Annotated in this window: 94 protein-coding genes, 3 tRNA genes, 3 rRNA genes and 1 pseudogene (2 of these 101 cut by a window edge); 53 read left to right on the forward strand and 48 right to left on the reverse strand. The window is 63.7% G+C overall.

Features of this window, described 5'->3' with window-relative positions; genetic code table 11:
• The 4 genes from LFL96_RS16935 to ccsA form a co-directional block, all read right to left on the reverse strand.
• On the reverse strand, positions 1-1,357 hold the start of the coding sequence (locus LFL96_RS16935; protein WP_280996360.1) for a ribonucleoside-diphosphate reductase subunit alpha. The gene continues 1,640 nt to the left of window position 1, outside the view; 1,357 of the gene's 2,997 nt are visible here — the first part of the coding sequence; the start codon lies at positions 1,355-1,357; its stop codon lies off the left edge, out of view.
• Positions 1,358-1,912: 555 nt separating this feature from the next.
• A complete protein-coding gene (gene ampD / locus LFL96_RS16940; RefSeq protein WP_280996361.1) occupies positions 1,913-2,569 on the reverse strand; it encodes a 1,6-anhydro-N-acetylmuramyl-L-alanine amidase AmpD in 657 nt (218 codons plus the stop codon).
• Complete coding sequence (locus LFL96_RS16945) at positions 2,566-2,892, reverse strand: PP0621 family protein (RefSeq protein ID WP_280996362.1); 327 nt, start codon at positions 2,890-2,892, stop codon at positions 2,566-2,568. The genes ampD and LFL96_RS16945 overlap by 4 nt, the downstream gene beginning before the upstream one ends.
• A gap of 9 nt (positions 2,893-2,901) precedes the next feature.
• The gene (ccsA, locus tag LFL96_RS16950; RefSeq protein WP_280996363.1) at positions 2,902-3,828 is read right to left on the reverse strand and encodes a cytochrome c biogenesis protein CcsA; all 927 of its coding nucleotides are present in this window, start codon (positions 3,826-3,828) and stop codon (positions 2,902-2,904) included.
• 81 nt (positions 3,829-3,909) lie between these two features.
• Here ccsA and ffh point away from each other — a divergent pair, with 81 nt between their 5' ends.
• Positions 3,910-5,277, forward strand: a complete 1,368-nt coding sequence (ffh, locus tag LFL96_RS16955; protein ID WP_280996364.1) for a signal recognition particle protein — start codon at positions 3,910-3,912, stop codon at positions 5,275-5,277.
• 172 nt (positions 5,278-5,449) lie between these two features.
• Positions 5,450-6,001 (forward strand): hypoxanthine-guanine phosphoribosyltransferase, encoded by a 552-nt coding sequence (locus LFL96_RS16960; protein ID WP_280996365.1) that lies wholly within the window; start codon positions 5,450-5,452, stop codon positions 5,999-6,001.
• A 181-nt stretch (positions 6,002-6,182) separates the two neighbouring features.
• Here the strand turns inward: LFL96_RS16960 and LFL96_RS16965 are convergent, their stop codons facing one another.
• Positions 6,183-6,782 carry a MarC family protein gene (locus LFL96_RS16965; protein WP_280996366.1) on the reverse strand — a complete coding sequence of 200 codons (600 nt, stop codon included), beginning with the start codon at positions 6,780-6,782 and terminating at the stop codon, positions 6,183-6,185.
• A gap of 12 nt (positions 6,783-6,794) precedes the next feature.
• Positions 6,795-8,531, reverse strand: coding sequence for a proline--tRNA ligase (locus LFL96_RS16970; RefSeq protein WP_280996367.1), 1,737 nt, complete (start codon positions 8,529-8,531; stop codon positions 6,795-6,797).
• Positions 8,532-8,900: 369 nt separating this feature from the next.
• Here LFL96_RS16970 and LFL96_RS16975 point away from each other — a divergent pair, with 369 nt between their 5' ends.
• Both LFL96_RS16975 and LFL96_RS16980 read left to right on the forward strand, forming a co-directional pair.
• The gene (locus LFL96_RS16975; protein WP_280996368.1) at positions 8,901-9,650 is read left to right on the forward strand and encodes an RNA pyrophosphohydrolase; all 750 of its coding nucleotides are present in this window, start codon (positions 8,901-8,903) and stop codon (positions 9,648-9,650) included.
• A 75-nt stretch (positions 9,651-9,725) separates the two neighbouring features.
• On the forward strand, positions 9,726-10,283 hold the full coding sequence (locus LFL96_RS16980) for a CNP1-like family protein (RefSeq protein ID WP_280996369.1): 558 nt from the start codon (positions 9,726-9,728) through the stop codon (positions 10,281-10,283).
• 223 nt (positions 10,284-10,506) lie between these two features.
• On the opposite strand, the gene proB is transcribed toward LFL96_RS16980, so the two are convergent.
• The 4 genes from proB to rplU all read right to left on the reverse strand — a co-directional run bounded on the left by proB (position 10,507) and on the right by rplU (position 13,661).
• Positions 10,507-11,625: a glutamate 5-kinase gene (gene proB / locus LFL96_RS16985; protein ID WP_280996370.1), complete on the reverse strand. Its 1,119-nt coding sequence runs from the start codon at positions 11,623-11,625 to the stop codon at positions 10,507-10,509.
• Positions 11,626-11,700: 75 nt separating this feature from the next.
• Positions 11,701-12,819, reverse strand: coding sequence for an Obg family GTPase CgtA (gene cgtA, locus LFL96_RS16990; RefSeq protein ID WP_280996371.1), 1,119 nt, complete (start codon positions 12,817-12,819; stop codon positions 11,701-11,703).
• Between the two features lie 241 nt (positions 12,820-13,060).
• The gene (gene rpmA / locus LFL96_RS16995; RefSeq protein WP_280996372.1) at positions 13,061-13,324 is read right to left on the reverse strand and encodes a 50S ribosomal protein L27; all 264 of its coding nucleotides are present in this window, start codon (positions 13,322-13,324) and stop codon (positions 13,061-13,063) included.
• A gap of 25 nt (positions 13,325-13,349) precedes the next feature.
• The gene (rplU, locus tag LFL96_RS17000) at positions 13,350-13,661 is read right to left on the reverse strand and encodes a 50S ribosomal protein L21 (RefSeq protein ID WP_007180329.1); all 312 of its coding nucleotides are present in this window, start codon (positions 13,659-13,661) and stop codon (positions 13,350-13,352) included.
• Between the two features lie 237 nt (positions 13,662-13,898).
• Here rplU and LFL96_RS17005 point away from each other — a divergent pair, with 237 nt between their 5' ends.
• From LFL96_RS17005 to yacG, 26 genes and pseudogenes are all read left to right on the forward strand, one after another.
• Positions 13,899-14,891: a polyprenyl synthetase family protein gene (locus tag LFL96_RS17005; protein ID WP_280996376.1), complete on the forward strand. Its 993-nt coding sequence runs from the start codon at positions 13,899-13,901 to the stop codon at positions 14,889-14,891.
• Between the two features lie 39 nt (positions 14,892-14,930).
• Positions 14,931-15,007, forward strand: a tRNA-Pro gene (locus LFL96_RS17010).
• A gap of 750 nt (positions 15,008-15,757) precedes the next feature.
• Positions 15,758-16,936, forward strand: coding sequence for a type VI secretion system protein TssA (tssA, locus tag LFL96_RS17015; RefSeq protein WP_280996377.1), 1,179 nt, complete (start codon positions 15,758-15,760; stop codon positions 16,934-16,936).
• Between the two features lie 169 nt (positions 16,937-17,105).
• Entirely contained in the window at positions 17,106-17,636 is a 531-nt protein-coding gene (tssB, locus tag LFL96_RS17020) for a type VI secretion system contractile sheath small subunit (protein ID WP_280996378.1), read from the forward strand.
• A gap of 81 nt (positions 17,637-17,717) precedes the next feature.
• Positions 17,718-19,169, forward strand: a complete 1,452-nt coding sequence (tssC, locus tag LFL96_RS17025) for a type VI secretion system contractile sheath large subunit (protein WP_281000807.1) — start codon at positions 17,718-17,720, stop codon at positions 19,167-19,169.
• Between the two features lie 93 nt (positions 19,170-19,262).
• Complete coding sequence (locus LFL96_RS17030) at positions 19,263-19,745, forward strand: type VI secretion system tube protein Hcp (protein WP_280996379.1); 483 nt, start codon at positions 19,263-19,265, stop codon at positions 19,743-19,745.
• An 81-nt stretch (positions 19,746-19,826) separates the two neighbouring features.
• Positions 19,827-20,390, forward strand: coding sequence for a GPW/gp25 family protein (locus tag LFL96_RS17035; protein WP_280996380.1), 564 nt, complete (start codon positions 19,827-19,829; stop codon positions 20,388-20,390).
• Entirely contained in the window at positions 20,390-22,267 is a 1,878-nt protein-coding gene (tssF, locus tag LFL96_RS17040; protein WP_280996381.1) for a type VI secretion system baseplate subunit TssF, read from the forward strand. The genes LFL96_RS17035 and tssF overlap by 1 nt, the downstream gene beginning before the upstream one ends.
• Complete coding sequence (tssG, locus tag LFL96_RS17045; RefSeq protein WP_280996382.1) at positions 22,264-23,397, forward strand: type VI secretion system baseplate subunit TssG; 1,134 nt, start codon at positions 22,264-22,266, stop codon at positions 23,395-23,397. Before tssF ends, tssG begins: the two co-directional genes overlap by 4 nt.
• Positions 23,394-25,397, forward strand: coding sequence for a type VI secretion system tip protein TssI/VgrG (tssI, locus tag LFL96_RS17050; protein ID WP_280996383.1), 2,004 nt, complete (start codon positions 23,394-23,396; stop codon positions 25,395-25,397). Before tssG ends, tssI begins: the two co-directional genes overlap by 4 nt.
• 26 nt (positions 25,398-25,423) lie before the next feature.
• Positions 25,424-28,102 carry a DUF2169 domain-containing protein gene (locus LFL96_RS17055; RefSeq protein ID WP_280996384.1) on the forward strand — a complete coding sequence of 893 codons (2,679 nt, stop codon included), beginning with the start codon at positions 25,424-25,426 and terminating at the stop codon, positions 28,100-28,102.
• A complete protein-coding gene (locus tag LFL96_RS17060; protein ID WP_280996385.1) occupies positions 28,099-29,223 on the forward strand; it encodes a pentapeptide repeat-containing protein in 1,125 nt (374 codons plus the stop codon). Before LFL96_RS17055 ends, LFL96_RS17060 begins: the two co-directional genes overlap by 4 nt.
• On the forward strand, positions 29,220-29,852 hold the full coding sequence (locus tag LFL96_RS17065) for a DUF3540 domain-containing protein (RefSeq protein WP_280996386.1): 633 nt from the start codon (positions 29,220-29,222) through the stop codon (positions 29,850-29,852). The genes LFL96_RS17060 and LFL96_RS17065 overlap by 4 nt, the downstream gene beginning before the upstream one ends.
• Before the next feature lie 10 nt (positions 29,853-29,862).
• Entirely contained in the window at positions 29,863-30,252 is a 390-nt protein-coding gene (locus LFL96_RS17070) for a DUF4150 domain-containing protein (protein ID WP_280996387.1), read from the forward strand.
• Between the two features lie 94 nt (positions 30,253-30,346).
• Complete coding sequence (tssJ, locus tag LFL96_RS17075; protein ID WP_280996388.1) at positions 30,347-30,859, forward strand: type VI secretion system lipoprotein TssJ; 513 nt, start codon at positions 30,347-30,349, stop codon at positions 30,857-30,859.
• Complete coding sequence (tssK, locus tag LFL96_RS17080; protein WP_280996389.1) at positions 30,856-32,250, forward strand: type VI secretion system baseplate subunit TssK; 1,395 nt, start codon at positions 30,856-30,858, stop codon at positions 32,248-32,250. The genes tssJ and tssK overlap by 4 nt, the downstream gene beginning before the upstream one ends.
• Before the next feature lie 168 nt (positions 32,251-32,418).
• On the forward strand, positions 32,419-33,651 hold the full coding sequence (gene tssL / locus LFL96_RS17085) for a type VI secretion system protein TssL, long form (protein WP_280996390.1): 1,233 nt from the start codon (positions 32,419-32,421) through the stop codon (positions 33,649-33,651).
• 26 nt (positions 33,652-33,677) lie between these two features.
• Entirely contained in the window at positions 33,678-37,577 is a 3,900-nt protein-coding gene (tssM, locus tag LFL96_RS17090) for a type VI secretion system membrane subunit TssM (protein WP_280996391.1), read from the forward strand.
• Entirely contained in the window at positions 37,565-38,779 is a 1,215-nt protein-coding gene (locus LFL96_RS17095) for an FHA domain-containing protein (RefSeq protein ID WP_280996392.1), read from the forward strand. The genes tssM and LFL96_RS17095 overlap by 13 nt, the downstream gene beginning before the upstream one ends.
• A 90-nt stretch (positions 38,780-38,869) precedes the next feature.
• Positions 38,870-40,174, forward strand: coding sequence for an HlyC/CorC family transporter (locus LFL96_RS17100; protein ID WP_280996393.1), 1,305 nt, complete (start codon positions 38,870-38,872; stop codon positions 40,172-40,174).
• A 222-nt stretch (positions 40,175-40,396) separates the two neighbouring features.
• Positions 40,397-41,556 (forward strand): annotated as a pseudogene (locus LFL96_RS17105) (ATPase, T2SS/T4P/T4SS family); the annotation flags it as partial.
• Entirely contained in the window at positions 41,553-42,788 is a 1,236-nt protein-coding gene (locus LFL96_RS17110) for a type II secretion system F family protein (protein WP_280996394.1), read from the forward strand. The pseudogene LFL96_RS17105 and the gene LFL96_RS17110, both read left to right, overlap by 4 nt.
• A 28-nt stretch (positions 42,789-42,816) precedes the next feature.
• On the forward strand, positions 42,817-43,758 hold the full coding sequence (locus tag LFL96_RS17115) for an A24 family peptidase (RefSeq protein WP_280996395.1): 942 nt from the start codon (positions 42,817-42,819) through the stop codon (positions 43,756-43,758).
• A 3-nt stretch (positions 43,759-43,761) separates the two neighbouring features.
• Complete coding sequence (coaE, locus tag LFL96_RS17120; protein WP_280996396.1) at positions 43,762-44,421, forward strand: dephospho-CoA kinase; 660 nt, start codon at positions 43,762-43,764, stop codon at positions 44,419-44,421.
• Positions 44,422-44,570: 149 nt separating this feature from the next.
• A complete protein-coding gene (gene zapD / locus LFL96_RS17125) occupies positions 44,571-45,326 on the forward strand; it encodes a cell division protein ZapD (RefSeq protein WP_105509539.1) in 756 nt (251 codons plus the stop codon).
• Positions 45,327-45,506: 180 nt separating this feature from the next.
• The gene (gene yacG, locus LFL96_RS17130) at positions 45,507-45,704 is read left to right on the forward strand and encodes a DNA gyrase inhibitor YacG (protein ID WP_280996397.1); all 198 of its coding nucleotides are present in this window, start codon (positions 45,507-45,509) and stop codon (positions 45,702-45,704) included.
• 107 nt (positions 45,705-45,811) lie between these two features.
• Here yacG and LFL96_RS17135 read toward each other — a convergent pair whose 3' ends face one another.
• From LFL96_RS17135 to secA, 4 genes are all read right to left on the reverse strand, one after another.
• Positions 45,812-46,234, reverse strand: a complete 423-nt coding sequence (locus LFL96_RS17135; protein WP_280996398.1) for an NUDIX domain-containing protein — start codon at positions 46,232-46,234, stop codon at positions 45,812-45,814.
• Complete coding sequence (locus tag LFL96_RS17140; protein ID WP_280996399.1) at positions 46,231-47,100, reverse strand: ATP-binding protein; 870 nt, start codon at positions 47,098-47,100, stop codon at positions 46,231-46,233. Before LFL96_RS17140 ends, LFL96_RS17135 begins: the two co-directional genes overlap by 4 nt.
• Before the next feature lie 43 nt (positions 47,101-47,143).
• Positions 47,144-48,385 (reverse strand): bifunctional glutamate N-acetyltransferase/amino-acid acetyltransferase ArgJ, encoded by a 1,242-nt coding sequence (gene argJ / locus LFL96_RS17145; RefSeq protein WP_280996400.1) that lies wholly within the window; start codon positions 48,383-48,385, stop codon positions 47,144-47,146.
• A 206-nt stretch (positions 48,386-48,591) separates the two neighbouring features.
• Positions 48,592-51,393 carry a preprotein translocase subunit SecA gene (gene secA / locus LFL96_RS17150; RefSeq protein ID WP_280996401.1) on the reverse strand — a complete coding sequence of 934 codons (2,802 nt, stop codon included), beginning with the start codon at positions 51,391-51,393 and terminating at the stop codon, positions 48,592-48,594.
• Between the two features lie 291 nt (positions 51,394-51,684).
• Between secA and LFL96_RS17155 the strand changes: the two genes are divergently transcribed.
• Complete coding sequence (locus LFL96_RS17155) at positions 51,685-52,167, forward strand: DciA family protein (protein WP_280996402.1); 483 nt, start codon at positions 51,685-51,687, stop codon at positions 52,165-52,167.
• Between the two features lie 192 nt (positions 52,168-52,359).
• Here the strand turns inward: LFL96_RS17155 and lpxC are convergent, their stop codons facing one another.
• The 18 genes from lpxC to coq7 all read right to left on the reverse strand — a co-directional run bounded on the left by lpxC (position 52,360) and on the right by coq7 (position 72,950).
• Positions 52,360-53,277: a UDP-3-O-acyl-N-acetylglucosamine deacetylase gene (lpxC, locus tag LFL96_RS17160; protein WP_280996403.1), complete on the reverse strand. Its 918-nt coding sequence runs from the start codon at positions 53,275-53,277 to the stop codon at positions 52,360-52,362.
• 289 nt (positions 53,278-53,566) lie between these two features.
• Positions 53,567-54,070 (reverse strand): peroxiredoxin, encoded by a 504-nt coding sequence (locus LFL96_RS17165; protein WP_280996404.1) that lies wholly within the window; start codon positions 54,068-54,070, stop codon positions 53,567-53,569.
• A gap of 258 nt (positions 54,071-54,328) precedes the next feature.
• Entirely contained in the window at positions 54,329-55,531 is a 1,203-nt protein-coding gene (gene ftsZ, locus LFL96_RS17170; RefSeq protein ID WP_280996406.1) for a cell division protein FtsZ, read from the reverse strand.
• 145 nt (positions 55,532-55,676) lie between these two features.
• Positions 55,677-56,909: a cell division protein FtsA gene (ftsA, locus tag LFL96_RS17175; protein WP_007180311.1), complete on the reverse strand. Its 1,233-nt coding sequence runs from the start codon at positions 56,907-56,909 to the stop codon at positions 55,677-55,679.
• Between the two features lie 27 nt (positions 56,910-56,936).
• Positions 56,937-57,689: a cell division protein FtsQ/DivIB gene (locus tag LFL96_RS17180; RefSeq protein ID WP_280996409.1), complete on the reverse strand. Its 753-nt coding sequence runs from the start codon at positions 57,687-57,689 to the stop codon at positions 56,937-56,939.
• A 37-nt stretch (positions 57,690-57,726) separates the two neighbouring features.
• On the reverse strand, positions 57,727-58,668 hold the full coding sequence (locus LFL96_RS17185) for a D-alanine--D-alanine ligase (protein WP_280996411.1): 942 nt from the start codon (positions 58,666-58,668) through the stop codon (positions 57,727-57,729).
• 1 nt (position 58,669) lies between these two features.
• Positions 58,670-60,073 (reverse strand): UDP-N-acetylmuramate--L-alanine ligase, encoded by a 1,404-nt coding sequence (gene murC, locus LFL96_RS17190; protein WP_280996412.1) that lies wholly within the window; start codon positions 60,071-60,073, stop codon positions 58,670-58,672.
• A complete protein-coding gene (gene murG, locus LFL96_RS17195) occupies positions 60,070-61,218 on the reverse strand; it encodes an undecaprenyldiphospho-muramoylpentapeptide beta-N-acetylglucosaminyltransferase (RefSeq protein WP_280996413.1) in 1,149 nt (382 codons plus the stop codon). The genes murC and murG overlap by 4 nt, the downstream gene beginning before the upstream one ends.
• Positions 61,215-62,513 carry a putative lipid II flippase FtsW gene (gene ftsW, locus LFL96_RS17200; RefSeq protein ID WP_280996414.1) on the reverse strand — a complete coding sequence of 433 codons (1,299 nt, stop codon included), beginning with the start codon at positions 62,511-62,513 and terminating at the stop codon, positions 61,215-61,217. The genes murG and ftsW overlap by 4 nt, the downstream gene beginning before the upstream one ends.
• Positions 62,510-64,024, reverse strand: coding sequence for a UDP-N-acetylmuramoyl-L-alanine--D-glutamate ligase (gene murD / locus LFL96_RS17205; protein WP_280996415.1), 1,515 nt, complete (start codon positions 64,022-64,024; stop codon positions 62,510-62,512). The genes ftsW and murD overlap by 4 nt, the downstream gene beginning before the upstream one ends.
• A gap of 23 nt (positions 64,025-64,047) precedes the next feature.
• Positions 64,048-65,217, reverse strand: a complete 1,170-nt coding sequence (gene mraY / locus LFL96_RS17210; protein WP_280996416.1) for a phospho-N-acetylmuramoyl-pentapeptide-transferase — start codon at positions 65,215-65,217, stop codon at positions 64,048-64,050.
• A 17-nt stretch (positions 65,218-65,234) separates the two neighbouring features.
• Positions 65,235-66,650: a UDP-N-acetylmuramoyl-tripeptide--D-alanyl-D-alanine ligase gene (gene murF / locus LFL96_RS17215; protein ID WP_280996417.1), complete on the reverse strand. Its 1,416-nt coding sequence runs from the start codon at positions 66,648-66,650 to the stop codon at positions 65,235-65,237.
• Positions 66,647-68,221, reverse strand: coding sequence for a UDP-N-acetylmuramoyl-L-alanyl-D-glutamate--2,6-diaminopimelate ligase (locus tag LFL96_RS17220; protein ID WP_280996418.1), 1,575 nt, complete (start codon positions 68,219-68,221; stop codon positions 66,647-66,649). The genes murF and LFL96_RS17220 overlap by 4 nt, the downstream gene beginning before the upstream one ends.
• Entirely contained in the window at positions 68,218-70,083 is a 1,866-nt protein-coding gene (locus tag LFL96_RS17225; protein WP_280996419.1) for a penicillin-binding protein 2, read from the reverse strand. Before LFL96_RS17225 ends, LFL96_RS17220 begins: the two co-directional genes overlap by 4 nt.
• A complete protein-coding gene (gene ftsL, locus LFL96_RS17230; protein WP_280996420.1) occupies positions 70,080-70,430 on the reverse strand; it encodes a cell division protein FtsL in 351 nt (116 codons plus the stop codon). The genes LFL96_RS17225 and ftsL overlap by 4 nt, the downstream gene beginning before the upstream one ends.
• A complete protein-coding gene (gene rsmH, locus LFL96_RS17235) occupies positions 70,427-71,380 on the reverse strand; it encodes a 16S rRNA (cytosine(1402)-N(4))-methyltransferase RsmH (RefSeq protein ID WP_280996421.1) in 954 nt (317 codons plus the stop codon). Before rsmH ends, ftsL begins: the two co-directional genes overlap by 4 nt.
• Before the next feature lie 16 nt (positions 71,381-71,396).
• Positions 71,397-71,825, reverse strand: coding sequence for a division/cell wall cluster transcriptional repressor MraZ (gene mraZ / locus LFL96_RS17240; RefSeq protein WP_025647927.1), 429 nt, complete (start codon positions 71,823-71,825; stop codon positions 71,397-71,399).
• Between the two features lie 486 nt (positions 71,826-72,311).
• Positions 72,312-72,950, reverse strand: a complete 639-nt coding sequence (gene coq7 / locus LFL96_RS17245; RefSeq protein WP_280996422.1) for a 2-polyprenyl-3-methyl-6-methoxy-1,4-benzoquinone monooxygenase — start codon at positions 72,948-72,950, stop codon at positions 72,312-72,314.
• Between the two features lie 303 nt (positions 72,951-73,253).
• On the opposite strand from coq7, the gene LFL96_RS17250 reads away from it, so the two are divergent.
• Complete coding sequence (locus LFL96_RS17250; RefSeq protein ID WP_280996423.1) at positions 73,254-74,447, forward strand: porin; 1,194 nt, start codon at positions 73,254-73,256, stop codon at positions 74,445-74,447.
• A 258-nt stretch (positions 74,448-74,705) separates the two neighbouring features.
• On the opposite strand, the gene LFL96_RS17255 is transcribed toward LFL96_RS17250, so the two are convergent.
• Positions 74,706-76,379, reverse strand: a complete 1,674-nt coding sequence (locus tag LFL96_RS17255; protein WP_280996424.1) for a long-chain fatty acid--CoA ligase — start codon at positions 76,377-76,379, stop codon at positions 74,706-74,708.
• 146 nt (positions 76,380-76,525) lie between these two features.
• Positions 76,526-78,604 (reverse strand): molybdopterin oxidoreductase family protein, encoded by a 2,079-nt coding sequence (locus LFL96_RS17260; protein WP_280996425.1) that lies wholly within the window; start codon positions 78,602-78,604, stop codon positions 76,526-76,528.
• Positions 78,605-78,792: 188 nt separating this feature from the next.
• Between LFL96_RS17260 and LFL96_RS17265 the strand changes: the two genes are divergently transcribed.
• Positions 78,793-79,998 carry a M20 aminoacylase family protein gene (locus LFL96_RS17265; RefSeq protein WP_281000809.1) on the forward strand — a complete coding sequence of 402 codons (1,206 nt, stop codon included), beginning with the start codon at positions 78,793-78,795 and terminating at the stop codon, positions 79,996-79,998.
• 251 nt (positions 79,999-80,249) lie between these two features.
• On the opposite strand, the gene rrf is transcribed toward LFL96_RS17265, so the two are convergent.
• The 6 genes from rrf to LFL96_RS17295 form a co-directional block, all read right to left on the reverse strand.
• Positions 80,250-80,363 (reverse strand): 5S ribosomal RNA (gene rrf, locus LFL96_RS17270).
• Between the two features lie 215 nt (positions 80,364-80,578).
• Positions 80,579-83,458 (reverse strand): 23S ribosomal RNA (locus tag LFL96_RS17275).
• Between the two features lie 323 nt (positions 83,459-83,781).
• Positions 83,782-83,857, reverse strand: a tRNA-Ala gene (locus LFL96_RS17280).
• An 89-nt stretch (positions 83,858-83,946) separates the two neighbouring features.
• Positions 83,947-84,023 (reverse strand) — tRNA-Ile (locus LFL96_RS17285).
• Positions 84,024-84,100: 77 nt separating this feature from the next.
• Positions 84,101-85,631, reverse strand: a 16S ribosomal RNA gene (locus LFL96_RS17290).
• The 16S, 23S and 5S rRNA genes sit together here with 2 tRNA genes alongside, the layout of an rRNA operon.
• Before the next feature lie 459 nt (positions 85,632-86,090).
• Positions 86,091-86,867 (reverse strand): enoyl-CoA hydratase, encoded by a 777-nt coding sequence (locus LFL96_RS17295; RefSeq protein ID WP_280996426.1) that lies wholly within the window; start codon positions 86,865-86,867, stop codon positions 86,091-86,093.
• A 132-nt stretch (positions 86,868-86,999) separates the two neighbouring features.
• Here LFL96_RS17295 and paaN point away from each other — a divergent pair, with 132 nt between their 5' ends.
• From paaN to paaK, 5 genes are all read left to right on the forward strand, one after another.
• Positions 87,000-88,700 carry a phenylacetic acid degradation protein PaaN gene (gene paaN, locus LFL96_RS17300; protein WP_280996427.1) on the forward strand — a complete coding sequence of 567 codons (1,701 nt, stop codon included), beginning with the start codon at positions 87,000-87,002 and terminating at the stop codon, positions 88,698-88,700.
• A 135-nt stretch (positions 88,701-88,835) separates the two neighbouring features.
• Positions 88,836-90,038: a 3-oxoadipyl-CoA thiolase gene (gene pcaF / locus LFL96_RS17305; protein WP_280996428.1), complete on the forward strand. Its 1,203-nt coding sequence runs from the start codon at positions 88,836-88,838 to the stop codon at positions 90,036-90,038.
• A 50-nt stretch (positions 90,039-90,088) separates the two neighbouring features.
• Positions 90,089-90,880: a 2-(1,2-epoxy-1,2-dihydrophenyl)acetyl-CoA isomerase PaaG gene (gene paaG / locus LFL96_RS17310; RefSeq protein WP_280996429.1), complete on the forward strand. Its 792-nt coding sequence runs from the start codon at positions 90,089-90,091 to the stop codon at positions 90,878-90,880.
• A gap of 40 nt (positions 90,881-90,920) precedes the next feature.
• Entirely contained in the window at positions 90,921-91,352 is a 432-nt protein-coding gene (gene paaI / locus LFL96_RS17315; protein ID WP_280996430.1) for a hydroxyphenylacetyl-CoA thioesterase PaaI, read from the forward strand.
• An 87-nt stretch (positions 91,353-91,439) separates the two neighbouring features.
• Positions 91,440-92,744: a phenylacetate--CoA ligase PaaK gene (gene paaK / locus LFL96_RS17320; RefSeq protein ID WP_280996431.1), complete on the forward strand. Its 1,305-nt coding sequence runs from the start codon at positions 91,440-91,442 to the stop codon at positions 92,742-92,744.
• Between the two features lie 143 nt (positions 92,745-92,887).
• Here the strand turns inward: paaK and LFL96_RS17325 are convergent, their stop codons facing one another.
• Positions 92,888-94,120: an MltA domain-containing protein gene (locus LFL96_RS17325; protein ID WP_280996432.1), complete on the reverse strand. Its 1,233-nt coding sequence runs from the start codon at positions 94,118-94,120 to the stop codon at positions 92,888-92,890.
• On the opposite strand from LFL96_RS17325, the gene LFL96_RS17330 reads away from it, so the two are divergent.
• Positions 94,041-94,220: a hypothetical protein gene (locus LFL96_RS17330; RefSeq protein ID WP_280996433.1), complete on the forward strand. Its 180-nt coding sequence runs from the start codon at positions 94,041-94,043 to the stop codon at positions 94,218-94,220. The two genes, LFL96_RS17325 and LFL96_RS17330, sit on opposite strands and share 80 nt — an antisense overlap.
• A 60-nt stretch (positions 94,221-94,280) precedes the next feature.
• On the opposite strand, the gene apaG is transcribed toward LFL96_RS17330, so the two are convergent.
• Positions 94,281-94,655 carry a Co2+/Mg2+ efflux protein ApaG gene (gene apaG, locus LFL96_RS17335; RefSeq protein ID WP_280996434.1) on the reverse strand — a complete coding sequence of 125 codons (375 nt, stop codon included), beginning with the start codon at positions 94,653-94,655 and terminating at the stop codon, positions 94,281-94,283.
• A gap of 331 nt (positions 94,656-94,986) precedes the next feature.
• Here apaG and rpe point away from each other — a divergent pair, with 331 nt between their 5' ends.
• From rpe to LFL96_RS17375, 8 genes are all read left to right on the forward strand, one after another.
• Positions 94,987-95,670 carry a ribulose-phosphate 3-epimerase gene (gene rpe, locus LFL96_RS17340; RefSeq protein ID WP_280996435.1) on the forward strand — a complete coding sequence of 228 codons (684 nt, stop codon included), beginning with the start codon at positions 94,987-94,989 and terminating at the stop codon, positions 95,668-95,670.
• A gap of 26 nt (positions 95,671-95,696) precedes the next feature.
• Positions 95,697-96,413: a phosphoglycolate phosphatase gene (locus LFL96_RS17345; RefSeq protein WP_280996436.1), complete on the forward strand. Its 717-nt coding sequence runs from the start codon at positions 95,697-95,699 to the stop codon at positions 96,411-96,413.
• 375 nt (positions 96,414-96,788) lie between these two features.
• Complete coding sequence (gene trpE / locus LFL96_RS17350; RefSeq protein WP_280996437.1) at positions 96,789-98,282, forward strand: anthranilate synthase component I; 1,494 nt, start codon at positions 96,789-96,791, stop codon at positions 98,280-98,282.
• Positions 98,283-98,295: 13 nt separating this feature from the next.
• On the forward strand, positions 98,296-98,898 hold the full coding sequence (locus tag LFL96_RS17355) for an aminodeoxychorismate/anthranilate synthase component II (RefSeq protein ID WP_280996438.1): 603 nt from the start codon (positions 98,296-98,298) through the stop codon (positions 98,896-98,898).
• Between the two features lie 15 nt (positions 98,899-98,913).
• Positions 98,914-99,945, forward strand: coding sequence for an anthranilate phosphoribosyltransferase (gene trpD / locus LFL96_RS17360; protein WP_280996439.1), 1,032 nt, complete (start codon positions 98,914-98,916; stop codon positions 99,943-99,945).
• A gap of 18 nt (positions 99,946-99,963) precedes the next feature.
• Positions 99,964-100,749, forward strand: coding sequence for an indole-3-glycerol phosphate synthase TrpC (gene trpC, locus LFL96_RS17365; RefSeq protein WP_280996440.1), 786 nt, complete (start codon positions 99,964-99,966; stop codon positions 100,747-100,749).
• 39 nt (positions 100,750-100,788) lie between these two features.
• On the forward strand, positions 100,789-101,415 hold the full coding sequence (locus LFL96_RS17370) for a CYTH domain-containing protein (protein WP_280996441.1): 627 nt from the start codon (positions 100,789-100,791) through the stop codon (positions 101,413-101,415).
• A gap of 63 nt (positions 101,416-101,478) precedes the next feature.
• A complete protein-coding gene (locus LFL96_RS17375; RefSeq protein WP_280996442.1) occupies positions 101,479-102,315 on the forward strand; it encodes a uracil-DNA glycosylase in 837 nt (278 codons plus the stop codon).
• Between the two features lie 201 nt (positions 102,316-102,516).
• On the opposite strand, the gene LFL96_RS17380 is transcribed toward LFL96_RS17375, so the two are convergent.
• From LFL96_RS17380 to LFL96_RS17400, 5 genes are all read right to left on the reverse strand, one after another.
• Positions 102,517-103,113 carry an NAD(P)H-dependent oxidoreductase gene (locus LFL96_RS17380; RefSeq protein WP_280996443.1) on the reverse strand — a complete coding sequence of 199 codons (597 nt, stop codon included), beginning with the start codon at positions 103,111-103,113 and terminating at the stop codon, positions 102,517-102,519.
• Between the two features lie 154 nt (positions 103,114-103,267).
• Entirely contained in the window at positions 103,268-105,058 is a 1,791-nt protein-coding gene (locus LFL96_RS17385) for a PDZ domain-containing protein (protein WP_280996444.1), read from the reverse strand.
• Positions 105,059-105,205: 147 nt separating this feature from the next.
• Complete coding sequence (locus tag LFL96_RS17390; protein ID WP_280996445.1) at positions 105,206-105,931, reverse strand: DsbC family protein; 726 nt, start codon at positions 105,929-105,931, stop codon at positions 105,206-105,208.
• Positions 105,932-106,110: 179 nt separating this feature from the next.
• Positions 106,111-107,283: a UbiH/UbiF family hydroxylase gene (locus LFL96_RS17395; RefSeq protein WP_280996446.1), complete on the reverse strand. Its 1,173-nt coding sequence runs from the start codon at positions 107,281-107,283 to the stop codon at positions 106,111-106,113.
• Between the two features lie 156 nt (positions 107,284-107,439).
• Positions 107,440-107,805, reverse strand: a complete 366-nt coding sequence (locus LFL96_RS17400) for a hypothetical protein (protein WP_280996447.1) — start codon at positions 107,803-107,805, stop codon at positions 107,440-107,442.
• 388 nt (positions 107,806-108,193) lie between these two features.
• Here LFL96_RS17400 and ychF point away from each other — a divergent pair, with 388 nt between their 5' ends.
• Entirely contained in the window at positions 108,194-109,288 is a 1,095-nt protein-coding gene (ychF, locus tag LFL96_RS17405) for a redox-regulated ATPase YchF (RefSeq protein ID WP_280996448.1), read from the forward strand.
• A gap of 108 nt (positions 109,289-109,396) precedes the next feature.
• On the forward strand, positions 109,397-109,747 hold the full coding sequence (locus tag LFL96_RS17410) for a nucleotide pyrophosphohydrolase (protein WP_280996449.1): 351 nt from the start codon (positions 109,397-109,399) through the stop codon (positions 109,745-109,747).
• A 25-nt stretch (positions 109,748-109,772) separates the two neighbouring features.
• On the opposite strand, the gene LFL96_RS17415 is transcribed toward LFL96_RS17410, so the two are convergent.
• Positions 109,773-110,750 (reverse strand): glycerophosphodiester phosphodiesterase family protein, encoded by a 978-nt coding sequence (locus LFL96_RS17415; RefSeq protein WP_280996450.1) that lies wholly within the window; start codon positions 110,748-110,750, stop codon positions 109,773-109,775.
• 378 nt (positions 110,751-111,128) lie between these two features.
• Between LFL96_RS17415 and ugpB the strand changes: the two genes are divergently transcribed.
• From ugpB to LFL96_RS17435, 4 genes are all read left to right on the forward strand, one after another.
• Positions 111,129-112,454 (forward strand): sn-glycerol-3-phosphate ABC transporter substrate-binding protein UgpB, encoded by a 1,326-nt coding sequence (gene ugpB / locus LFL96_RS17420; protein ID WP_280996451.1) that lies wholly within the window; start codon positions 111,129-111,131, stop codon positions 112,452-112,454.
• A gap of 83 nt (positions 112,455-112,537) precedes the next feature.
• Positions 112,538-113,422, forward strand: coding sequence for a sn-glycerol-3-phosphate ABC transporter permease UgpA (ugpA, locus tag LFL96_RS17425; protein WP_280996452.1), 885 nt, complete (start codon positions 112,538-112,540; stop codon positions 113,420-113,422).
• Entirely contained in the window at positions 113,419-114,264 is an 846-nt protein-coding gene (ugpE, locus tag LFL96_RS17430; protein WP_280996453.1) for a sn-glycerol-3-phosphate ABC transporter permease UgpE, read from the forward strand. Before ugpA ends, ugpE begins: the two co-directional genes overlap by 4 nt.
• 109 nt (positions 114,265-114,373) lie before the next feature.
• A protein-coding gene (locus LFL96_RS17435; RefSeq protein ID WP_280996454.1) for a sn-glycerol-3-phosphate import ATP-binding protein UgpC crosses the window boundary here: on the forward strand, positions 114,374-115,343 show its 5' portion. Its footprint extends 119 nt past the window's final position; 970 of the gene's 1,089 nt are visible here — the first part of the coding sequence; the start codon lies at positions 114,374-114,376; the stop codon falls past the right edge of the window.

The following is a 115,343-nucleotide window of genomic DNA, read 5'->3' on the forward strand; positions in this document are numbered from 1 at the left end:
CCAGGTACGCGCACACCGCGCCCTTGCGCTTGCCGCCCTGGTTCACCGCGACTGCCGTGTCGTTCACCACCTTCAGGAACGGCACGACGCCTTGCGACTTGCCGTTGGTGCCCTTGATGTGCGAGCCGAGCGCGCGCACGCGGGTCCAGTCGTTGCCGAGGCCGCCGGCGAACTTGGAGAGCAGCGCGTTTTCCTTCAGGGCTTCGTAGATGCTGTCGAGGTCGTCGGCAACGGTCGTCAGATAGCACGACGACAGTTGCGAGCGGTGCGTGCCCGAGTTGAACAGCGTCGGCGTGGACGACATGAAGTCGAACGACGACAGCACGTTGTAAAACTCGATCGCGCGCGCTTCGCGGTCGATCTCGTTCAGCGACAGGCCCATCGCGACGCGCATGAAGAATGCTTGCGGCAGCTCGATGCGCACGCCGTCGTGATGCAGGAAGTAGCGGTCGTACAGCGTTTGCAGACCGAGGTAGCCGAACTGGAAGTCGCGGTTCGCGTCGAGCGCGGCGCCCAGACGCTTCAGGTCGAACTGTTGCAGCTTGTCGTCCAGCAGGCCGGCGTCGACGCCGCGCTTGATGAACTGCGGGAAGTACTCGACGTAGCGCTCGCCCATTTCGGCCTGCGTGACTTCCTCTTCGAGGATCTCGCGGCGGATGGTGTGCAGCAGGATGCGCGCGGTGACCTGGCTGTATGCCGGGTCCTTCTCGATCATCGTGCGGGCGGCCAGAATCGCCGAGTCGTAGACCTGGCTCATCGGCACGCCGTCGTACAGATTCTTGACCGTTTCCGCGATGATCGGATCGGCGCTCACCGCGTCGCCCAGGTTCGCGCACGCGGATTCGATGATGCCGCGCAGCGCGGCCAGATCCAGCGGACGCGTGACGCCGTTGTCCGTGACGTTCAGACCCGGCGTGCTGGCCACCACCTGCTCGTCGTGACCGCGCGCCTGCGTGCGCTTCTCGCGATACAGCACGTACGCACGCGCGACGTTGTGCTCGCCGCCGCGCATGAGCGCGAGTTCGACCTGATCCTGAATGTCTTCGATATGGAACGTGCCGCCGTTCGGACGGCTGCGCACCAGCGCGCGCACCACGTTCTGCGTGAGTTGCTCGACCAGTTCGCGCACCCGCGCCGACGCCGCGCCCTGACCGCCGTTGACGGCGAGGAACGCCTTCGTCACGGCGATCGCGATTTTCGACGGCTCGAACGACACGACGCTGCCATTGCGGCGGATCACCCTGTAGTCGGCGTAGGTCGCTTGCGGCGCGAGCGCCGGAGCGCCTTGTGCCTGGCCGAAGGCCTGGCCAGTCGATGAACCCTCGTAGCGGGTCGTCGCGTTGTCGGTGGTTTGCATGTGCAAAGCTCCTGGTCCTGGAAATGGTGCGGGGGAAGGCCGCGGATTAAAACGAACGCTGCGCCGCCGCGAGCGCAAGCGATGAGGTGCAGGAAGAAGGCCGGCCAAGCCAGCTGGCGGGATGCGACTGCGATGAAGCCTGATTCGAATTGACGACGGTCTTCAACGTGCGTGTCGCGATCACTTGCCAAGCCCCTTTCCTGAATGCTTCTTGGATGCCGCCGGTGGTCTCGCCGGCCGCGCGACAGGAATCTTTTTTCTCTGCCCGGAATGCTTGCGGCGCCGTACTCGGAGAGCGGGGCGCCGCGACTTATCCACTCAGTTGTGCACCCGGTTATTCACACGGTTATGCACACGGTTATGCACAGCACCACACAAGATGTAGTGCAAAACTGATTTCTCGGCACCAAGTATAGTGGATATTCAAGACAGGTCAAATCGATTTATTTGGCCCGCCGGGGTTGACTTTTCATATCGCGCGCGGCGACGGGACCTCGCGGAGAACGAGGCTGCGCCTTGTTCTCCGAGCATCGCGCGCGATTGCGCGAAGTGCCGTTACGGCGTCGCGGAAAACTTGAGATAGGGGAAATACCGAGCGTCGAGCGCGGTGTCCCGCTGCAGACGTTGCCACTCGAAATGGGGACCGGGATCGGTCTTGCGGCCAGGCGCGATGTCCGAGTGACCGGCGAGCGCCGCGACCGGATAGCGGGTCTTCAACGCGTTCACGAGCGTGCCGAGGGTGCGGTATTGCGCCGCTTCGAAGGCCGTGGTGTCACTGCCCTCCAGCTCGATGCCGATGGAGAAATCGTTGCAGCGCTCGCGGCCGAAAAAATTCGACGGCCCCGCGTGCCACGCGCGCTCGTTGCACGACACGAACTGCTCGAGCGTGCCGTCGCGATGAATCACGAAGTGCGCGGAGACGCGCACGCCGCGCAGATGGGTGTCGTAGTACGGGTGCGCGTCGCAGTCGAGCGTGTTGAGGAACAGCTCGGCGATCGCCGTACCGCCGAACTCGTTCGGCGGCAGGCTGATGTTGTGCACGACGATCAGCGTCGGCTCGGCGCCGGCCGGTCGCGCTTCGAAATTCGGCGAGGGGAGTTTGCGGGCGGCGTCGACCCAGCCGCCGGCATCGACGGTGAAGCCGGTGTCGGCGCTGACGTCGGGATTGACTTCCGGATTGATGCCGGCGCCGACGTTCGCGTCGACGCTCATCGAGCGTCGCGGCCCGACGGTCGCGCGCCGTGACGCTGAGCGTGCGCCGAGCTGCAGAACGCTTGCCCGGCCACCACCACGGAATCGCTCTTCGGCGCGTGCACGCCGCATTCGGTGCAACGGATCATCGGCTCGGCGAGTTGCGGCTGCGCGGCGCCGTTCGGTCCGGCATGGCCTCTACTATTAGTAGCACCCGCGGCGCCATTCGCGCCGCTGCCCGCGTTACCCGAACGCTGCGCGGTTTGCGCGTCGTGACGGCGCAGCGCCTTGACCAGCCATTGACCGACGATGAACAACAGGATCAGCAGAAAAATTTGTCGCATGGAACACGCTCACACTACGGCACGGTGCAACAGCACCTCGAAGACGAAACGGCTGCCCACGTACGCCAGCAACAACGCGACGAACGACGCCAGCACCCAGCGCAAGGCCGCACGGCCGCGCCAACCCGACACCTTGCGCGCGGTCAGCAGCGCGCCGAACATCACCCACGAGAGAATCGCGAACACGGTCTTGTGATCGAGCTGCAACGCGCGGTCGACCAGTTGCTCACTAAATAGAATGCCGGACACGAGGGTCAGCGTGAGCAGCACGAAGCCCGCGCCGATCAGACGGAACAGCAGTTTTTCCAGCGTCAGGAGCGGCGGCAGCGTATCGAGCCAGCTCGACAGCCAGCCGTTGCTCGCCGCGGCAACTTGCCGCTGTGCGGCGCCGCCGCGCATTGCATGCAGACGGCGCTCGACCAGCAGCATCAGAATCGCGTGCAGCGCCGCGATCGCGAACAGCCCATACGCGATGTTGGCGATCAGGAAGTGCAGCTTGAACAGCGGCGCCGCCGAGTACGGCAACACGCGCACGCCGTTGAACGCGAGCGGCAGCAGCGACGCCACGCAGGCGAGCGGCAGGACCAGCAGACGCAGACCGTCGAGCGGGAAGAAGAAACTCTCGATCCAGTAGATACCCGCGCCGAGCCAGAACATGGCCGACAGCGCGAACGCGAAGCCGAACACCATCGCGTTCTGCGGGAAGATCGTGGTATGCAGCAGCACGCCGTGCGCGAGCAGCGCGACGAACAGCAGCGCGCGACCCGACGAACTCATGCCGGACGCGGCCGGCGCACCCGCGGCGATCGGCACCGGGGGCACCGGCGGCACGCTCTCGAGCATGGGGCGCACGGCGGCGTGGCGATGCGAGCGCCAGCCGGCCACGGCGAGACCGCCGTAGAGGAGCGCAGTGAGGGCATACAGTACAATATCCATATTCGAAGTTTACACTAGGCCCCTCCTCCGCGACGTCTTCCACTTCGCGCACCGGCCGGGCCGCACTGTTCATCGCTCCCCATGCTCGACAATCTGACTCAACGGATGGCGCGCGTCGTCAAGACGCTGCGCGGCGAAGCCCGGCTCACCGAGGCGAACACCCAGGAAATGCTGCGCGAAGTTCGCCTCGCATTGCTCGAAGCCGACGTGGCACTGCCGGTCGTGCGCGAGTTCATCGCCAGGGTGAAGGAGAAGGCGCTCGGCGAAGAAGTGATCAGCAGCCTGTCGCCAGGTCAGGCGCTGGTCGGCGTGGTGCAGCGCGAGCTGACCGCGATCATCGGCGGTGACTACGAAGGCAAGGCGGTCGAGCTCAATCTCGCCGTCACGCCGCCGGCCATCATCCTGATGGCGGGTCTGCAGGGCGCGGGTAAGACCACCACGGTCGGCAAGCTCGCCAAGCTGCTGCGCGAAAAGTACAAGAAGAAGGTGCTGACCGTTTCGTGCGACGTCTATCGCCCTGCCGCCATCGCGCAGTTGAAGACGGTGACCGAGCAGGTCGGCGCGGACTTCTTCCCGTCGGAGCCGGATCAGAAACCGGTCGACATCGCGCGCGCCGCGGTGGATTGGGCCAAGCGTCACTATCATGACGTGCTGCTCGTCGACACGGCCGGCCGTCTCGGTATCGACGAAGCGATGATGCAGGAAATCGCCGCGCTGCACGGCGAGCTGAAGCCGGCGGAAACGCTCTTCGTCGTCGACGCGATGCTCGGCCAGGATGCGGTCAACACCGCCAAGGCCTTCAGCGACGCGTTGCCGCTCACCGGCGTCGTGCTGACCAAACTCGACGGCGATTCGCGCGGCGGCGCCGCGCTGTCCGTGCGTCACGTCACCGGCAAGCCGATCAAGTTCGTCGGCGTCGCGGAAAAGCTCGACGGCCTCGAAGTGTTCTACCCGGATCGCATGGCGAACCGGATTCTCGGCATGGGCGACATTCTCGCGCTCGTCGAGGAAGCCCAGCGCGGCGTCGACGTGCAGGCCGCGCAGAAGCTCGCCGACAAGGTCAAGAAGGGCGGCGACTTCGACCTCAACGATTTCCGCGCGCAGCTCACCCAAATGAAAAGCATGGGTGGTCTGTCGTCGCTGATGGACAAGCTGCCCGCGCAATTCCAGCAAGCGGCCGCGGGCGCCAACATGGGCATGGCCGAATCGCAGATGCGCCGCATGGAAGGCATCATCAACTCGATGACGCCGCTCGAACGCGCCAAACCCGAACTCATCAAGGCGACCCGCAAACGCCGCATCGCGGCCGGCGCGGGCGTGCAGGTGCAGGAAGTGAACCGCATGCTGAATCAGTACGACCAGATGCGCACCATGATGAAAAAGCTCAAGGGCGGCAATCTGCAGAAGATGATGCGCGGCATGAAGGGCATGTTGCCCGGCATGCGCTAAGCTTGATCAAGACGGCGCGCCTGTTTTGCGTGCGCACATCGGAAAGCGCTGACTTCCGGTTTGTGCGGGTTTATTCTGTACCGCGCCGCCGTCCCCTGGAGGTTCGCCTTTGGCCTTTGCCTGGAGGCATCCTCATTCACACTATGTATACAGTAACCGCTCGTCAGACGTCATGAACCGCGAAGAAGCTCTCCACATTTTTAGCCACTCCGAAGAAATCGTTTCGGCCGACGACGTCAACGCGTCGATCAGCGGCATGGCAACCGCCATCCGCAACGAAATGAGCGAGGACTTCCCGCTCGTGCTGTCGGTCATGGGCGGCGCGGCGGTGTTCACCGGCATGCTGCTGCCGCACCTCGATTTTCCGCTCGAGTTCGACTACATCCATCTGACCCGCTACCGCAACACCACCAAGGGCGGCGCCGAGATGCAGTGGCGCGTGGCGCCGGCCGAGTCGGTCAAGGATCGCGTGGTGCTGGTGCTCGACGACATTCTCGACGAAGGCGAGACGATGGCCGCGATCCGCGACCGCATTCTCGCGATGGGCGCGAAGCGCTTCCTGAGCGCGGTGCTGTGCGAAAAGATCATTCCGAAGGCGAAGCCGCTGCGTCCGGATTACTGCGGGTTCGAAGTGCCGGACCGCTATGTGTTCGGCTGCGGGATGGACGCGAAGGGTTACTGGCGCAACCTGCCGACCATTCGTGCGCTGACCGAAGGGGCTTGAAGTCCTTGTGTTTTGGGTCTGTTTGGCTACCGCCCATGGGCAGTAGCCAGAAAGCAAAAAGCGGCCTCGCGGGCCGCTTTTTTGTTTGCAACGATTCGTCGTCATGGTCAGTGGGTGAGGAAGCGCGCTGACCTTGCCGCGCGACGGTTCAGAGCCAGCGACCCTGGTTACCTCATCCGCCTCAAAGCTGGTGCACGAACGACCGGATACCGCCCAGCATCATCTCCACCGAAATCGCCACCAGCACCAGCCCCATCAATCGCTCGAACGCCATCATCGCGCGTTCGCCGAGCCAGGCCTGAATCCGCTCGGCCAGCATCAGCACGATCGCGCAGACGATCATCGTGACGGTCAGCGCGCCGATCCATTCGAACATCTTGCCCGGCGCCTGCGACGTCAACAGCATCACCGTGGCCAATGCCGACGGACCGGCCAGCGCGGGAATCGCGAGCGGCACGATCAGCGGTTCGCCGCCGCGCGTGTCGCCGCCGAACGGTCCGTCGGGATGGGGAAACACCATTCTGAGCGCGATCAGAAACAGCACGATGCCGCCGCCGATGCGCAGCGACTGGTCGGTCAGGCTCATCATGCGCAGAAAGCCCTGACCGACCACCATGAACACCAGCAAAATCGCGAACGCGATCGCCACTTCGCGCAGAATCACGATCGTGCGCCGCTGCGGCGCCACGCCGCGCAGACAACTGATGAAGAGCGGAATGTTGCCGAGCGGATCGGTGATCAGGATCAGCAGGATCGTCGCGGACAGGAAGGTGTACTCCACCGTCCGCTCCGCTTAGCCTGCCAGCGCTGCGCGAACCTTCGCGATCACCGCTTGCGCGGCGTCCTCGACGGGCAGCAGCGTTGCTTCGGTGTCGCGACGGCCCTGGTATTCGAGCTTGCCGTCCTTCAGGCCACGGTCGCCGATCACCAGACGATGCGGCACGCCGATCAGCTCCCAGTCGGCGAACATCACGCCCGGGCGCTCGCCACGGTCGTCCAGAATCACGTCGATGCCCGCTTCGACCAGTGCCGCGTACAGCTTGTCGGCCTGCTCGCGCACGGCGTCGCTGCGGTCATAGCCCATCGGGCACAGCACGACTTCGAACGGCGCGATCGATTCCGGCCAGATGATGCCCTTGTCGTCGAAGTTCTGTTCGATCGCCGCGCCCAGAATACGCGTGACGCCGATGCCGTAGCAGCCCATTTCCATTGGCTGCGGCTTGCCGGTTTCGTCGAGGCAGGTCGCGTTCATCGCTTCCGAATACTTGCGGCCGAGCTGGAATACGTGACCCACTTCGATGCCGCGGCAGATGTCGATCACGCCCTTGCCGTCCGGCGACGGATCGCCCTTCTTCACGTTGCGGATATCGGCGACGTCCGGCTCCGGCAGATCGCGGCCCCAGTTCACGCCGGTGATGTGGTAATCCACCTCGTTCGCGCCGACCACGAAGTCGCTCATGTTCGCGACCGTGCGGTCCGCGACGACCTTGACCGGCTTCTTCGTGTTGATCGGACCGAGATAGCCCGGCGGCGTGCCGAAGGTCTCGACGATCTCCGCCTCGGTCGCCATGCGGAAGTCGGCCAGACCCGGCAGCTTGGCCGCCTTGATCTCGTTCAGTTCGTGATCGCCGCGCAGCATCAGCAACCAGATGGTCGGCTCGGCGCCTTCGTTTTCGGTGGCGAGAATGATCGACTTGATCGTGCGTTCGAGCGGAATGTTCAGCAACTCGGCGACGGCCTCGCACTTCGCCTTGCCCGGCGTGGCGGTCTTCTTCATGTCTTCGGCCGGCGCCGCGCGTTGCGCGTGCAGCGGCAGCGCTTCGGCCGCCTCGACGTTCGCCGCGAAGTCGGACGTCGGGCAGTAGGCGATTGCGTCCTCGCCGGTCTCGGCGATCACGTGGAATTCATGCGAGCCGCTGCCGCCGATCGAGCCGTTGTCCGCCGCGACCGCGCGGAAGTCGAGACCGAGACGCGTGAAGATGCGCACGTACGCGTCGTACATCTTGCGATACGACTCGCGCAGACCTTCCGCGTCCTTATCGAACGAGTACGCGTCTTTCATGATGAACTCGCGGCCGCGCATCACGCCGAAACGCGGACGGATCTCATCGCGGAACTTCGTCTGGATCTGGTAGAAGTTCACCGGCAACTGACGGTAGCTCTTGATCTGATTGCGCGCGATGTCCGTGACCACTTCCTCGTGCGTCGGTCCGATCACGAAGTCGGTCTGCTTGCGGTCCTTGAAACGCAGCAGTTCGGGGCCGTACTTTTCCCAGCGGCCCGACTCCTGCCACAACTCGGCCGGCTGCACCGCCGGCATCAGCAGTTCGATCCCGCCTGCCCGGTTCATCTCTTCGCGCACGATGGCTTCCACCTTGCGGATCGAACGCAGACCGATCGGCAGGTAGTTATAGATGCCGCCGGCGACGCGGCGGATCATGCCGGCACGCACCATGAGTTTGTGACTGACGATCTCGGCGTCGGCGGGCGCTTCTTTCAGCGTGCCGATAAAGAAACGGGAAGCTTTCATTCAGATTTTCCAAAAGCGGCGGCTCCGGAAGGACCGCCCGAAAGTGAAACAGTGGGAATCAACTCAGATCCGGACCCTGACACGGCCCCTTGTGCTTGCCCGCCCGCGCGGTGCGTCCGGCGCATCGCACGGCACGGCGCGGTCCGACGTGGCGCGACGGGTCGCTTTGCCGCGCGAGGCACGCCTCCACACGACGCCGAAGCCGGCGCGCAGAGCCAGCACACAAGGGATAAGGCACGGAAAGACTGACAGGCTACCGCAAACGCGGGGCCTTTTGCGGCGAATCGTTCCAATCCGGTGCGAATCGGTGCGTCGGGTCCGTTATCTGTTTATAATCAAAGCAATTTTAAAGGATTCGAAGGTGGTTGTATGCTGGATCGTGAAGGCTTTCGCCCGAACGTCGGCATCATCCTCTTGAACGCGCACAACGAGGTGTTTTGGGGCAAACGGCTCCGTGAACATTCCTGGCAGTTTCCGCAAGGGGGCATCAAGTACGGAGAGACCCCCGTGCAAGCGATGTATCGGGAGTTACACGAAGAGACCGGGCTGCTTCCTGAGCACGTCAAGGTGATCGGTCGCACGCGCGACTGGTTGCGTTACGAGGTGCCTGACAAGTTCATCAAGCGCGAAGTACGCGGTCATTACCGCGGCCAGAAGCAAATCTGGTTTTTGCTCCGGATGGTTGGACGCGATTGCGACATCTGCTTGCGCGCCACCGACCACCCTGAGTTCGATGCGTGGCGCTGGAACGAGTATTGGGTGCCGCTCGACTGTGTGATCGAGTTCAAGCGGGATGTGTATCAGTTGGCGCTGACGGAACTATCCCGTTTCATGCGCCGGGCTGCGCCGCGTGCGGAAAAACCTGGCGGGCACCATGGGCAGCGTTATCCGCGGATAGCGTCGTCGATGGAAAGTCCGCCGGATTCCACGATACTGACGGTGACGTCCGTGACCACGGTCACATCCGTCAGCGTCGAGGCTTCGGTTCACGCCACGATCGCGTCCGATTGCGGTTCGGGGTCGCAGACCGAGGCAGGCGCCGCGCCGGAGCAGGAACACGAAAGCGAATCGGCTCGCGAAACCGCCGGCTCGCTGTTGCGCCCGGGCGTGCGCAATTAACAACGCAGTGCGGCTGTCCAGCCGCCTTGACCGACGCGGCTCACTGAGCCGCGTCGGCGTTTCGAGGAAATCATATTGAAAGCACTTGCTCTCGTCGTGGCGTGCGTCGCCACCGGCGCCCTGCTGGCTGGTTGTTCGAGCGCCGGCAAACCTAGCAATAAAGACGACAGCGCGTTCGTCTATCTGTTGGACCGGCAGGGCACCTGGACCGAAAACAAGGTCGATACCTTGCCGCCGCTTCCGCAGGATGCCAATCTGTTGCCGTTCATCGTTTCAGGTAATACGCCGCTGCAGTTCGCGGTCGATTCGAAGTCGCTGACGGTCGGCACGGACGGCGTGGTTCGCCTGACGGTCGTGGTGACGAGCCCGAGCGGCGCGCGCAACGTGATTTACGAGGGCATTCGCTGCGATACGTATGAATGGCGCCAGTATGCGGGCTTGAATGCGGACCACGACGGTTGGGACACCACGGTCGCCAATGACTTCTCGCGGATCGAAGACGGTGCGTTGAACGCCTACCAGTCGGCGCTGTATCAGGATTATCTGTGCGCGAACAAGATGCCTACGGGCAGTGCGCCGCGGATTCTGGAAAATATTCGCTACAAGCGGACCGCGGCCTCGATGATTCGTTGAGGTGACGGAGTTGGTTTGGGAGCTGGCTGGGCGCTTTCGTGTTTTTTCTTGACGGATTGGGCGCCACCGCAAGGTGTCCGAAAATCCCTCCCCGCCGAATCCACCCGCCGCAGACGTGAAAAAAGCCGTTTCAGCTCAAGCTGAAACGGCTTTTTGTTTTACTGCGCCGACGACGCTGACTTCGTATTTTTGACGGTCTGCATCAACACGACCGCGCGCCGGATCAGACCAGCACCAGGTTGTCGCGATGAATCAATTCGGGCTCGAGCATGTAACCCAGTACCGACTCGATCTCACCGCTGGGACGCCGTTGAATCAGCTTGGTTTCCGCGCTGCTGTAGTTGGTAAGCCCGCGCGCCACTTCCCGCCCCGCCGCGTTCAGGCAGGCAATTACCTCACCGCGAGCAAACGCGCCCTGCACGCCGACTACGCCGATCGGCAGCAGGCTCTTGCCGCCTTCGGTCAATTTCTCGACCGCACCGTCGTCGATAACCACGTGGCCGCGCACCTGCAAGTGATCGGCCATCCATTGCTTGCGCGCCGCCATGCGTGCGGTGCGCGCGATCAGCTGCGTGCCGATTGCCTCGCCTGAGGCCAGCCGCGACAGGACGTCCGCTTCGCGACCGCTCGCGATCACGGTATCGGCGCCACTGTGCGCCGCGCGCTTGGCGGCGAGAATCTTGGTCAGCATGCCGCCGCGCCCCAGACTGGACCCGGCGCCGCCCGCCATCGCCTCGAGATCCGGCGCGCCGGCATCGGCCTGCTGGACGAGCGTGGCAGTCGGATCCTTGCGCGGGTCGGCGGTGAACAGGCCCTGTTGATCCGTGAGGATGATCAGCGCGTCGCCCTCGATCAGGTTCGCGACCAGCGCGCCGAGCGTATCGTTATCGCCGAATTTGATTTCGTCGGTAACGACGGTGTCGTTCTCGTTGATGATCGGCACGACGCCGAGACGCAACAGCGTCAGCAGCGTGGAGCGCGCGTTCAGGTAGCGTTCGCGGTCGGCCAGGTCGGCGTGCGTCAGCAGAATCTGCGCGGTCTGGATCGAATGCTCGGCGAAGCGGCTTTCGTACACCTGCGCGAGCCCCATCTGACCGACGGCGGCCGCTGCCTGCAACTCGTCGATTTCTCGCGGACGCTTCGTCCAGCCAAGCCGTTGCATGCCCTCGGCAATCGCGCCGGAACTGACCAGCACGACCTCCTTGCCTTGCGCGCGCAAGGCCGCGATCTGCGCCGCCCAACGGCCGATCGCCGCATGATCGAGGCCGCGCCCGTCATTCGTGACGAGGCTCGAACCGACTTTCACTACCAATCGCCGTGAATCCGCGATGACGGAACGCATTGTGCGCTGTCTCCCAAGATGACGCGTGATGCAAGCCGGCGGGCCGCCCGGACCGTCGGCGCTTGAGCTTTCTTATTACTGCGGGTCGATGCCGGGTTCGTCCGCGGCGGCCGGCGCAGCCGGTTTTTCGCGGAAACGCACGTCGGCGGCGAGATCTTCGGCTTCGGCCGCGCGCTGCGCGTCCGAATGCGCGGCGATGTGATCGAACACCGCGTAGCACAGGTTCTCGCAGCCCTGACCGGTCAACGCCGAGATTTCGAATACCGGGCCGCTCCAGCCGAAGCCTTCCAGGAACGACGACACACGCGCCTCGCGCTCGTCTTCCGGCACCATGTCGAGCTTGTTGAGCACCAGCCAGCGCGGCTTGTCGTACAGCAGTTCGTCGTACTTGCGCAATTCGTTGACGATCGCCTTGGCTTCCGCGACCGGGTCGACCGATTCGTCGAACGGTGCCAGGTCGACGATATGCAGCAGCAGACCAGTACGTTGCAGGTGACGCAGGAACTGGTGGCCGAGGCCCGCGCCTTCCGCCGCCCCTTCGATCAGACCGGGAATGTCGGCGATCACGAAGCTGCGGCTCGGCCCGACGCGCACGACGCCAAGATTCGGCGCGAGCGTGGTGAACGGATAGTCGGCGATCTTCGGCTTCGCGTTCGACACCGACGAAATGAAGGTCGACTTGCCGGCGTTCGGCATGCCGAGCAAACCGACGTCCGCCAGCACCTTCAGTTCGAGACGCACCATGCGGCGCTCGCCGGGCTTGCCGTCGGTCTTCTGGCGCGGCGCGCGGTTGGTACTGGATTTGAAATGCAGATTACCGAGACCGCCCGCGCCGCCCTGGGCGATCTGCACGGTCTGGTTGTGCTCGGTCAGGTCGGCGATCAGCTCGCCGGTTTCCATGTCGGTAATCGTGGTGCCGACCGGCATGCGCAGCGTGATGTCGTCGCCGCCCTTGCCGTAGCAATCCGCGCCGCGACCGTTTTCGCCGTTGCGCGCCAGGTGTTTTTTCGCGTAGCGATAGTCGATCAGCGTGTTGATGTTGCGGTCCGCGACCGCGATCACGCTACCGCCCCGCCCGCCGTCGCCGCCATCCGGGCCGCCGAACGGAACGAATTTCTCGCGGCGCATCGACGCGCTGCCATCCCCTCCGTCGCCGGCGATGACTTCAATCCTCGCTTCGTCAATGAACTTCATGCGTAACTCCGTCCCGTGGTGTGCTGCTAGATGGTGCTGCCAGATTGAAAGCGGCTGGATGCCGCTATTTTGCCGCGCCCGCCGCGGGCCGATCAATTGGCCGAACGGCGTAGGACACATCGGCTGGACTGCGCTTTTGTGGCGTCGCGCCCATTCTTCCGACAGATGTCGCCGGAATAAAAAAAGCCCCGCTAACTTCGCGGGGCCTTGTTCCGGTCCTGAAGCCCGTGTCTGAGTGAACTCAGACTGCTGCCGGGACGACGCTGACCGTGTGCTTCTTCGCTGCGCCCTTCGTCGAGAAATTGACGTGGCCGTCCGTCAGCGCGAACAAGGTGTGGTCCTTGCCGATGCCGACGTTTTCGCCCGGGTGCATACGCGTGCCGCGTTGACGCACGATGATGCCGCCGGCGTTGATAGCCTGGCCGCCGTAAACCTTCACGCCGAGACGCTTCGATTCAGAGTCGCGGCCGTTGCGGGATGATCCGCCTGCCTTTTTGTGTGCCATTTGATTTGCTCCTTAACCGGTGCGCTTACGCGTTGATAGCGTCGATGCGCAGTTCGGTATAGTTCTGGCGGTGGCCGCCATGCTTCTGGTAGTGCTTCCGGCGACGCATCTTGAAGATGGTCACTTTTGCGTGACGACCTTGCGACACGACGGTAGCCTTGACGGAAGCCCCACTGACCAGCGGCGTACCGAACTTAATCGATTCGCCTTCGCCCACTGCGAGAACCTGGTCGAGCGTGATTTCAGCGTCAATGTCTGCCGGTATCTGTTCTACTTTAAGTTTTTCGCCGACGGCAACTTTATACTGCTTGCCACCGGTTTTTATGACCGCGTACATTGAGAACCTCACTCTGTGTTCATTTTTCCCACGCACCGCGCGCGGAAACCCGTGATTATACATAGAGTTAGCTACGCGGTCAAAACTCGTTCATCGACACCGCGCAAACGCGCCAGCGCCTCGCGGCACGCCCCCGGCGCGCGGTGCAGCACCCGTCAAGGCCGCCGCGCCGTACCCCGCGACACGGATTTGCCGCGATTCGCCTTATAATTCGCGGCACTACCCAATTCAGCCATCATGTCGTCGACTGCCACCCCCTCCCCCAACGCCGCCAGCCTGCTTGCTCCGATCGCCGAAGACATGCAGCAGGTGAATCGCGTCATCAGGCACCGTCTTGCGTCCGACGTGATGCTGATCAACCAGATTTCCGAGTACATCATCAGCGCGGGCGGCAAGCGGCTGCGGCCCGCGTTGCTGTTGCTGGTGGCGGGTGCGCTGGGCGAAACCACGGGGCATCGGCACGAACTGGCCGCGGTCGTCGAGTTCATCCACACCGCCACCCTGCTGCATGACGACGTGGTCGACGAATCCGATCTGCGGCGCGGCCGTCAGACCGCCAATGCGCTGTTCGGCAACGCCGCGAGCGTGCTGGTCGGCGACTTCCTGTATTCGCGCTCGTTCCAGATGATGGTCGGCGTCGGCAAGATGCGGGTGATGGAGATTCTGTCGGAGGCGACCAACATCATCTCCGAAGGCGAAGTGCTGCAGTTGCTGAACATGCACGACGCCGACGTGGACGAAACCCGCTACATGCAGGTGATCCGCTACAAGACAGCCAAGCTGTTCGAGGCGGCCGCCCAACTCGGCGCGGTGCTGGCCGGTGCGGACGCGAAGATCGAAGCGGCGGCAGCGGAGTTCGGCCGGCGTATCGGCACGGCCTTCCAGATCATGGACGACTGGCTCGACTACACGGGCACCGCCGAATCGATGGGTAAGAACGCCGGCGACGATCTGCGCGAAGGCAAACCCACGCTCCCGCTGATCTATCTGATCGAACGCGGCACGCCCGAACAGTCGGCGCTCGCACGCGAGGCGATCGAGCAAGGCGGCACCGCGCGGTTCGACACGATTTTCGAGGCAATCACGCGCTCGGGCGCCCTGGATCACACGCTGGAATGCGCGAAACAGGAAGCTCAGGCGGCCGCAGCAGCAATTTCTTCATTTCCTGATTCCATTTTCAAAGAGAGCCTGCTAGAATTATGTTCTTACTCGACGGCAAGACAGTCTTGAACGAGACTGAAACACCGTAAGAGTCCAGCAGTACCAAATCGGGGTGTAGCTTAGCCTGGTAGAGCGCTACGTTCGGGACGTAGAGGCCGGAGGTTCGAATCCTCTCACCCCGACCAGATTTGCCTTGATGTTCGAGGCTAGAAAAACCGCCGCAGCTTGCTCGGCGGTTTTTTGTTTTGGGTCGACGGTTTTGCGTCGCTCCTGCTGTCCGGGTTGTCGGCAACGCGGACAGGAACCTGCCAGCCGCGTCGTCACCCTTCCTACCCAACCCCCTTCCTCAATCTTCAATCAGAACGTCACCCTTCCGGACGCGTGACCGGATTGGACTGCGCGCATCGGCGATTCGTACTCAAACGATGTGCTTCGTGCCGCAATCTTGAGCGAGCAAGGCCTACGTTCTATCCGCTCACGATCGCACACGCGGCTCAATTCCGTTGAATTCGGCACATCAATCGATGTCTGCCTTGTCCCGAAAATAGCTGTAAATCCAGATTATTGAAAATAGGTAAATCGGCTTGCATAACGAATAATCGGGGAATACTATGACTTCGCCCCAAACATCCGCCGAGCATATTTCGGCATGCTGATCAAGAACGACCTGCCAGCGTCACCATAAGCCGCCACTCCAACGCAGCGGCCCTGCGCCAGCCCAGCTGGCACGGGCCAGGCGATGCAGCCGGCAACCCGCGTTCATTGCGTCAAACAGATTTCCAGAACCTCACCACTTCATCATTTCATTATTTAAGAACGTTTAAGACAAACCAAGAAATTAAGAAACCAATCAAGAATTTCTTATTAATAGAAGCAAAATTTAAGACACCCACCTCATCCCGCATTTATTTTAAAAATCGGCACATCGTCCGCTTATGCACTCGCTCCATTTCGTCCCGGTCCATCCGATCAGCGCCGAACATCCATGCGGCGTCGATCTGGAATACGACTTCGCGTTCATCGCGTTGCAGCAGGCCGCCATGCATGGTCGCGAGCAGCAGTTCGGCGACACGTTGATTCCCGCCGTCGCGCCGGATTGGCGGCAGGTGGCGGCATCGGCGATCGAATTGCTGGGCCGGACGATGGATCTGCGCCTCTTCGCGTTACTCACGCGTGCCTGGACGGAGCTGAGCGGCCTCGAAGGCTACGCTCGTGGCCTGACCGTGACGGCGGACGCGCTCGACCAGCATTGGGAGCACATTCATCCGCAGCTACACGTGGCCGGCGACTTCGATCCGCTGCCGAGGCTCAACGCATTGGCGGCCCTCACCGATCGCGAAGGCGCCGGTCGCGCGGCACGCGGCGCCACCTTGCTGCATTGGCGACTCGGCGAACTGTCATTGCGCGATGCGGCCGCGATCCTGGAAGGCGGACTGCCTTCGGCGGCGAATCTCGATATGTCGTCGGGCGCCGCGCTTCAGACGGAATTGCAAACGGCGCTGAGCGGCGCGCACGATGCGCTCGCCTTCGTCAGTCAGGCGCTCGACGCGCTCGATCGCATCGCACGCGGGATCTCCGCGCATCTGAACGGCACATGGGTACCGGACGCGGATTGCGTCGAGCATCCGTTGCGGCTGGTGCTGCAAAGCGCAGCCCGGTTCGCGTGGACAAACAAAGCTGAGACGGACCTGCCGCAGCCCCCGGCATCGATCACGTTGGCGGGAGCGCAAACGCGGTTGTCGCCCACGTCGCCCACATCGCCATTGGCGGCCGCATCCGCGAGCCACGCAGCGGGCCACGGCACCAACCTGCCTACCGCCGCCAACGGCAACGACAACGCCAACGGCAACGGCAACGGACTCGCATCCCTCATCCACACCCGCGACGACATCCTGCGCGCGCTCGACGATATCTGCCGCTATCTGGACCACGCCGAGCCCGGTCACCCCGCGCCGCTATTGCTGCGCCGCGCGCAGCGTCTGATGCACATGAATTTCCACGACCTCGTACGCGACATGGCGCCTGCCGGTTTGCCGCAACTGGAGGCGCTCGCGGGCGAACCGCATCGGCCGTCCAACTTACACGGGGCAAGGCCAGGCGCCCCGGACCAATAACCGGATAACCGAAAACCGGGCAGCGAACCGCCAAGGCACATAGCGGCACACAGCGGCACATAGCGACACACAGCGCCACGCACCGCGAAGCCATCCGCCGAACGCCAGCGCGCCGCCACGCCCCAACCCGCCCCAATTCCGCCGTCACCCACAGGAAGCGCAAACCGACATGAGTCAATCGAACGCATCGAGAGCCAAAGCCACCGGACAGAAATTCATCGCGCGAAACCGGGCGCCGCGCGTGCAGATCGAGTACGACGTCGAAGTCTACGGCAGCGAACGCAAGGTCGAGATTCCGTTCGTGATGGGCGTCATTGCCGATCTCGCCGGTCAGTCCACGCGTGCGCTTCCCGACCTCGAAGAACGCAAATTCATGGAGATCGACGTCGACAATTTCGACGACCGGCTCAAGTCGATCCAGCCTCGCGTGGCGCTCCAGGTATCGAACGCGATCGCGGGCGAAGGGATGCTGGCCGTCGAACTCCGGTTCGAACGCATGGAGGATTTCTCGCCCGCCAGCATCGCGCGTCAGGTGCCCGCGCTCAATCAATTGCTCCAGGCGCGCGCGCAGTTGTCGAACCTGCTGTCCTACATGGACGGCAAGAGCGGCGCCGAGGCGCTGCTCACCAACGCCCTCAAAAACCCCGCGTTGCTGCAAGCGCTGTCCGCCCCCGAGGCCGCCACGCCCGAGCTCGACTAACCACCGCCCGCGCCCGACACCATGAACCACGCCCACTCCCTCGCCGATCGCGCGATCGGCCCAACGCCGACGCTCGAACCCATGGCAGCCGACCAGTTCACCACCGCGCTGATGCGGGAATTCAATCCGCGCACCGAGCAAACCCACCAGGCGATCGAGCGCGCGGTCAAAACGCTCGCGCTGCAAGCGCTGGAAAACGCGGTCGCCCTGTCCGACGACGCCTACCAGACCATTCAGACCGTGATCGCGGAAATCGACCGCAAGCTGTCGGAGCAGATCAACACGATCATCCATCACGCGGATTTTCAGCAGCTCGAATCGGCGTGGCGCGGCTTGCATTACCTGGTCAATCACAGCGAAACCGACGAACTGCTGAAGATTCGCTGCATGCCGATCGGCAAGACGGAACTGAGCCGCATGCTGAAACGGCACAAAGGTGTCGCGTGGGACCAGAGCCCGCTGTTCAAGAAAGTCTACGAGGAGGAATACGGCCAGTTCGGCGGCGAACCGCTCGGCTGCCTCGTCGGCGATTACTACTTCGACCACAGTCCACCCGACGTCGAAACGCTCGGCGAGATCGCCAGGATTGCCGCGGCCGCGCATTGCCCGTTCATCACGGGGGCGTCGCCCGCGGTCATGCAGATGAACTCGTGGCAGGAGCTGTCGAATCCGCGCGACCTCGGCAAGATCTTCCAGAACAGCGAGTACGCCGCATGGCGGCATCTGCGCGAATCGGACGACTCGCGCTATCTCGGCCTGACCATGCCACGCTTTCTCGCGCGTCTGCCGTACGGCGCCCGCAACAATCCGGTCGATGCGTTCGACTTCGAGGAAGACACGGACGGCGCCAACCACGAGCGCTACGCGTGGATCAACTCCGCGTATGCGATGGCGGTCAACATCAACCGTTCGTTCAAGCACTACGGCTGGTGCACGTCGATTCGCGGCGTCGAATCCGGCGGCACGGTGCAGGACCTGCCCACCCACACGTTCCCGACCGACGACGGCGGCGTCGACATCAAATGTCCGACCGAGATCGCGATCAGCGACCGGCGCGAGGCGGAACTCGCGCGCAGCGGCTTCATGCCGTTCGTGCATCGCAAGAACGCGAACTGCGCGACGTTCATCGGCGCGCAGTCGTTGCAGCGTCCCGCCGAGTATCACGATGCCGTCGCCACCGAGAACGCCCGGCTCGCCGCGCGCCTGCCCTACCTGTTCGCCTGCTGCCGCTTTGCGCATTACCTCAAGTGCATCGTGCGCGACAAGGTCGGCTCGTTTCAGGAGCGCGGCGACATGGAGCGCTGGCTGAACGACTGGATCATGAATTACGTCGACGGCGACCCGGTCAACTCGTCGCAGGACACCAAGGCGAGAAAACCGCTCGCCGCCGCGCATGTCGTGATCGAGGACGTGGAAGACAACCCCGGTTACTACAGCGCGAAATTTTTCCTGCGCCCGCACTACCAGCTGGAAGGTCTCACGGTCTCGCTGCGGCTGGTGTCGAAACTGCCGGCGCTGAAGCACGGCACATAGACCGAGGTTGCCGCATCGGTCACATGGACGCGGCGGCACCAGGCATCACGAATTGCATTAACGACCCTCGAATCACGAACCAGGAGCGAATCAATGTCAGTCGATATGTACATGCGGGTAGACGGCGTCACGGGCGAATCGAAAGACGCCAATCACAAGGGATGGCTCGACATCCAGTCGTACTCATGGGGCGCGGCGCAGCCCGGCAACATGGCGACGGGAAGCGGCGGCGGCATCGGCAAGGTGAGCTTCAACGATCTGCAGGTCGAGACCTACATGGACAAAGCCGCGCCGGCCATTCTCAAGTACTGCGCGAACGGCCGCCACCTGCCGCAGGTCGAGATTTCCGTGTGCAAGGCGGGCGGCTCGCAGATCGAGTATCTGCGCATCACCTTGTCCGAGGTGCTCGTCACGTCCGTACAGCAGGGCGCGGCGAAATCGTCCGAAGCCGTGAAAGTGACCTATCTGTTCCAGGCCGCCAAGGTGAAAAAGCAGTACTGGGAGCAGACCGATCAGGGCAATCGCGGCGGCGAAAGCGTGCTGGCGTGGGACATCAAGGAAAACCGCGAGGTTTAACAAGCCCTTCCCTTTCCCGGCGAGCGGCAAGGTCGCGCGTAGGCGACGACCCGCGCCGCTCATCCGTCAACGAGCGTATCCGTGACCGACGATTCACTTCCCCTCGCTGCATGGCGCGACGCCAGGCCTTCGCACCGCGAATCGCGCTTCGCCGTTCAACCGTTGCTGCTGGACCGCCTGACCACGCGTCGCACGCCGATGGTTCGTGCGTCGGCAACGGATGCGCCGCGCGCCCTGTTGCGCGAATCGATCCTGCGAGACCTCGCGTGGCTGATGAACAGCACGCGCCTCGAAGCCTCTGTGAATCTCGACGCCTATCCGCACGTGCAGCGCTCCGTGGTGAATTTCGGCATCGACTCACTGGCGGGCTGCGGCGCAACCGTCAACGGCGGGGCCTGCATCGAAAATGCACTGCGCGAAGCCATCGCACGCTTCGAGCCGCGCATTCTGGCCGACAGCATCGAGGTCCGCTGCCTCACCGAAACCGAAGTTGCGCCGCACACGCGCCGGCCACGCACCGGCCTGCTGGAACTGGAAATCAGCGGGCTATGGTGGTCGGGCGATACGCCACAGTCATTCCTGCTGCGCACGGACATCGACATCGAAAATCGCCGCATCACGCTGCGCTCGCCGGGGCTCACGTAATGGACGCGCGTCTGCTTGACTACTACAACCGTGAACTCGCGTATCTGCGCGAACTCGGCGCCGAATTCGCCGACGCGTTTCCGCATGCTGCCGGTCAACTCGGCATGCACGGCACGCGCGTGCCGGACCCTTATGTCGAGCGGCTTCTGGAAGGTTTCAGTTTTCTGAGCGCGCGCATCCAGTTAAAAATGGATGCCGAATTTCCGCGCTTCTCGCAGCGCTTGCTCGATGTGGTGTACCCGAACTACCTCGCGCCGTTGCCGTCGATGGCGATCGTCGGCGTGCAGCCGAATCTGCGCGAGGGCAACCTGCAGGACGGCTACACGCTGCCCGCCGGCACGCCCCTGCGCGCGCATCTCGCACAAGGCGAGCAAACGGCCTGCGAATTCCGCACCGCACACGCGCTGACGCTGTGGCCGCTGCGCATCGCGAGCGTGGAACTGAGCGGCGCGCCGGCGGGTGTGCCGCTATTGTCGCGAGTCGGGACGCCAGGCGACGTGCGCGCCGCGCTACACATCCGTCTCGACGTGTGCGGCGCGGCGACGCTCAATCAGCTACCGCTGGACGACCTCCACTTTTTTCTGAGCGGCGCGGAGCACCAGGCGTCGCATCTGCTCGAACTCGTGCTGGCGCACAGCATCGGCGTGGTGTGTCATGACGGTTCGCTGAACGGGCGCGGCGGCTCGCTGCTCGACGCCGACGCGATCCGTCACGAAGGCTTCGACGCCGCGCAAGCACTGCTGCCCTACGGCACGCGATCGTTCAACGGTTACCGGCTGCTGCACGAGTACTTCGCGTTCCCGGCGCGCTTTCTGTTTTTCAGCATCCGTCATCTGCGCGCCGCGCTGCGGAAGATCGAAGGCAACGCGTTTTCGCTAACCATCCTGTTCGACCGAAGCGCGCCGGATCTCGAGCGGGCGGTCGACATCCGCAGTCTCGCGCTGTTCTGCACGCCGGCCATCAATCTGTTTCCGAAGCGGACCGATCGCATCGCGATATCGATGCAGCGCCACGAACATCATGTGGTCGTCGACCGCACGAAGCCGCTCGATTACGAGATCCACACCGTCGAAAACGTGACGGGACATTCGCAGTCCGCCGGCGGCCATCACGAATTCCGGCCGCTCTACCGCACGTTTTCCGGTGAGGCTCCCAACGGCCACGGCCGCTATTTCTCCGTGCGCCGCGAACCGCGTGTTCTGGGCGCCACGCATCGGCGCGGCAATGCGCCAGGCGCGTATGGCGGCAGCGAGGTATTCGTGTCGCTGGTCGATCAGCACGACGCGCCCTTTGCCGACGACCTGCGCCATCTTTCAGTCACGGCGCTCTGCACGAATCGCGACCTGGCCGCGCTGATCCCCGTCGACGGCGCCAGCGACTTCAGCCTGCGCATTTCCGCGCCGGTCAGCGCGATCAAGGTCTTGCTCGGGCCCACCGCGCCGCGCCCGGCGCTGGCCGATCGCGACATCACGTGGCGGCTGATCAGCCACCTCGGCCTGAACTATCAGACGCTCACCGATCTTGACGGCGACGCGGGTGCGCAAGCGCTGCGCGAACTGCTCGAACTGTATGCCGGCGCCGCGCACGCGGACGTCACGCCGCAAATTCAAGGTCTGCGCAGCGTGCAGATTCAACCGGTGCACCGCCAGTTGCCGCAACCTGGTCCGCTGATGTTCGGCCGTGGCGTCGCGATCTCGCTGCTGCTCGACGAGCTGGCCTTCGCGGGCGCGAGTCCTTATCTGTTCGGCGCGGTGCTGGAGCAGTTCTTTGCCCGTCATGTGTCGCTGAACAGCTTCAGCGAAGTCGTGCTCGCGAGTCTCCAGCGCGGCGAGATTGTCCGGTGGATGCCGCGCATCGGCGGCCGCCCGATCGCATGACCCGCGCCGCCCTTCCACCGCTGCAGCGCTTCTGGCAGCAAGTCGCCGACGCGCCCTACGCGTACGACCTGTTTGCGCTGCTGCGTTGGCTCGACGCCCGCGCGGGGAGGCCGGCGCGGCTCGGCCACGCCGCGCATCCGGGCGATGAACCTTTGCGCATCGGCCAGCAGCCGTCGCTCGCGTTTGCGCCCGCGACGCTGGCAGAGGCCACGCTACCATCGGACGACAACGCGCCGCCCCGCGTGTCGATTTACAGCTTCGGATTGTTCGGCCCGAACGGACCGCTGCCGCTTCATCTGACCGAGTACGCGCGCGAGCGCGCCCGCAATCACGACGACCACGCGCTGACCGCGTTCGCCGACGTGTTCCATCATCGTTCGACGCTGCTGTTCTATCGCGCGTGGGCCGACGCGCAACCCACCGTGAGTCTCGACCGGGGCGAAGGCGCGCGCTTCGATGCCTACATCGCCAGCCTGATTCATCTCGGTTTGCCATCGCAGATGCACGACCGTGCATTGCCCGCGCACGCGACCCGCTTCATGGCCGGCCATCTCGTGCGGCAGACGCGCAATCCCGAGGGGCTGCGGCAGATGCTGCAAACGTATCTCGGCGTGCCGGTGGAGATCGTCGAGTTCGTCCCGCACTGGATACCGGTCGATGCCCGGCGGCGCACCCGTTTGCGCGCGCATGCGCCAACACCCACGCTCGGCGGCGGCGCACTGCTCGGCGTCGCGGTGCGTGATGTGCAATCGAAATTCGAGCTGCGGCTCGGTCCGTTGTCGCGGGCGCAATTTCAGACGTTGCTGCCGCATACGTCGCGTGCGCGAGAAATCGTGCAGTGGGTACGGTTGTACGCCGGCGTCGAATGGGCGTGGGATCTGCGTCTGGTACTTGCCGCCGGTCAGGTGAGCGGCATGGCGCTCGGCGCGCCAGCATCGTTCAGCAACGCCCAACCGCTCGGCTGGGGGAGTTGGCTCGGCACCCGCATGAGCGACGAGCACGCCGGCGACTTCGTCTATCCGCCCGAACGGTACGAACCCAAGCGCGTCGCCCGTCCAAACCCACCGCCGGCAACGGCAACGGCTTCGTCATCTCGCGCGGACACACCACGCACCGGAACCTCGCCATGAACCATCTGATCACCGCCCGCACGCCGCTGGCCCCGGAACTGCTCGCGTTCCGCTCGCTCAACGGTACCGAAGCGCTGTCGTCGCTGTACGAGTTCGAGGTGGAACTGGTGAGCCCGTCGGCGTCGCTCGATATGAATGCATTGCTCGGCAAACCGCTCACGCTGGACATCGTCACGAGTTCGGGAGCGTTGCGCCACCTCGGCGGGCAGATCGCACGATGCGTGTTCAGCGGACGCGAAACCGGCACGGTGCGCAGTTACGTGTACACGGTCACGCTGCGTCCATGGCTCTGGTATCTGACGCAGAACATCGACTGCCGCATCTTCCAGCAATCGACCGCGGTGGACATGCTGCGTCAGGTGTTCGGCGCATACGGCTTCCAGGTCGAGGAGCGGCTGCTCGCCACATACAGGCGCTGGGATTACTGCGTGCAATACCAGGAGAGCGATTTCGCGTTCGTCAGCCGCCTGATGGAACAGGAAGGCCTCTACTACTTCTTCCGTCACGAAGCCGATCAGCAAGTCCTCGTGCTGGCCGACGACATCGGCCAGCACGACGCGCTCCCCGGCCACCCGACGCTCCCCTGGCTCGCCGCCGACCGCCTCGCGTTGCCGGCCGAAGACGGCATCGACGCATGGCATCCCGCGGTCGAACTGCGCCCCGGCGCCTATGCCGTCGACGATTACGACTTCCGCAAGCCACAAGCCGATCTATCGCAGGTGCGCGCCAATCCGTTGAACGATACGCATGGCGGATACGGCCGCTACCAGTGGCTCGGCGGCTATACCGAAGCAGATCAGGGCGAGCATTACGCCCGCGTACGTCTGGAAGCGGACCAGGCCACGCACGCGCGTGCTCGCGCGCACACGCGTCTGCGCGCGCTCGCGCCGGGCTATCTGTTCACGCTGCGGGATTGTCCGCGGCTAGTGGAGAACCGCACGTACCTGGTCGTCGGCGTGACGTATCGATTGCAGGAAGGCGGCTATGCGACCGGCAGCAGCGCCGCGCGCTACGAATTCGATTTCGTCGCGCAGCCGGCGTCGTTACCGTATCGCGCGTCCATCGTCACGCCGGTGCCGAAGGCCACCGGACCGCATACGGCCGTCGTCGTCGGGCCGGCAGGGCAGGAACTGTGGACCGACTCCCATGGCCGCGTGAAGTTGCAGTTTCGCTGGGACCGCTACGGCAAGCGCGACGAAAACAGTTCGTGCTGGGTACGCGTGTCGAGTGCATGGGCTGGCGCCCAGTTCGGCGGGATTCACGTGCCGCGCATCGGGCAGGAGGTCGTGGTCGATTTCCTGAACGGCGAACTCGACCGCCCGATTGTCACTGGCCGTCTATACAACGCCGATCAGATGCCGCCGTTCAGTCTGCCCGAAGCCGCCACCCAAAGCGGCTTCGTCACGCGCACGCCCGGCGGCACGACGGCGAACGCCAACATGCTGCAGTTCGAGGACAAGCGCGGCGCCGAACGCCTGAGCCTGCATGCGGAGCGCGACTATGCGCTGTCGGTGGAGAAGGACGCGTCGCACGACGTGGGCGGCAATAAAACCGAAACCGTCGCGAAGAATACGTCGACCACCGTCGGCGGCGACAAAACCACCGCAGTCTCGCAGAACACCTCGACCACGGTCGGCGGCGACTCGTCCGTGTCGGTTCGCGGCGATGCGACATCCATCACGCTCGGCACCGCGCGCAGTTACACCGCTCACCAGATCAGCGTGGTCGGCACCAGCATCGGCTTCGTCGGATCGAGCGTGAGCACGACCGGCTCGGCGGTGTCCACGGTCGGATCGTGGATCGGCAATACCGCTTCCAGCATCACGACGACGGGTAGCTCGGTGTCCGCGACAGGCTCGTCGATCAGCAACACCGGGTCGAGCATCAGTTCGGTCGGCAGTTCGATTTCGTCGACGGGATCGTCGATCACCAATACCGGATCGAGCGTCAGCAGAACTGGCGTGTCGCTCAATCACGTCGGCCTGTCGATCACGTTCTGATACCCGCCACGCTCTGGATCGATCGTATGAAAATCATCAAACCCACATCGCTCGGCATCCTGACCCGGACTTACCGCTGGCGCGGTCGCGAACACCTCGGCATCGCGGTTCCCGTCATGGCGACGCTCGGCGCAACGCCGCAGCTCGCCGGCGAGTCGGCGCTGTGGAATACGGTTGGCGAGGAACTGGCCGGCTACGCGCTCGACGCGGCGTTACCGAAGCCGCACGCCGAGTTTCTGATGTCCGCGAACGCGTACGGCCGGTATTGCGATGAGAAGAACGCATGCGAGGTCGGCATTCGTTTCGCGGGCGTGGAGAAGCGCTTGCGGGTATCAGGCGCGCGCGAGTGGCGCGGCGATTCGGTCACGCCGGCAACGCCGTTCGATTGCCTGGCGATCGACTGGCGGCACGCCTATGGCGGCGAGGGATTTGCGGACAATCCGCAGGGCCGTGGCTTCGACTGCCGGTCTGGCTCAGGCGCCGGCTCCAGCGACGCAGGTGGCGCTCCGAACCGTGCACACCGGTCGCTGCCCAATATCGAATATCCGGCGGACCTCCTCACCACGCGCGGACAAACCATCGCACCGGCCGCCTTGACGCCTGTCGAAGCGAGCCGCCCGCAACGCCGCGCGCTGTACGGCGAACTGGACCGGATCTGGCAGGAGCAGGATTGTCCCGGCTTTCCACGCACGCTCGACCCGCGCTACTTCAATGTCGCGCCGCTCGATCAGCAATTGCCCACGCACGATTCGTTGCCTGACGGCGCGACTTACGAGATCACGCGCTTGCATCCCGAACGTGAAACGATCGTCGGCGTGTTGCCGGCGCTGCGCGTGCGCGCGTTCGTTCAGCGGCGCGGCGCACGCGCGCTGAACGAACTGGCAATGCGTCCGACGACTGCATGGTTCATCCCGCATCGCGAGCGCGTCGTGATGATTTTTCACGGCGCCGCTGAAATCGACGAGTTCGACGCGAGCGATGTCGAGTGCTTGATGATTGCCGCCGAGCGCGTCGCAGTGGCGCGGTCGCCCGCTCACTACCAGCAGGTTTTCGATCTACGGATGGAACCGCGCTACGGCGCGCTCCACGCTTTGCGCGACGGCGATCTGATGCCGGAGTCGCTCGTCGCGCCGATACGTAACGAAGCCGATGCGGGCGACGATCCAACGCAGGGTAAGTGGCAAAGAAACGTGCAGCGGCGCGCTAGCCGGCTATCCGACAAGGCGCACGATGCGATGACCATGGCGGGTATTGCTCACGCAACGAGTGCAACCCGTACAGCGGCCGCGCGCACCACAGGCGGCGTAACCGCGATATCGAACGTAATCGGCAAATCCTCCGCCTCGCCCCAAGCCCCAAAACTCGAGGGACTCGCGGACTTCGTGCGGCAGCAGGAACAGCTAGCCGCCGACCATCGCGCCCGGCTCGACAACATCCGGCAGCGCATCGAACGCGACTACGCGTTGCACTGCCCGCCCGCGCCGCCACGGTGCGGACCGCCGGCATGCCGCGCGGCAGTGGAAATGAAAGCGCCGCCGATGCATCTCGAAGGCACACCCGGCCTGCCATTCGACCCATCCACATTCAACGCGATGACGCGCGACGCCGACATCAAACTCCGCGAAACCTACCGGCAAACCGCGCATCATCAAGACGCCGCGCCGCGCGTCACCGCGAACACGGCGGCGGCTCAAGCGATCCGCGCACGTGTCGTCGCGCTGCACGCCGGCGGCGCATCGATGGCGGGCCTCGATCTGACCGGCGCCGATCTCAGCGGCCTCTCCCTACGCGGCGCGCAACTGAACGGCGCGCTGCTCGAAAACGCCGACCTGAGCGACGTCGACCTCAGCGGCGCCACGCTGGTCGACGCACTGCTCGCACGCGCCGACCTCACGCGAACGAGACTGCGCGGCGCCAATCTGAGCCGCGCCAATCTCTCGCTCGCGCAGTGCCACGACACCGACTTCAGCGACGCGACACTCGACGGCGCGCTGTTCGATCAAACCCATTTCACGCGCTGCACGCTGCGCCACGCATCGATAGAACGCGCACAGTTCCGGCAGTGCAGTTGGCGCACCGTCGATTTCAGCGAGGCGACGCTCAGCGATCTGGTGTTTATCGAACAGACCTTTCAGCAGGTCGATTTCAGTCGCGCGCGAATCCGCAAACTCGCGTGGGTGCAATGCACCGCCGGGCAAGTCAGCTTTTTCGAGGCCGATATTCACGGCTTCGGCTGCATCGAGACCGTGGCGGCCGGCATCCGCTTCGATCGCGCGACGGTGCGCCAGGCCTGCTTCGTCAAAAACACCGTGCTCGACCACGCCGACTTCTCGCACGCGACGCTCAGTGAAGTGAATCTGCGGCATGCCCAGGCCATCGCCGCGAACTTCAGCCACGCCCGTATCAGCCAGTGCGACTTCTCCGACGCCGACCTGCGCGACGCCGATCTGCAATGCGCGCGCATCGACAACGGTCATCTGGTGCGCACCGATTTGAGCGGCGCCACGCTCGCGTATGCCGATCTGATCGGTAGCTATCTACGGCGTGCCGATCTGCGCGGCGCCAACCTGAACCACGCGAATCTGTTCCGCGCCAATCTCGCGCAAGCACGGCTGGATGACGAAGCACCCGACGGCAAACGCACGCAGTTCAACGGCGCCTATCTGGAACAAGCCGTGTTCCACCCGTTGGCGAGCCGGCCATGAGCCTGACGCACGACCAGCTTCGGCAGACGATCCAAGACGGCGACGCTATCGACAATCAAACCGTCGGACCGCTCGACCTGACGCATGGCGACCTGTCGGGCGGCCTTTTCGCGAACGTCACGTTCGACGGTACGCGGCTCGCGCACGCGCGGATGAACGAATGCGTGTTCAACGATTGTGTGTTCAACGGCGTCGACCTGTCCCACGCCGATCTGTCGAAGAGCGTCTTCGTCAACGGCGAATGGACTCGGACGACCCTTGCACACAGCACGCTCGACGATTGCCGTTTCACCGGTACGCGGGCAACCAGCACGCCATTCACGAACGCCCACGCGGCGCGTGTCGCCTTTCTCGAATGCGACCTGAGCGACTGCCGGTTCGACGCGGCGCAGCTCGAACGCGCGTGCTTCGATCGCACGTCGATGAAAGGTGCCGACTGGTCCGACGCCGTGGTTAGCCAAACCCTTTTCTACCGCCTCGATTTACGCGACGTGCGATTCACGCAAAGCCGCTTCGACCGTGCGATCTTCAGCGAGTCGAACATGGCCGCGCAAGTGTTTCGCGGCCACCGCTTCGAGCGATGCCAGTTCATCCGCACCGATCTACGCGGCGCGGACTTCACGTCCGCGCAACTGCCGTACTGCAATTTCCAGGGCGCCGAACTCGGCCATGCGGTGCTGGACGACGCGTACGCGCCTTTCGCCAACTTCTACGCGGCACACGCGAAACACGCGCGATGGCGTGGCGCGCGCTTGCCGAACAGCATCTGGGTCGAGGCTCACGTGGAGCACGGCGACTTTAGCCACGCGGATTTATCCGGCGCCGTGTTTCAGCGTACCGAGGCGAGCGCTGCGCGCTTCACGGGTGCGCATCTCGACGGCACGGATTTTTCGGCGGCGCGGCTGGATCACGCCGATTTCAACGACGCGCGCTTCGAGCGCACCCGCTTCGACGGTGCGCATTTTCACGCGGACGACACACGCGCATCGAGCGCCTGGCATGACCAGCCCGGCATCGCCAGGCCCGACGACGCGGCCGATGCGGCCCGCGCCTGGTCCGCACGCCGCGACGAGCGTCTGTCGTCCGCTCGTCCGCTTCCATCCCGGATTGATCGCCCATGACATCGACCTCGACCGTCGCCGAATTGAGAACCTTACCGTCCTCCCTGTCACCCGCGCCCGCGGCCGACACCGCAGGCACCGTGCTCGCGTTGCTGCATGACGGCTTATTGCTGGTGGACTGCGCCGATGCGCGACTGCCGTGCCGGCGCGCGTTCAGTTGCCTGATCGCGCCCGAGATCGGCGATCGCGTCGTGGTGAGCCATGCGGAACCGCAACGGCCTCATGTGATCGCGATTCTCGACCGGCCTCACCCACACGCCGCGCGGATTCACATCGACGGCGATCTCCTGATCGAATCGTCGAACGACGTCCGCATCCGCGCGACGCACGCCGTGCATTTGCAGGCGGACGACGCCGCCCTCGTCGCGCGGAAAACGTCGCTGCATTGCACCGAGTTCGAAGGTTACGCCGGCTCGCTGCGCGTGATCGGCAAGACGCTGGAGAGCGTGTTCGAGCGCGTCGTGCAGATCGCCAAAGCCAGTTTCCGCAGCGTCGAGAGCCTCGATCATCACCGTTGCGCGCAGCTCGACTACGCCGCATCGGAAAGCGTGCGTCTGCATGGCAAGCACACGCTACTCACCGCCGAGCGCCTCGCCAAGCTCGACGCTCAACAAATCCACCTCGGTTAGGACACTGCGCATGGTCATGGTCAATTCGAGCGCCGCCGGCGCGAACGACGCCGTCAGCGTCAACAAAACCCCACCGGTCGGCGTGCCGGTCGCCTACGACAACAACGCGCAACGCAGCCAGGCGATTCCGAACGTGAGCAACATCCTCGTGGCCTGCGCGCCCGCGCACAACCTCGCGACGCTCATTCCGGTCACGACCGGCGACGCGCCCGGCACGATGGGCGGCGTCAGTTCCGGCACCGTCTGCGCCAGCTCGCGCAATATCAACGGCGCCAACACGGTGCTGCTGCACGGCATGCCCACCACGCGGATGACCGACCCCACGCAGCAGAACGCGACCAATGCGATCGGTACCGGCACGTCGCCCAGCCAGACGCATATTCTCAATCTCGCCGGATGAGGCTCGCATGAATCACTCGCCATCGCCCATGCGACCCACGCGGCCCACGCGGCCCACGGCGGCCGCGCTCAGGACGGCGCTCGTGCTTGTCCCGTTGTCCGCGGCCCTGCTGATCCTGTTGACGTTGTCCGTGCTGATGATGGGCTGCGCCACGCCTCAGCAAACCTCGGCCGCGCCGTTCACGGTTTCGCTCGACGTCAGCCCAGCCGTGAACCCCGACGGCCACGGACGGCCCGCGCCGATTCTCGTCGGCCTCTACGACCTGAAGTCGAGCGCCGCTTTTTCGGCCAGCGGCTTCGCGCCGCTGCAGGATCGCGCGAAAGCGACCTTGGGCGACGACCTCGTCGCGTTGGATCAAATGATCCTGAGGCCCGGCGAGCAACGGACGATCGAACGGCTGGGCAATTCGCAGACGCGCTCGCTCGGCATCGTCGCCGGTTATCGCGAGTTGAACCAAAGCGTCTGGCGCGCGGTTGTCGCGGTACCTGCCGGAGACGACCCTGGCTTCTTTTCTTTCTGGCCGTTCGAGCCACAACCGCTCGTCGTGCACGCGACTATCGGCGACAGCGGAATCGTCGTCCGAATCTTGAACCGGGACGCTCGATGAAGCACGCCGCCGCACCACAGGATTTGACGCAGGATTTGCCATCGCATGACTCGGGCGCGGCGCGCGCGCGGGTCGTCTGGTCCGAGGGCATGTACCTGCGCCCGCAGCATTTCCAGCAATTCGAGCGCTACATGGAGAGCTACGTGCAGTTGCGCTGCCGCGCGACGCAGCGTGCGTATTGGGGCTTCGTCAGCATCGCGATCGATCACGACGCGCTCGCGCTCGGCAAGGTCGCGCTGACTGCGGCGCAAGGCGTGTTTCCGGACGGCACACCCTTTCTGCTCACCGATCCCGACGACCTCCCCGCGCCGCTCGATATTCCCCTCGGCGCAACCGATCAGCTCGTGCTGCTCGCGTTCCCGGTCAAGCGTCCGGGCGGCGAGGAAACGATCTTCGATGAGGAGCGCGCCGATTCGCTCGCGCGCTACCGCGCCTACACGCGCGACATCGCGGACGGTAACGCGGTCGCGCTGGGACCGGCCAGCGTGCAGCTCGCCCGCGCTCGGCTGCGTCTGGTGCTGGCGTCCGGGCTGGGTGGCGCATGGCAGGCCCTCGGTGTGTTGCGCGTCGTCGAACGGCGCAGCGACAACCATCTGGTGCTCGACCCGCACTACATTCCGCCGATGCTGAGCGCCGGCCAGCATCCGCTGCTGGCCGGCTACATCCGCGAATTGCACGGGCTGCTCGAACAACGCGGCGATGCGCTGGCGCAGCGGCTGTCGCGACCGGGGCGCGGCGGCGTCGCCGAAGTCGCGGATTTTCTGCTGCTTGCGCTCGTCAATCGCGCGCAGGCCGACACGTGGCACGAACACGAAACCGGCAACGTGCATCCCGAGGCGTTGTTTCAGCAATGGCTGAGGCTTGCGTTCGACCTCGCCACGTACACCACCGCCGAACGGCGGCCGACGGTGCGTCCACGTTACCGGCACGACGATCTGCAACACAGCTTCGCGCCGCTGATGACCGAGCTGCGTCGCGCGCTCTCGACCGTGCTGGAGCAGAACGCCGTCGCGATCGAGTTGCAGGAGCGCGCGCATCGCGTCTGGGTCGCGCGGATTCCGAGTCCCGACCTGCTGCACAGCGCCGGCTTCGTGCTCGCGGTGCATGCCGATCTGCCCGCCGAGACCGTGCGCACGCGTTTTCCCGCGCAGGTCAAGATCGGGCCCGCCGAGCGGCTCGCCGATCTCGTCAATCTGCATCTACCGGGCATCGCGTTGCGCATGTTGCCGGTCGCGCCGCGGCAGATTCCTTATCACGCGGGCTATCACTACTTCGAACTGGATCGCGGCGCCGAGCTATGGAAGCAGCTCGACAAATCGAGCGGGCTGGCCTTGCACGTGGCGGGAGAACTGCCGGGGCTGGCGATGGCGTGCTGGGCGATTCGTGGTTGACCGGCGCGAGGTGGATACGCAATGCGCGTGCGCAGGAGGTGATGTGGGAGGCAAGCGATCATGAACGGTTTTTCTGCCGATGCAGCCGGATTCGCGGCTCGGCGTGGCGGCGCACCGAATGAGCGGAATTCGGTGGCGGGCGCCGGACTTCCGGAGGCGCCTGGCACAGTGGGCCAAGCGGCCCCAGCGGATTCGACGCGGCACGGGTCGAGCGAGCGCGGCAACGCGCTGCTCGCCGCCGCCAATCCGCTGCTCGATCTGCTCGTGCCGATCCGCACCCGTGTCGATCTCGCGCCGCAGCGTGTGCGCGCGTTTCTGATCGATCAACTCAGGACGTTTCAGGCGCGCGCGCGACAGGCCGCCGTTCCGGTCGAAACGATCGTCGCCGCGCGCTATTGCCTGTGCACCGCGCTCGACGAAGCCGCCGCGCTCGCCCCATGGGGCGGCGGCGGCGCATGGTCGACCCAAAGTCTGCTCGTCGCGTTTCACAAGGAAACGTGGGGCGGCGAGAAATTCTTCCAGTTGCTGGCGCGCGTGTCGGCGAATTCGCACGAGCATCGCGATCTGATCGAACTGCAGTACTTCTGCCTGATGCTCGGTTTTCAGGGACGCTATCGCGTGATCGAAAACGGCGCCGCGCAACGCGACACGCTAATGCGTCGATTGCACAAGCTGTTGCATGAAAACGGCGGCGGCTACGCGCAGCCCTTGTCGCCCGCGTGGCGCGCGGCGGATCGCGCGCCGCTGCGTCGACTGCGGCGCGGCTTGCCGTTGTGGACGTGGCTGTTGATCGGCGGCCTCGGCGGCGGCGCGAGTTTCGGCGCGTTGCTTCTGGCGACCAACGCGCATGCCGGGCGGATCGCGGTTGCGATCGAGACGCTGCGTCTTCCTGAACTCGATAAGCCGGCGGCTGCCATTACGCCGGCGCCGGCAACGCTGCTGCGGCAATCGCTCGGCGCGCAATTGCGGGACGGCACGCTGATCCTGCGCGACGAAGCGGACCGCAGCGTCATCGCGATGCGCGGCGACGGCCTGTTCGACTCCGGTTCGGCCGGCGTGAATCCGGCCTATCTGCCAGTGCTCGCGCATCTCGCCGTCGTGCTAAGCCGGCTGGACGGCGACATCGTGATCACCGGCCATACGGACGATCAGCCGATCCGCGACCGGCGCTTCGCGTCGAATCTCGCGCTTTCGCAAGCGCGTGCCGTCGCGGTGAGACAGGGTTTGCTGGCGGCTGGACTCGATGCCGGGCGAAACATCGCGGTGGCCGGACGCGGCGACTCGCAGCCGGTTGCCGACAATCGAAGCGCCGATGGCCGCTCGCAGAACCGGCGCGTGGAGATCGCGGTGTTTTCGTCGAACCCGGGCCAATCCGGCGTTTCACAGGCGGCCGCGCAATGACGTTTCTGATACGAGCGATCGGGCGAGTGACGTCCCGCGGGTGGTGGCGCTGCATCGGCGTCGTGCTGTGCATGGCGCTGATCGTTGCGCTGATAGGGGTGGGTGGACCGTTGCTGGCGCTGGGTTCGGTGCGTCCGCTGGAGAGCGTGCAAGCGCGCGGGTGGGTGATCGGGATGCTTCTCTTTCTTGGGTTTCTGCGACTGGTCTGGTGGTGGAGACGGCGCCGAGCGCGTGGCTTGCCGGCGGTCCGTGGCAGTCGCGCGCGCGACGCGACGTACGACGGCCTCGGTCACGACGACTCCGCGGTTGGTGCGCAGGATCGCACTGATCATGATGCCGCCGCAGTCGCCACAACTGCCGCAATTGACGAACTACGCGCCCGCTTTTTCGACGCATGCTCGCTGCTGCGGCGCGCGCGCTCGACGGGCAGCAGAGTCGCTGCATGGCTCGATGTCGTCACGGGGCAGTACGCGTATCGGCTGCCGTGGTATCTGGTAGTCGGCAACGCGGGATCGGGCAAGACGACGCTCATCGGTCGCGGTGGGCTCGAGTGGTCGATGGCCGAGCAAGTTGCGCGCGCTGCCGCCGGCCGCGTCGAACCGACCCGGCAATGCGAATGGTGGCTCGGCAACGATGCCGTGCTGATCGACACGCCCGGCCGTTATCTCGCCGCCGCCGATGCCTCCTCGCGGCTTCATGCCGAATGGCGCGAGCTGCTCGCGCTGTTGCGCAAACATCGTTCGCGGCAGCCGCTGAACGGCGTGCTGCTGACGGTCGCGATCGACGAATTGCTCGATCTCGATCCCGCCGCCCTGACCACCTACGCGACGCGTTTGCGCAAGCCGCTGCAAGCGATGCGTGACGTGCTCGGCATGCAGGTGCCGGTTTATCTGTGTTTTACGCGAATGGATCGTATCGGCGGATTCAGCGAGTATTTTTCGGCGCTCAATCGTGATGCCCGCGAGCAGGTTTGGGGGACCGCGTTTCCTTCTGATGAAGCGGGTGCGCAGCGCGATGCGGCCTCGCCGGGCAATGCGGTTGCCGTTGCGCTCGGTAATGCATTCGACGATGCGTTCGACGGTGCATTCGACGCGCTCGCGAAACGATTGAACGAAGGCCTGCGCGACGTTGTGATCGCCGATCCGGATCTGGACAGCCGCGCGCTCGCCTATATGTTCCCGCAGCAGTTCGCGAGCCTGCGCGATGTACTCGGCGGTTTCTGCTCGGCACTTTTTCAGACTTCGCGTCTGGAGGCCAATCTCTTTGCGCGCGGCGTGTATTTCACGAGCGCGGTTCAGGACGGGTTGACGGTCGATCGGGTGCTGGCGACGGTTGGGCGCGATCTGGGTGACGCGGTTTCCATTGCGGCGTTGACCTCGACCGTGTCTGCTGCGTCCACTGCGTCTGCCGCGTCCACTCGTTCCACACGCCGCGCGAGCCAGAGTTATTTCATCAAGCAGCTTCTGCGCGACGCGATCTTCGCCGATGCCGGTATTGCAGGCGCAAGCCGCGTGTCGTGGCGGCGACGGCTGTTCGCGCACACGGCGTTCGCGATATCCAGCGCTGCGCTGTTACTGACGCTGCTGACCGGCTGGGCAATCAGCTACGCCAACAATCGCGCGTATCTGGACGAAGTCGGCGCGCACGTCGTCGCGTTCGATCGAGATTCGCGCCAATCGATAGCGTCACCGCCAGATGCGCTGATGCCGCTGGTTCCGATGCTCGACGCACTTCGCGTTCTGCCGTATAGCGCGCGATTCGACACGGCCGCGCCGCCGCCACTGGGCTACGGACTCGGTCTGTATCCCGGCGCGAACATCGCCGCTGCAAGCGAAACCCTTTACCGTCGCGCGCTCGACGAAAAACTGCTGCCGCAGGCGGCCGCCCGTCTCGAACCGCTGCTGAGAACAGCCCCGCCCGACGACGACGAATATGCGTACGACGCGCTCAAGGCTTACCTGATGCTCCACGACGCCGCGCATTACGACGGCGGTTTTCTCGTCGCATGGCTGATGCTCGACGCGCAAAGGTCGTTGCCCGCCGACACGCCCGAGGTGCAACGCGCTCGTCTCGATGCGCACCTCAGCGCGCTGTTCGACGCACGTCCGCTTGCCTCGCCGTTCGCGCTGAATGCGGCGCTGGTGAGTCAGGTGCGCGAACGGCTCGCGCATGCGTCGCTTGCCCAGCGCATCTATCGGCAGATGCGCCGTGAACTGCTGCGCAGCGAACGCGGCGCGCCGATCAGCGTGGTCAGCGCGGGCGGCCCGCAAGCCGCGCTGGTGTTCCGGCGGACGAGCGGCAAGCCGCTTAGCGACGGCATTCCGAGTCTGTACACGTACCGCGGCTACTGGGACATGTTCGACAAGCGCGTCGCCGGCGCCACCGCGCAATTGCGTTCCGAGGAACCGTGGGTGCTGGGTATCGATGCCACAACGGCCGTCGATACCGCGCGTCTCGCGCTCGAAGTCAGGCGCGCGTATTTCTCCGACTACATCGACGTTTGGGATGCGTATCTCAACGACCTGTCGCTGGTGGACAGCACGTCGATCGCACAGAGTACGCGCATCGCCCGCACGCTGTCGGCGCCGGATTCGCCGCTCAGACAGTTTCTGCTCGCCGCCGCGCGGGAGACGCATTTGTCGCGCGCGGACACCGCCGACGGGCGCGCTGCCGCCGATGGGATGCGGCAGCAGCACAGCGGGGCGTTACGCCGTTCGCTGGCGGCGATGTTTGGCGGCGAAGCCGCGCGGGGTGCGTCCGGTGCTCGCGGTGTGCCGGGTGTGCCGGCTGAGTCCGTGGCGCCCGGCGCGCCCGGCGGATTCGACGCACCGCAAGCTGCGTTCGACACGCTGGACGCTCACCCCGAAGCCGTCGTCGATGAGCACTTCGCCTCACTGCGACGGCTCGTAACCTCCCCGGACGGTGCATCCGGCACAAGCCCCTTCGACGCTAACCTTCACGCGCTCGATACGCTGTACGGCTATCTAACCTCCGCGAGCGCCGCGCTCGACGGCGGCAATCCACCGCCATCCACCGATGTGTTCGACAAACTGCAAGCCGACGCCGGACGCCTGCCGACGCCCCTGCGCAACATGTTCGGTACGTTGTCGCGCAACGCTTCAGCGCAGGTCGGCGGCGCACTGCGTGCGAATCTCGCGCAGGACGCACAGGGTGGCATCGGCCGGCTTTGCCGTCACATGATCACCGGCCGCTATCCTTTCGTGCGCAACTCGACTCACGACGTCGCCCTCGACGATTTCTCGAAGCTGTTCGCCCCAGGCGGGCTGATGGACGACTTCTTCCAGAAACGTCTTACGTCGCAGATCGACGCCAGCGGCGCCCGCTGGCGCTTCAGACGCGATGCGAGCGGCGCCGCATCCGGCGACGCGCGCCTCGCGAGCGCATTTCAGAATGCCGACATCATCCGCACCGCATTCTTTCCGGCTAATACGACGACGCCCACGCTGCGGATCGAGTTCGTGCCGCTCGAACTCGATCCGGCCATCGCGCAGTACACGCTGGACGTCGACGGCCAGACGCTGCGCTATGCGCACGGTCCGCAGATTCCCGTGACGATGCAGTGGCCCAATCCGGGCGGAACCGGACAGGTTAGCTTGCAGATCGGCACGGCGAACGGCGGCAACGGTGTGCAAGGTCAACAAGGCCTGCAAGGTCTGCAAGGCGGTCTCGTCGGCGGCGTGCAGAACACCATGCAAAACAGCGCGCAAGGCGGCTTGCAGACTCAAGGACCGTGGGCGCTGTACCGCCTGCTCGACAAGGCTCGCGTGACGCCGGGCGCGACGCCGGAAAGCTTCGTCGCCAGCTTCGATTTCAACGGACGCAAGCTGTCGCTGCGCGTCACCGCCAGCAGCAGCTACAACCCGTTCAGGTTGCCGCAGATGGACGCCTTTTCGTGCCCATCGTGACGCCATCCAGCAGGATTCCCCCTATGCCCCTTTCCCGCTTTCAACCGATCCGCCTGACCATCGTCGCCGGTCACGGCGAGGCCCTGCCGAACCAACCGGGCGCGCTCTTCGATGCGGCCGGCGGATCGATCGGCCGCGCCGCCGACAACCACCTCGTTCTGGCCGACGATGACGACGACGCGACGATCGCACGTCACCACGCGCGACTCACCGTCGACGGCAACGCATGGCTGCTCGCCAATACCAGCGAGCACGCGGCGATCGCGGTCAACGGCAAGCTCGTCGCGCCGCGCGAGCGGACAGCATTGCGCGCCGGCGACATCGTCAATATCGGCGCCTACGTGTTGCGAGCCGAAGCCGCCAGCGCGGAACCAGCGTGGGATCAGCACGAGGGCTTCGCGCGAAACGCCCAGCCTTCAGCCGCCCATGCTACCGATACGTTCAATCCACTGCGCTACGACGCAACGCCAACGCGCGACGCATCAAATGATCGCCCGCTCGACCACGCGCAGTTCACGCCATTGCACGATCTGCTCGACACGCCCTTGGACCCGCTCGCGCTGTTCGGCGCACCGGCGTCCGACTGGCCGGGTAGTCGCTGGAACGACACCGCATGGCACGACCCAAGCGCCACGGATCTGTTCGACGATCTCGGCTCGACGCCAGGAACTGGATTCGAATCTCCACCCATCGCCAACGCTTCCGGTCACGCGATCCGCGACGACGTGCCGGAATTCGACGGTCATCTGCATTTGCCGATCGCCGCGCATCCGTCGCCCGTTTCTTCGGAAACGAGCGCAAGCACAGTTGCTGCCGAAATCGCCGCGGCAAGTTCCGCGGCAATGTCGACGGCGAACGCCAACGCGCACACGGCCGACTACGCCAACCCGTTCGCCCGGCTGCACGACACCATGGCGCCCGTGGTACGTGTCGCCGTTACCGTGCCGGACTACAGCGGAAAATCTCCGCGACGGGTTGCGCATCAGCCAGGTACGCTGAATAAAACGGGCAACGCGCCGCCAGCGTCGTCTCCGCCGCTACCTCCACCACCGCCGCCCGCAGCGCTCGTCCAGGCTTTCCTCGAAGGCGCCGGCATCGCCCCTTCGGCAGAGGCAGCCGCCGAAGCCGGCCTCACACCGAAACTCATGCATACCCTCGGCGCCCTCGTTCGGGCACTCAGGCAACCCGACAGCCCAAATTGACGGCGCCGCGCGCTATCGCGCCTTCCCCGCAAGGCTCGCGCGCCCCCTCTGCTATATTCTCCCCATCCTGTCCCTCTCAATTGAAGAAGCGTGGAACAACTTCCGCTCTGGGCGCAGATCGGCGCCGTCTGCCTGCTGCTCATCTGCTCCAGTTTCTTTTCGATTTCCGAAACGGCGATGATGGCGATCAACCGTCATCGTCTGAAACATCTCGCCAATCAGAACACGCTCGGCGCGAAAACCACCCAAACCCTGCTCGCCCGTACCGACCAGTTACTGAGCGTGGTGCTGATCGGCAACAACCTGTTCAATACGATCATCCCGGTGCTCACCACCTCGATCGCGCTGCACACCTTCGGCCACAACAACCTCGTGCTCTCCATCGCGACCGGCATCGTCGCGTTCCTGATCATCGTGTTCGCCGAAATCACGCCGAAGATCGTCGGCGCGACCTTCCCGGAAAAGATCGCGCTGCCCGCGAGCCTGCTGATCGCGCCGATGATGCGCGTCGCGAAACCGCTCGTCTGGTTCGTCAATCTGTTCGCCAATTCGATCCTCCGCGTCCTCCATATCAATACCAAGGGCGCGCACGATCAGCGCCTGTCCACCGAGGAGCTGCGCACCATCGTGCTCGAGTCGGGCAGCTTCATGCCCACCAAGCACCGCAGCATCCTGCTCAACCTGTTCGACCTCGAAAACATTTCCGTCGACGACGTGATGATTCCGCGCCGCCGTATCGAAGCGCTGGACTTCGACGCGCCATTCGAACAGATCCTGCATCAACTCGAAACCTGCTATCACAACAAGCTGATCGTCTACCAGGGCGATATCGACCGGGTGCTCGGCGTGCTGCACGTACGCAAGACCCTGGCTGCGCTGCACAACCAGGAACTCGAACGCGAGACCCTGCGCGAGCTGCTGGCCGAGCCGTACTTCGTGCCCTCCGGCACGCCAGTGTTCCAGCAATTGCAGTACTTCCAGGAAAGCCGCCACCGTACCGCGCTGGTGGTCAACGAGTACGGCGAACTGCAGGGCCTCGTCACGCCGGAAGACATCATCGAGGAACTGATCGGCGAATTCACCACCTCCATCCCGCGTAGCGCGAGCACGCGCGGTGGCTGGAACGACAGCGGCGAGTGCATCGTGGCGGGCAGCATGCCGTTGCGCGAACTGAACCGCTGGCTGCAACTGACGCTACCCACCGACGGCCCCAAGACGCTCAACGGCCTGATCCTCGAAATTCTCGAAGACATTCCGGATGGCGACGTCTGCGTGCAGATCGGCGACGTGAAGCTCGAAGTGATGCGCAGCGACGATCAAGCGATCCGCACCGTCAAACTCTTCAAGCCGCCCGTGCGCGGCAGCACGAAGGCCGTCAGACCCACGCGTCACTGAAGCCCGCACACACAGCATCGCAGGGTTTCGCCGCGCGCACCATTAGCCGAATGGCCGAGTGGCACTCAGACGCCTGAAAGCCGATGATCGAGCCGTCACGTTTCACAGGCGGTTCATCACCGGCATCTCATGCAGGCATCCACTCGTCACGCTTCACCCGGCTCGAACACGCCTCACTTCGCACGCAATTCCGCGGCGGGTTCCACCGACGCCGACGCAACGCCGGCCGTCCGGCTGCTCACTGAAACCTTGCAGGAAGCGACGCGCCGCAATGCGTCGGACCTGCATATCGAACCGTCGGAACACAGCTGGCGCGTGCGCTTGCGCATCGACGGCGTGCTGCATGAAACGCCGCAGCCGCCCGCGCATCTGCGTGACGCGTTCATTACGCGGGTGAAGGTTCTGGCGCGCATGGACATCGCCGAACGGCGCGTGCCGCAGGACGGCCGTCTGCGCATCGCCACGTCGCCGGGACGCACGGAGGACTATCGCGTCAACTCGTTGCCCACGCTGTTCGGCGAAAAACTCGTGCTGCGCCGGCTCGATGCGTTACCCGCCGATCTCTCGCTCGACGCGCTCGGGCTCGATCCACGGCAGCGCGATGCCGTCGATGCCGCGATCCGCTCGCCGCACGGTCTGGTGCTCGTCACGGGTCCGACCGGCAGCGGCAAAACGCTCTCGCTGTATTGCTTCCTGCAATTGCTCAACGATACGGCGCGCAATCTGTGCTCGGTGGAAGACCCGGCGGAAATCCAGCTGGCCGGCATCAACCAGGTCAGCGTGCGCGAGAAAGCGGGATTGACGTTCGCCGTGGCGCTGCGCGCATTCCTGCGGCAAGACCCGGACGTGATCATGGTCGGCGAGATCCGCGACGAGGAGACTGCGGACGTCGCCGTGAAAGCCGCACAAACCGGCCACCTGGTGTTGTCGACGCTGCATACGAACGACGCTCCGGCGGCGATCGCACGGCTCGCCGACATCGGCGTGGAGCCGTATAACCTCGCGGCAGCGCTGCGCATGGTGACGGCGCAACGATTGGTGCGACGGCTCTGCACGGCATGCCGAACGCCCATGCCGCACTCGGCTGCGGCGTTGAGAGCCGCGGGTTTCGCCGACACCGGGCTCGACGGCTGGCAGCCGTACACCGCGCGGGGCTGTCCGCAATGTCATGGCATCGGCTATCGCGGCCGGATCGGCGTGCATCAGGTCATGCCTGTATCGGAGGCGAGCGTGAACGGATCGTGGCAGGCGCGGGCGCGCATGAACTTGCGCGGCTGGCTCGCACGGAGCAGGTCGCCACGCTGCGCGACGCCGCGCTGGCACGCGTGCGCGACGGCACGACGAGTCTCGCGGAAGCCCTGTCCGCCACGGAGGTCGCGTGAGTACCGTCGCCGTCCCGCTTCGTCCGCCTGCGCTGGACCTGCGCTTCAAATGGCGCGGCGTCGATGCGCAAGGCACGCACAAACACGGCGCGCTGATCGCGGCGGACGCAAGCGCCGCGCGTGCGTTGCTCAACCGGCGCGGCAACCTGTTCATCGTCGAACTCAGAGCGCATGGGCCGGCGCCCCGCCCCAAAGCGCGCACGGCCGACGTGACTCAGTTCACGCGTCAGCTCGCCAGTCTGCTGCGCGCTGGTTTGCCGCTCGCGTCCGCACTCGATCTACTGGCGCAAACCGACGATGCGCGTCAACCCGGCATGGCTCGAATCGTCGGCGCGCTCGCGCGCGACATTGCCAGCGGCCAGCGGTTTTCCGCCGCACTCCAGCGGCACGGGGCACAGTTCAGTGCGTTCTACTGCCAGCTCGTCGAAGTCGGCGAAGCGGCGGGCGCGTTGCCCACCGTACTGGCCCGGCTCGCCGACGACCGCGAGCGCGCCGCCGCGCAACGCGCGAAGGTGCGCGCCGCGTTGACCTATCCGGGCGCGATCCTGCTGCTGGCGATGATGATCACCATCGCACTGCTCGTCTGGGTCGTGCCGACGTTCAAACAGATCTTCGACGGTTTCGGCGCCAGCTTGCCCGCGCCGACCCGGTTCGTGCTGGCGCTGTCGGCGGGTGCCGCGCGCTGGAGTATCCCCGGCATCATCGCCCTCTTCGTCGTCGCGTGGTCTGTGACATTTCTGTTGCGACGTTCCGAAGCGGCGCGCATACGGTTCGCGCGCGTGGCGCTGACAATACCGGTCGCCGGTCCGCTGCTGGGCAGCTTGTGCGCGGCACGCTGGAGCCGGGCGCTAGGCACGCTGCTGACAGCCGGCACCCCACTCGCCGACGCATTCGGCTCGCTGACGCACGCCACCGGCAACGCGTACTTCGACCATGCAACCCGCCAGATCGGCGACCGGCTACGCCGTGGCGAACGCCTCGCGGCGGCGATGCGCGCGGCGCGTTGCTTCGCGCCCGAGATCGTGCAGCCGATCGCGGTCGCCGAGGAATCGGGCGCGCTCGATGCCATGCTGATCGACGTGGCGTCGCTCAGCGATCGTCAGGTAGACGAAAAGATCGCCACGCTCGCGAGCCTGTGCGAACCGCTCGTGATCGTCGTGCTGGGTGCGCTCGTCGGCGGGCTCGTGATCGCGATGTATCTTCCCATTATTCAACTCGGCAACGTGGTGTAGCATCGCAGCCGAATCCACTCTTTTCGCCATGCAGGCTACTTCCTCACTCGTGTCCGACACCTCTTCCAGCTGGCTTGCGGACTTGTTGCCCGGGCACTTCGCCAGCGACTTCGCCCTTGCGTTCGGCAGCCTGCCGGGCAGCGTGCAATTCGTTTTCGCGATCGTGTTCGGCCTCGTGATCGGCAGCTTCCTCAACGTGGTCGTGCATCGCGTGCCGATCATGCTCGAGCGGGCCTGGCAGGAGGAAGTGCGCGAAGCGACCGGCGCGCCGCCGGAAGACGACGCCCTGCCCGCGCGCTACAACCTGTGGGTGCCGCGCAGCGCCTGTCCGCATTGCGGCCACACGCTCAGCGCGTGGGAAAACCTGCCCGTGTTGAGCTATCTGCTGCTGCGCGGACGCTGCTCGGCATGCAAGGCTCGCGTGAGCCCGCGTTATCCGCTGATCGAGATCGCCAGCGCGGTCTGCGCGGCGGGCGCGCTGGCCGTGTACGGCCCGAGCGGCACGGCGCTCGCCGCCTTCGGCCTGTGCGCCGCGTTGCTGGCCATGAGCGCGATCGACATCGATACGCACCTGCTGCCGGACTCCATGACATTGCCGCTACTGTGGGCCGGTCTGATCGTCAATTTCGACGGCATGTTCGCGAGCCTGCATGACGCGGTGCTGGGCGCGATCTTCGGCTACCTCGTGTTGTGGGTGGTTCACTGGCTGTTCAAACTGGTGCGCGGCGTGGAAGGCATGGGGTATGGCGACTTCAAACTGCTGGCCGCGCTCGGCGCCTGGTTCGGCTGGGCCGCGCTGCCGCAGATCGTGCTGATCGCCGCGGTGAGCGGCGCGGTCGTGGGTCTCGCCGCGACGTGGCTCGGTCGCATGCGTTTTCAGGAGCCGTTGCCGTTCGGGCCATTTCTCGCGGCGGGCGGTGCGATTACGCTGTTCGTCGGTACGCCGCTTTATCTTGCGCTGGGAGGCTGACACATGTTCGTCGTGGGACTGACCGGCGGTATCGGTAGCGGCAAGTCGACGGTGGCCGATCTGTTCGCCGCCCATGGCGTACCGCTCGTCGACACCGACCTGATCGCGCATCGCATCACCGCGCCGCACGGTATCGCGATGCCATCGATTGCGGCCGAGTTCGGGCCGTCGTTCGTCGCGGCCGACGGCTCGCTCGACCGTGCGCGAATGCGTGCCCTCGTCTTCAGCGACGAAACCGCGCGCAAGCGTCTTGAAGGCATCACGCATCCGTTGATCCGCGCGGAGACCGAACGTGAACAACGCGAAGCGCGCGGCCCGTATGTGATCGTGGTGGTTCCGCTGCTGGTCGAATCGGGCACCTGGAAAACCCGTGTGAACCGCGTGCTGGCCGTGGATTGCAGCGTCGAGACGCAGATCGCGCGCGTGATGCGGCGCAATGGTTTCAGCCGCGAGCAGGTCGAGGCCATCATCGCGCGTCAGGCCACGCGCGAAGCGCGCCTCGCCGCGGCGGACGAAGTCATCGACAACGACGGCGCGTCGCTCGACAGTCTGCAAAAGCAGGTCGACGCTCAACATCGCGCGTATCTCGCACTTGCCGCGGATGCAGGCGCCGCTGCGACCCCCACGGCGAATGACCCATTGCCTCATCACCCTGACACATAGCCCAGCAAGCCGAAGCTCGCGGAAAACGGCCTGAAACACGCGAAAAAAGTTGCGCAAGCCGTCAGGAAAAGTGCGAGATTGCTAGGGTAGTCTCACGGCATTAGAATGTTCTGCATTCCCGTCACCGACCACGCCCGAGGCGAGCCCGCTTGATCCTTTACGAGTATCCCTTCAACGAGCGAATCCGGACGCTTCTGCGCCTCGAAGACCTGTTCGAGCGCTTCACGTTCTTTCTGACGCAGGAAGACGCCAGGGAACACCACGTCGCGCTGACCACGCTGTTCGAAATCTCCGAGGTCGCGGGCCGTGCGGATCTGAAGTCGGATCTGATGAAGGAACTCGAACGCCAGCGTCAAACGCTCGCGCCGTTCCGCGGCAATCCGGGCATCGAGCAGAACGCGTTGGAGGCGGTGCTCGGCGAAATCGAACAGACCCTCGCGGGCCTCTCGCAGATGCAAGGCAAAACCGGCCAGCATCTCGCGGACAACGAATGGCTCGCCAGCATCCGCAGCCGGGCAATCATTCCGGGCGGCACCTGCAAATTCGACCTGCCGTCCTACTACGCGTGGCAACAAATTCATCCTGACCAGCGTCGTCAGGACATCGCCAAGTGGGTCACGCCGCTGCTGCCGTTGCGCGACGCGGCGACCATCGTGTTGCGGCTCGCGCGCGAGTCTGGCCAGGCATCGAAGGTCATGGCCATGCAAGGCAGCTATCAGCAGATGCTGTCGGGTCGTTCGTATCAATTGATGCAGGTGCGCGTGTCGCCCGAATTGCGCGTGATTCCGGAAGCCAGTGCGAACAAGTACATGCTGTGGGTGCGTTTCACAGTGCAGGACGGCGATCTGCGTCCGCGCGCCGTCGACGTCGACGTACCGTTCCAGCTCACGCTGTGCAGCCTCTGATCGGCCCCGTGCAGCATCATCGGGGCCTTTCCCGCAAAGCGCGATAACGGAAAGGCCCGAGCAAGTCCCGACACCCATCTGAAACGAAAGGGGCACGCCTGCGAAGCTGCAAAGCTTTGAAGTGGCGAAAAATGCCCCTATATTCGTTTCTTGTTCCGTTTGCGATTGATTCCCGACCGTATGCCAACCACCGTCAAATGCCCCACTTGCGGCAAGGACGTCCGCTGGACCCCAGAAAGCCGCTTCCGCCCGTTCTGCTCGGAGCGTTGCAAGCAGATCGATCTCGGCGCATGGGCCGCCGAGAAATACAAAATCGGCGGCACCGACCAGGAAGCCGCATCGGACGAAACGCCCGGCGGGGAACATAACCCGCACTAAGGGCGACGGGCATTGCACCGCCGCACCAAAGTCGAACTCTGGATGTAGCAAGGGCGCTGTGAAAACACAGCGCCCTTGTTTTTTACGGCAAGCGGAAAACCTGGCGATTATTTCCGCTCGGCCGCCAGCCACTCCAGCACCGGAATCGTCGCCGGCAGCAACGGCTCGACATCGGCGGGCAGCGTTTGCCAGACAAAAGCCTGACCTTCGCGGCCGTGCGGATCGCCGGACCACTGCGTCACCTTGCAGAAGAAAAGCCGCACATAAGCATGCGGATAGTCATGCTCCAGCGTCTGCCAGCGGTGGCAGGCCTGCACGTCGATACCCAACTCCTCGTGCAGTTCGCGCGCGAGCGCAGCCTCGACCGATTCGCCCGCTTCGAGCTTACCGCCCGGGAACTCCCAATAGCCCTCGTACGGTTTGCCCGCCGGACGCTGCGCGAGCAGATAGCGGCCGTCCGGCTGAACCAGCACGCCGACGGCGACTTCCGTCACCTTGCGGCCGGCGGCATTCGTCGCGGCGTCGCTCATGCCGAGGTCTTCCGGCCGGACCAGTCGCGCGCGAACTGCCACGCCACGCGACCCGAACGCGAGCCGCGTTCGAGCGCCCACACCAGCGCATCGCCACGCGCCGCTTCGACTTCAGCGTCGTCGCAACCGAAATGCCGCAGCCAGTGGCCGATGATCGACAGGTAGTCGTCCTGCTTGAACGGATAGAAGCTGACCCACAGCCCGAAACGCTCGGACAGCGAGATCTTTTCCTCGACCAGTTCGCCGGGGTGAATTTCGCCGTCCGACGTGTGCTTGTACGTCTCGTTGTCGCTCATGTACTCGGGCAACAGATGGCGGCGATTCGACGTCGCGTAGATCAGCACGTTGTCCGACTGCGCGGCGATCGAGCCGTCGAGCGCGACCTTCAGCGCCTTGTAGCCCGACTCGCCGTCCTCGAACGACAGATCGTCGCAGAACACCACGAAGCGCTCCGGCCGTTGCGCGATCAAATCGACGATGTCGCCGAGATCGTGCAGATCGTCCTTGTCGACTTCGATCAGACGCAGGCCGTCTTTCGCGTACGCGTTCAGGCAGGCCTTGATCAGCGACGACTTGCCGGTGCCGCGCGCGCCCGTCAGCAGCACGTTGTTGGCCGGCTGCTTGTGCACGAACTGACGCGTGTTCCGCTCGATCAGCCCTTTCTGACGATCGATGTTCTGCAGGTCGTCGAGCGTGATCGCCGAAATGGCCGGCACCGGTTGCAGATAGCCGCGCCCCTGGCGCTTGCGCCAGCGGAAGGCGACCGCGGCCGACCAGTCGATCTCCGGCGCGGCAGGCGGAAGCATCGCTTCCAGGCGGCCGAGCACGGCTTCGGCGCGGGTCAAAAACTGTTCGAGTTTGTCCATGGCTGTGAATTGAGCGGCCGACGCGGCCGCGTGATGAACCCGGTTACGAGCGATAGTCGGCGTTGATGCTCACGTAGTCGTGCGACAGATCGCAAGTCCAGATCGTGGCTTGCGCATCGCCGCGGCCGAGCACCACGCGAATGCCGATCTCGCTCTTTTTCATGACGCGCTGGCCGTCTTCTTCGCGGTAGGCCGGATTGCGGCCCCCAGCGGTCGCGACGAGCACGTCGTCCAGATACAGATCGATCTTGCCGACGTCGAGATCGTCCACGCCGGCATAACCGATGGCCGCCAGAATGCGGCCGAGGTTCGGATCCGATGCATAGAAGGCCGTCTTCACGAGCGGCGAATGGCCGATCGCGTACGCGATCTGGCGGCATTCGCCGGCGCTCGAACCGCCTTCCACGTGCACGGTCATGAATTTGGTCGCGCCTTCGCCGTCGCGCACGATCAGCTGCGCGAGCGTCTGGGCAACCTCGGTCACCGCGTCGCGCAGCGCTGCATAAGCGGGCGAGTCGGTGGAGGTGATCGCCGGCAGGCTCGATTTGCCCGACGCGATCAGGATGAACGAATCGTTGGTCGAGGTATCGCCATCGATCGTGATGCAGTTGAACGAGCGGTCCGCCACGTGCTTGACCAGCGCGTCGAGCACCGGCTGCGCGACGGTGGCGTCGAACGCGAGGAAGCCCAGCATGGTCGCCATGTTCGGCTTGATCATGCCGGCGCCCTTGCTGATACCCGTCAGCGTCACCGTATGGCCGTCGATCTGGACCTGGCGCGAGGTGGCCTTGGGCAGCGTGTCGGTCGTCATGATCGCCTGCGCGGCGTCGTACCAGTGAGCTTCCTTCCGATTGGCCAGCGCGGCCGGCAAACCGGCCTTCAGACGATCGACCGGCAGCGGTTCCAGAATCACACCCGTCGAAAACGGCAGCACCTGTTCCGGCGCGATGTCCGCAAGACGCGCGAGCTCCGCGCAGGTTTCGCGCGCCGCGACCATGCCCGGTTCGCCGGTGCCCGCGTTCGCATTGCCGGTGTTGATCACCAGCGCGCGGATCGGCTTGCCACCGGCGCGCACGCGCTCCAGATTCTCACGGCAGACGGTGACGGGCGCCGCGCAGAAGCGGTTCTGCGTGAACACGCCGCCGACCGTGGCGCCTTCGCCGACGGAAATGACCAGCACGTCCTTGCGGTTCGGCTTGCGGATATTCGCCTCCGCCCAGCCCAGCGAGACGCCGGCGACAGGATGGAGTTGAGCGGGATCGATCGAGGGGAAATTGACAGCCATGGTCGCGACCTGTCGAAGAAAATGCCGGCAGGCGCCGGCATCGGGGATAGCAAACTGATGCCTCGGACAGGGTGCCGAGCCACCGCGAAATCTACTGGAGCGCTACGACGCAGCGCTCGATGAAACCAATGAAGCACCACCTGGCGGAACGGCGAAGCTCCACGTAAAACGACGCGGCGCGCCCGGGAGCGCGCCGCTTTTCGGCATTAGACGATCTTGCCGTGACACTGCTTGTATTTCTTGCCGCTGCCGCACGGGCACGGATCGTTACGGCCGACCTTCGGCACGTTGTCCGCGTTCGGCGCCGGCTGCGACGCCGCGCCTTGCCCCATGGCGTCGCCGATCATCGCGGCCGTGGCCGCTTCCGCGGCAGGCGCAGCCGATGCGGCTTCGGCGAATTCGGCGTGACGGAACTCGACGTTCTCCAGATGGCCGCCCTGCTCTTCCATCTGCTCGGCGGCCTGCTCCAGCTGTTCCGGCGACTGGATCTGCACGTTCATCACCACGCGGGTGACTTCGAGCTTCACTGCGTCGAGCATCGCGGCAAACAGTTCGAACGCCTCGCGCTTGTATTCCTGCTTCGGGTTCTTCTGCGCATAGCCGCGCAAATGGATGCCCTGGCGCAGGTGATCGAGCGCGGCCAGATGTTCGCGCCAGCTACGGTCCAGCGTCTGCAGCATGATCGAGCGTTCGAACGCGCTGAACGACTCGCGGCCGACCAGTTCGACCTTCGCTTCGTACGCTTCGTCGGCGGCGGCTTCGACCGCTTCGAGGATTTCGTCCGCGCTGATCGAGTTCGACTCGTTGATCATTTCCTGGATCGCGAGGTCGAGCTGCCATTCGTTGCGCAGCACTTCCTCCAGCTCGGGCACGTCCCACTGCTCCTCGATGCTGCCGGCCGGCACGAACTGGTGAACGATATCGGCAATCACGCCACCGCGCATTGCGCCGATGGTTTCAGTGATGTCGTTCGCTTCGAGCAATTCGTTGCGCTGCTGATAGATCACCTTGCGCTGATCGTTCGACACATCGTCGTATTCGAGCAATTGCTTGCGAACGTCGAAGTTGCGCGCTTCCACCTTGCGCTGCGCCGATTCGATCGAACGCGACACGATGCCGGCCTCGATCGCCTCGCCTTCCGGCATCTTCAGGCGGTCCATGATCGCGCGCACGCGGTCGCCCGCGAAAATGCGCAGCAGCGGATCTTCCAGCGACAGATAGAAGCGCGACGAACCCGGGTCGCCCTGACGGCCGGCACGGCCGCGCAACTGGTTGTCGATACGGCGTGACTCGTGACGCTCGGTACCGATGATGTGCAGACCGCCCGCGGCCTTCACCTGATCGTGCAGCGCCTGCCATTCGTCGTGCAGCTTCTGGATGCGGCGTTGCTTGTCGTCTTCGGCCAGCGTTTCGTCCAGTTCGATGAACGATGCCTGCTTTTCGGCGTTGCCGCCGAGCACGATGTCGGTACCGCGACCGGCCATGTTGGTGGCGATCGTGATGCGCTTCGGACGGCCCGCTTCGGCGACGATCTCGGCTTCACGCGCGTGCTGCTTGGCGTTCAGCACTTCGTGCGGCAAACCGGCCTGCTTCAGCAGATGCGACAGCAATTCCGAGTTTTCGATCGACGTGGTGCCGACCAGCACCGGCTGACCGCGCTCGTAGCAATCGCGGATGTCGCGAATCACCGCGTCGTAGCGTTCCTTGGCGGTCTTGTAGATCTGATCCTGCTTGTCGATCCGCTTGGGCGGACGGTTGGTCGGGATCACGACCGTTTCGAGACCGTAGATCTCGTTGAATTCGTACGCTTCGGTATCGGCCGTACCGGTCATGCCGGCCAGCTTCGCGTACATGCGGAAGTAGTTCTGGAACGTGATCGACGCGAGCGTCTGATTCTCGCTCTGAATCTTCACGTGTTCCTTCGCCTCGACCGCCTGGTGCAGGCCGTCGGACCAGCGGCGGCCCGACATCAGACGACCCGTGAATTCGTCGACGATCACGACCTCGCCGTTCTGCACCACGTAGTGCTGGTCCTTGAAGAACAGCGTGTGGGCGCGCAATGCCGCGTACACGTGGTGCATCAGCGTGATGTTCTGCGGTGCGTACAGGCTTTCGCCCTCGCCGATCAGACCCCACTCGGCGAGCAGACGCTCGGCCTTTTCGTGGCCAGATTCCGTCAGGAACACCTGGCGGCCTTTCTCGTCCAGCGTGTAGTCGCCCGGCTTTTCGACGCCGGTGCCGTCCGCCTTCTCCTCGCCGATCTGGCGTTCGAGCAGCGGCGGCAGCGCATTCATGCGCACGTAGAGTTCGGTGTGATCTTCGGCCTGGCCGGAGATGATCAGCGGGGTACGGGCTTCGTCGATCAGGATCGAGTCGACCTCGTCGACCACCGCGAAATTCAGGGCCCGCTGCACGCGCGCGTCGGTCTCGTAGACCATGTTGTCGCGCAGGTAGTCGAAGCCGAATTCGTTGTTCGTGCCGTACGTGATGTCCGCGGCGTAGGCTTCCTGCTTCGCGCCGTGATCCATCTGCGACAGGTTGATGCCGACCGACAGACCGAGGAAGTTGTAGAGGCGCGCCATCCACTCGGCGTCGCGCTGGGCCAGATAGTCGTTCACCGTGACGACGTGCACGCCGCGGCCCGACAGTGCGTTCAGGTACACCGGCAAGGTGGCGACGAGCGTCTTGCCTTCGCCGGTACGCATTTCGCCGATCTTGCCGTAGTGCAGAACCATGCCGCCGATCAACTGCACGTCGAAGTGGCGCATTTTCAGCACCCGCTTGCTGGCCTCGCGGCAGACCGCGAAGGCTTCCGGCAGGATCTTGTCGAGCGATTCGCCGCTCGCGACGCGCTGGCGGAATTCACCCGTTTTGGCGCGCAGTTGATCATCCGTCAATTGCTCGATCTGCGGTTCGAGCGCATTGATCGCCGCGACGGTCTTTTGATATTGCTTGACTAACCGTTGGTTACGGCTGCCAAAAATCTTCTGTAGAAAACCGGTGGTCATCGGATCGTTGTCTGCGTCGCGGCTTCGGCTGGTTCGCGCGTGCGGATTTCATGCACGTGCGCTCCGGGGTCGGAAGGGCCTCGGCGGCTTAGTCCAGGAGTGAATTCGAATCGGGCATTTTAGCACGCGCCCCCGGCCGCGCCTGTGTCAGCAGAAAGACGGCGGCCGGGCTTTCCGACGCCACGGCAACCGTCTTTGGCGGGTCGCATCGGACGGGTTCGCGCGCTTGCCCGCGCGGTACAATCGCGGCGTGAACGCGCATGGGGTGCGAACACGCCGCTACCTTCAAAAATGAGCCGTTCCCCGTCCTTTTCAAGATCGCCGCAGCAGTTCAAGGCACGACGCCCGCAGCCCGTCTCCGAGGTACTCGGTCGCACGGATGCGTTCGCGGCCCTGCGCGCCGGCGTCGAGCAGATCACCGCGCTGGAGAAGGACTTGCGCGCGCTGTTGCCGGATTATCTGGCGACCAGCGTCGAGCCGGGTTTCATCAAGGAGGGCGTGCTGGCGCTGTTTGCCGCGCATAACGCGCTCGCGGCGCGTCTGCGGCATCTGGAGCCGCGCCTGCTGTCGGACTTGCAGCAGCGCGGCTGGCACGTCAACGCGTTGCGGATTCGCGTGCGGCCGCAGGCGGTCAAGCCGCCGCCACCGGTCAAGCAGGCCCGCATGACACCGGCCGGCGCCGAGGCGCTGCAGACGCTGAGCGAGCAGTTGGCGCCGTCGCCGTTGCAGGAAGCGCTGGCCAGGATGGCGGCCCGGCATCGGCGGAATCGTTGAAAGAGGGCTTCGCGCGCTGTTCTCGTAAGAGCGGTTGCGGCGGGCACTCGTATCGCCTCAGGAATTGAGTCGCTTACACACCCAATCGACTCAAATCGCGACGCGATAAGAAAAGCCCCTGTCAGTCATAGACTGACAGGGGCTTTTTCAAACCAGCGCCCGTTCTTCAACGAGCTTGACGACTCTCGCCTATCAGGCGAACGCCGTCTGCGTTTCATACGCGAAGCCGCGCGGCGCCTTCTGCGTATCGTCGAACGTGACGATTTCGTACGCGTCTTCGTGCGCCAGCAACTCGCGCAGCAGCGCGTTGTTCAGGCCGTGACCCGACTTGTACGCCGTGTACGACGCCAGCAACGGATGACCGACCACATACAGGTCGCCGATCGCGTCGAGCATCTTGTGCTTCACGAACTCGTCGTCGTAGCGCAAACCGTCGTTATTCAGAATGCGGTACTCGTCCAGCACGATCGCGTTATCCATGCTGCCGCCGCGCGCCAGACCCAATTCGCGCATCATTTCCACTTCATGCGCGAAACCGAACGTGCGCGCGCGGGCGATTTCCCGCACATACGACGTATTGGCGAAATCGACTTCCAGCATCTGACCGGTCTTATCCACGGCCGGATGACGGAAATCGATCGTGAATTTGAGCTTGAAACCAAAGAACGGATCGAGACGCGCGAATTTATCGCCGTCGCGAATCTCAACCGGTTTGGTGAGCTTGATGAATTTCTTTGCCGCGTTCTGTTCTTCAATTCCCGCCGACTGAATCAGAAACACGAATGAGGCGGCACTGCCGTCCATGATCGGAATTTCCTCGGCGGTGACGTCGACATAAAGATTGTCGATGCCAAGGCCGGCGCAGGCGGACATCAAATGTTCGATCGTCGAGACGCGCGCGCCGTCTTTCTGCAATACCGATGCGAGGCGCGTATCGCCAATCGACAAAGCCGATGCGGGAATCTCCACCGGCGTGGGCAAATCCACGCGCGAGAACACGATGCCCGTGTTCGCCGCGGCCGGGCGAAGCGTCAACTCGACCTTACGGCCGGAGTGAACGCCGATGCCGACGGTTTTGACGATCTGTTTAATAGTGCGCTGCTTCAACATGGTGGTCTTCTATTCGATTGAAAATCCCAATCGGGACTTTTTATTCCATAGCGCGGATTATACTCCAATACCCTAAGGAGCGTCTTTGCACGGAACGTATCAATCTGTTTCGCTGCATTACCCCTCATGCGCCAATCAGGAAAAGCGTGACGGGCCGATGTCCGGAACGGAGGCGTTTCCGGTCATCGGCCCGCGTAACGGCCTGTCACAAAAGCGTCTTCCAGACCGTTGCCCCGACGCCACGCGTACTGCGCGCATGGCTGGAAGCGAAGGCCGGGACGCCGCGTAACTAGCTCAACGTCGCGAGAATACTCGCTGCATCGCTGACCTCGAATTTGCCGGCGGCTTCGACATTCAGCGTCTTGACCACGCCGTCGTCTACCACCATCGCGTAGCGCTGGGAACGGATTCCCATGCCGCGCGCCGACAGATCCTGCTCCAGACCAAGCGCCCGCGTGAAAGCCGCACTGCCGTCCGCCATCATGCGCACCTTGCCCGAGGCGTGCTGATCGCGTCCCCACGCGCCCATTACGAACGCGTCGTTGACGGACACGCACCAGATTTCGTCGATGCCGGCAGCGCGCAACTGCCCGGCGTGCTCGACATAGCCCGGCACGTGTTTGGCCGAGCAGGTCGGCGTGAACGCGCCCGGCAATCCGAAGATCACCACGCGCTTGCCCGCCGTCTGCTCGCGCACGTCGAAGCTGTTAGGCCCGATCGTGCAGCCCGCCCGCTCGTCTTCGACAAACTCGAAGAGCGTCGCGTCGGGCAGCTTGTCACCTGTCTGAATCATGCTCAGTCCTTTGCATCGATGCGAAGCACGCTCGCACGTCGTCGTGTCGCAGTGAAGTCAACCACGCGAGCTGGCCATACCCGCCAACCGCGCCGTGCGGCGACAGTCGCCCCATCCGCTTCGCAAAACCGAAGAGGGCACTTGTCCTGACCGCGAATCCAACGATACGCGGCCTGTTCGCCGTTCACCCGCCACGCTCGTGCATTCGTCCGCCAGCGCTTCCGAAAGAAGCGCGGCAACGAAAGCCTGCCCGTGCGCTCAGTCCGCCTGCTTGCGCAGGAACGCCGGAATGTCGTACGTATCGACGCCCTTTTCCTGCAGCGCCTGCACGTGCGAAGCCGCCGTGTCGCGCGAGGTACGCCACACTGCCGGCGTGTCCAGCGCGCCGTAGTCGGCGGTGCTCGCCTGCGCGGCAGCCGGTGCGTAGGCGGTGTGGTGCATGCCGCCGATCGGCTGGTTGTCGGTGCCGGTGCGCAGCAGCGTCATCGGTGCCGATTGCTGCTTCTTCGCCGCACGGCCCAGACCCGTCGCCACGACCGTCACGCGCAGCGCGTCGCCCATCGCGTCGTCGTACACCGCGCCGAAGATCACCGTCGCGTCTTCCGCGGCGTAGCTCTTGATCGTGTTCATCACTTCGCGCGTTTCCGACAGACGCAGCGAACGGCTCGACGTGATGTTCACCAGCACGCCACGCGCGCCCGACAGATCCACGCCTTCCAGCAGCGGGCTCGCGACAGCCTGCTCGGCCGCCAGACGCGCGCGATCGACACCGGCGACCGTCGCCGTGCCCATCATCGCCTTGCCCTGCTCGCCCATCACCGTCTTCACGTCTTCGAAGTCGACGTTCACCAGACCGTCGACGTTGATGATTTCCGCGATACCGGCCACAGCGTTGTTCAGAACGTCGTCGGCGCACTGGAAGCACTTGTCCATCTCGGCGTCATCGCCCATCACCTCGAACAGCTTGTCGTTCAGAACGACGATCAGCGAGTCGACGTGATCCTCCAGTTGCTGCGAACCGGCTTCCGCCACGCGCATGCGCTTGCCGCCTTCGAATTCGAACGGCTTGCTGACCACGCCGACGGTCAAGATACCCATTTCCTTCGCGATCTGCGCGACCACCGGCGCCGCGCCCGTGCCCGTGCCGCCGCCCATGCCGGCCGTGATGAAGACCATGTGCGCGCCGCGCAGTGCATCGGCGATACGCTCACGGGCTTCTTCGGCTGCCGCGCGACCCATTTCCGGCTTGGCGCCGGCGCCCAGACCCGTGTTGCCGAGCTGGATCACCGCGGTCGCGCGCGAACGCGAGAGCGCTTGCGCGTCCGTGTTCATCACGATGAAGTCGACGCCTTGCACGCCTTTGTTGATCATGTGCTGAACGGCATTGCCGCCAGCGCCACCTACTCCGACCACCTTGATGATGGTGCCGTTCGTTTCGGTTTCCAGCATCTGGAATTCCATGTTGCCTCCGTCAAGATAAAAAATTTACAGCCACTCGGCCGTTATTCGGCAGAAGATCGGGCAACCTTCTGTCGCGCGCCGGCCGCCGGCACCAGCGCGTATTGTCGAAACCCGAAAACCCGTTCGCTCGTTCGCGGCGAATCCATTAGAAGTTGCCGAGGAACCAGTCCTTCATCCGCGTGAAGACCTGGCCCATCGAGCCCGACTGCACCGCGACCTTGCGGCCGCGCATGCGTTGCGAGCGTCCTTCGACGAGCAGACCCATTGCGGTGGAGTAGCGCGGATTGCGCACCACGTCCGCGAGACCGCCCGCGTATTCCGGCACGCCGATGCGCACCGGCTTCAGGAAAATGTCCTCGCCCAGCTCGACCATGCCGAGCATCATCGACGCGCCGCCGGTCAGCACCACGCCCGAGCTCAGCAGCTCTTCGTAACCCGACTCGCGCACCACCTGCTGCACGAGCGAAAACAGTTCCTCGACGCGCGGCTCGACCACCGCCGCCAGCGCCTGGCGCGACAGCGTGCGCGGGCCGCGCTCGCCGAGACCCGGCACTTCGATCATTTCGTCCGGATCGGCAAGCGCCTGCTTGGCGATGCCGTAATCCACCTTGATGTCTTCCGCGTCCGGCGTCGGCGTGCGCAGCGCCATCGCGATGTCGCTGGTGATCTGGTCGCCGGCGATCGGAATCACCGCGGTATGCCGGATCGCGCCTTCGCTGAAAATCGCGATGTCGGTCGTGCCGCCGCCGATATCGACCAGCACCACGCCGAGCTCCTTCTCGTCCTCGGTCAGCACCGCGAGCGACGACGCCAGCGGCTGCAGGATCAGATCGTTCACTTCGAGGCCGCAGCGGCGCACGCACTTGACGATGTTCTGCGCCGCGCTCACCGCGCCGGTGACGATGTGCACCTTCACTTCGAGGCGAATGCCGCTCATGCCGATCGGCTCGCGCACATCCTCCTGACCGTCGATGATGAATTCCTGGGTCAGGATATGCAGCACCTGCTGATCGGTCGGGATGTTGATCGCCTTGGCCGTTTCGATCACGCGCGCCACGTCGGTCTGCGTGACTTCCTTCTCCTTGATCGCCACCATGCCGCTCGAATTGAAGCTGCGGATATGGCTGCCGGCGATCCCGGTGAAGACGTTGGTGATCTTGCAGTCGGCCATCAGCTCGGCTTCTTCCAAAGCGCGCTGAATCGACTGCACGGTGGCTTCGATATTCACCACCACGCCTTTCTTGAGCCCCTTCGATTCGCTCTGGCCGAGGCCGATCACCTCGTAGTGACCTTCGCCCTTCAATTCGGCGACGATGGCCACGACCTTCGACGTCCCAATGTCGAGGGCGACCAGCAGATCTTTATAGTCTTTACTCATAGCGTGCTCATTGCGTGTGATGTCCGTTTACTTCTTGCCCTTGTCGGGTTCGCTGATAAAGCGCATGCCAGCGGCACGAATCGCGAAACCGTTCGGATAGCGCAAGTCCGCATACTCGATATCCTTTCCCCAACGTTGCGTCACCGCGCTCCACGCCGCGGTCAGGCGCTTGCTGCGATCGAGCAGCGTGTCCTGATTGCGTTCGCGCCCAAGTTCCACCTGCGTTCCGTTCGACAACTTCACCGTCCACGCATAACGCGGCGACAGCGTCACTTCGTCCGGCGTCGCGCCCAGCGGCGCGAACCACTTCTGAAAATCGTGATAGCGCGCGACGACTTCCTTCGCCGTGCCGTCCGGGCCGTCGAACGCGGGCAGATCTTCCTCGAGTTCGCCCTGATTCGCGGTGAACAGTTCGCCGTCCACGCTCACCAGTTGATCGCTGCCCCACGTCCCAAGCGGTTTGTACTCTTCCAGCGTGACAGCCAGCGCATTCGGCCAGACGCGCCGCACGCTCGCGTGCCGCACCCACGGCATCTGCTCGAACGCCTGCCGCGCGACGTCGAGATCCACCGTGAAAAAGTTGCCCTTCAACCGGCCGACGACCCCAGCGCGCACCGTCGGCGAATTGATGTGCTCGGTGTCGCCGTCGATCTGTATCTCACGCAGCGCGAAATTCGGGCGCTGGATCAGCCAGTAACCGCCCGCCGCCAGCAGCACGAGCACCAGCAACGCGTGCAGCGCGTTGGCGGCGAAATTGAGCTGGCGAACGTTGTTCCACATGGTGATGCTTTCGGGTCGCCCCGCGTAATGCTGCAAATTAGTCCTGCAACGTCAGCGCCAACACGCCGACAACCAGATCCTGATAGCTGATGCCCACCGCGCGCGCCGCTTTCGGCGGCAGCGAGTGATCGGTCATGCCGGGCGCCGTGTTCACTTCCAGAAAGTACGGATTACCCTGCGCGTCCATCATGAAATCGGCACGGCCCCAGTCGGTGCAGCCGAGCACTTCGAACGCGCGGCGCGCCAGCACCTTCAGGCGCGCTTCCTCGTCGGGCGCGATACCGCACGGAATCAGATACTGCGTGTCGTTCGCGACGTATTTCGCGTGGTAGTCGTAAAACTCGCCGGCGGGCACGATGCGGATCAGCGGCAGATCGAGATTGCCGGCGATGCACGCGGTGTACTCGCCGCCGCCTTCGATGCTCTTTTCCACCACGACGATCCGGTCGAACTTCGCCGCCTCGGCGAGCGCGGCCGGCAACGCGTCCGCGCTCTTCACCTTGATCACCGCGACGCTCGAACCTTCGCTCGCCGGCTTCACGAACAGCGGCAAACCGAGCTTCGCGACGATGTCCGGGCTACGCGCCGCGTAGTCATCGCCACGCAGCACGGTCTCGAACGGCGGCGTCGGAATGCCGAGCTGCTGCCACACGAGCTTGGTGCGGAATTTGTCGAGGCCGAGCGCCGAGCCGAGCACGCCGCTGCCGTTGTACTTGATGCCGTAGAAGTCGAGCGCGCCCTGAATCTGGCCGTTCTCGCCATAACCGCCGTGCAGCGCGATGAACGCGCGGTCGAAACCTTCCGCCTTCAGATCGGCGAGCGGACGCTCGGCCGGATCGAACGGATGCGCGTCGATGCCGGCGTCGCGCAGCCCCTGCAGCACGAGGCGGCCGGACGTCAGCGACACTTCGCGCTCAGCGGATTCACCGCCGAGCAACACGGCGACCTTGCCGAATTTTTTCGGATCGATACTGCTCATCTCACACCCTGGTTTCCTGAGCGAGGCGACCCGGCACACCGCCGATCGAACCCGCGCCCATCGTGATCACCACATCGCCGTCGCGCACCACTGCCGCCAGCGCGTCCGGCACTTCATCCACCGAATCGACAAACACCGGTTCGACCTTGCCCGCCACGCGCAGCGCGCGAGCGAGCGCGCGGCCGTCCGCCGCGACGATCGGCGCTTCGCCGGCCGCATAGACTTCGGTCAGCACGAGCGCGTCGACCGTCGAGAGCACCTTCACGAAATCTTCGAAGCAGTCGCGCGTACGCGTGAAACGGTGCGGCTGGAACGCCAGCACCAGGCGCCGGCCCGGAAACGCGCCGCGCGCCGCCGCCACCGTCGCGGCCATTTCGACCGGGTGATGGCCGTAATCGTCGACCAGCGTGTAGGCGCCGGCCGGTTTGTCCTCGCTCACCACCGGCACTTCGCCGTAACGCTGGAAGCGCCGGCCCACGCCGTTGAAGTCCGCCAGCGCTCGCTGGATATCGGCATCTTTCACTTCAAGTTCAGTCGCGATCGCGATCGCGGCCAGTGCGTTCTGCACGTTGTGCTCGCCCGGCAGGTTCAACACGATGTCGAGCGGCGCCGCGTCTTCGCGCATCGCGGTGAAATGCATCTTGCCGTCGCGCGCCTCGACGTTGACCGCGCGCACCTGCGCGTCGGGCGCGAGACCGTAGCGGATGATCGGCTTCGACACGAACGGCAGGATCTCCTTCACGTTCGGATCGTCGACGCACAGCACCGCGATTCCATAGAACGGCAGACGGTGCGTGAATTCGATGAACGCCTGCTTGAGCCGCGCGAAATCGTGGCCGTAGGTGTCCATGTGGTCGGCGTCGATGTTCGTGATGACTTCGATCACCGGGAACAGATTCAGGAACGACGCGTCCGACTCGTCCGCTTCGGCGACGATGAAGTCGCCCGTGCCGAGCCGCGCATTCGCGCCCGCGCTGATCAGCCGGCCGCCGATCACGAAGGTCGGATCGAGCCCGCCCGCCGCCAGCACGCTCGCCACCAGCGAGGTGGTGGTGGTCTTGCCGTGCGTGCCGGCAATCGCGATGCCCTGCTTCAGGCGCATCAGCTCCGCGAGCATCACCGCGCGCGGCACGATCGGGATGCGGCGATGGCGCGCGGCCAGCACTTCCGGGTTGTCGCTGCGCACCGCGGTCGACACGACCACCGCATTCGCGCCTTCGATGTTCTCCGCCGCGTGACCGATCGCGATCCGCGCGCCCAGGTTGGCGAGGCGATCGGTGATCGCGTTGCTCGACAGATCCGAGCCGCTCACCTGATAGCCGAGGTTGACCAGCACCTCGGCGATGCCGCTCATGCCGACGCCGCCGATGCCGACAAAGTGAATGTGTTTGACGATGTGTTTCATTGCTTTCCTTCGGGGCTCGCGCCCGCCGTCGAACCCGCCACAGTCGCGCAGATCTGCGCGACCTGCTCCGTGGCGTCGGGTTTCGCGAGCGAGCGCGAACGCTCCGCCATTTCCGCGAGCGTTTCGCGTGTCTGGCTACGCAACCAGTCGGCGAGCATCTGCGCCGACAGATCGCGTTGTTGCACGACCAGCGCCGCGCCGTTGCCGGCGAGGAACGCTGCATTAGTAGTTTGGTGATCGTCCACGGCGAACGGGAACGGCACGAACAACGCCGCCACGCCGACCGCCGAAATCTCCGACACCGTCATCGCGCCCGAGCGGCAGATCACCAGATCCGCGTTCTCGTACGCGCTCGTCATGTCGTCGATGAACGGCACGAGTTCGACGGCGCTTGCCGCGCCATCGCCGCTCACACCGTCGTTGCCTGCCTGCAGACCCGCCGCCGCGTAATTCCCGCGCAGCGCGTCGATATGCTTCGCGCCCGCCTGATGCACGATGCGCGGCCGTTCTTCCGGCGCCAGCAGCGCGACCGCGCGCGGCACCACTTCGTTCAACGCCGCCGCGCCGAGGCTGCCGCCCACCACCAGCACATTCAACGGGCCGCTGCGTTGCGCGTAGCGTGCTTTGGGTGCATTTGCGCGCGCAAGTTCCTCACGAATCGGGTTTCCGGTCCACTCGCCATGCGGCAGCGCGTTCGGGAACGCAACCAGCACGCGCCGCGCGAGTTTCGCCAGCACCTTGTTGGCGAGACCCGCGATCGAATTCTGTTCGTGCAGCACCAGCGGACGCCCGCTCAACGCGGTCATCAGGCCCGCCGGAAACGTGATGTAGCCGCCCATGCCGAGCACCACATCCGGCTTCACGCGACGCAGCACCGACAGACTCTGCGTGCAGGCGCGCAGCAGATTCAGCGGCAGCATCAGCTTGGTCTTCAGGCCCTTGCCGCGCAGGCCGCCGAAGCGCACGTACTCCATCGGAATGCCGTGCTTCGGCACCAGCGTCGCTTCCATGCCCGCGGGGTTGCCGAGCCACACCACCTTCCAGCCCCACGCCTGCATCAGATGCGCGACCGCGAGCCCCGGGAACACGTGTCCCCCGGTGCCGCCGGCCATCACCATCAGCGTGCGTTGCGGGCGAGCGCTCATACCTTGCCTCCGCGCATCAGCACCCGGTTTTCGTAATCCACGCGCATCAGCACCGCGACGGCCACGCAGTTCAGCAAGATGCCCGAACCGCCGTAGCTGACGAGCGGCAGCGTGAGACCCTTGGTCGGCAGCAGACCGAGGTTCACGCCCATGTTGATGAAGGTCTGCGCGCCGAACCAGATGCCGACGCCCTTCGCCACCAGACCGGCGAACGTGCGGTCGAGCGCGAGCGCCTGACGGCCGATCTCGAACGAACGGCGCACGATCCAGTAGAACATCAGGATCACCACCAGCACGCCGACGAACCCCAGTTCCTCGCCGATTACCGCGAGGATGAAGTCGGTATGCGCCTCCGGCAGATAGTTGAGCTTTTCGACGCTGCCGCCGAGGCCCACGCCGAACCACTCGCCGCGCCCGAACGCGATCAGCGAGTGCGTCAATTGATACGCCTTGCCCTGCGCGTAACGGTCGTCCCACGGATCGAGGTACGCGAAGATCCGCTCGCGCCGCCACGGCGACGCCCACACCAGCAGACTGAAGGTGCCCACCGCGGTGGCGACGAGGCCGCCGAACAGCTTGCCGTTCACACCGCCGAGGAACAGTACGCCCATCGCGATCGCCGCGATCACCATGAACGCGCCCATGTCCGGTTCGAGCAGCAGCAACGCGCCGACCACGCCGACCGCGAAAGCCATCGGCAGAAAGCCCTTGGCGAAGCTGTGCATGTATTCCTGCTTGCGCACCGTGTAGTTCGCCGCGTAGATCGTCACCGCGAGCTTCATGATTTCCGACGGCTGCATGTTCGTGATGCCGAGCGGAATCCAGCGGCGCGCACCGTTCACGCCCTTGCCGACGTGCGGAATCAGCACGACCACCAGCGCGGCGAGCGCGATCAGGAAAAGCTTCGGCGCGTACTTGTCCCACGTCGAGATCGGAATACGGAACGACACCACGCCGATCACCGAGCCCAGCACGACGAACAGGATCTGCCGCGCGAGGAACGCCCAGTCGCGGTAGGACGCGTACTTCGGCGAGTCCGGCATCGCGATCGACGCCGAATACACCATCACGACGCCGAGCCCCAGCAGCGCGACGACCACCCACAGCAGCGAGTGGTCGTAATCGAGCATGCGCGAGCGCAGCGGACGCACGCCGTTGACGGCGCTCGCCAGTCCGCTGCCGCCCGTGCGTCCGCCGCTGCGCGCACCGCCGCCTGCACCGCCGCCGCCGCCGCCGCTAGCATCGCCGGCGCCGGCGCCCGCCGTGCGTGATCCGAAGCGTTCCGACCAGCTCATATCATCGTCCCCCGTTCGGCAGCGATTTCTTCCACCGTGCCGCGAAATACGTCGGCGCGGTGCGCATAGCTTTTGAACATGTCGAAGCTCGCGCAGGCCGGCGACAGCAGCACCGCGTCGCCCGGTTGCGCGAGCGCGCTCGCGGCGCGCGTCGCGTCCTCGAGCGTCGCGTGATCGGTCATCGCAATGCCGGTGTGTTCGAGCGCGGCGCGAATCTGCGGCGCGTCGCGGCCGATCAGCATCACCGCGCGGCACCAGCGCATCACCGGCGCGGCGAGCGGATCGAATGCCTGACCCTTGCCGTCGCCGCCGACGATCAGCACCGCGCGTTGCGCGAGACCATCGAGCGCGGCAACCGTGGCGCCGACGTTGGTGCCCTTGCTGTCGTCCACGTAATCGATGCCGTCGATCGACGCGATCAGTTCCACGCGATGCGGCTCACCACGGTATTCGCGCAGACCATGCAACAGCCGCGCGCCCGGCAGACCGACGGCGCGCGCGAGCGCGTACGCGGCGAGCGCATTGGCGGCGTTGTGCAGGCCGCGAATCCGCAACGCGTCGGCCGGCATCAGGCGCTTGAGCGCGATGTCCGGCTGCGCGAGCGCTTCGTTCTTGCGGCGGCGCTTCGGCGCCGGCTCGTCGTTCGCGTCGCGGTCGTGCGCCTCGACCAGCCACACGATGCCGTTATCGCGCTGCAATCCGAAGTCGCCCACATTCTTCGGCTCGGTGACGCCGAACGTCACGACGTCGGCATCGCTCTCCGCGGAAGGTGCGAGCGACATGACGCGCGCGTCGTCGCGATTCAGCACGCGAACCGTCTGTGTACCAAAGATGCGACCCTTCGCGGCGGCGTACGCATCGAGTCCGCCGTGCCAGTCGAGATGGTCCTGCGTGATGTTCAGCACCGCGGCGGCATCCGGCGCGAACGTATGCGCGGTTTCGAGCTGGAAGCTCGACAGTTCGAGCACCCACACCTCGGGCAACGCGGTGGCGTCGATCGATTCCATCAGCTTGTCGAGCAACGACGGGCTGATGTTGCCCGCCACCGCGACCTTCTTGCCGGCGCGTTCGCACAGCAGGCCGGTCAGGCTGGTGGTGGTGGTCTTGCCGTTGGTGCCGGTGATCGCGATCACCTTCGGCGCGTAGCCGCTCTCGCCGAGCGTCACCAGCGCCTGGGCGAACAGTTCCAGTTCGCCCCACACGGGAATGCCCTGCTCGCGCGCGGCGGTGATCAAGGGCAGCAGATTGGCGGCGAGCGGCGACAGGCCGGGGCTGATCGCCACCAGTTCGACGCCGTCGAGCAGCGACGGCGCGAACGGGCCGCCGACGAATTCGGCGTCGACGCGATGCGCTTCGAGCGCGGACAGGTTCGGCGGCACCTCGCGCGTATCGGCCACACGCAGCCGACAGCCGTGCCGCGCGCACCAGCGCGCCATCGCGAGACCGGATTCACCCAGTCCCAGCACGAGCACCATCGGCTTTTGCCGATCCCGAAACTTCTCGCCGAACATCGCCTGCTTCCTCTAGAACCTGCTTAACGCAATTTGAGCGTGGACAAACCGAACAGACACAACATGAGCGTGATGATCCAGAAGCGCACCACGACCTGCGTTTCCTTCCAACCCGACAATTCGAAATGGTGATGCAGCGGCGCCATCTTGAAGAGACGCCGCCCTTCGCCGAAGCGGCGCTTGGTGAACTTGAACCACGTGACCTGCAGCATCACGGACAGCGTTTCGGCGACGAAAATGCCGCCCATGATGAACAGCACGATTTCCTGGCGCACGATCACCGCGACGGTGCCGAGCGCGCCGCCGAGCGCGAGCGCGCCGACATCGCCCATGAACATCTGCGCGGGGTGCGTGTTGAACCACAGGAACGCGAGCCCTGCCCCGCCCATCGCCGAGCAGAAGATCAGCAATTCGCCGGCGCCCGCGATGTGCGGGAACAGCAGGTACTTCGAGTAGACCGAGCTGCCCATCACGTACGCGAACACGCCGAGCGACGCGCCGACCAGCACGACCGGCATGATCACGAGGCCGTCGAGACCGTCGGTGAGATTGACCGCGTTGCTCGCGCCGACGATCACCAGATACGTCAGTACGATGAAGCCCCACACGCCGAGCGGATAGCTGATCGACTTGATGAACGGCAGCATCAGGTCGGCGTGCGGGGGCAGACCCATCGACAGGCCGCTGCGCACCCACGCCATGAACAGGTCATACACGCGCACGTTGCTCGCTTCGGACACGCTGAACGCGAGATACACCGCCGCGAACAGGCCGATCAACGATTGCCAGAAATACTTTTCGCGCGACGACATGCCGCGCGGGTCCTTGTAGACCACCTTGCGGTAATCGTCGACCCAGCCGATCACGCCGAAGCCGAACGTGACGAGCATCACGATCCAGATGAAGCGGTTGGTCAGATCGGCCCACAGCAGCGTGGCCACCGCGATGCCGAGCAGAATCAGCACGCCGCCCATGGTCGGCGTGCCCGATTTGACGAGGTGAGTTTGCGGGCCGTCTTTACGGACGGCCTGGCCGACCTTCATCGCCGTCAGTTTGCGAATCACCGCAGGGCCGCAGACGAGCCCGATCAGCAGCGCGGTGATGGTCGCCATCACCGCACGGAAAGTCAGATAACTGAACACGCGCAAGAAGCTTGCGTCATTCTGCAGCCATTGCGCCAGCGCCAGTAGCATGCTTCGGTCCTTCTATTTCAATGTGCGGCGGGCGTCGTGCCCGCTGCGTTGGGTTGTGGACTCGTAACGGCGTCCACCACGCGTTCCATTTGCATGAAGCGCGAGCCTTTCACGAGAAGCGTTGCGGCAGAACCGAAACCGGCCTGCTGCAATTGCGCGACCAGCGTGCCGACGTCGGCCACGTGATGCGCGTGCGCGCCGTACGCGGTGCAGGCGTCGCGCGAAGCGTCGCCCATCGCGTACAGCGCATCGATGCCGCGTTCCTTCGCATATGCGCCGATTTCGCGGTGGAACGCCGGGCCGTTGTCGCCGACTTCGCCCATGTCGCCCATCACCAGCACGCGCGGCGATGCGCGCGACGCGAGCACGTCGATCGCGGCGCGCATGGAGTCGGGATTGGCGTTGTAGGTGTCGTCGATCACGGTGGCACCGGCCAATGCGCCGAGCGCCGCGCGCTTGACCTGCAGACGCCCCTTCACCGCGCCGAACGATTCGAGGCCGCGCTGGATCGCGTCGAGCGGCACGCCCGCGGCGAGCGCTGCCGAGGTGGCGGCCAGTGCGTTGTGCGCGTTGTGATTGCCGAGCACCTGCAAGGTGACGTCGAGGTGGCCTTCAGGCGTATCGATGCTCAAACGGCTGCCGTCGAAGGTGCCGGTGACGGCGGCTTCGGTCACGCGATCGGCCGAATTCAGCGCGAAATCGACGATCCGGTTGCCGGTTGCCGCGACACGCCAGATGCTGGCGTACGCATCGTCGGCGGGAAACACGGCGACGCCTTCGGGCGTCAGCGCGTGGATCACGCTCGCGTGTTCGAGCGCGACCGCTTCGACGGTCGCCATGAATTCCTGATGCTCGCGCTGCGCGTTGTTCACGACCGCGACCGTCGGCTCGGCGATCTTCGCAAGCAACGACGTCTCGCCCGGATGATTCATGCCGAGTTCGACCACCGCGAGCCGATGCGCGGCGTGCAGGCGGAACAACGTGAGCGGCAGGCCGATGTCGTTGTTGAAGTTGCCGGCCGTCGCGAGACGCTGGGGTTCGCCCACCGCCGCCGCGAAGATCGACGCGATCATTTCCTTGACCGTGGTCTTGCCGTTGCTGCCCGTCACCGCGACGAGCGGCATGCTGAACTGGCGACGCCAGCCGCGCGCGAGTGCGCCCAGCGCGATACGCGTGTCGGTCGTCACGCGCAGCGACGGCACGTTCCAGTCCGCCGGCGCGCGCTCGACCAGCACGGCCGAGACGTTGCGCGCCGCGACTTGCGGCAGGAAGTCGTGCGCGTCGAAGCGTTCGCCCTTGATCGCGATGAACAGATCGCCGGGGCCAGCGCTGCGGCTGTCGGTCGATACGCGCTCGAATACGACGCTATCGTCGCCGAGCACGGTGGCGCCCGGAATCAATGCGGCCGCTTCACGCAACGAGAACATGCTCATTCGCCACCTCCGCGTGCTTGCGTCGCGCGCGCGGCGAGCGCGAGGCGGGCGTGGTCCTGATCGGAGAAAGCGCGTTTCTTACCCATGATTTCCTGTGTCGCCTCGTGCCCCTTGCCGGCCAGCACGATCACGTCTTCGCGCGCGGCGCCGCGGATCGCCTGCAGGATCGCGCTCGCGCGGTCCTCGATCCGGCGCGCCTTGTGCGCGTCCTGCATGCCCGCGGCAATCTGGTCGATGATCGATTGCGGGTCTTCGCTGCGCGGGTTGTCGCTCGTCACCACCACGCCGTCGGCGAGCTTTTCGGCGATCGCGCCCATCAGCGGACGCTTGGTCGCGTCGCGGTCGCCGCCGCAGCCGAACATGCAGATCAGTTCGCCGCCGCGCGCGGCCGCCATCGGGCGCAGCGCTTCGAGCGTTTTTTCCAGCGCGTCCGGCGTGTGCGCGTAATCGATCACGACGAGCGGTTCGTCGTTCTGCAAGCGGCCGCCCAGACGCTGCATGCGGCCATTCACCGGTTCGAGCTTCGCCAGTTCGGCGAGCGCGGCGTCGAACGGTACGTCGGCGGCCAGCAGCGCGCCGAGCACGCCGAGCAGATTGCTGACGTTGAAGGCGCCGAGCGTTTGCACTTCGACCTCGGCGTCGCCCCAGCCGGAGGTGCTCAGGTGGAATGCGGTACCCGTGGCGGTGGCGCGCACGTTCGATGCGAGCAGCCACGCGTCAGCCTGCGGCGCGTTTTGTGTCGTGTTTTGCGACGCGTTTTGCGTCGTGCCATCGTCGATGCCGTACGCGATGGTGCGGGCGTGGCCATGCGTGCTGGCGAGCAAGCGGCGGCCGGCGGCATCGTCGCGATTGATCACGGCGGCGCGCAGTTCCGGCCACGCGAACAGACGCGCTTTCGCCGCTTCGTACGCCTCGAACGTGCCGTGATAGTCGAGATGGTCCTGCGTGAGATTCGTGAACACGGCGATGTCGAACGCGGTGCCGTTCACGCGCCCCTGATGCAGCGCGTGCGACGACACTTCCATCGCCACCGCCTGCGCGCCCGCGTCGCGCAGTTGCGCGAGGCTGCGTTGCAGTTGCGGCGCGTCCGGCGTCGTGAAGCCGGTGTGCACGAGCTGACCCGGCAGACCGGTGCCGAGCGTGCCGATGATCGCGCAGCGTTTGCCGAGCGCCGTCAGCGCCGCCGAGACCCACTGGCTGCACGACGTCTTGCCGTTCGTGCCGGTGATGCCGACCGTCAGCAACGCATCGGTCGGATCGCCATACCAGCCGCTTGCAATCGATCCAGCGAGTTCGTTCAAGGCCGGTACGGCCAGCATGGCGGCCGGATCGAGCGTGCCGTCGAAACCTTCGGGCTGCACCAGCACGGCGGCCGCGCCGCGTTCGAGCGCGCCGTCGATGAACGGGCGGTTGTCCGCGCCGTCGACCGCGTAGGCGAAAAACGCGTCGCCCGCCGCGAGCGAGCGCGTGTCGGCGTGCAGATGCGCGCCTGGCTGCACGTGTGCATGCAGCCAGGCGAGGGCGTCGGCGATCAGCCGGTGCGCGGGATGATGCTGGCGCAACGCGCTCATCGCACGACTCCCGGATGGCTCTTCGCGGTGGCGGAAATCGTCATCTTTTTAGCGCCGGCGCTGGTGGAAAGTTTCTTGACCGTGGTCGGCGTGGCCGGGACGGTCGGCGCGGGCGGCGCCGAATCGTCCGACACCACCATCTGCTTGACCGGCATATCCGGCGGGACATTCAGCGAACGCAGCGTATCGCCGACGATCCCCGAGAACACCGGGCCCGACACCTGGCCGCCGAAGTGGCTGCCCGCCGTCGGTTCGTCGACCGACACGGCGACGACGATGCGCGGATTCGGCATCGGCGCCATGCCGACGAACGACGCGCGGTATTTGGAATGGTCGTAGCCGTGCGCACCGTGCTTGTACGCGGTACCGCTCTTGCCGCCGACGCGATAGCCCGGCACCGCCGCATCCGGCGACGTGCCGCCCGGCGCGGTGACGGTTTCGAGCATCGCACGCACTTCGCGGGCGGTGGTCGGCGCGAAGATCTGCGGACCGGTGGCCGGCTGGTCGCCAGGCGTGCGGAAGATCGACACCGGCATGATTTCGCCGTCGTGCGCGATCGCGGTGTAAGCGCGGCCCAGCTGGAACAGCGACACCGACAGACCGTAGCCGTACGACATGGTCGCCTGCTCGATGCGGCGCCAGCTCTTCCACGGCCGCAGACGGCCCGCCGCCGCGCCAGGGAAGCCGACCTTCGGCGCCATGCCGAGACCGATGCTGGTATACATATTCCACATCTCTTCAGGCCGGAGCTGCATGGCGATCTTCGTCGCGCCGATGTTGCTCGACTTCTGGATCACGCCGCCGACGGTCAGCACGCCAAAGCCGCTGTCGTCGGTAATCGGCGCGCCGTCCAGCACGAAGCGGCCGTTGCCCGTATCTACCAGTGTAGTCGGCGTGACACGGTGCAGATCGAGCGCGAGCGACACCGTGAACGGCTTCATGATCGAGCCCGGCTCGAACGTGTCGGTCAGGATGCGGTTGCGCAGCTGGTCACCGGTCAGGTGAGAACGGTCGTTCGGGTTGTACGTCGGGTAATTGACGAGCGCCAGCACCTCGCCGGTACGCACGTCGATCACCATGGCCGCGCCGGCCTTCGCCTTGAACTTCTCGACCGCCGCTTTCAGGTTCGTGTACGCGATGTACTGGATCTTGCTGTCGATCGACAGATCCACGTCTTCGCCGTTGTGCGGCACGACCTGCTCGTCCACGTCCTCGATGATGTGGCCCATGCGGTCCTTGATCACGCGGCGGCTGCCCGATACGCCGGCGAGCAGCTTCTGGTCGCCGAGTTCGACGCCTTCCTGGCCTTCGTCTTCCACATTGGTGAAGCCGATCAGGTGGGCGGTGATCTCGCCTTCCGGGTAGAAGCGCTTGTATTCGTCGCGCGAGTAAATGCCGGGAATGTCCAGCGCCGTCACTTTTTCGGCGACATCCACCGGCACCTGGCGCTTCACGTAGACGAAGTTCTTGTCTTCCGAGAGCTTGGCGCGCAGTTCCTTATTGGTCATGCCGAGGAGCTTGCCGAGGGAGGCGAGCTTGTCCGCGCCGAGATCGTCCGGCACCGATTCGGGAATCGCCCAGATTGCGCGCACCGGCAGACTCGTGGCGAGCACGAGCCCGTTGCGGTCGAGAATCTTGCCGCGCGTGGCCGGCAGTTCGAGACGGCGCTGATAGCGGATTTCGCCCTGCCGCTGATAGAACGCGTTGCCCGGACCCTGGATCCAGAACGCGCGCCCGGCCAGCGCGACGAACGCCATGAACAGCAGGAACACGACGAGTTTCGAGCGCCACATCGGCAGACGCACCGACAGGATCGGATTGGCCGAGAAGGCCACGCTCTTGCGAGTCGACGATTTTTTCATCGCACGCCTCCGCGACGGGTCGCCACCGGCGCCGACGCCGGACCGGAAGTCGGAATCGGCGCATCCTCGGCCTTCGCGGCGCCCGGATCGAGCGTCAGGTACTGGGTGCGGCCGGTCGTGACCGATTGCATCTTCAGCGAGTCGGTCGCGATCTGCTCGATGCGCGAGGTCTTCGACAACGCGCTCTGCTGATATTGAAGCTGCGAATAGTCCTGCTGCAGCTGGCGCTCCTGCGATTGGGCGCGCTGCAACTGGATGAATATCTGACGCTGCTGATTGGTCGCGTTCACCACGGACAAAGCGCAACCCATCACGATGATCAGCAGGAAGATGTTGAGACGGTTCATGGCGCGATCCGCTCCGCCACACGCATCACGGCAGAACGGGCGCGCGGGTTGGCGGCGACTTCAGCGTCGCTCGCGAACACACGGCCGATGATTTTGAGCGGAGGGCTCGGCAGGTCGACGGCGCGGATCGGCAGACGGCGATCCACCGCGGGCGTACTGGCGTGCGCCTGCATGAATCGCTTGACGATCCGGTCCTCGAGCGAATGAAAGCTGATGACCACCAGCCGCCCCCCTTGCTCCAACAGCGACAACGCTGCTTCTAAAACGACTTGCAGCTCCGCAAGCTCTTGATTGATGTGAATCCGTATAGCTTGAAAGGTGCGGGTTGCCGGATCCTTACCCTTCTCACGGGTCTTGACGACGTTTGCCACGATTTGGGCAAGCTCGCCCGTGGTGACGAGAGGCCCAAGACGGTCGGACTCTGCCCGGCGAGCAACAAGCGCCTTTGCAATCTGAAAAGCAAACCGTTCTTCCCCATAATCTCGTATCACCTCCGTCAGTTCCTGCACCGTGGCCCGAGCCAGCCAGTCAGCCGCGGACTCGCCGCGCGTCGGGTCCATCCGCATGTCGAGCGGGCCGTCCGCGCGGAAGCTGAAGCCCCGCTCGGGATCGTCGATTTGCGGCGACGATATGCCCAGATCCAGTAATACGCCCGACACCCGCCCTACCCCACGCTCCGCGACCGCGGTGCGCAGTGAAGCAAAACTCTCGTGCACGATGCAAAAGCGCGGATCCGCGATCTGCTGCGCCGTGGCGATGGCGAGCGGGTCTTTGTCGAACGCGATCAGACGGCCCGACTCCGACAGCTTCTCCAACACCAGGCGGCTGTGACCGCCGCGCCCGAATGTACCGTCCACATACACGCCGTCCGCGCGATTCACCAGCGCGCCGACCGCTTCATCCAACAGCACCGTGCGATGCTGATATTCGTTTCCCATCGCAGGTGCCATATCTAGTAAGCCGCGATCAGAACGTGAAATTCTTTAACGCTTCGGGCATGCCCTCGGCGATGGCCGCCTGTTCCTTCGCGGCGTAAATCTGTGCGTCCCATAACTCGAAGTGACGGCCCATACCGAGCAGATTCACTTCCTTTTCCAGCGAACCGGCCGCGCGCAACTCCGGCGACACGAGCACACGCCCTGCGCCGTCCATATCCACATCCATTGCATTGCCGAGAAAAATGCGCTTCCACCAGGCTGCGTTCATGGGCAGCTTGTCGACCTTGTCGCGGAAGATTTCCCATTCCGGGCGCGGAAAGAGCAACAGGCAGCCGTCCGGGTGCTTGGTGATCGTCACCCGGCCCTCTGCCTGTGTTTGCAGCGCATCCCGATAGCGAGACGGAATCGACATCCGCCCTTTCGCATCGAGCGTCAGCGCCGACGCCCCTTGGAACACTTCGCTCTCCCCTGTCGATCCGGTCTCGCGCTGTGCGCCGACCCGATCCCCATGCAATCCGATTGCCGTTGCGGCGCTTTTCGCGTCCGCTACCCGATTCTTGAAAATCTACCCGAAACCACCCGTGAGATCACACAAAAATACACTTTCTCACACTGTCTCCCACTTTAGAGGAACGCTAAAGGAGGGTCAAGGGAGATAGGCGCTTTTTGAGCGAATTTTGTTTGTTAGAACAAGGACTTAGCGCGACTCCTTCACGTCAGACATAAAACGGAAAACCGTTATAAATGAATGAGCTAGTGCAACTTGTGAAGGTGATACGTGAAAAGTGCGGGCGAACAGCGCGGAATGTAAGAGATCGTGAGGCGGGATCGTGCGGGGTCGGCGGGGGTTTTGGGTGGCTGAACGGGACAACGCGCGGAGCGTCGTCCCACTTTCAGCGATGCGGGTGATTTAAGGCGGTTTTCAGCGCGGTCTTATGCGTTCTTATATGTAATAGGCAGTTCGCGTCATGACTTTCGATACCGCGCGCATCAACGCGCGCGCCGGCATCGGCAACTCGATACCGCCGGCATCCATGGCGGCCTTGCCGTGCTCGACCTCATCCACTCGCATCTGCTCGACGATTGCACGCGACTCGTGGTCGGCGGCGGGCAACTGATCGAGGTGACTATCCAGATGCTGCTCGACCTGGCGCTCGGTTTCCGCCATGAAGCCGAGGCTGACGCGATCACCCAGACGGCCGGCGGCCAGACCGATCGCCAACGCGCCGGTGTACCACAGCGGGTTCAGCAAACTCGGACGCGAATCGAGCGCCTCGAGACGTTTCGCGGTCCACGCGAGATGATCCTCTTCCTCGACGGCCGCGCGATCGAACACGGCTCGTAGCGAGGGCGATCGGGTCGCGAGCTTTTGCGCCTGGTAAAGCGCCTGCGCGCATACCTCGCCGACGTGATTCACGCGCATCAATCCAGCGGCATGCGCACGCTCTGCGGGTGAGAGTTCGGGAGCCTCTGCGCTCACCGTCGATTCTTGCGGAACCGGTAATGGACGACTCATCCGCGACACGCCGGTCATTGAGCGTAAACCCCGATCAAACTCGCTAATCAACTCGTCCAGAAACATTCAGCACTCCCTCATCCGACAACTGGGCCGCTACAGCCACAAGCCCGTGCGACAAGGCTTTGCGGGCGAAAATCGACGCCGCGAAAACCTTTAACGCGCATGAAATTCACGGCCAATTCCTGATTTTAGACCATGTTGCGTAAACGAAACAGGAGCGTTCCAGGCGGTCTCCTTTTTCTTTGTGCCATGTATGCCTTTTGTTACATTACGTGCAACTTCTCGCGAAGTTGGAACCAGCAAGGCCTCAACGCCAGACAAATATTCGCCTTGTATAAAAGATTCGTAATCCTTGGAGATCATTCGATGAAAAAGTCGCTTCTCGCTCTCGCAGCATTGGGCGCATTCGCAGGCGTCGCACATGCACAGAGCAGCGTGACCCTGTACGGCATTATTGATGAAGGCTTCAACATGACCACCAACGTCAAGACGCCGACGGGTGGTCAACATCTGTACAACCTGTCCAGCGGCGTGCTGCAGGGCTCGCGTTGGGGCCTGCGCGGCACGGAAGATCTGGGCGGCGGTCTGAAGGCAGTCTTCGTGTTGGAAAATGGCTTTGACGTGAACAGCGGCAAGCTGGGTCAAGGCGGCCTGATGTTCGGTCGTCAAGCTTACGTCGGTCTGTCGAGCCAGTTCGGCACGGTGACGGCTGGTCGTCAGTACGACTCCGTCGTCGACTACGTCGGTCCGCTGGAAGTCGGCGACCAGTGGGGCGGCTACATCGCTGCTCACCCGGGCGACATCGACAACTTCAACAACGCGTACCGCACCAACAACACGGTCAAGTACACGAGCGCGAACTACGGCGGCCTGACGTTCGGCGGCACGTACAGCTTCGGCGGCGTTGCAGGCAACTTCTCGTCGAACCAGATCTGGTCGTTGGGCGCTGGCTATAACAACGGCCCCCTCGTTCTTGGCCTCGGTTACTTGAACGCACGTACCCCGTCGGCATCGGGCGGTCTGTTCAACAACGGCGGCACGGCTACGGCAGCGAACGCGGCTGTGACCTCGCCGGTCTACGCTGGCTTCCAGTCGGCTAACACGTACCAGGTGATCGGTGCTGGCGGCGCGTACACGTTCGGCGCTGCAACGATCGGTGCAACGTACTCGAACATCCGCTTCGGCAACCTGGGTGCATCGTACTCGGCTGCTGCGCTGAACGCGTACAAGGGTCAATCGGCTACGTTCAACAACGCCGAACTCAACTTCAAGTATCAGTTGACCCCGGCATTGCTGGTCGGCGCAGCGTATGACTACACGCGCGGCGTGTCGATCGCTGGCGCATCGCGCGCTCAGTACCACCAAGGCGCAGTCGGCGTGGATTACTTCCTGTCCAAGCGTACCGACGTGTACGTGACGGGTGTGTACCAACACGCTCTGGGCGACACGCTGGCAGCAGACGGCACGGTCACGGCAGCAACGGCTGGCATCAACGGTCTGACGGGTTCGTCGAACCAGAACCAGTTCACGGCGCGCGTCGGTATCCGCCACAAGTTCTAATAAGTCGTAAAAACGCAGTTTGTCTCAAAGGCGCCTTCGGGCGCCTTTTTTTATGCTTCGCGTTTTCGCTTGTCTCTGGCGATTGGGAATGCGCAATGGTCGTGGGTCATCCGGTAATTGATGGCACAGCATCAAGCAAAAGGCCCGGCGGACTCTCGTCGCTGCCGGGCCTTCCCTTTCCTGTGCCTGCCTGACCTGAACGCTGAAAGACAGGTTGCGTTTCGTGTCGTACTTATCGCCGGGTTGAACTGACTGCGCTTACGCCCGGCCGTCGCGCAACTCGCGACGCAGAATCTTACCGACGTTGCTCTTCGGCAGTTCCGTGCGGAACTCGACGATCTTCGGCCGCTTGTAGCCGGTCAACTGCGTCTTGCAGAACGCAAAGATATCCGCGTCGGTCAGCGCCTGATCCTTCTTCACGACAAACAGCTTCACGGCCTCGCCCGAATGCTGATCGGGGACCCCAACCGCCGCGACTTCGAACACGCCCGGCAGTTTCGCGACCACGTCCTCGATTTCGTTCGGGTAGACGTTGAAGCCCGACACCAGAATCATGTCCTTCTTCCGGTCGACGATCTTGACGAAACCGCCGTCGTTCATGAAGCCGACGTCGCCCGATTTGAAGAAGCCGTCCGCGGTCATTACCTTCGCCGTTTCGTCCGGCCGGTTCCAGTAGCCCGCCATCACCTGCGGTCCGCGAATGCAGATCTCGCCGGGCTGCCCGAGCGGCACTTCGTTGCCGTCGTCGTCGCGAATCGAGATTTCGGTCGACGGAAGCGGCAGGCCGATCGTCCCGCTGTATTCGGTCACGGTCACCGGATTGCAGGTCACGCACGGCGACGTTTCCGACAAACCATAGCCCTCGATAATCGGCGTATGCGTGTGTTCGTACCAGCGTTTAGCCACCGCCTCCTGCACCGCCATGCCGCCACCGTTCGCGGCGAGCAGCTTCGAGAAGTCGAGCTTGTGGAAATCCGGACTGTTCAGCATCGCGTTGTACAGCGTGTTGACTGCGGGAATCGTCGTAATCGCATAGCCCTGCAACGACTTGATCATGCCCGGAATATCGCGCGGATTCGGGATCAACACACCGAGGCCGCCCGTGCGGATGGTCAGCAGGCCGCACACGGTCAATGCGAACACGTGATAGAGCGGCAACGCGACGACGGTGATGAATTGATCGATATCCGTGCGGCCGGAGCGAACCGGATCGAGCCAGATTTCCGACTGCAGCACGTTGGCGATCAGATTCCGATGCAGCAGCGTCGCGCCCTTGGCGACGCCGGTCGTGCCGCCGGTGTACTGGAGAAACGCGACATCGTCCGGACCTTGCTGAACGGCCTTGAAACTCTGCCGGCCGCCCTCGGAAATCGCGGTGTTGAATTTGACGTGGCCCGGCAGATTCCAAGCCGGCACCATCTTCTTCACGCGCCGCACGACGAAATTGACGAGCGTGCCCTTGAGGCCCATCAAATCGCCCATCGCGGCGACAATGACGTGCTTCACCGCCGTATTGCGCACGATCTCCTGCAACGTGACCGCGAAGTTCTCCAGCAGGATGATCGCTTCCGCGCCGCTGTCTTTCAGCTGATGTTCAAGCTCGCGCGGCGTATAGAGTGGGTTCACGTTCACGACCACATACCCGGCGCGCAGGATCGCGGCGATCGCCACCGGATACTGCAGCACGTTCGGCATCATGATCGCGATACGCGAGCCGCGCGCGAGTCCCTTCGACTGAAACCACGCAGCCAGTTTGCGCGACAGCGCGTCGAGCTCGCCGTAACTGATCTGCTTGCCCATGCAGACGAACGCCGGCTTGACGCGGTGTTCGCGGAAGGCTTCTTCAAGCAGTTCGGCGACCGACGAATAGCGGGTCGGGTCGATCTCTGCGGGAACGCCGGGCGGATAGGATTTCAGCCAGATTTTGTCCATGCAGCGTCTCCTGATTTATTTTCGAATGGTCGTGCTAAAAACGCATCGTAGCATGCTCACCTCTTTGCTATTCGCGAAAAGCGCGTGGGTTAGACTGCGGCCTCGAACCGCGTCCAGCGCGGCGCCGCAGGGTAATTGAAGGTCGGTCAGACGCGCTCGACCTCGACGAGGCAGTCGTAAAACGTCGCTGCCGCGCCGAGATCGGTGAGCGCCTGGCTGGTGAGCTGGTTCGCGTTGCGGCCATCCGGTGCGAGCTTCTTCCACCAGATCGACAGACCGACGACGAGACCGGCGCGCGCTTTGTCCGTGACGCGCGCACGGGCCTGCATCGAGCCGCGATCGTTGAAGATGCGTACCAGCGCGCCGTCGATGACGTCACGCGCTTGCGCGTCCGCGGGATGGATATCGAGATGTGGCTCGCCCTCGGTGGCACGCAGACTCTCGATGTTGACGAACGTGCTGTTCAGAAAATTGCGCGCCGGCGGCGAGATCATCGCGAGCGGATAGCGGGCGGCCAGCTCCGGCGCACCGTCCGCGGATTCGTAAGGCGCGAGATAGTCCGGTAGCGGGTCGAGGCCCTGTTGCGCCAGGCGCTCGCTGTAAAACTCGCATTTACCGGATGGCGTGCGGAAGCCGCCTTCGGCGAACGGGGCGTCGTCTATGTTCAGCTTTGCCCAGCCTGTCTCTTTCAGCGTTTCCCACGTCACACCTTCCAGCGTCTTGTCCTGCCAGCGGAATGCGGCGCGCGCGAGCGTTTCGTCACTGTCGTACAGCGCCGGCTCGTCGAGTCCCATGTGTTGCGCGAGACCCCGGAAAATGTCGGTGTTCGGACGCGCGTCGCCGATCGGCGCCAGCGCCGGCAGATTGACCATCACGTGCGTGTGTCCGTACGACTTGTGCACGTCGAGATGTTCGAGTTGCGTCGTGGCGGGCAACAGGAGATCGGCGTAATCGGCAGTGTCGGTCTGGAAATGTTCAAGGACGATCGTGAACAGATCCTCGCGGCCGAAGCCTGCCGCCACCTTCTCCGAGTCCGGCGCGACCGCGACGGGATTCGAGTTGTAGACGACGATCGCTTCGATTTTCGGACCGAAGGTCGCGTCGCCGGGATGCAGCAAGGCGTCGCCGATCGCATTCATATTCACCACGCGGCTCGGTTTGCCCGGCCAGCCCGGCATCAGATCCGGACGTTGCAGCGCAGCCGAATCGACCGGCGCCCAACCGCCCGACGACAGCAGCGCACCACCCGAGCGCTCACGCCACGCGCCCGTCAGCGAGGGTAAGCACGCAATCGCGCGCACAGCATTGCCGCCGCCGCGCACGCGCTGCAGACCGTAGTTCATCCGGATCGCGGCTTTTTTCGTGCTGCCGTAAAGACGCGCAAGATCGGCGATTATGTGTTCTTCGATTCCACAAATGTCGGCGACACGCGATGGCGGGTACGTAAGCGCACGCGCCTTCAGTTCGGCGAAACCCACCGTATGCTCGGCGATGTACGCATGATCGAGCAGGTTCTCCGCGATCAGCACATTCATGATGCCGAGCGCGAGCGCGCCATCGGTGCCCGGCTTCAATGCGATGTGCTGGTGGCATTTTTCCGCGGTCAGCGAACGATACGGATCGATCGCGATCAATCGCGCGCCATGGCGTTTGGCTTCCTGCGCGCGTGTCCAGAAATGCAGATTCGATGCGATCGGATTCGCGCCCCAGATCAGGATGACTTCGCTCTCGGCGAAGTACTCGCTCAGCATCCCGACGTTTGCCCCGTATGTGTACTTCAAGCCGGCCGCGCCGGCCGCAGAGCAGATCGTGCGCTCCAGTTGCGATGCGCCCAGTTTATGAAAGAAGCGTTGTGCGATGCTGTCGCCCTGAATCAAGCCCATCGTGCCGGCATAGCTATAGGGGACGATCGCTTCTGGCGAGCGACTCGCGATTTCGGACAGACTCGTCGCAGCTAGTTCGAACGCTTCGTTCCAACTGATCGACTCGAAACGGCCCTCGCCTTTGCGACCGATGCGCTTCATCGGCGTCGTCAACCGGCTCGGGTGATGGACGCGCTCCGCATATCGGCTGACTTTGGTACACAACGCGCCTTGCGTCGGTGGATGATCCGGGTCGCCGACTACCTTGATCGCGCGGCCGTCTTCGATCGTCACGCGCATCGCGCATGTGTCCGGGCAATCGTGCGGGCACACGGCGCGGGCGTATTCAGTCGGAGCATTCATGGTCGATCCGTCGAAGTAAACAAGCAGCAATGAGCGGCGATGCGGGATTTTATTACTTCCCTTGCTGTTCACCAGCATGGTGCCGCCAAAAATGCCTTCGGCGTAGAATCGTTTATCACCGTGCCCGGGTCGACATGACCCCGAGCGATTCCACGCAAGTCAAAGCACAAGCGCATCATCACTCCATCATGAAACTAATCCCCGAAATTCAAGCCGCTCACGGCGAAATTCAGACCCTTCGACGAACCATTCACGCCAATCCAGAATTGCGTTACGAAGAAGCAGCGACAGCGGATCTTGTCGCTAAAACGCTCGAATCCTGGGGGATCGAGACGCATCGTGGATTGGGCAAAACGGGCGTGGTCGGCGTACTCAAGCGAGGCAACGGCACACGTTCAATCGGACTGCGCGCCGACATGGATGCGTTGCCGATTCAGGAGTTGAACGGCTTCGAGCATCGTTCGAAAAATGACGGAAAAATGCATGCATGTGGCCACGATGGCCATACGGCGATGCTGCTCGGTGCGGCTCGGCATCTGGTCAAACATGGCGACTTCGACGGTACGATCGTCTTCATCTTCCAGCCTGCCGAAGAAGGCGGCGCAGGCGCACAGGCGATGATCGACGACGGCCTGTTCACGAAATTTCCTGTCGACGCGGTGTTTGGCATTCACAATTGGCCGGGCATGCCGGCGGGCCACTTTGGTGTGACTGAAGGCCCGATCATGGCGTCCAGCAACGAATTTCGCATTGAGATCAAAGGCGTCGGTTCGCATGCGGCGTTGCCGCACAATGGACGCGATCCAGTGTTCACCGCGGTGCAGATCGCGAACGGACTGCAGAGCATCATTACGCGCAATAAGAAACCGCTGGATACTGCCGTTCTGTCGATCACCCAGATTCACGCCGGCGATGCGCTTAATGTTGTGCCAAACGACGCGTGGCTTGCCGGCACGGTCCGCACATTCACCACTGAGACGCTGGATCTAATTGAATCGCGCATGCGCAAGATCGCAGAAAGCACTGCCGATGCGTACGATTGCACGGTGAAGATTCACTTCCACCGCAACTATCCGCCGACGATCAACAGCAGCGAAGAGGCGCGCTTTGCAGCAACGGTCATGAAGGAAATAGTGGGCGCGGAAAAGGTCGATGACGCAGTCGAACCGACGATGGGCGCAGAAGACTTTTCGTTCATGTTGCTGGCCAAACCAGGCTGCTATGCGTTTCTAGGCAACGGAGATGGCGGTCATAGGGAATCGGGTCATGGCGCAGGTCCGTGCATGTTGCACAACGCAAGCTATGACTTCAACGACGAATTGCTGCCGATTGGTTCGACGTACTGGGTTCGACTGGCGCAGCGTTTTTTGGCGGACGGGAATAAAGCGTCGTGATTGGATTGGGTGGCGCGATAAGTGCGCCACCTTGGATTGTTGTTTCGGTATTAGTCTTCTGGCGTTAGCATTCCGGAGCAGATGCTCGTTGAGAAATGGGTGCCGAGGGGAACTGGCGGGGTCGCTGACGTCGCCGGGTAAGGGCGGGTAGGTTCTGGCCACGTTCCGGGGCCGTATTTTCACCGCGCGTAAACGCAGAAACCCCACCGTTGTAGGTGGGGTTTCTGTTTGCTGCAGTGTGCTGCTGGGGAGCCTGACGATTACCTACTTTCACACGGGCAATCCGCACTATCATCGGCGTGGAGTCGTTTCACGGTCCTGTTCGGGATGGGAAGGGGTGGTACCGACTCGCTATGGTCATCAGGCATGACTTGTTGCCGTGGCGCCTTTTGGGGCATCACGACCAATCCGGAAGAAGTAGTTTCTGATGATGTGACATCAGTGGCGGGGGTTGTGTTGTTTTATCTGGCACAACACTGATCTCAACCTGTGTGTGGTCTGCATAAGACCCTGCGCGTAGCGCAGGGTGGGGCATCCATAAGTGCTGAAGCACTAACGGCTGCCGACACACACCTGTTATAGGATCAAGCCTTACGGGCAATTAGTATCAGTTAGCTGAGCACATTACTGCGCTTACACACCTGACCTATCAACGTCCTGGTCTTGAACGACCCTTCAAGGGGCTCGAAGCCCCGGGGATATCTCATCTTAAGGCGAGTTTCCCGCTTAGATGCTTTCAGCGGTTATCTCTTCCGAACATAGCTACCCGGCGATGCCACTGGCGTGACAACCGGTACACCAGAGGTTCGTCCACTCCGGTCCTCTCGTACTAGGAGCAGCCCCCTTCAAATATCCAGCGCCCACGGCAGATAGGGACCAAACTGTCTCACGACGTTTTAAACCCAGCTCACGTACCTCTTTAAATGGCGAACAGCCATACCCTTGGGACCGGCTACAGCCCCAGGATGAGATGAGCCGACATCGAGGTGCCAAACACCGCCGTCGATATGAACTCTTGGGCGGTATCAGCCTGTTATCCCCAGAGTACCTTTTATCCGTTGAGCGATGGCCCTTCCATACAGAACCACCGGATCACTATGACCTGCTTTCGCACCTGCTCGACTTGTCGGTCTCGCAGTTAAGCACGCTTATGCCATTGCACTATCAGCACGATTTCCGACCGTACCTAGCGTACCTTCGTACTCCTCCGTTACACTTTGGGAGGAGACCGCCCCAGTCAAACTGCCTACCATGCACTGTCCCCGATCCGGATTACGGACCAAGGTTAGAACCTCAAACAAGCCAGGGTGGTATTTCAAGGTCGGCTCCACTGAAACTAGCGTTCCAGCTTCAAAGCCTCCCACCTATCCTACACAGACCGGTTCAAAGTCCAATGCAAAGCTACAGTAAAGGTTCATGGGGTCTTTCCGTCTAGCCGCGGGGAGATTGCATCATCACAAACACTTCAACTTCGCTGAGTCTCGGGAGGAGACAGTGTGGCCATCGTTACGCCATTCGTGCAGGTCGGAACTTACCCGACAAGGAATTTCGCTACCTTAGGACCGTTATAGTTACGGCCGCCGTTTACCGGGACTTCAATCAAGAGCTTGCACCCCATCATTTAATCTTCCGGCACCGGGCAGGCGTCACACCCTATACGTCCACTTTCGTGTTTGCAGAGTGCTGTGTTTTTATTAAACAGTCGCAGCCACCAGTTTATTGCAACCCCTTCACCCTCTGCGCGCAGGCGCATCAAGCTACAGGGGCGTACCTTATCCCGAAGTTACGGTACCAATTTGCCGAGTTCCTTCTCCCGAGTTCTCTCAAGCGCCTTAGAATACTCATCTCGCCCACCTGTGTCGGTTTGCGGTACGGTCTTGTTAGACTGAAGCTTAGAGGCTTTTCCTGGAACCACTTCCGATTGCTTCGTGACCTAGATCACTGGCCTCGCACCCTTGAATTCCGCGCCCGGATTTGCCAAAGCGCCTTCTCCAATGCAAGGACCGGGACTTCCAACACCCGGACAACCTTCCGCGATCCGTCCCCCCATCGCATCTAACAATGGTGCAGGAATATTAACCTGCTTCCCATCAGCTACGCATTTCTGCCTCGCCTTAGGGGCCGACTCACCCTACGCCGATGAACGTTGCGTAGGAAACCTTGGGCTTACGGCGAGGGGGCCTTTCACCCCCTTTATCGCTACTCATGTCAGCATTCGCACTTCCGATACCTCCAGCGCACTTTTCAATGCACCTTCGCAGGCTTACGGAACGCTCTCCTACCATGCACATAAATGTGCATCCGCAGCTTCGGTATATGGCTTAGCCCCGTTACATCTTCCGCGCAGGACGACTCGATCAGTGAGCTATTACGCTTTCTTTAAAGGATGGCTGCTTCTAAGCCAACCTCCTGACTGTTTTAGCCTTCCCACTTCGTTTCCCACTTAGCCATATTTGGGGACCTTAGCTGGCGGTCTGGGTTGTTTCCCTCTTGACACCGGACGTTAGCACCCGATGTCTGTCTCCCGTGATTGCACTCTTCGGTATTCGGAGTTTGCTATGGCGTAGTAATCCGCAATGGACCCCACAACCATGACAGTGCTCTACCCCCGAAGGTGATACACGAGGCACTACCTAAATAGTTTTCGGAGAGAACCAGCTATTTCCAGGTTTGTTTAGCCTTTCACCCCTATCCACAGCTCATCCCCTAACTTTTCAACGTTAGTGGGTTCGGACCTCCAGTACGTGTTACCGCACCTTCATCCTGGCCATGGATAGATCACCTGGTTTCGGGTCTACACCCAGCGACTGAATCGCCCTGTTCGGACTCGCTTTCGCTACGCCTGCCCTAATCGGTTAAGCTTGCCACTGAATGTAAGTCGCTGACCCATTATACAAAAGGTACGCCGTCACCCCTTACGAGGCTCCGACTGTTTGTATGCATGCGGTTTCAGGATCTATTTCACTCCCCTCCCGGGGTTCTTTTCGCCTTTCCCTCACGGTACTGGTTCACTATCGGTCGATCACGAGTATTTAGCCTTGGAGGATGGTCCCCCCATCTTCAGACAGGATTTCACGTGTCCCGCCCTACTTTCCGTACACCTAGTTCTTCCTCGCTGTTTTCGTCTACAGGGCTATCACCTGCTATGGCCGCACTTTCCAGAGCGTTCGACTAACAATGAAGATAAAGAGTACAGGCTGGTCCCATTTCGCTCGCCACTACTCTGGGAATCTCGGTTGATTTCTTTTCCTGCGGTTACTTAGATGTTTCAGTTCACCGCGTTCGCTTCGCGTAGCCTATGTATTCAGCTACGGATACTCCATAAGGAGTGGGTTTCCCCATTCGGATATCGGTGGATCAAAGCTCGTTTGCCAGCTCCCCACCGCTTTTCGCAGGCTACCGCGTCCTTCATCGCCTGTGATCGCCAAGGCATCCACCACATGCACTTGTTCGCTTGACCCTATAACGGGTGTGTCTTCGGCGCATTCACTCGGAACACGGCCTTCGCCACATCGTTACAGGTTGAGTATTCGTGTTGCGCCGTATTCCAAGGCAATCTTTCGATCACCTTTTCATACATTGATACAATCACAACCCTGATTCACCTACTCGCACACCCATCTCTAAGCATGCTTTCGTGAATCTCTTTACTACTTCTTCCTGATTGTTAAAGAACGACAGCCGATCACGCGGTTGCTATAACCACGTCTCGCTCTGACTGGCTCAATCGCCAATGCACAACTCTCTGCCCGTCTTGCCGGCAGAACACTATGCATTGAGGATTGGTGGAGGATGACGGGATCGAACCGACGACCCCCTGCTTGCAAAGCAGGTGCTCTCCCAGCTGAGCTAATCCCCCAGTCACATACAGACACACGATCAATTATCGTCTGCCGATGCAGTCTTCACAGATACGCCCTTCAGCGGCGAACCCCACCGCAGAAACAGTGGTGGGTCTGGATGGATTCGAACCATCGACCCCCGCCTTATCAAGACGGTGCTCTAACCGACTGAGCTACAGACCCCTGCGTCTGTCTGCGTATCTGTCTTTAATTTACAGCCGATAAGCGTGAGCGCTCAACGTTGAACACGTCAGCTCGAGAAAGGAGGTGATCCAGCCGCACCTTCCGATACGGCTACCTTGTTACGACTTCACCCCAGTCATGAATCCTACCGTGGTGACCGTCCTCCTTGCGGTTAGACTAGCCACTTCTGGTAAAACCCACTCCCATGGTGTGACGGGCGGTGTGTACAAGACCCGGGAACGTATTCACCGCGGCATGCTGATCCGCGATTACTAGCGATTCCAGCTTCACGCACTCGAGTTGCAGAGTGCGATCCGGACTACGATCGGTTTTCTGGGATTGGCTCCACCTCGCGGCTTGGCAACCCTCTGTTCCGACCATTGTATGACGTGTGAAGCCCTACCCATAAGGGCCATGAGGACTTGACGTCATCCCCACCTTCCTCCGGTTTGTCACCGGCAGTCTCCCTGGAGTGCTCTTGCGTAGCAACTAGGGACAAGGGTTGCGCTCGTTGCGGGACTTAACCCAACATCTCACGACACGAGCTGACGACAGCCATGCAGCACCTGTGTTATGGCTCCCTTTCGGGCACCCCCACCTCTCAGCAGGGTTCCATACATGTCAAGGGTAGGTAAGGTTTTTCGCGTTGCATCGAATTAATCCACATCATCCACCGCTTGTGCGGGTCCCCGTCAATTCCTTTGAGTTTTAATCTTGCGACCGTACTCCCCAGGCGGTCAACTTCACGCGTTAGCTACGTTACCAAGTCAATGAAGACCCGACAACTAGTTGACATCGTTTAGGGCGTGGACTACCAGGGTATCTAATCCTGTTTGCTCCCCACGCTTTCGTGCATGAGCGTCAGTATTGGCCCAGGGGGCTGCCTTCGCCATCGGTATTCCTCCACATCTCTACGCATTTCACTGCTACACGTGGAATTCTACCCCCCTCTGCCATACTCTAGCCCGCCAGTCACAAATGCAGTTCCCAGGTTAAGCCCGGGGATTTCACATCTGTCTTAGCGAACCGCCTGCGCACGCTTTACGCCCAGTAATTCCGATTAACGCTTGCACCCTACGTATTACCGCGGCTGCTGGCACGTAGTTAGCCGGTGCTTATTCTTCCGGTACCGTCATCCCACCACCATATTAGGGCGATGGTTTTCTTTCCGGACAAAAGTGCTTTACAACCCGAAGGCCTTCTTCACACACGCGGCATTGCTGGATCAGGGTTTCCCCCATTGTCCAAAATTCCCCACTGCTGCCTCCCGTAGGAGTCTGGGCCGTGTCTCAGTCCCAGTGTGGCTGGTCGTCCTCTCAGACCAGCTACAGATCGTCGCCTTGGTAGGCCTTTACCCCACCAACTAGCTAATCTGCCATCGGCCGCCCCTTGAGCGGGAGGTCCGAAGATCCCCCCCTTTCCTCCATAGAGCGTATGCGGTATTAATCCGGCTTTCGCCGGGCTATCCCCCACTCCAGGACACGTTCCGATGTATTACTCACCCGTTCGCCACTCGCCACCAGGATTGCTCCCGTGCTGCCGTTCGACTTGCATGTGTAAGGCATGCCGCCAGCGTTCAATCTGAGCCAGGATCAAACTCTTCAGTTCAAACCTGTTACTGTTTTTCGGGCTCTTTCGAACCCGGTCGCTCACTCAACGTACTGACGAATTGTTCGATCATCTTTCGACGGTCAAACCTTCCTTTCATTACTGTGTGAGACTTGATACTTTTGCTTTACGCCAGACTCCGAAGAATCCGGCTCGCATTCCGCATCAAGCGCCCACACTTATCGGCTGTTAATTTTTAAAGATCGCTCGCAAAAAGGTCAGGCGGCTTGCACCGCCCACTTCTTCCTGCGTCTCTGCATCAGCAGCAGAGAAACGAGATTATGAAGACTTTCCGCTGCGCCGTCAACAGGTTTTTGTTACTGACTGAACCCGCCGAAACCGCTGGAAGCCTTGCCATCACTGGCTTTCCCGCTCTCTGTGCCCCGCTGTCCGGAGCACGAAAGAGCGAGATTCTAGCGACCCAGGACGGGCCTTGCAAGCGTTATTTTGACAACAGTATTAACGGTGCTTGAAAACGGGTTTGCGCTTCTCCACGAAAGCGGCCATCCCTTCTTTCTGATCTTCCGTGGCGAAGAGCGAGTGGAACAGACGGCGCTCGAAGTGGACCCCCTCCGCCAGCGTCGTTTCATATGCGCGGTTGACGGATTCCTTCACCATCATCACTGCGGGAAGGGGAAACTCGGCAATCGTGGTGGCAGCCGCGATCGCTTCGTCGATCAAGGACGCAGCAGGAATTACCCGCGAGACCAGTCCAGCTCGCTCGGCTTCGGCGGCGTCCATGAAGCGAGCAGTCAAACAAAGGTCCATCGCTTTCGCCTTGGAGACAGCGCGCGGCAAACGCTGCGTGCCGCCCGCACCCGGCATCACGCCGAGTTTGATTTCCGGCTGGCCGAACTTGGCCGTGTCGGCGGCAAAAATAATGTCGCACATCATCGCGAGTTCGCAGCCACCGCCGAGCGCGAAGCCCGCCACCGCCGCGATGATCGGCTTGCGGATCGAACGAACCGTTTCCCAGTTGCGCGTGATGTAGTCGCCCTTGTAGACATCCATATAGGAATAGCTGGCCATCATGCCGATGTCGGCGCCCGCGGCGAACGCCTTTTCGCTGCCCGTGATCACGATCGCGCCGATCGCGTCGTCGGCGTCGAATTCGCGCAGCGCCGTGCCCAGTTCGTCCATCAACGCGTCGTTCAACGCGTTCAGCGCCTTCGGCCGATTCAGCGTGACCAGACCAACACGCCCCCGCGTCTCAACCAGAATGTTCTCGTAAGCCATGCCGCCTCCTAGTGATTAATACGCACGCGAAAACGCTTCGCGCAGCCATCTTAATAATGCTAACATTGACCAACCAACCGGTCGGTCAATTATTCGACAGGCTTTTCCCCAACGTACAGTTACGCCCCTGCCATGACACACCCGCTATTCACCAAGCACGAAGACACGCTGCAAAAGGCGCTCACCGCGGTCGAAACGCGCGGCTACTGGAGCCCGTTCGTCGAGATGCCCAGTCCGAAAGTGTACGGGGAAACAGCTAACGCGGACGGCGAAGCCGCATTCAAAGCACACCTCGACACGACCTTCGAACTCGACCAGCCGTCGACCGGCGACACCGTCGGCGCCGAAGTCTCGCCGTTCGGCTTCCCTCTCGGCGTGCGTTATCCGAAGGCCGATCCCGACGCCCTGATCGCAGCGGCGGCGGCAGCGCAACGCGACTGGCGCGCGGCAGGTCCGCAAGCTTGGATCGGCGTGTGCCTCGAAATTCTTACCCGAATCAACCGCGCGAGTTTCGAGATCGGTTACAGCGTGATGCACACGACCAGCCAGGCATTCATGATGGCCTTCCAGGCGGGCGGTCCGCACGCACAGGACCGAGCGCTCGAAGCCGTGGTGTACGCGTGGGACCAGTTGCGCCGCATTCCGGCCAACGCTCACTGGGAAAAACCGCAAGGCAAGAACCCGCCGCTCGCCATGCACAAGCGCTACACCGTCGCCCCGCGCGGCACGGGTCTCGTGCTCGGCTGCTGCACATTCCCGACGTGGAACGGTTATCCCGGCCTCTTCGCGGATCTCGCCACCGGCAACACCGTCATCGTCAAACCGCATCCGGGCGCGATCCTGCCGCTGGCGCTGACGGTTCGAATTGCTCGGGACGTCCTGCGCGAAGCCGGGTTCGATCCGAACGTCGTCACACTGCTCGCGACCGACCCGAACGACGGCGCACTCGTCCAGGATCTGGCGCTGCGTCCGGAAATCAAGCTCATCGACTTCACGGGCAGCTCGCAAAACGGCACCTGGCTCGAACGGAACGCGCATCAAGCGCAGGTCTACACCGAGAAAGCCGGCGTCAACCAGATCGTGATCGACTCGGTGGACGACATCAAAGCCGCGGCCCGCAACATCGCGTTCTCGCTCGCGCTGTACTCCGGCCAGATGTGCACGGCGCCGCAAAACATCTACGTGCCGCGCGGCGGCATTCGCACCGCCGACGGCACACTCAGCTTCGACGAAGTCGCCCAGGCGCTTGCCGGCGCCGTGCAGAAACTCGTCGCCGATCCAGCGCGCGCCGTCGAATTGCTCGGCACCATCCAGAACGAAGGCGTAATCCAACGTATCGCCGAAGCGACGGGCCTCGGCCAGGTCCTGGTAGAGAGTCAATCGCTCGACCACCCGGCTTTCGCCGGCGCACGCGTGCGCACGCCGCTCATGCTGCAACTGGATGCCGCCACCGACCACGCTCAATTCACTAGAGAATGGTTCGGCCCGATCTCGTTCGTGATCGCGACGGATTCGACCGCGCAGTCGCTTGACCTCGCCGGTTCGATCGCCGCCGAACACGGCGCGCTGACGCTGTCGGTCTATAGCACCGACGAAGCCGTGCTCGATGCCGCTCACGAAGCCTCGATCCGCGGCGGCGTAGCACTGTCGATCAACCTGACCGGCGGCGTCTTCGTCAATCAGTCCGCAGCCTTTTCCGACTTTCACGGCACGGGCGCCAACCCGGCGGCCAACGCAGCACTGGCCGATGCGGCCTTCGTCGCGAACCGCTTCCGCGTGATTCAGAGCCGCCTTCATGTTGAACCGAAAGCGGCGCCCGCGGTAGCTAGCTGAAAGTCATAAGACAGAACTTGAGACAAAGCACGGCTTCGTCCTATGCCATTTGGCCGAATGGACCGGGCCGTGCCCCCCAATTAACATGAGACATCGGATCGGCCATTCGCGCCGCCCCGCCCAGCCGGAGCTCACATGAACGACGCCTTCATCTGCGACGCGATTCGCACCCCGATCGGCCGCTACGGCGGCGCATTGAAAGACGTTCGCGCCGACGACCTGGGCGCGGTGCCGATCAAGGCGCTGATCGAACGCAATCCCGGCGTCGACTGGCGCGCGCTCGACGACGTGATCTACGGCTGCGCGAATCAGGCAGGTGAAGACAATCGCAACGTCGCACGCATGTCGGCGCTGCTGGCTGGCCTGCCCACCGAGGCGCCCGGCGCGACCATCAACCGTCTGTGCGGCTCGGGCATGGACGCGGTCGGCACCGCCGCGCGCGCGATCAAAGCGGGCGAAGCGCGTCTGATGATCGCTGGTGGCGTGGAGAGCATGACGCGCGCGCCGTTCGTGATGGGCAAAGCGAGCAGCGCGTTTTCGCGGCAGGCCGATATTTACGACACGACCATCGGCTGGCGCTTCATCAATCCGTTGATGAAACGCCAGTACGGCGTCGACTCGATGCCCGAGACGGCGGAAAACGTCGCCGTGGAATTCGGCATCAGCCGCGCGGACCAGGATCTGTTCGCGCTGGCCAGCCAGCAGAAGGCCGCCCGCGCGCAGCAGGACGGCACGCTGGCGCAGGAAATCGTCGGCGTGGACATCGCGCAGAAAAAGGGCGACCCGGTGCGCGTGCTGCTCGACGAGCATCCGCGTGAGACGTCGCTCGAAAGTCTCGGCAAGCTCAAAGGCGTGGTTCGTCCCGACGGCAGCGTGACGGCGGGCAACGCGTCCGGCGTCAACGACGGCGCCTGCGCGCTCCTTCTCGCCAATCAGCAAGCCGCGGATCAATACGGCCTGCGCCGTCGCGCTCGTGTGGTCGGCATGGCAACGGCCGGCGTCGAGCCGCGCATCATGGGCATCGGCCCCGCGCCGGCCAGCCAGAAGCTGCTGAAGCAACTCGGCATGACGCTCGAACAATTCGACGTGATCGAACTGAACGAAGCGTTCGCGTCGCAAGGCCTCGCTGTTCTGCGCACGCTCGGTCTGCGCGACGACGACCCGCGCGTGAACCCGAACGGCGGCGCCATCGCACTCGGCCATCCGCTAGGCGCTTCGGGCGCGCGACTGATCACGACGGCGCTTTACCAACTGGAACGGATCAACGGCCGCTTCGCGCTGTGCACGATGTGCATCGGCGTGGGGCAAGGCATCGCGTTGGTCATCGAGCGACTCTGATAGGCACGCCGCAGCACCCATCGATCGAAGAGACTTTGAGGAGACACCCAATGTCGTACGAAGCGATTCGTTTGGAAATCGACGCATCGAGCCGTGTAGCCACCGTTACGCTGAATCGTCCCGACAAGCTGAACAGCTTTACACGCGCGATGCACCGCGAGCTGAGCGCGGCGCTCGATCAAGTCGAAGCATCCGCGGCCCGTGCACTCGTGCTGACCGGTGCCGGCCGGGGCTTTTGCGCCGGCCAGGATCTCGCCGACCTGGACTTCACGCCAGGCGCGATGACGGATCTGGGCGAACTGATCGACGAGCATTTCAATCCGCTGATTCGCCGCCTGCAAGCGTTGCCGATGCCGGTGATCGCGGCGGTGAACGGCACGGCCGCCGGCGCCGGCGCCAACCTCGCGCTGGCCTGCGACCTCGTGCTCGCGGCGCGTTCGGCCAGCTTCATTCAGGCATTCGTGAAGATCGGCCTCGTCCCCGATTCGGGCGGCACGTGGTTTTTGCCGCAACGGGTCGGCATGGCGCGCGCGCTGGGACTGGCCATCACCGGCGACAAACTCGGCGCGGAAAAAGCGGAGAGCTGGGGGCTGATCTGGCAGGCAGTCGACGACGCCGAACTCACCGCCACCGCCGCCAAACTCGCGACCCAACTCGCCCAGCAACCCACGCGCGCGATCGCCGCGATCAAACAGGCCATGCGTGCGGGCATGACACAAACGCTCGACCAGCAGTTGGACCTCGAGCGCGACCTGCAACGCGAGCTCGGTGCGTCGCACGATTACGCCGAAGGCGTGCAAGCCTTCGTGGAAAAACGCGCACCGCGTTTCGAGGGACGCTGAAATGGGCGAGCACATCAACCACGCAGATCGCCCAGATCAGATGACCCCGGATGAACTCGCCCGCGCAACCGCCGCCGCGATGTTTGAAAACGACGCGTGCAGCAAGGCGCTGGGCCTTGAAATACTCGACGTCCGCCCTGGTTACGCGCGCCTGCGCATGGCAGTGCGCGACGACTTTCTGAACGGTCATCAGATCTGTCACGGCGGCTTGATCTTCACACTCGCCGACTCGACCTTCGCGTTCGCCTGCAACACGTACAACATCAACACGGTCGCCGCCGGCTGCTCGATCGAGTTTCTGCGCCCGGTGCAAGGCGGCGACGTGTTGACCGCCGAAGCCGTCGAACAGACGTTGAGCGGACGTACCGGCATTTACGACATTCGCGTCACCAATCGCGCCGGGGAACCGGTCGCGATGTTCCGCGGCAAGTCCGCGCAGATCAAAGGCAACCTGATTCCGACCGGCAGCTAAAGACGCGCGTACGAACGCGTCGCCGCCGTTTGCGCACAAGCGCACCGCATCCCAGACTCAAGCATTGAGGCAGCAAGGAGACAATCGATGACCACCGCCCTTCCGCTCGATCCCATCGAGACCGCCAGCCGCGACGAACTCGCCGCGCTTCAACTCGAACGGCTCAAATGGTCGTTGAACCACGCTTACGAAAACTCCCCGGTCTATCGTCGCAAGTTCGACGAGGCTGGCGTTCACCCAAGTGAACTGAAGACACTCGCGGATCTGTCGCGCTTTCCCTTCACCACCAAGAAGGATCTACGCGACAGCTACCCCTTCGGGATGTTCGCGGTGCCGCAGGAACAGATTTCGCGGATTCATGCGTCGTCGGGTACGACGGGCAAACCGACCGTCGTGGGCTATACCGCACGCGACATCGACACGTGGGCGAATCTCGTCGCGCGTTCGGTTCGCGCCGCCGGTGCGCGGCGCGGCGATAAGGTTCACGTGAGTTACGGCTACGGTCTCTTTACCGGCGGTCTCGGTGCGCACTACGGCGCGGAGCGCGCCGGGCTCACGGTGATTCCGTTCGGCGGCGGTCAGACGGAAAAACAGGTGCAACTGATTCAGGATTTCCGGCCGGACATCATCATGGTGACGCCGAGCTACATGCTTTCCATCGCGGACGAACTCGAGCGCCAGGGCGTCGACCCGGCCAGTTGCTCGCTGCGTATCGGCATTTTCGGCGCGGAGCCGTGGACCAACGACATGCGTCAGGCCATCGAAAAGCGCATGGGCATCGACGCGGTCGATATTTACGGTCTGTCGGAAGTCATGGGGCCGGGCGTGGCATCGGAATGCGTCGAGACGAAAGATGGTCCGACCATCTGGGAAGATCACTTCTATCCGGAGATCATCCACCCCGAAACCGGTGAAGTATTGCCGGACGGCGAACTCGGCGAACTGGTGTTCACGTCGCTGACCAAGGAAGCGCTGCCGATCGTCCGTTACCGGACGCGCGATCTGACGCGCCTCCTGCCGGGCACGTCACGTACGATGCGCCGAATGGAGAAGATCACGGGCCGCTCGGACGACATGATGATCGTGCGCGGCGTGAACGTCTTCCCGACGCAGATCGAAGAACTGCTGCTGAAGCAGCACGCGCTCGCACCGCACTATCAGATCGTGCTGACCAAGGAAGGCCCGCTCGACGTGCTCACGCTAAACGTCGAACCGTGTCCTGAAAGCGCGCCGGATATCGCAGCATTGACCACGGCGAAGCAGGCGTTGACCTACGACATCAAGTCGTTGATCGGCGTGAGCGCGGTGGTGAACGTGCTGGCTGTGAACGGCATCGAGCGTTCGGTGGGGAAGGCGCGGCGCGTGGTGGATAAGCGCAATCTCGGCGCTTAAGACAACGCTGGGAAGATACGCGTCCGGCGCAGTCGGATTGCAACAGTCGGATTGCAAGTCAGCTATCGCAATCCGACTTCCCGATCGTGGCGATCTCAAAGCAGTGCACGCGCCGCTGGCATCCTAAGTGAGCGGCGCGGCGCTCACGAATTCGGCAACAGCAACCACATCCGGCCGCCCTGCTTCATCTTGCCGGCGAGATCGCCGGCATCATCGCCGAGACCCCAGAAATAGTCGGCACGCACACCACCCTTGATCGCCGAGCCCGTGTCCTGCGCGAACACGAGCCGATTCATCGGCGAGTTCGTCAGCGGACGCGTGGTCTGCAAAAACACCGGCGTGCCCAGCGGGATCGAACTCGGATCGACCGCGATCGAGCGCTCGGGCGTCAACGGCACGCCAAGCGCGCCGATCGGACCGTCCGCGCCGCCGCTCGGCGCGGTTTCGCCCGACGGCATCTCGCGGAAGAACACGAAGCGCGGATTCGTATCGAGCAGCGCATCCACCCGCGCCGGGTTGGCACGTGCCCATGCCTTGATACCTTGCATGGTTGCCTGCGCCGGCGTGAGTTCGCCGCGATCCAGCAGCCAACGCCCGATCGACTTGTACGGCTGGTTGTTCGTCCCGCCGAAGCCGACGCGCATCACGCTGCCGTCTTCCATCACGATGCGGCCCGAGCCTTGCACCTGCAGGAAGAAAGCTTCGATCGGATCGTCGACCCACACCAGCTCATTGCCGTTCAGCACGCCCGCGCGTTCGAGCTGCGCGCGCGCCGGCAGCGCCGCGCCAGCGCGATATCCGGACGGCCAGCGATACAACGCGGTCTGATACACGCCGTGCCGCGTGCGTGAGCCACGCAGCAACGGTTCGTAGTAACCGGTGACGAGACCGTCGAGCGTACCGTCGTTATTGGCTAGCTGGAACGGCGTGAAATACGCCTCGAAGAAAGCCCGCGCGCTCGTGACATCGAGATCGTCGATCTGCGATGCGGCGGCACAGGCCCGTGCCCAGTTCGGCTGACGCGCAAGCCGCACGCAGTTTTGCCGCAGCGCGGCAGTCGCGCCGATCAGCGAGTCGTCCTGCCAGCCTGGCACCTGTTGCCACGCGACCGCCGTGAGCCGCGTCGCGGCGATCTGTCCGGGTATGATCGCAGCGCCCGTGGGCGGCGACACCGAGGGACGCACGACAGCGCCGCCTCCGCAGGACGCCAGCAGCACCGCCACCGACAGCGCGCCGAGCCATGCGCCGGCCTTGCGGACAAACCGCATACAATGTTCGTTCTTGATGGAAACCGCCATGTCTGATCTGTTCGACGAATACCCGATGCTCATCTTCGCGCTGGAATCGCTCCTCGCGCTCTTTCTGCTCGTCTTCATCGTTGTGTGGACATCGTCGGGCAAGAAGAAAGCGGCACGCGCGAACTCTACCAGTCAGCGCCAACAGCAGAATCCGCAGAGCCCGCAAGAACCGCGTTGAAGCAGCGCCCGAGCGCCATAGCACGAAAGTGTTTAAGAGACCGCGCTCCGCGCCCTCGGTTCAATGCAAAGTACGCGGCATGCGCAGAATGAATTCCGGCACCGGCGCCTCGAAGCGCTCGCCGTCTTCCGCCACGCAGAAATACTCGCCCCGCATTGTGCCAACCGGCGTGCCGATCACCGCCCAGCTGGTGTACTCGAAGTGCTCGCCCGGCTTGAGCAGCGGCTGATGGCCGACCACGCCCAGGCCTTTCACTTCCTGCTCGTTCTTGTCACTGTCGGTAATCACCCAGTGCCGCGCGATCAATTGAGCCGGCACCTGGCCCGTGTTGCGAATGGTCAGCGTGTATGCAAATGCAAACTGCCGGCGCTCCGGGTCCGACTCTTCGGGCAGAAACTGCACCTGCGCCGAGACGCTGAATTCGTACTGGCTCATCCTGATTCCGGTGTGATGAAACGGCTATGAAAAATCGCGGGAAAGCCCGCATGCCAATGGTTTGCGGGCGCACCGCCGATGCGTCGCTTCTGGTTTGGCATTCTGCTTGATGCGCGGCAGGGCCGCAACCGGACAAATCCCTCTGTCCAGAAGGCCGCGAGGCCGCCGTGTCACCGGCACGACGTACGCCGGAACCTGTCACGAACCGCTCGTGAACCGCTCGCGAACCGTCCGTGAGCCTTCCGGGAACTGAAGACGAGCCATCGGCGAGCCGGTTCATCCACGCGCAAAACGGTAAAATGACGCTTTACCGTCTGCCTCCGCCCCCGCCATGACGCAATTCCGCATCGCTCCCAGCATTCTGTCCGCCGACTTCGCCCGTCTGGGTGAAGAGGTCCGCAATGTCGTCGTCGCCGGCGCCGACTGGATCCACTTCGACGTGATGGACAACCACTATGTGCCGAACCTGACCATCGGTCCGCTCGTGTGCGAGGCGATCCGCCCGCACGTGGACGTGCCGATCGACGTGCATCTGATGGTGCGTCCCGTCGACCGGATCGTGCCGGACTTCGCGAAAGCCGGCGCGAACCTGATCAGCTTTCATCCTGAAGGCTCGGATCATATCGACCGCACGCTGTCGCTGATCCGCGACCACGGCTGCAAGGCGGGTCTCGTGTTCAATCCGGCCACCTCGCTGAACTACCTCGACCACGTGATGGACAAGCTCGACCTCGTGCTGATCATGTCGGTGAACCCGGGCTTCGGCGGCCAGTCGTTCATTCCCGAGGCGCTCAACAAGCTGCGCGAAGCGCGCGCGCGGATCGACGCCTACAAGGAGCGCACCGGCCGCGAGATTCATCTGGAAGTGGACGGCGGCGTGAAGGTCGACAACATCGCGGAAATTGCCGCGGCCGGTGCGGACACGTTCGTCGCGGGCTCGGCGATCTTCGGCCAGCCGGACCACAAGGTCGTGATCGACAAGATGCGCGCGGCGCTCGCGAACATCCAGCACTGAACCGCACGCCAAGACCGCCGCCACCCATGACTGCCTCGTATCCCGCGCCGCACTTCACTGGCCCGCGCCTGCAAGCCGCGATCATCGACCTGGACGGCACGATGATCGACACCGCCGACGATTTCACCGCCGGCCTGAACGGCATGCTCGCGCAACTCGACGCCCAGCAAACCTCGCGCGAGGAAGTGGTCGGTTATGTCGGCAAGGGTTCGGAGCATCTGATCCGCAGCGTGCTCGCGCCTCGCTTCGAGGCGCAGCACGCGCAAGACCGCTTCGACGAGGCGCTCGCGATCTATCAGGACGAGTACGCGAAGATCAACGGCACGCACACGCGCCTCTATCCCGACGTGGAAACCGGTCTGGCGGCATTGCGGGAAGCCGGTATCAAGCTCGCTTGCGTAACCAACAAGCCGCACCGCTTCGCGCTGGAACTGCTGCGGCAATATGGCCTTGCACACTATTTCAGCGTCGTGCTGGGCGGCGACAGCCTCGCGAAAAAGAAGCCGGATCCATTGCCGATGCTGACCGCCGCGGCCCAGCTCGGTGTCGATCCGCGCGCCACGGTGGCGATCGGCGATTCGGAAAACGACGCGCTGGCAGGCCGCGCGGCGGGCATGGCGACGCTCACCGTGCCCTATGGCTACAACCATGGGCAAGCTATACAAACAATAAAATCCGATGGTATAGTTGCCTCGCTGCTGGACGCCGCCAAGGCGATCGCGGCACACCAATCCACGACTTGAACAGTCCTTCATCCTCATGTTTCTGAACAAAAAACGGAGTCTGATTAGCATCGACCGGGGAGCCTGGCCCTGGCGTCGCTGGTCGCGCTAACCTCGCCTGAGGTACGCTGAAGTTCGTCTTCGGCAACCGTTTTTTTGCTTCGCTGCGCTCACGCGTTTTTTCCATCATTCAGTTTCGCTGCATCGACCGATTCGGCCTGCGTGTACCCTCAACGGACCGCTGCGCGCCGGAACGCTTTGCACGCGTCGATGGGAAACTCGCGCCGGTCGGTATCATCATCGTGTCGAAACCGTCGAACGAACCCTGACCGGCCGCGCAACGCCCCGCTTTTGTCCGACGCACGCTGCCGCCGGATCACCGTACAGGATCGGAACATGACCGAACTCGAATTCCAGTCCCTCGCCAACGAGGGTTTCAATCGCATTCCGCTGATCGCCGAAGCGCTGGCGGATCTCGAAACGCCGCTGTCGCTGTACCTGAAGCTCGCGCAGAGCGAACGCAACGGCGCCAACTCGTTCCTGCTGGAATCGGTGGTGGGCGGCGAGCGTTTCGGCCGCTACTCGTTCATCGGCCTGCCGGCGCGCACGCTGCTGCGCACCCGCAACGGCGTGTCGGAAGTGGTGCGCGACGGCAAGGTCGTCGAAACGCACGAAGGCGATCCGCTCGAGTTCATCCAGCAATTCCAGGGGCGTTTCAAGGTCGCGCAACGTCCCGGCCTGCCGCGCTTCGCGGGCGGTCTGGCCGGCTACTTCGGCTACGACGCGGTGCGCTACATCGAGAAGAAACTCGCGCACACCGCGCCGCAGGACGATCTGAATCTGCCCGACATCCAGTTGCTGCTGACTGAAGAAGTCGCGGTGATCGACAACCTGGCCGGCAAGCTCTACCTCGTGGTGTACTCCGATCCGACGCAGCCGGAGGCTTATACGAAGGCGAAGCAGCGTCTGCGCGAACTGCGTCAGCGTTTGCGCACGACCGTGCAGCCGCCGGTCACGTCGGCAAGCGTGCGCACCGAGACCTACCGCGAGTTCGCCAAAGACGATTACCTCGCGGCCGTGCGCAAGGCGAAGGAATACATCGCGGCCGGCGAGCTGATGCAGGTGCAGGTCGGCCAGCGCCTGACCAAGCCGTATCGCGACAATCCGCTGTCGCTGTATCGCGCGCTGCGTTCGTTGAATCCGTCGCCGTACATGTACTACTACAACTTCGGCGACTTCCACGTGGTGGGCGCGTCGCCGGAAATTCTGGTGCGTCAGGAAAAGCGCGGCGAGGATCGCATCGTGACGATCCGTCCGCTCGCGGGAACGCGTCCGCGCGGCAACACGCCGGAACGCGACGCCGAACTCGCCACCGAACTGCTGAACGACCCGAAGGAAATCGCCGAGCACGTCATGCTGATCGACCTCGCGCGCAACGACGTCGGCCGCATCGCGCAGATCGGCTCAGTGGTCGTGACCGACAAGATGGTGATCGAGAAGTACTCGCACGTGCAGCACATCGTGAGTTCGGTCGAAGGCAAGCTGAAGCCCGGCACCACCAATTTCGACGTGCTGCGCGCCACCTTCCCGGCCGGCACGCTGTCCGGCGCGCCGAAGGTCCGCGCGATGGAACTGATCGACGAACTCGAACCCGTCAAGCGCGGCCTGTACGGCGGCGCGGTCGGTTATCTGTCGTTCACCGGCGAGATGGACCTCGCCATCACGATCCGCACCGGCGTGATCGCGAACGGCAATCTGTATGTGCAGGCGGCAGCGGGTGTCGTCGCGGATTCGGTGCCCGAGTCCGAATGGCAAGAGACCGAGAACAAGGCGCGCGCCGTGTTGCGCGCCGCCGAGCAGGTTCAAGACGGCCTCGATAGCGACTTCTGACCGGAGACACACCATGCTGCTCATGATCGACAACTACGACTCGTTCACCTACAACCTGGTGCAGTACTTCGGCGAACTCGGCGAAGACGTGCGCACCTATCGCAACGACGAAATCACCCTCGACGACATCGCGAAGCTCAACCCTGAGCGCATCTGCCTGTCGCCCGGCCCGAGCAATCCGCAGCACGCCGGCATCACGCTCGACGTGCTGCGCGAATTCGCCGGCAAGACGCCGATTCTCGGCGTCTGCCTCGGCCATCAGGCGATCGGCGAGGCGTTCGGCGGTCGCGTGGTGCGCGCGCAGACCATCATGCACGGCAAGGTCAGCACGATCGAAACCGATTGCAAGGGTGTGTTCGCCGACCTGCCGAAGCATTTCGTCGTGACCCGCTACCACTCGCTCGCGATCGAACGCGAATCGCTGCCCGACTGCCTCGAAGTATCGGCATGGACCGAGGACGGCGAGATCATGGGCGTGCGTCACAGGGAACTGGCGGTGGAAGGCGTGCAATTCCATCCGGAATCGATCCTGTCGGAACACGGCCACGCGCTGCTCGAAAACTTCGTGAAGCAGTCGAAACTCGCGGGTGCCCGTGCGGCCACGCAACGCGCCTGAAGGAGACACGAAATCATGTCGATTACGCCCCAGGAAGCGCTGCAGCGGACCATCGAGCATCGCGAGATTTTCCACGACGAAATGCTGCATCTGATGCGCCTCATCATGCGCGGCGAACTGTCGCCGGTGATGTCGGCGGCGATCATCACCGGCTTGCGCGTCAAAAAAGAGACCATCGGCGAAATCACCGCGGCCGCCACGGTGATGCGTGAATTTGCCCGGCACGTCGACGTGCAGGACAACTCGAACTTCGTCGATATCGTCGGCACCGGCGGCGACGGTTCGCAAACCTTCAATATTTCCACGGCCACCATGTTCGTCGCCGCCGCGGCCGGCGCGAAAGTCGCGAAACACGGCGGCCGGGGCGTGTCGAGCAAGTCGGGCAGCGCGGACGTGCTCGAAGCGCTCGGCGTGAATATCGATCTGCAGCCGGACCAGGTGGCCGCATCGATCGCGGAAACCGGCATGGGCTTCATGTTCGCGCCGAACCATCATCCGGCGATGAAGAACATCGCGCCGGTGCGCCGCGAACTCGGCGTGCGCACGCTGTTCAATATTCTCGGGCCGTTGACCAATCCGGCCGGCGCGCCGAATCAGTTGATGGGCGTGTTCCACGCCGACCTGGTCGGGATTCAGGTGCGCGTGATGCAGCGCCTCGGCGCGAAGCACGTGCTGGTGGTGTACGGCATGGACGGCATGGACGAGGTGTCGCTCGGCGCGGCGACCCAGGTCGGCGAACTGCGCGACGGCCAGATTCACGAGTACGAGATTCATCCGGAAGACTTCGGCATGCAGATGGTGTCGAACCGCACACTGAAAGTAGCGGACGCGGCGGAATCGAAAACGATGCTGATCGAGGCGCTCGACAACAAGCCGGGCGTCGCGCGCGAGATCGTCACGCTGAACGCCGGCACGGCGCTGTATGCGGCGAACGTGGCGGCATCGATCGCGGACGGCATCGCGTTGGCGCGCGAAGCGATCGCCAGCGGCAAGGCGCGCGCGAAAGTCGACGCGCTGATCCGCTTCACCCAGCAATTCAAGCAGTAATCACGTAGCGAGACACTGATGAGCGACATCCTCGACCGAATCATCGCGGTCAAACGCGAAGAAGTCCGCGCGGCGCAGCAAAGCGCGCCGCTCGAAGAACTGCGCCTCGAAGCGGCGTCGCGCGACCTCCGCGATTTCGTCGGCGCACTGCGCGCGAAGCACGCGGCGGGTCTCGCCGCCGTGATCGCGGAAGTGAAGAAGGCGAGCCCGTCGAAAGGCGTGCTGCGCGAGCATTTCGTACCCGACGAGATCGCCCGTTCATATGAACAGCACGGCGCGGCCTGTCTGTCCGTGCTGACCGACGTGCAATTCTTCAAGGGCAGCGTCGCTTACCTGGAAGAAGCGCGCGCGGCCTGCCAGTTGCCGGTGTTGCGCAAGGACTTCATCGTCGATCCTTATCAGATCGTCGAAGCGCGCGCGATGGGCGCCGACGCGATCCTGCTGATCGCCGCCGCGCTCGAAACCTCGCAGATGCAGGACCTCGAAGCGCTCGCGCATTCGCTCGGTCTGGCCGTGCTGGTCGAAGTGCACGACAGCAACGAGCTGATGGAAGCGCTCACGCTGAAGACGCCGCTGATCGGCATCAACAACCGCAATCTGCGTACCTTCGAAACGTCGCTGGACACGACCATCGGCATGCTCGAAGCGATTCCGGACGACCGCATCGTCGTCACCGAGTCGGGCATTCTGTCGCGTGTCGACGTGGACCGGCTGCGCGCGATGGACGTGCATACGTTCCTCGTCGGCGAGGCGTTCATGCGCGCGGAAGAACCGGGTGTGGAACTTGCGCGGATGTTTTTCTGAGCGCGGCTTTCACAACCGGCATACGTAGCGGAGCAGGTCATGGGCATGGAACGCGAAATCAAGCTGGCGCTGCCGGCTTCGCAGGTAAAGGCGGCGACGCAGTGGTTCGTCGCGCGCGCGGGCGGTGACGGGCAGGCGGTCAAGCTAGCGAATATTTACTTCGACACGCCGGAACTGGCGTTGGCCAGCTCGAAAAGCGCGCTGCGTTTGCGTCATACGCCGGACGGCTGGCTGCAGACCTTCAAGACAGTCGGCGAGGCGCAGAACGGGTTGCACAGCCGGCACGAGTGGGAAATGCCGGTGGCCGGCGAACAGCTGGAGATCGACGCGTTGCTGCGCGAGTGCGACGAGCCCGACGCGGCGCAAGCGCTGCGCGACGCGTCGCCGGGCCTGATCGCGCTGTTCCGCACGGATTTCACGCGCACGTTGTGGAATGTCGAACTGGACGGTGCTGTGATCGAAGCCGCGATCGATCAGGGCGATGTGCTCGCCGACGTGAACGGCGACACGCGCCGGTCGCCGATTTCGGAAATCGAGCTCGAACTGAAATCCGGGGATGAAGCGGCGTTGAACGCGCTGGCGGCGGAGCTCGGTAAGCAGATCGCCGGTCTTGCGCCGGATAACGTCAGCAAGGCGCAGCGCGGGTACCGGTTGCGGGCCGGCTGAGCAGGTTCTCAACGCGCCGCCGCACCTTGAGCCGCGGCGCGTTTGCTGCGACACTTCCCCGCCATGACCTCCGCATCCCGTACCCGTTCCAGTTCGCCGCAGGCTTCCCTGTTCGGCGACACCGCGTCTTCATCGACTGACGAGGCGCAGCATGTAACTGCGTCGCCGGCCGCCAGCGCGCCGCCGAGCCTCGAAGCGCAATTTGCCGCCCTGCCCCCGGCGTGGCGCGCGCATCTGAAACCGTTCATCGACAGCGACGCATACGCGCCGCTGTGCCGTTTCGTCGACGGCGAACGCGCGGCCGGCAAAACCGTTTATCCCGCCGATGTCTTCCGCGCGCTGCGTCTGACCAGCCCCGACGACGTGAAAGTCGTGATCCTCGGTCAAGACCCGTATCACGGCGAAGACCGCGGCACGCCGCAAGCCCACGGTCTCGCGTTTTCCGTGGCGCCGAACGTGCGCACGCCGCCGTCGCTGCGCAATATCTTCAAGGAAATCGCCGCGAGCCTCGGTCACGAAACGCCGCGTCACGGCTGTCTCGACACGTGGGCCAAACAGGGCGTGCTGCTGTTGAACACGGTGCTGACCGTCGAACGCGATGCCGCCGCGAGCCACGCGAAACGCGGCTGGGAAAAATGCACGGACACACTGATCCACGAACTGGCGATGCGTCACGACGGCCTCGTGTTCATGCTGTGGGGCGCGCACGCGCAGGCGAAGCGCGCGCTGCTCGGCGGCAAATCGCATTACGTGCTGGAGGCGCCGCATCCGTCGCCGCTGTCCGCGCATCGCGGCTTCCTCGGCTGCGGGCATTTCGCGAAAGCGAACGACTATCTGACGCAGCACGGCCGCGAGCCGATCGACTGGCGGCTGCCGGACGAAGCGCAGATGCTGGCGTAAGCGGCAACATGGTAACGACGCATCCATAACGCAGCGGCAGAAAACAGAAAACGCCACGGGCTTAAAAAACCCGTGGCGTTTTTCCTTGCATCGCCGGCAATCGGCTAGAAGCGCGCCGCCACATCCAGCGGCGCGGATCAAACCCGCAAAGCGAACTCGCGGCGGGAAACCGGCGAGTCAGATTCGCTTACGCATTGCGTATTACGCAGCGGCAATCGCTTCGCGAGCCGACGCGAGTGCGGCGCCTGCTGCGTCCGGACCCATGTTCAGGCCTTCGGCGTAGATGAAGTTCACGTCGGTCATGCCGAGGAAGCCGAGGAACGTCTTCAGATACGGCGTCTGGCTGTCGTTCGGCGTGCCCAGATACTTGCCGCCGCGTGCCGACACGACGTACACCTTCTTGCCGGTCACGAGACCTTCCGGGCCGTTCGCGGTATAGCGGAACGTGACGCCGGCGCGAGCGATGAAATCGAAGTACGTCTTGAGTTGCGACGAGATGCCGAAGTTGTACATCGGCGCGCCGATCACGATGACGTCGGCGGCTTGCAGTTCGGCGACCAGCGCGTCGCTGCGCGCGGCGATCGCGGCTTGCTCGGCGGTGCGTTGATCAGCCGGCGTGAAGAACGCGCCAAGGACGGCGTCGTCCAGATGCGGCAGCGGTTCGGCTTGCAGATTGCGGACGACGACTTGCGCGCCCGGATTCGACTGTTGCAGCTTGGTGGTCAGTTCGTTGACGAGAAGCGTCGAGTTCGCGCCTTGCGAGCGGGCCGCCGAGTTGATTTGCAGGATCGTGGTCATGGTTGACTCCAGTTGGGGCGCGCTGTGTAGCGCGAGTGGAGTCATTGTGTTTTTTTACCGGGCGGGGAAAAAGCCGTGCGCCAGCGAAGGATTGTTGCACTGGTAGAACAATCCGCCGGCACGGGCCGTCGATTAACGACGGCCCGACTTACAATCAGCTTGCCAGCCAGCGCTCGCGGGCTTTGCGCGTGGCGGGCCGCTTGTCGGTGACGGCGAGCTTGTAGCGCGCGGCTTCCGGGCCGTCGAGCTTGAGCTGCACCGTACGCAACTCGTCGCGGCGGAAAGCGTGGATCTCCACTTTCGCGCCCGGCTGGTAGCGGGCCAGCAGGCCATCCAGATTCCCACCGGTCACGCGCAGGCCGTCGAGCGCGATCAGCACGTCGCCGGCCGACAGACCGGCTTTCTGCGCGGCGCTGCCTTCGTGCACCGCCGCCAGCACGCAATCCGCGCCGCCGCGCAAACGCGCGCCGAGCGACGGCCTCGCGTTCTTGTCGAGTTCTGGCGCCATCGCAACGCCGAACGGTGCGAACAACGTTTCGAGCGGCAGATCGCGCGTGCCATGCACGGCTTGCGCGAACAACTCGCCGAGTTGCGCGCCGGTCGCTTCGGCGAACAGCGCCTCGACCTCGCTTTCCTCGACGCCGACCGGCTTGCCGCGATAGAAGTCGCGGCCGAAACGCTTCCACAACAGACGCATCACGTCGTCGAGCGATTTGCGGTTGTCGGTTTGCGCGCGGATCGTCAGGTCGAACGCGAGCGCGACCAGCGATCCCTTCGTGTAATAGCTGACGATCGCGTTCGGCGCGTTTTCATCCTGCCGATAGTATTTGACCCACGCGTCGAACGAGCTTTCGGCGACGCTTTGCTTCAGGCGGCCGCTACCGCGCAGCACACCGCCGACCACCTTGCCGAGCATGCCGAGATAGTCGTCCGGCGAAATCAGACCGCTGCGCACGAGGATCAGATCGTCGTAGTACGACGTGAAGCCCTCGAACAGCCAAAGCAGCGACGTGTAGTTCTCGACGTTCAGGTCGTACGGCGCGAACACCGCCGGTTTGATGCGCTTCACGTTCCACGTGTGGAAGTATTCGTGGCTGCACAGGCCGAGGTAGGTCCGGTAGCCCTCGTTCATCGCGTCGCGGCCCACCACCGGCAGATCGCCGCGATTGCAGATCAGCGCGGTCGAAGCGCGGTGCTCCAGGCCGCCGTAGCCGTCGGTGACCGCCTGGGTCATGAAGACGTAGCGGTCCATCGGCGCCTTCTTCGACTTCGGCTCGAACAACGCGATCTGCGTTTCGCAGATGCGCTTCAGGTCGGCGGAAAGACGCGTCATATCCAGCCCGACCACGCGGCCGGCAATCACGATGTCGTGCGGCACGCCGTGCGCGTTGAACGTCGCCAGCGCGAACTCGCCCAGCGTGACCGGATGATCGATCAGTTCGTCGTAGTTCTGCGCGCGGTATTCGCCGAAGCCGTAGCGCTTGGTGCCGCGCGCTTCCGGCAACGCGGTGGCGACGCGCCAGTTACGGTACGCCGAGCCGTCCGGCTTCTGGATATCGACCACGCATTGCGCTTCCTCGTGGCCGAGCGGCGCGAGGAACACGCTGGTGCCGTTGAAGAAACCGGTGGTGTCGTCCAGATGCGCGGCGCGCACCGACAGATCCCACGCGTACACCTCGTAGCGCAACGTGAGCGCGCCTTTTACGGGCGCGGCCTGCCACGTGTGCTTGTCGGTCTTTTCGACACGTACCTTGCGGCCCGCGTCGTTGACCGCGCGCAGCGTGACGATGTTGCGCGCGAACTCGCGCACCATGTAGCTGCCCGGAATCCACACCGGCAGCATGAAGCGCTGCCCCGCCGGATCGGGATCGGCGACGGTCACGGTGACTTCGAACAGATGGGCGGCGGGTTGCTTCGGAACGATGGTGTAGCGGATCGGCTTCATCGGCGGGCTTGGGAGAGATGAGGGAGAGGTGAGGCGAAGATTTTAAGGCTGGATGTGAAAGGAGGCGCACTGCGCGCCTCCTTTCCGACCGATGACGTGTGTTGCGTGACGCGCGTTAGATGACGCGTGCTGCCGTCGTCAGCCAGCTCAATGCACCGCGGACATTTCCTTGTCCAGCCGGTCGGCCGGCACGGCGCCCGGCAGGCGGCGGCCGTCGGCGAGGAACACCGTGGGCGTGCCGTCCACGTTCATTGCGTGGCCGAGCGCGAGGTTCTTGTCGATCGCGGCGGTGTCGCAGGTGCCGGCGGCGGTCGGCGCCTGATGGTCCTGCATCCACGATTCCCACGCCTTGGCGCGATCCGCCGAGCACCAGATCGACTTCGACTTGACGGTCGAATCCGGCGACAACACCGGGTACAGGAAGGTGTAGACCGTCACGTTGTCCATCGACTTCAGCGTGGTTTCGAGCTGCTTGCAGTACGGGCAGTTCGGATCGGAGAACACGGCGATCTTGCGCGCGCCGTTGCCCTTCACGACCTTCACCGCGTTCGCGAACGGCAGGCTCGCGAAATCGATGCGGTTGGTTTCCGACAGGCGCGCTTCGGTCAGATTCTTGCGGGTCTTCGCGTCGACCATGTCGCCGAGCAGCAAGTAGTCGCCGTTCGCGTCGCTATAGACGATCTGCGAGCCGAGGTTCACCTCGTAGATGCCGGCGATCGGCGTCTTCGACACGCTCTTGATCGTCACGTCGGCCAGGCGCGTTTGCAGCGTGGCCTTGATCTTGTCGGTGGTCTGGTCGGCCTGCGCGGAGCAGCCGAGCGTGAAAGCGGCGATCGCGAACGCGGCGGCCGCCATGCGGAAGGTCTTTTTCATGCTGAAGTCCTGTTCTGTCGCGCGAATCGCGCGTTTGACGAGGGCGCCCGCAGGCGCCTTGGCGACGGTCACGATCTGACCCGACCGGCGCCGATCCGCTCATGATACCCGTCTCGCCGGCGTCGGCGGGCCGGGCGGCACGTCAGTGGGGGCGAAGCGTACGCACCGGGTGACGCAACCTAGCCCAGCGCGGCCGACACCAGCCAGCGCTTGATGAACGGCTGCGCGCCGACGAACGCCATGCCGGTGTTGCGCAGTGCCTTGGCGAACGGGCCGGGTGCGGCGAAGAGTTTCTGCAGACCGTCGGTGGCGATCATCAGCGCGCGGATGTCTTCGCGACGCGCGCGTTCGTAGCGGCGCAGCAGCACCATGTCGCCGAGATCGCGGAACGCTTCCTTGCCCGCGACGGTGTCGGCCAGCGCCGCGACGTCGCGCAAACCGAGATTCATGCCCTGCCCCGCCAGCGGATGGATCAGATGCGCGGCATCGCCGACCAGCGCGACGCGCGGTGCCACCAGGCGATCCACCGTCTGCAGCGCGAGCGGGAAGCCTTGCGCGGGCGTCACGCATTCGAGCGCGCCGAACTGGCCGCCGGTCACGCGCTCCACTTCGGCGGCGAGTTGCGCCGGATCGAGCGCGACCAGTTGCTCCGCGTGTTCCGTGCGCGCCGACCAGACCAGCGACACGTGACCGTCCGGCATCGGCAGCAGCGCGACGATTTCGCCGTCCTTGAACCATTGGTATGCGGTTTCGCCGTGCGGCTTTTCCGCCTTGAAGTTCGCCACCACGCCGGTCTGCCGGTAGTCGCGACGCTGCATCTTCGAGTTGATCTGCGCGCGCACCCATGAATGCGCGCCGTCCGCGCCGACCACCAGATCCGCGTCGAGCACGTTGCCGTTCGCGAGACCGACGCTGGCGCTGTCGGCGGTGAAGTCCAGCGCCTGCGCGCGCGTGTCGATCCACGTGAGGTTCGGCTGGAAGCGCAACGCGGCATCCAGCGCGCGTTCGATCACCGCCGACTCGACGATCCACGCCAGTTGCGGCACCGACGCCTGAAACGCGGAGAAGTGCAGTTCGGCGTGCGCATCGCCGTAGACGCGCATGTCGTACACCGGCCCGAGCCGCGCCAGATCGAGCGCCTGCCAGACCCGCAGGCGTTCGAGCAGCGCCTGCGAACTCGACGACAGCGCGTAGACCCGCGAGTCGAACACGGCGCCGGCGGGCAGCGCCGCGCACGGTTGCGCGAGCAGCGCCACGCGCAGTCCGCCCTGGGTCAACGCCAACGCCGCGGTCTTGCCGACGAGCCCGCCGCCGATCACGGCGACATCAAAGGTCTGGTGGTGTGCGTTCATGCGCGCATTATAGCTGCGGGGGTTGCAAGGGACGGATCGGCGCACACGGCATATTGGCCGGGGACAAGGTCCGTGCCGATTGCCACGCGCGCCGTGCCACGCGCGGCGTGTTCGTGCGAATTGCCGCGAATTCCCGCGAATTGCGCGGGGCGTGCGCTACTGCGACTGGCCTTGCGCGGCGTGTGCCGCATGGGACTCGCGCAGCCGCAGAAAGTCGCTGTCGGACGACAGCAGTTGCCATGCGCTCGATTCGAGATTCGCTTTCCGGTCGCGCTGGTCGCTGCGCACCATGCAGTCGGGAAAGACGCGGTCGTAGACGCGCCAGAGCGAGTCGAAGTCGTTGGCATCGGCGAAGCCGGCGATGCGGCGTTTGTCGTCGAGCGTGAGCTGGCTCGACATGCAGTCGATCGTCTGCCGGTCGGTGCCGGCGCGCGCTTCGTCGTAATCGGGCACCAGCGCGACGGTCACGGCACCCGCGACGCCAATGCCCACGGCCCATCCCAGCCATTTTGTTATTGTCATGGTCCCTCCTCGGAAAGGGCTCTGGCGGCCCTGAAGAACCATCCTACATTAGTCGGATCATTGATCCGGGACGCATGGAGCCTTGCGTTGCGTGCCGATTCCTCGCTGCGCGCCATGGCATCGGGCGACGTCCGGTTTGCCGCGTCCGGCTCCAGAACGCGACAGGAACCCGGCGGCAACCCGATAAGAAGCCGATCCGGACGGGTTACAATTGCGCTTTCCGTGACGGGACGCGCCCGGAATCGTCGAGGCTCCGCCCCGATCCTGCGTCCTGTCCCGCTCCGCTGCGGTCCGCCGCCTCGCTCACTGCGAAGGCTCGAGGTTTTTCGAATCCTGCACACAGCGTCGAGCGCATCACGCCAACTTAATGATTCACTGAAGGATTTCCATGAGCCTCAAATGCGGCATCGTCGGCCTGCCTAACGTCGGCAAGTCCACCCTGTTCAACGCGCTGACCAAGGCGGGCATCGCGGCGGAAAACTACCCGTTCTGCACGATCGAGCCGAATGTCGGTGTCGTCGAGGTGCCGGACGCGCGTCTGAAGGCGCTCGCCGAGATCGTCAAGCCGGAGCGCATCCTGCCGGCGGTGGTGGAATTCGTCGACATCGCCGGTCTGGTGGCCGGTGCGAGCAAGGGCGAAGGCCTCGGCAACCAGTTCCTCGCGAACATCCGCGAGACGGACGCGATCACGCACGTGGTGCGCTGTTTCGAGGACGACAACGTGATTCACGTCGCGAACAAGGTCGATCCGCTGTCGGACATCGAAGTGATCAACACGGAACTGGCGCTGGCCGACCTCGCGACGGTCGAAAAGGCGCTGACGCGCTATTCGAAGGCAGCCAAGTCGGGCAACGACAAGGAAGCCGCGAAAAATGCGGCGGTGCTCGAAAAGGTCCGCGTGCAGCTCGACCAGGCCAAGCCGGTGCGCGCGCTGGATCTCACGGACGAAGAAAAAGCCACGCTCAAGCCGTTCTGCCTGATCACCGCGAAGCCGACCATGTACGTCGCGAACGTGAAGGACGACGGCTTCGAGAACAACCCGCACCTGGACGCGGTGGCGAAATTCGCGGCAGCGGAAAACGCGCCGGTGGTGGCGGTGTGCGCGGCGATCGAAGCGGAAATCGCCGACCTCGACGAAGCGGACATGGAAGTGTTCCTGGCCGACATGGGCATGGAAGAGCCGGGCCTGAACCGCGTGATTCGCGCGGGTTTCAAGCTGCTGGGCTTGCAGACGTATTTCACGGCGGGCGTGAAGGAAGTGCGCGCGTGGACGATTCATATCGGCGATACCGCGCCGCAGGCGGCGGGCGCGATCCACACGGACTTCGAGCGCGGGTTTATTCGCGCGCAGACTATCGCGTACAACGACTACATCACCTACAAGGGCGAGCAAGGCGCGAAGGAAGCCGGGAAGATGCGCGCGGAAGGTAAGGAATACGTCGTGCACGACGGGGATGTGATGAACTTCCTGTTCAACGTCTAAGCATCCGCCATCCGGTCGGGTTCATCGAGACAATCCGCCCCGCAGCGAAAAGCCCGTTTTATAGCGGGCTTTTTTTCAATCTGGACTCTGGCCGGAAGAATGAAACCCATGACCGCAAACGATCTGCTCCAGAAAGTGCTCGCATTTCGCGACGCCCGCGACTGGCAGCAATTTCACACGCTACGCAATCTGATCGTGTCGACCAGCATCGAAGCCGGCGAGTTGCTGGAAACGGTTCAATGGAAGACCGATTCCGAAATAGACGCGTTGCTGCTCGATCCGCAGAAGAAAAAACATCTGGAACAGGAATGCGCGGATGTGTTTATTTATCTGATGCTGGTCGCCCACACGGCGGGCTTCGATCTGGTCGAAGCCGCCATGGAGAAAGTCGCGCTGAACGAGGAGCGTTATCCGGTCGAGAAGTCCAAAGGCAACGCGACGAAGTATTCGGACCTTTGATCAACGCACCACGCCGCCTCACCCGTTACGATCCATCCGCCACATCACCTCGTCCGCACCGCAGCGGCAACGCGATGCCCTCCCGCACCGCGACCATCTTCGACGGCGAATCGGCCAGCACCGCATCCACACCGAGACACGCGGCCGCCCGATAATCCGCCGCGTCGTTCACCGCAATCGCGACGATTTCCACCGCCGGCTTCTGCCTGAAACAGGCAACGGTAGCCGGCGTCCACATCGTGGCCTGCACCTCGGACTGCCCTTCGCCCAACGTGAACTTCTCCACCACCGTCAGCGCGCGGTGCAGTTCGAACGCGGTCATCGCATGCTCGGCCGGCGCGTCGACGCAGCCTTGATGCAAGAGCACCCGCACGAGGCGCCCGCGCGTGGCGTCGCGCGACTCGAACAATCTCGCTTGCGGATAGGCCGCAAAGCTCCGCTGATAATCCGCTTCGGTCGAATAGATCGACACGCGCGACCACGCATTTTCCTCGTCGAGCACGCGCGCCACGGCGCCGGTTTGCGCGTCGGCGGGCAACGCCTTCATGTCCAGAATGACCGGCATGGTTCGCGGCACGGCGCGCAACGCGTCGCGCAGCGTCGGTATGCCGAGCGGACGATCGCGATACGGATAGGTATCGCCGACGCGAAAACTCCACCCCGCATTCACGCGCGCGAGTTCAGCCGCGGTGTAACCGGACACCGGCCCCTTCGCATCGGTCAGCGAAGACAGATCGGCCGGACGATACAGCACCGGCACGCCGTCCTTGCTCAACTGCACGGTCAACCACATCACATCCGCGCGATGCTCGACGGCGAGGCGAATCGCTTCGAGCGTATTTTCCGGCGCGTCGCCGGTGCCACCGCGGTGCGCGATGATTCGGGGCAACGTCGTCACCTGCTTCGTGGCGTCGTGCGAATTGGCCGGGGGCGCCAACGAACACGCCACCAAGGCGAGTCCAAGGATCGAACCGGCCACCACTCGTTGCATGAAAACAAGCATCTGGAATCCTTATTAAAAGCCGCCACAACAAACACCACAACATCATGGCGCGACGTCAAATCAAACGATCCACGCACGTCATGCCGTATCGCACGTGCCGACCTCGTGAACAAGTCCCTACCCGCCATTCATCTTGCCGGCTTGCCGCCGCCCGCGTCCAGCAAGCCGCACCGCGCGTTGACCTTCCGCAAATAACGCCGCTCAGACGACTAGAGCGTTTCATATTTCTTTTTCGTGACACCCGATGTTAAATTCCCGCAAGCGACCCACCCGCCCACCAGCGAGCCAGCCGACCGGCCGCCGACGCGGGACTGTCATCGAACACAAATAGAATCGCGCGATTCGCAACCGCGCCCGTTCTCTCCAGGAGACACATCGATGAGTTTGAAGCCGCTTTTCCGTACGCTTTCCATGGCCGCCGTATTGAGCGTCGGCGTCAGCCAGGCGGCTCAGGCCGCCACCGAAATCCAGTTCTGGCACGGCATGGAAGCCGCGTTGGGCGAACGTCTGAACGACATCGCCAACGCTTTTAACGCGTCGCAAAGCGACTACAAGATTGTCCCGGTCTTCAAGGGCTCCTACGACCAGACGCTCGCCGCCGGCATCGCCGCGTATCGCGCGGGCAATGCCCCGGCGATTCTGCAAGTCTACGAAGTCGGCACCGCGACGATGATGCAGGCGAAGAAAGCGATCATCCCGGTCTCGGACGTCTTCAAGCAAGCCGGCGTACCGCTCGACGAGAAAGCGTTCGTGCCGACCATCGCGAGTTATTACAGCGACTCGAAGACCGGTCAGCTGATCTCGATGCCGTTCAACAGCTCGACGCCGGTGCTGTACTACAACAAGGACGCCTTCAAGAAAGCCGGCCTCGATCCGAACCAGCCGCCCAAGACCTGGGCCGACGTGGAAGCCGACGCGCAGAAGCTGAAGGCGTCGGGCATGTCGTGCGGTTATTCGTCGGGCTGGCAGAGCTGGATTCAACTCGAGAACTACAGCGCGTGGCATGGCGCACCGTTCGCGTCGAAGAACAACGGCTTCGACGGCGCCGACGCACAGCTCGAGTTCAACAAGCCGCTGCAGGTCGCGCACATCCAGTTCCTGCAGAAGATGCAGAAGGAAGGCACGTTCACCTACGTCGGCCGCAAGGACGAACCGGTGTCGAAGTTCTATAGCGGCGACTGCGGGATCATCACGAACTCGTCGGGCTCGCTGGCCACCATCAAGAAGTACGCGAAGTTCAACTTCGGCACCGGCATGATGCCGTACGACGCGAGCGTGAAGGGCGCGCCGCAGAACGCGATCATCGGCGGTGCGAGTCTGTGGGTGCTGTCGGGCAAGGATCCGGCGGTGTACAAGGGCGTCGCGCAGTTCCTCGCGTATCTGTCGTCGGCGCCGGTGGCCGCGAAGTGGCACCAGGACACCGGCTATCTGCCGATCACCACGGCCGCTTATCAGTTGACGCAGCAGCAGGGCTTCTACGAGAAGAATCCGGGCAGCGACACCGCGATCAAGCAGATGCTGAACAAACCGCCGCTGCCGTACACGAAGGGTCTGCGTCTGGGCAACATGCCGCAGATCCGCACGGTCATCGACGAAGAGCTCGAACAGGTGTGGGCGGACAAGAAGACGCCGCAACAGGCGCTCGATTCGTCGGTGTCGCGTGGCGACGAACTGCTGCGCCGCTTCGAGAAGGCCGGCAACTAAGTGGCCATCTGGCCACGAGCCGGCAGGGTTCCGGCGCACTCGCACCGGAACCCGCAACACTAGCGCAACGTTAGGAATCTTCGATGGACAAGCGCTCCCGCTTCGGCACCAGCCTGCTGCCCTATCTGCTGGTCGCACCGCAACTCGCGATCACGCTGCTGTTCTTTCTGTGGCCCGCCGGCGAGGCGCTGTGGCAATCCACGCAGAGCCAGGACGCGTTCGGTACGTCGAGCGAGTTCGTCGGACTCGCGAACTTCAAGCAACTTTTCGCCGATCCGCTCTATCTGTCGTCGTTCTATACGACGCTGATCTTCTGCGCGCTCGTTACCGTGTCGGGCCTCGTGATTTCGCTGCTGCTGGCGGTCTGCGCGGATCGCGTGACGCGCGGCAAGAAGGCCTATCAAACGCTGCTGATCTGGCCGTACGCGGTGGCGCCCGCGATTGCCGCCGTGCTGTGGTCGTTCCTGTTCAACCCGAGCATCGGCCTTGTTACCTATGCGCTCGCGAAATACGGCATCGTGTGGAATCACGCGCTGAACGCGGGGCAGGCGATGTTTCTCGTGGTGCTGGCCTCGGTCTGGCAACAGGTCAGCTATAACTTCCTGTTTTTCTACGCTGGCCTGCAGGCGATTCCGCGTTCGCTGATCGAAGCGGCGGCCATCGACGGCGCCGGCCCGGTGCGGCGTTTCTTCGGCATCGCGCTGCCGCTGCTGTCGCCGACCAGCTTCTTCCTGCTGGTCATCAACATCACGTACGCGTTCTTCGACACCTTCCCGGTGATCGACGCGGCCACCGGCGGCGGCCCCGCGCAATCCACCCGCACGCTGATCTACAAGATCTTCGCGGAAGGCTTCCAGGGGCTCGACATCGGCAGTTCCGGCGCGCAGTCCGTGGTGCTGATGCTGATCGTCGTCGCGTTGACGGTCGTGCAATTCCGATTCATCGAACGCAGGGTTCAATACTCATGATCGAGAACCGCCGCGGTTTCGACCTCTTCTGCCATGCGGTGCTGATTCTCGGCGTCGTGCTGGTGGTGTTCCCCGTCTACGTCGCGTTCTGCGCGGCGACCATGAGCGAGCACGAAGTGTTCAGCGTGCCGCTGTCGCTGGTGCCGAGCACGCATCTGTTCGAGAACATCGCGACCGTCTGGTCGCACGGCGCCGGCAACGCGGCCGCGCCGTTCGGCCGAATGCTGCTGAACAGCCTCGTGATGGCGCTGGTGATCGCGATCGGCAAGATCTCGGTGTCGATGATCTCCGCGTACGCGATCGTGTTTTTCCGCTTTCCGTTCCGCAATCTCGCGTTCTGGCTGATCTTCGTCACGCTGATGCTGCCGGTCGAGGTGCGCATTTTCCCGACCGTGCAGGTCGTCACGTCGATGCACCTGGGCAATACGTACAGCGGTCTGACCTTGCCGCTGATCGCATCGGCCACCGCGACTTTCCTGTTCCGCCAGTTCTTCATGACGCTGCCGGACGAACTGATGGAAGCGGCGCGCATCGACGGTGCAGGCGCGATGCGTTTCTTCTGGGACGTGGTGCTGCCGCTGTCGAAGACGAACATCGCCGCGCTGTTCGTGATCACTTTCATCTACGGCTGGAACCAGTATCTGTGGCCGATCCTGATCACGAGCCAGCAGTCGCTGACCACGGCGGTGGTCGGCATCAAGAGCATGATCGCGTCCGGCGACACCGCGACCGAATGGCACCTGGTGATGGCCTCGACCCTGCTCGCGATCCTGCCGCCGCTCGTGGTCGTATTGACGATGCAGCGCTGGTTCGTGCGCGGCCTCGTCGACGCGGAAAAGTAACGCACGTCGATGCCGCGAGCGGATGCTTGCGGCGTCGAACCTCGGCAACACGGAAGACATCGACTCACGTCCGCGCGCGACGCGACACGCAACGAAAGGCTAAAACGGCATGGCTGCACTGACTCTGCAAGGCGTTAAAAAAACCTACGACGGCAAACAGTTCGTGCTGCACGGCATCGACGTGGACGTCGCCGACGGCGAATTCGTCGTGATGGTCGGCCCGTCCGGCTGCGGCAAGTCCACCTTGCTGCGCATGGTCGCGGGACTCGAAGGCATCTCCGAGGGCAGCATGTCGATCGCCGGCAAGGTGGTCAACCAGCTGGAGCCGAAGGACCGCAACATCGCGATGGTGTTCCAGAACTACGCGCTGTATCCGCACATGAGCGTGGCCGAGAACATGGGCTACGCGCTGAAGATCGCGGGTGTCGATCGCGCGCAGATCGCGAAGCGCGTCGAAGCCGCCGCGCAGATTCTCGAACTCGGCGCCCTGCTGCAACGCAAGCCGCGCGAATTGTCGGGCGGCCAGCGGCAACGCGTCGCCATGGGCCGCGCGATCGTGCGCGAGCCGGCCGTGTTTCTGTTCGACGAACCGCTGTCGAATCTCGACGCGCGTCTACGCGTGCAGATGCGGCTCGAAATCCAGCGGCTTCACGCGCGCCTCGCCACCACCAGCCTCTACGTGACGCACGATCAGATCGAAGCGATGACGCTGGCGCAGCGCGTGATCGTGATGAACAAGGGACACGCCGAACAGATCGGTGCGCCGACCGAGGTCTACGAGCGGCCGGCCACGGTGTTCGTCGCGAGCTTCATCGGGTCGCCGGGCATGAACCTGCTGGACGGCCGGGTATCCGACGACGGCGCGCTGTTCGAAGTCGCCGGCAACGGTCCGAAGCTGCCGCTCGCGGGCGTGCCGTCGATCGGCCGGGAAGTCGCGGCGGGCCGCGAGTGGACGCTCGGCATCCGTCCCGAACACCTGACGCCGGGCGCCGCCGGCGCCGCGCAGGCGACGCTCACCGTCGACTCCTGCGAACTGCTCGGCGCGGACAACCTCGCGCACGGCCGCTGGGGTAATCACG

The organism is Paraburkholderia sp. D15, assembly GCF_029910215.1.
Classification (GTDB): Bacteria; Pseudomonadota; Gammaproteobacteria; order Burkholderiales; family Burkholderiaceae; genus Paraburkholderia.

What these genes read in the sequence shown, in the direction of transcription:
- LFL96_RS17295 (WP_280996426.1), bottom strand. Translation starts at nt 86,867, where the DNA reads ATGGCTTACGAGAACATTCTGGTTGAGACGCGGGGGCGTGTTGGTCTG.
- ftsW (WP_280996414.1), bottom strand. Translation starts at nt 62,513, where the DNA reads ATGAGCTGGTCGGAACGCTTCGGATCACGCACGGCGGGCGCCGGCGCC.
- coaE (WP_280996396.1), top strand. Translation starts at nt 43,762, where the DNA reads ATGTTCGTCGTGGGACTGACCGGCGGTATCGGTAGCGGCAAGTCGACG.
- LFL96_RS17380 (WP_280996443.1), bottom strand. Translation starts at nt 103,113, where the DNA reads ATGACCACGATCCTGCAAATCAACTCGGCGGCCCGCTCGCAAGGCGCG.
- trpE (WP_280996437.1), top strand. Translation starts at nt 96,789, where the DNA reads ATGACCGAACTCGAATTCCAGTCCCTCGCCAACGAGGGTTTCAATCGC.
- murF (WP_280996417.1), bottom strand. Translation starts at nt 66,650, where the DNA reads ATGAGCATGTTCTCGTTGCGTGAAGCGGCCGCATTGATTCCGGGCGCC.
- LFL96_RS17375 (WP_280996442.1), top strand. Translation starts at nt 101,479, where the DNA reads ATGACCTCCGCATCCCGTACCCGTTCCAGTTCGCCGCAGGCTTCCCTG.
- LFL96_RS17265 (WP_281000809.1), top strand. Translation starts at nt 78,793, where the DNA reads ATGAAACTAATCCCCGAAATTCAAGCCGCTCACGGCGAAATTCAGACC.
- murC (WP_280996412.1), bottom strand. Translation starts at nt 60,073, where the DNA reads ATGAAACACATCGTCAAACACATTCACTTTGTCGGCATCGGCGGCGTC.
- LFL96_RS17165 (WP_280996404.1), bottom strand. Translation starts at nt 54,070, where the DNA reads ATGATTCAGACAGGTGACAAGCTGCCCGACGCGACGCTCTTCGAGTTT.
- LFL96_RS17055 (WP_280996384.1), top strand. Translation starts at nt 25,424, where the DNA reads ATGAAAATCATCAAACCCACATCGCTCGGCATCCTGACCCGGACTTAC.
- mraY (WP_280996416.1), bottom strand. Translation starts at nt 65,217, where the DNA reads ATGCTACTGGCGCTGGCGCAATGGCTGCAGAATGACGCAAGCTTCTTG.
- tssC (WP_281000807.1), top strand. Translation starts at nt 17,718, where the DNA reads ATGGCAGCCGACCAGTTCACCACCGCGCTGATGCGGGAATTCAATCCG.
- LFL96_RS17030 (WP_280996379.1), top strand. Translation starts at nt 19,263, where the DNA reads ATGTCAGTCGATATGTACATGCGGGTAGACGGCGTCACGGGCGAATCG.
- rpmA (WP_280996372.1), bottom strand. Translation starts at nt 13,324, where the DNA reads ATGGCACACAAAAAGGCAGGCGGATCATCCCGCAACGGCCGCGACTCT.
- tssK (WP_280996389.1), top strand. Translation starts at nt 30,856, where the DNA reads ATGAAGCACGCCGCCGCACCACAGGATTTGACGCAGGATTTGCCATCG.
- LFL96_RS17065 (WP_280996386.1), top strand. Translation starts at nt 29,220, where the DNA reads ATGACATCGACCTCGACCGTCGCCGAATTGAGAACCTTACCGTCCTCC.
- paaI (WP_280996430.1), top strand. Translation starts at nt 90,921, where the DNA reads ATGACCCCGGATGAACTCGCCCGCGCAACCGCCGCCGCGATGTTTGAA.
- LFL96_RS17220 (WP_280996418.1), bottom strand. Translation starts at nt 68,221, where the DNA reads ATGAGCGCGTTGCGCCAGCATCATCCCGCGCACCGGCTGATCGCCGAC.
- tssI (WP_280996383.1), top strand. Translation starts at nt 23,394, where the DNA reads ATGAACCATCTGATCACCGCCCGCACGCCGCTGGCCCCGGAACTGCTC.
- ccsA (WP_280996363.1), bottom strand. Translation starts at nt 3,828, where the DNA reads ATGGATATTGTACTGTATGCCCTCACTGCGCTCCTCTACGGCGGTCTC.
- secA (WP_280996401.1), bottom strand. Translation starts at nt 51,393, where the DNA reads ATGACCACCGGTTTTCTACAGAAGATTTTTGGCAGCCGTAACCAACGG.
- LFL96_RS17370 (WP_280996441.1), top strand. Translation starts at nt 100,789, where the DNA reads ATGGGCATGGAACGCGAAATCAAGCTGGCGCTGCCGGCTTCGCAGGTA.
- ugpA (WP_280996452.1), top strand. Translation starts at nt 112,538, where the DNA reads ATGGACAAGCGCTCCCGCTTCGGCACCAGCCTGCTGCCCTATCTGCTG.
- ychF (WP_280996448.1), top strand. Translation starts at nt 108,194, where the DNA reads ATGAGCCTCAAATGCGGCATCGTCGGCCTGCCTAACGTCGGCAAGTCC.
- murG (WP_280996413.1), bottom strand. Translation starts at nt 61,218, where the DNA reads ATGAGCGCTCGCCCGCAACGCACGCTGATGGTGATGGCCGGCGGCACC.
- murD (WP_280996415.1), bottom strand. Translation starts at nt 64,024, where the DNA reads ATGTTCGGCGAGAAGTTTCGGGATCGGCAAAAGCCGATGGTGCTCGTG.
- argJ (WP_280996400.1), bottom strand. Translation starts at nt 48,385, where the DNA reads ATGGCTGTCAATTTCCCCTCGATCGATCCCGCTCAACTCCATCCTGTC.
- LFL96_RS17135 (WP_280996398.1), bottom strand. Translation starts at nt 46,234, where the DNA reads ATGAGCGACGCCGCGACGAATGCCGCCGGCCGCAAGGTGACGGAAGTC.
- LFL96_RS16975 (WP_280996368.1), top strand. Translation starts at nt 8,901, where the DNA reads ATGCTGGATCGTGAAGGCTTTCGCCCGAACGTCGGCATCATCCTCTTG.
- lpxC (WP_280996403.1), bottom strand. Translation starts at nt 53,277, where the DNA reads ATGTTGAAGCAGCGCACTATTAAACAGATCGTCAAAACCGTCGGCATC.
- LFL96_RS17155 (WP_280996402.1), top strand. Translation starts at nt 51,685, where the DNA reads ATGAGCCGTTCCCCGTCCTTTTCAAGATCGCCGCAGCAGTTCAAGGCA.
- LFL96_RS17005 (WP_280996376.1), top strand. Translation starts at nt 13,899, where the DNA reads ATGTCGTCGACTGCCACCCCCTCCCCCAACGCCGCCAGCCTGCTTGCT.
- LFL96_RS17140 (WP_280996399.1), bottom strand. Translation starts at nt 47,100, where the DNA reads ATGGACAAACTCGAACAGTTTTTGACCCGCGCCGAAGCCGTGCTCGGC.
- LFL96_RS17355 (WP_280996438.1), top strand. Translation starts at nt 98,296, where the DNA reads ATGCTGCTCATGATCGACAACTACGACTCGTTCACCTACAACCTGGTG.
- rpe (WP_280996435.1), top strand. Translation starts at nt 94,987, where the DNA reads ATGACGCAATTCCGCATCGCTCCCAGCATTCTGTCCGCCGACTTCGCC.
- trpD (WP_280996439.1), top strand. Translation starts at nt 98,914, where the DNA reads ATGTCGATTACGCCCCAGGAAGCGCTGCAGCGGACCATCGAGCATCGC.
- LFL96_RS16960 (WP_280996365.1), top strand. Translation starts at nt 5,450, where the DNA reads ATGAACCGCGAAGAAGCTCTCCACATTTTTAGCCACTCCGAAGAAATC.
- coq7 (WP_280996422.1), bottom strand. Translation starts at nt 72,950, where the DNA reads ATGTTTCTGGACGAGTTGATTAGCGAGTTTGATCGGGGTTTACGCTCA.
- proB (WP_280996370.1), bottom strand. Translation starts at nt 11,625, where the DNA reads ATGCGTTCCGTCATCGCGGATTCACGGCGATTGGTAGTGAAAGTCGGT.
- pcaF (WP_280996428.1), top strand. Translation starts at nt 88,836, where the DNA reads ATGAACGACGCCTTCATCTGCGACGCGATTCGCACCCCGATCGGCCGC.
- paaK (WP_280996431.1), top strand. Translation starts at nt 91,440, where the DNA reads ATGACCACCGCCCTTCCGCTCGATCCCATCGAGACCGCCAGCCGCGAC.
- LFL96_RS17060 (WP_280996385.1), top strand. Translation starts at nt 28,099, where the DNA reads ATGAGCCTGACGCACGACCAGCTTCGGCAGACGATCCAAGACGGCGAC.
- rplU (WP_007180329.1), bottom strand. Translation starts at nt 13,661, where the DNA reads ATGTACGCGGTCATAAAAACCGGTGGCAAGCAGTATAAAGTTGCCGTC.
- LFL96_RS17225 (WP_280996419.1), bottom strand. Translation starts at nt 70,083, where the DNA reads ATGAAAAAATCGTCGACTCGCAAGAGCGTGGCCTTCTCGGCCAATCCG.
- LFL96_RS17180 (WP_280996409.1), bottom strand. Translation starts at nt 57,689, where the DNA reads ATGTGGAACAACGTTCGCCAGCTCAATTTCGCCGCCAACGCGCTGCAC.
- tssG (WP_280996382.1), top strand. Translation starts at nt 22,264, where the DNA reads ATGACCCGCGCCGCCCTTCCACCGCTGCAGCGCTTCTGGCAGCAAGTC.
- LFL96_RS17250 (WP_280996423.1), top strand. Translation starts at nt 73,254, where the DNA reads ATGAAAAAGTCGCTTCTCGCTCTCGCAGCATTGGGCGCATTCGCAGGC.
- LFL96_RS17395 (WP_280996446.1), bottom strand. Translation starts at nt 107,283, where the DNA reads ATGAACGCACACCACCAGACCTTTGATGTCGCCGTGATCGGCGGCGGG.
- paaG (WP_280996429.1), top strand. Translation starts at nt 90,089, where the DNA reads ATGTCGTACGAAGCGATTCGTTTGGAAATCGACGCATCGAGCCGTGTA.
- LFL96_RS17325 (WP_280996432.1), bottom strand. Translation starts at nt 94,120, where the DNA reads ATGAAGACGAGCAGAAAGAGCGCGAGGAGCGATTCCAGCGCGAAGATG.
- tssB (WP_280996378.1), top strand. Translation starts at nt 17,106, where the DNA reads ATGAGTCAATCGAACGCATCGAGAGCCAAAGCCACCGGACAGAAATTC.
- LFL96_RS17070 (WP_280996387.1), top strand. Translation starts at nt 29,863, where the DNA reads ATGGTCATGGTCAATTCGAGCGCCGCCGGCGCGAACGACGCCGTCAGC.
- yacG (WP_280996397.1), top strand. Translation starts at nt 45,507, where the DNA reads ATGCCAACCACCGTCAAATGCCCCACTTGCGGCAAGGACGTCCGCTGG.
- apaG (WP_280996434.1), bottom strand. Translation starts at nt 94,655, where the DNA reads ATGAGCCAGTACGAATTCAGCGTCTCGGCGCAGGTGCAGTTTCTGCCC.
- ftsL (WP_280996420.1), bottom strand. Translation starts at nt 70,430, where the DNA reads ATGAACCGTCTCAACATCTTCCTGCTGATCATCGTGATGGGTTGCGCT.
- LFL96_RS17390 (WP_280996445.1), bottom strand. Translation starts at nt 105,931, where the DNA reads ATGAAAAAGACCTTCCGCATGGCGGCCGCCGCGTTCGCGATCGCCGCT.
- ftsA (WP_007180311.1), bottom strand. Translation starts at nt 56,909, where the DNA reads ATGAGTAAAGACTATAAAGATCTGCTGGTCGCCCTCGACATTGGGACG.
- ftsZ (WP_280996406.1), bottom strand. Translation starts at nt 55,531, where the DNA reads ATGGAATTCCAGATGCTGGAAACCGAAACGAACGGCACCATCATCAAG.
- LFL96_RS17185 (WP_280996411.1), bottom strand. Translation starts at nt 58,668, where the DNA reads ATGAGCAGTATCGATCCGAAAAAATTCGGCAAGGTCGCCGTGTTGCTC.
- LFL96_RS16970 (WP_280996367.1), bottom strand. Translation starts at nt 8,531, where the DNA reads ATGAAAGCTTCCCGTTTCTTTATCGGCACGCTGAAAGAAGCGCCCGCC.
- ugpB (WP_280996451.1), top strand. Translation starts at nt 111,129, where the DNA reads ATGAGTTTGAAGCCGCTTTTCCGTACGCTTTCCATGGCCGCCGTATTG.
- rsmH (WP_280996421.1), bottom strand. Translation starts at nt 71,380, where the DNA reads ATGGCACCTGCGATGGGAAACGAATATCAGCATCGCACGGTGCTGTTG.
- trpC (WP_280996440.1), top strand. Translation starts at nt 99,964, where the DNA reads ATGAGCGACATCCTCGACCGAATCATCGCGGTCAAACGCGAAGAAGTC.
- LFL96_RS17115 (WP_280996395.1), top strand. Translation starts at nt 42,817, where the DNA reads ATGCAGGCTACTTCCTCACTCGTGTCCGACACCTCTTCCAGCTGGCTT.
- LFL96_RS16945 (WP_280996362.1), bottom strand. Translation starts at nt 2,892, where the DNA reads ATGCGACAAATTTTTCTGCTGATCCTGTTGTTCATCGTCGGTCAATGG.
- LFL96_RS17260 (WP_280996425.1), bottom strand. Translation starts at nt 78,604, where the DNA reads ATGAATGCTCCGACTGAATACGCCCGCGCCGTGTGCCCGCACGATTGC.
- LFL96_RS17345 (WP_280996436.1), top strand. Translation starts at nt 95,697, where the DNA reads ATGACTGCCTCGTATCCCGCGCCGCACTTCACTGGCCCGCGCCTGCAA.
- ffh (WP_280996364.1), top strand. Translation starts at nt 3,910, where the DNA reads ATGCTCGACAATCTGACTCAACGGATGGCGCGCGTCGTCAAGACGCTG.
- tssA (WP_280996377.1), top strand. Translation starts at nt 15,758, where the DNA reads ATGCACTCGCTCCATTTCGTCCCGGTCCATCCGATCAGCGCCGAACAT.
- LFL96_RS17400 (WP_280996447.1), bottom strand. Translation starts at nt 107,805, where the DNA reads ATGACAATAACAAAATGGCTGGGATGGGCCGTGGGCATTGGCGTCGCG.
- LFL96_RS17415 (WP_280996450.1), bottom strand. Translation starts at nt 110,750, where the DNA reads ATGCTTGTTTTCATGCAACGAGTGGTGGCCGGTTCGATCCTTGGACTC.
- LFL96_RS17410 (WP_280996449.1), top strand. Translation starts at nt 109,397, where the DNA reads ATGACCGCAAACGATCTGCTCCAGAAAGTGCTCGCATTTCGCGACGCC.
- ugpE (WP_280996453.1), top strand. Translation starts at nt 113,419, where the DNA reads ATGATCGAGAACCGCCGCGGTTTCGACCTCTTCTGCCATGCGGTGCTG.
- LFL96_RS17385 (WP_280996444.1), bottom strand. Translation starts at nt 105,058, where the DNA reads ATGAAGCCGATCCGCTACACCATCGTTCCGAAGCAACCCGCCGCCCAT.
- LFL96_RS17255 (WP_280996424.1), bottom strand. Translation starts at nt 76,379, where the DNA reads ATGGACAAAATCTGGCTGAAATCCTATCCGCCCGGCGTTCCCGCAGAG.
- paaN (WP_280996427.1), top strand. Translation starts at nt 87,000, where the DNA reads ATGACACACCCGCTATTCACCAAGCACGAAGACACGCTGCAAAAGGCG.
- ampD (WP_280996361.1), bottom strand. Translation starts at nt 2,569, where the DNA reads ATGAGCGTCGACGCGAACGTCGGCGCCGGCATCAATCCGGAAGTCAAT.
- tssF (WP_280996381.1), top strand. Translation starts at nt 20,390, where the DNA reads ATGGACGCGCGTCTGCTTGACTACTACAACCGTGAACTCGCGTATCTG.
- cgtA (WP_280996371.1), bottom strand. Translation starts at nt 12,819, where the DNA reads ATGAAGTTCATTGACGAAGCGAGGATTGAAGTCATCGCCGGCGACGGA.
- LFL96_RS17330 (WP_280996433.1), top strand. Translation starts at nt 94,041, where the DNA reads ATGTCTGATCTGTTCGACGAATACCCGATGCTCATCTTCGCGCTGGAA.